Genomic DNA, 84,470 nt, shown 5'->3' with positions numbered 1-84,470 from the left:
AAGTCAACAGTCGCTAGTCGCCGCTATGCGGCTTAGTCATCACTTCGTGACTTAGTCGGAATTAGAGTAGAGAGTATAGAGTAGACTAGCGACTAGCGACTAGTGACTAGCGACTAGTGACTAGCGACTAGTGACTAGCGACTTTCCCTTTTTTTTACTATATTTGCAACACTATTGCAAAAACTAATGAAACAGATCTTTTTATTCCTTTCTTTCGTCGTACTTCTTTCTTGTAAAAAGGAGGCTGAAATTGAGCCTACGGATGATAATGAGCTAATTACTACCGTTGAGCTAATCTTTACGGATGGTGCTAATGTGTCTAAGTCCTTTAAGTTTCGGGATATTGATGGTGATAGTCGTACAGCGCCTGAGGCGTTTGATACACTTAAACTAGCTAAGAATACCGATTACACGGTAGAGATTAAGATTGGAGATGAGTCGAAAGGTGCTTTGGAAGATATTACAGAAGACATTATAGAGGAAAGCGATGTGCATTTATTCGTGTATCGTCCGAATCCGATATCCTTATTAGCGATGCAGATTACGGATACGGATAAGAATGCGTTACCTGTGGGTTTGAAAGTTAAGGCGAAGACGCAATATTTTCCAGGCTCTGGTAAATTACAAGTGCTCCTAAAACACCAGCCTCCATTAAACGGGAAGGTGGTTAAAACAGGAGATGAAGAGGCAGGCAGTACCGATTTGGATATAAGTTTTCCTGTAGTGATTAAATAGTTAGATAAATGTCTAATAAAAAATACAAACATTTATTGCCAGCCGAAAAAGTGGGAGTCTTTCTTTCGCTTTTGTGTGCTATTCATTGCTTAGCGCTACCCATTATCCTTTTTGTTGCACCTTATTTAGCGAGTTCTTTCGCCTTTAGTGTAACAGTTGAATGGATATTAGTAGTGGTTAGTTTTGGGATGGCTTTATTGTTGCTTTGGCAGGACTATCGAAAACACCGCAAGCCGATGCCTTTGTATTTTTTGGGAATTGGTGTATTTATCAAGTTAGTGGATACTTTGGTCGGTTTGAAATCCATCGAATGGGTATTTGGGTTATCCCTGGGGGTATTTATCACCTTAGCCTATTGGTATAATTACAAGCATAAGACGGCTTGTACCTGCAAAATCAGTTAGCTTATATCTATAAACGAGGGAATTTCGTATCTTTATAGTCTATCCAGATTATAAAATTCTATCAGTGAGCATTACTTACCAACCCGTTATTGGCCTTGAAATTCATGCACAATTGCAAACGAATTCGAAGATATTCGCGAGCGATCCTGTGCTTTTTGGCCAAGAAGCAAATACCTTAATCTCCCCTATTTCCTTAGGGCACCCGGGCACTTTGCCTAAGTTGAATAAAAAAGTGGTGGAGTATGCGATTAAAATGGGTTTGGCATTAGGTTCGAAAATTGCACCTAAGCAGTATTTTGATAGAAAAAATTATTTTTATCCTGATCTTCCAAAGGGCTACCAAATCACTCAAGATAAAACCCCTATTTGTATCGGAGGATCCATAGTTGTTCACTTGAAAGAGGGTGACAAAAAGATGGAATTTCACCATATTCACTTAGAGGAAGATGCAGGGAAGTCCTTACATGAGGGTGATAATCCTTTTAGCTTTTTAGACTATAATCGGGCCGGCACTCCCTTAATTGAGATGGTGACCGAGCCTACTATACACTCGTCAGAAGAGGCGTTTGCACTCGTTTCAGAAGTGCGCAAATTAGTACGTTACCTGGGAATTTGTGATGGAAACATGGAAGAGGGTTCCTTGCGTGCTGATGTGAATGTATCTATTCGGCCGGTTGGGACGACGACCTTAGGTACGAAGGTGGAGATTAAGAATATGAACTCGCTGCGTAATATTCAGCGGGCGATTGAACACGAGATTGTTCGCCAAACGAAGGTGTTGAATGAAGGCGGATCCTTAATTCAAGAGACACGGACGTTTGATGCGCATACCGGGATAACACATTCGATGCGGGTGAAAGAGACGATGAATGATTATCGTTATTTCCCAGAGCCTGATTTAGCGCCTTTGGAGATATCAGCATCTTGGTTACAAGAAATAAAAGCGACGATGCCCCTTTTGCCTTGGGAACAGGAACAAAAGCTGGTGAAGGATTTTGGCCTACCTACGTATGATGCCCATTTCTTATCGGATACGCGTGAAATGGCGGTTTACTTTGAAGAAGTTACGACGTATACGAAGGCCTATAAATCTATTTCAAATTGGTTAATGGGGCCTGTTAAATCTCATTTAAACGAGAATAATCAATCGATTACGGATTTTGAATTGAGTCCTAAACACCTAGCAGAAATTATTGAATTGGTGGAAAAGGGAACGTTGACTCATAATTTAGCGGCACATCAATTGTTTCCTTTGTCCATCGAAAACCCAGCGAAGTCTCCGATGAAACTGGTGGAAGAGCAGGGATGGTTGGATGCGCAATCAGGGGACGAATTGCTTACCTGGGTTCAGGAGGCAATTGCAGCCTACCCAGATAAGGTGAAGGAATACCAAAAAGGGAAGAAGGGTTTAGTGGCGTTGTTTATCGGAGAGGTGATGAAGAAATCGAGAGGAACGGCGGATCCGAAAAAAGTGAATCAAATGGTATCAGAAGAATTAGCCAAAGCTTAGATGAAACTACTTGGATACCTGCTGTTGTTTGCGACTGCCTTACAGGCTCAAAATTTTGAGCTTCGGGTGCAGGCGAAAACGCTTATCCCAGGGAAAAAAATCTACTTGGAATATGTAAATGAACAAGGCAAAGTCATTAAAGTCGACTCTGCAACGCCTTCTGCTCAGCAAAAGGTAAGCTTCAAAGGGCAAGTGAAAGATCAGGGGGCTTTCTATCTAGTGAATTTCTTTGATACACCTAAGCCCCAAAAAGTGTTGGTCATTCTCGAGGGTGGCGAGACGATCGATGTAGAAGCTGATGGAGTAAATGACGAGGAAGGGAAAAGCAATTTCACACTAAAGGGGGATTATCCGAATGTGAAATTTATGCTGGAATTGATGGCTATTTCGAAAGAGATGGAGAAGAAAGTCCGCAAGTGGAACCAAGAAATCCAAGTCGATCCGAAGCAAGAAAAAAGAATTCAAGCAGAGTTTACGCAAGCTCAAGCTACTAGTACGGCTAAGATTAAGGAGTTGATTCCGCAAATGGGAAGCCATTTAGTGGCCCTTTGGGCGACTAATTTTTTGCCAGCCGAAAAGGAGATGGCTTCGCTAGAAGATATTGCCAATCGATTAGCCAAGGCGAGACCGAATCATCCACAGGTGAAACAATTCGTGGCTAATCTGCAGCGACTGCAAGGAGTAAATGAGGGAGCTATGGCTCCTGAAATTAATTTGGCGACCCCTGAGGGGCCTAATTTAGCCTTGAGTTCTTTGCGAGGAAAATATGTGTTGATTGATTTTTGGGCTAGTTGGTGTGGTCCATGCCGCCGGGAGAACCCGAACGTAGTAAAAACCTATGCCGCCTATAAAGACAAGGGATTTGAGATTTATGGGGTGAGTTTAGACCAAGATCGGGAGGCCTGGTTGAAGGCCATCGAGAAAGACCAATTGGTTTGGAAACATGTATCAGATTTGAAATATTGGAGCTCAGCTGGTGCGCAGGCTTATCAAGTTAATTCCATTCCACAGACGTTTCTTTTAGATAAAGAGGGACGTATTTTGGCAAAAGGACTTAGAGGGGCGGCTTTGGACCAGTATTTAGCACAACTATTTAAAGATAAATAAGATGAAAATAGCCATTATTGGTTGTGGAAACATGGGAATGGCCTTCGCTAATTCCTTTATTCAATACAATTTAGTTGCCAAGGAAGAGCTTATTCTCATCGAGAAAAACAAAGAGCGTGGGGACATTTTGCAAGAGCAAAAGGCTGGAATTGTGGTAGACACGATTTCAGAAAAGGTTGCCACGGCCGATTTGATCATTCTTTCTGTTAAACCACAGGATTATCCTTCCGTTTCTGCAGAACTTGCTCGGTTCATTCAGCCGAATCAAATCGTACTTTCCATTATGGCAGGTATTCCTATCGCGAATATTCAAGCTAGTTTATCCCATGATTTAGTGGTTCGTGCGATGCCTAATACTCCGGCTCTTCTAGGGATGGGGATGACGGCTTTTGCGGCTGCTTCTGCTGTAGGCATGTCCGATATTCGGAAAGTGGAGAACCTGATTAATTCAACGGGGCGTGCGGTATTTTTAGAAGAGGAGAGTTTATTAGATGCGGTGACAGGTTTAAGTGGGAGTGGTCCAGCTTATTTCTTTTACCTAATTAAGGCGATGATTGATGCGGGGGTGAAGATGGGTTTTGAGCCTGCTATGGCCTCTTTATTAGTCAAGCAAACGATGCTAGGATCCTATCATTTGATGCAAACGAGTGATAAGACTTTGGATGAATTGATTCAGGCTGTAGCCTCTAAAGGAGGAACGACTGAAGCAGCCTTGAAGACTTTCCAGGAAAGTGCGGTAGCGGAAGGCTTGCAGAAAGGAATTATTGCCGCCAAAGATCGAGCAAAAGAATTAGCCAATTAATTGACTGATATCACTGCCGTTGAATTGTCGACTGATGATTTCTCCATTAGGAGAATAGGTAGGATTCGTGCTAGCGAATAATTGTTCGACTAAGGCTGACATCTCCTCTGATTGTAATTTCTTCGCTTGGTAACGCATAGCGGCCCGGTTTGCTAAAATGCGGGCGATTTTTTCGGAATGGTTTTGGCCTAAATCCGACGCCTCATTCTTCACTTGCTCTAATATTCCTTCTAATAAATTTTGGCCATCTTCCTCGCCTATCCCTGCAGGAACACCTTGAATCCAATACTTTTCCTCTGCATCCTTCGTTAAGCCAAAACCTAAATCGGTGATGTCTCCCAGAATTTCTTCCACTAAAACGGCATCAGCTGGATTAATGCGTAAAATCTTAGGGAACAACAGTTGTTGCGACACCCCATTCTTCTTGACTAAATTCTCAGAGAATTGATCGAATAAAATGCGCTGGTAAGCCTTTTTCTGATCGATTAAGAGCATTCCGCCGGAGAGAGTCACAACTAAATAGGTATTTAGAATTTGAATGACCTGGAAATTCGAATGGACTGAACTCTCCGAATTCCAATTATTCGCTTTGCTTTGAATCGTTGTGGCAGACTCAGTAAACAAGTTTGCCGCTGGATCTGCAACCGTTTGCCTCTCAAAAGCCTCAATATTATCATTTAAGCCTTCGTATAACTTCTTCCATGCATCTTGAATAGGTCGTGGCGAATTCGTTCCTGAAAACGAAGAAATCGAACCCGTAGATGCCGGAGCTCCACCGGGATTTCTAAAATTCACATTCGCATCAAAATCGAGCGAAGGAATCAAATGGTTCAAGCTAAGTGTCTTGCGAATCGCCGCTTGCAAAATGGCATAGATGGATCGCTCGTCATCAAACTTGATCTCAGTCTTCGTCGGATGCACATTGATATCAATGTGGGCTGGATCAATCGTTAAGAACAACACATAAAAAGGGAAGGTCCCCTCCGGCACTAAGCGCTCGTAAGCGCTCATCACCGCGTGGTGCAAATACGAACTCTTGATAAAGCGATTATTCACAAAGAAGAATTGCTCCCCTCTGGTCTTTTTCGCATATTCTGGGCGGCCTACATAGCCTTTAATGCTGACGTAGTTCGTGTTTTCCTCACAAGCCGCTAATTGTTCCCGGTAGCTTTTGCCAAACAAATCCACAATCCGCTTCCCTAATTTCTCTACGGGTAGGGAATAGGTTTCTTGCTCGTTTTGGATGAGTGAAAACTTGATCTCCGGATTGGCTAGCGCAATGCGTTGGAATTCGTCCAAAATATGGCGCATTTCCACCGGATTGGATTTCAAGAAATTGCGACGTGCGGGGATGTTGTAAAAGAGGTTTTTGACTAAGATCGACGTGCCTTTAGGTGCGGCCACTTGTTCATTCTCTTTCAACACGGAGGCTTCCATGCGCAATAAACTACCTAATTCATCCTCCTCCCGCTTGGTCTTTAATTCGACCTGCGCAACGGAGGCAATCGAAGCTAAGGCTTCACCTCGGAATCCCATCGTGCGAATCGCAAACAAATCCTCGGCCTTACTAATCTTCGAAGTAGCATGGCGTTCAAAACACATGATCGCGTCCTGAGGAGACATTCCTTTGCCATCGTCGATGACCTGAATACTCACTTTGCCTGCTTCTTTGACGATTAATTGGACAAAACTTGCTCCCGCATCAATCGAATTTTCCATTAATTCTTTCACCACAGAGGCTGGTCGCTGCACTACCTCGCCCGCCGCAATTTGATTTGCGATGGAATCCGGAAGCATTTTGATCAGATTGTGCATATAATAAAGGGAAAATGAGGGGACAAAGATACGGGTTTAAACAAAAAAAAGGGAATGTTGCCATTCCCTTTTTTCGTAAGATAGGTAAGGATGAATTACTTCAATTCAACTTCAGCACCAGCTTCTTCTAAAGATTTCTTCAAACCTTCAGCTTCGTCTTTAGATACACCTTCTTTAACAGCCTTTGGAGCAGCATCAACTACATCCTTAGCTTCTTTCAAACCTAAACCAGTTAAGTCTTTCACTAATTTAACGATAGCTAATTTGTTAGGACCAGCAGCCTTTAAGATTACATCAAAAGATGTCTTCTCTGCAGCAGCATCACCACCTTCAGCACCGCCACCTGCTGCAGGACCTGCAACCATAACAGCACCAGCAGCAGCTGGTTCGATACCATACTCATCCTTAAGGATAGTAGCTAATTCATTTACTTCTTTTACAGTTAAGTTCACTAATTGTTCAGCGAACGCTTTTAAATCTGCCATTTTTTGAAAATTTAATTGTTAAGAATTAATAATTTGATGGAGTTTCCACTCCGGTAAAACGTGGTAATAATTACTCAGGGCGCTCAGACAAAGTCTTCACGATACCAGCTAATTTCTTCTCGCTGCTTAATAATGCTGAAACAACATTTTTAGCAGGCGATTGTAATAAGCCAATAACTTCGCCAATCATCTCGTTCTTAGACTTGATGTTCTCTAGTGCTGTTAATTGACCTTCGCCAATGTATAAACCACCTTCGATAGACGCAGCCTTGAATGCAATTTTATCTTTTCCAGCTTCTTTACGGAAGTCTTTGATCAATTTTGCAGGTACTTTAGCATTTTCAGTTGCGAAAATGATACCTGACATGCCTGTCAAAACTTCTGCATCTAAAGAGGAATAATCCGTTCCAGTCTTAGCTAATGCCTTAGAGATTAACGTATTCTTGAATATTTTGTATTCAACACCTCTCTGAAAGCAAAGGCTACGGAATTGATTAGCTTCGGCTACAGTTAAACCGGCTGTACTTGCAATGTAGAAGTACGGAGTTGCCGCGAACTTTTCGCTCAACTCATCAATAATCTGATTTTTTTCTTCTCTTGTCATGATTACAATCCAGCTACAGTTCCCTTATCAATAATGATACCCGGAGACATCGTTGAAGATAAGTTGATCGATTTAACATAAGTTCCTTTCGCAGATGACGGCTTTAACTTAATCAACGTGTTGATTACTTCTAAAGCGTTATCTACAATTTTATCAGCTCCAAAGCTCACCTTACCAATAGAGGTATGGATGATACCAGTTTTATCAACTTTAAAGTCAATTTTACCAGCTTTTACTTCGTTTACTGCTTTTCCTACTTCCAAAGTTACAGTACCTGACTTTGGATTAGGCATCAGACCGCGAGGTCCTAAAACACGTCCCAAACGGCCTAATTTTGCCATCACAGTCGGCATAGTAATGATTACGTCGATATCGGTCCAACCGCTCTCGATTTTTGCAATGTAATCATCTAATCCTACGTGATCAGCACCGGCTGCTTTTGCCTCCTCTGCTTTATCGGGTGTACAAAGTACTAATACTCGTACATCTTTCCCGGTTCCGTGAGGTAGGGCAACCACGCCACGAACCATTTGGTCTGCTTTGCGGGGATCTACTCCTAAGCGAACATCAATATCCACTGAGGCATCGAATTTTGTATAAGAAATTTCTTTCAAAATCTCCGCTGCTTTTTCAAGCGAATACGCTTGCGTTGCATCGTATTTTGAAAGGGCTTCCTTTATTTTCTTCGTAAGTTTTGCCATTACCTTTTAATTAAAATGTTTATTTCTGATGGTTAAATCAGAACGGTTTATCACCAGAAACAGTAATTCCCATTGATCGAGCCGTTCCAGCAATCATACTCATTGCTGCTTCAACTGTAAAACAGTTTAAATCCGGCATCTTAGTTTCCGCAATAACGCGTACTTGATCCCAAGTTACTGAACCTACCTTTTTCAAGTTAGGTTGAGCTGAACCAGATTTAACCTTCGCTGCTTCCAATAACAAGATCGGTGCAGGAGGTGTTTTTACAACGAAATCAAACGATTTGTCTGCGTAATAAGTAATTAGGACCGGCAATACTACGCCGTTCTTATCTTGAGTTCTTGCATTGAATTGCTTACAGAACTCCATGATATTTAATCCTTTCGAACCTAAGGCAGGACCGATGGGTGGTGAAGGATTGGCTTGGCCACCTTTGCATTGAAGCTTTACGTAGCCAGCTATTTCTTTTGCCATGTTAAAACATCGTTTATTTAGTGAATTTAGAGGTTTATCTGCCAATAAGGGTGGAAGCTTCCTTATCTGATTCCCCTCCGGGTGACCTTTCCGCGTAACAATGACGTTCCGGCCCAATCCCCTCTTGAAATTTTCAAAACAGAGATTGCCGCTTTTTAAACGGACTGCAAAATTAGGGCTTTTATTCTTAAATACAAATACTTACGCAAAAAAAAGTCCTGAATTTTTGTTCAGGACTTTTCAAGCTGCTCGAAGGAGCGATATTTATTTTTCTACTTGAGCGTAGTTTAATTCTAAAGGAGTGTTACGTCCAAAGATCTTAACCATAACGGATAATTTCTTCGTGTTTTCGTGAATCTCTTCAACCGTACCTTCGAAAGTGGCAAACGGGCCATCGATGACGCGAACCGTCTCACCTTTAATAAAGGTAACTGAAGCAAATTCTTCTACCGCAGCAGACTCATCTACTTTACCTAAGATGCGATTTACTTCCGCTTGGTTGATAGGTACAGGTTTCTTAACGATTACTTTCGTTTTCTTCACCTTGCCGCCTTCTACTTTCGTTACTTCTACCTCTTCGTTATTTGCTTGCAAGAAACCAATAACGCCTGGTGTGGATGTTAAGATGTGACTTACCTCACCGGCTAAGTCAGCTTCTACCAAGATATATCCTGGGAATAAGTTTTTCTCGCGAATCACCTTTTTGCCTTTACGGATTTCGTAAATCTTTTCGGTAGGAATTAAAATCTGAGGAACAGAATCTAACACGCCTTGACGCGCTAATTCGTTCTCCATATAGGTCTTTACCTTCTTTTCCTGTCCTGAGATTGCTCTCAACACATACCATTTAGTCTCTGCCATGGTTGTAACCTATTGATTAAAATGAAGTGTAAAATAAATCCAAACCAGATTTGAAGACTAAATCAACGGCTCCTACTAAAAGAGCGAAGATTAAAGAAGCCACCAAAACTAACACAGAACTCGACTGTAAGTCAGAGAATGCAGGCCATGTAACGTTTTCAGTTACCTCAGTCCATGATTCTTTGATCAATGATGTTGATTTGCTCATAATTTAACCGATATCGGTATTTAATTTACTTAGCACGGGCACAAGGATTCGAACCCTGACCAAAGGTTTTGGAGACCTGCATACTACCATTATACTATGCCCGTAGAAAGGATTGCAAATTTAGCCAAATTTTAACAATTAACAAATCCCCTTCACATTATTGTTTGATTACCACTGAGAATAGCTCGTAGGTTCTAAGAATTTACGTACCGTTCTAGAGTGGCTGTTCGCGTATTTTGCATCGGATGAGATACGTTTCCAATCTGGATTTGCTTGAAATTTTGCCCAGTTCGCATCGCGTTCTGCCATGTTTTCGAAAGAAACCATGTAGCTTAAGCAGGGCGTATTTTCGCCGGCTAGTACTTCTCCGAAGAACACATTGTGTAATCCCACCATGTCAAAAATCTTCAATTCCTCGTCGTTAAACATTGCAATTTTTCGCTTTAGGGCATCTTCATTATATGCCTCATACGTTCTCCATTCGTAGATACGGCCTGGATTCATGACCGGCAATTTCAAGGAAGGATGTCCTGCAAAGCCTTTGGCAAGATATGTAGAGATCTTTTCGAACATCGGCTTATCTAAACCTACGTTTTCAAAATAGGCTTTAGCCGCTTCCTGGTAGGTAGCGTTTTTCTCTAAAGCGTCTTTGTAACCAGCAAAAGAAGCTAGCGATGGGAATGGAATAGCCACCACAACGATGCCCGGTTCTGGTTTTCCGTAATCTTTGAATACACCTACTTTGGAAACACCATAGGAATTAAGGGCCGGAATTAAGGCTTTCGAAAGGTAGGATTCTAATAGAGCTGTGTTCCCTTTGAACTTCATCTGGTAAGTTCTGATTTCATAATATTCTTGTGCTGAAACAGCAAAGCTGCACAAGAGAAGCAATAAGAGTATTTTTTTCATAGGTTGGATTATTTTAGGTCAGCAAGGTACAAAAAAAAAGAGCGGTCACTGACCGCTCTTTTCCGTATAGGCTAATAAAAATTAGTCTAAGATTTCAGTTACCTGACCAGCACCTACTGTACGGCCACCTTCACGAATCGCGAAACGTAAACCTTTGTCCATAGCTACTGCGTTCAATAACGTAACATCAATTGTTAAGTTATCACCAGGCATACACATTTCAACTCCTGCAGGTAAAGTAATTTCACCTGTTACGTCTGTCGTACGGAAGTAGAATTGTGGACGGTATTTGTTAAAGAATGGAGTGTGACGTCCACCTTCTTCTTTTGACAAGATATAAACCTCAGCTTTGAATTTAGTGTGAGGCTTCACTGAACCTGGCTTACAGATAACCATACCACGACGGATATCAGTTTTCTCAATACCACGTAACAATAAACCTACGTTATCACCAGCTTCACCACGATCTAAGATCTTACGGAACATCTCAACACCAGTTACTACTGATTTCAAGTTTTCAGCTCCCATACCTAAGATATCAACTGCTTCACCTGAGTTAATAACACCAGTCTCGATTTTACCTGTTGCTACAGTACCACGACCTGTGATCGAGAATACGTCTTCAACTGGCATCAAGAATGCCTTATCAACATCACGCTTAGGAAGTGGAATCCAAGAATCTACTGCATCCATTAACGCTTCGATTGTAGCTACCCACTTACCATCTCCGTTCAATCCACCTAATGCAGATCCTTGGATTACTGGAATGTTATCGCCATCGAATTCGTAGAATGAAAGAAGCTCACGGATCTCCATTTCAACTAATTCTAATAATTCTGGATCGTCTACCATGTCCACTTTGTTCATGAAAACTACCAATTGAGGTACACCTACTTGGCGAGCCAAAAGGATGTGCTCACGAGTTTGTGGCATTGGACCATCTGTAGCAGCAACTACTAAGATAGCACCGTCCATTTGTGCAGCACCAGTAACCATGTTCTTTACGTAATCGGCGTGACCTGGGCAGTCAACGTGTGCGTAGTGACGGTTAGCTGTTGCGTACTCTACGTGCGCAGTGTTGATCGTGATACCACGTTCTTTTTCTTCTGGAGCAGAGTCAATGGAAGAGAAATCTTTTTTCTCAGCAAGACCTTTTTCAGAAAGAACTTTAGTGATAGCAGCTGTCAAGGTTGTTTTACCGTGGTCAACGTGGCCAATCGTACCAATGTTAACGTGGGGTTTACTTCGGTCAAAATTCTCTTTTGCCATGATTATTTAGTTTTTAATTTATTATAAAAAGTTTCAAATGTTACTCGTTCAATGGGCCTCGCTTTATCGTAGAGCCTTTGAGCAGGATTGAACTGCCGACCTCTTCCTTACCAAGGAAGTGCTCTACCACTGAGCTACAAAGGCATAACCTTGCGGCCTCTCGTTAATCTCTTTCGATTAACTAAAAACAAAAATATCGCTAAGAGGGATTTCTCCCTTAGCAACATTTTTCGTTTCGAGCGGGAGACGGGGCTCGAACCCGCCACCTATAGCTTGGAAGGCTATCGCTCTACCAAATGAGCTACTCCCGCTTGCTGAATCCTCCTGTAAAAAGGATTCAAGGTAAAAAAAATGGTGGGGACAGATGGATTCGAACCACCGTAGGCATTCACCAGCAGATTTACAGTCTGCCCCATTTGGCCGCTCTGGTATATCCCCTTCATTTGTGCTTTCAGTGTAACGTTCCACTGAAATAGTTCGCAAAAGTAGCTCATTTTTTCATTTCCGCAAACACATCTGTGAAAAATTTCCAATAAATTTTTACAATAATCGGATTCCAAAGGCTAATCCGCGCATTTCTTGGCTCTTACCTGATTCAAACAGCGGACTTAAGTCGTAGCTGAAGAATAAATCCGGGAAGTGACGCAAGGCAAATTCTGCACGCAGACCATAGCGGAAAGGATTTACATATAAATTCGTCGTCTCTTTGCGCAAGTTTCCACTTTCTTCTTCGACAGCTTTTGTCCATGTATCAATGCGATAGGATACGTAACCTCCGATGGCAACCATTTGAACGGCTGATTTTTTATCAAACGAGAAATGCGGCATAATAGGCAAGGTTATATAAGATACACTCATCTTGTTTTTGCTCATCACAATCTCTTTCCCTGTGGAAGAAGTAATGGTATTGAATAGTACTCCATTGGGGCCTTTTGTTGCAATGCGGTTATGGTCAAAGCGGAAGTTATACCAATCGATTTCTAAGCCATAACCCAATCGGAAGGCCGATTTCTTACCCTCTGATAGTGTCACAAAACGTGAAATGCCTAGGCTTGCATAGCGGGATCCTAAAGGGTCCAAGGTGAAATTAGGAATGTAAGCTGGAGCTCCTGGATAGGCAACGGCTATTTCAGGTTCGCCACCCACCAATGTATTTAGACCTAAATTGAAATCTAAACCTCGTCTGCTATATAAATTAGGGCGTTTTACTTTCGTCGTATCTTTTCCCCAAATCACTTTTGTTACTTCTTTCCCTTCACGGTGGTACACGCCATCCCAAGTCACGTGCGTCTCTTCGTTGCCGTCTTTCACATGCACCCCGTCTAATCCGATGCGTACCTCTTCTTTTTTGCCAGAATTTTTCCAAGACTCTTGACTAGTGACTAGCGACTCTTGACTAGTTACTGAGCCGCGTAGCGGCGACTTGTGTATCCCAATCTTCACAGAACTATTCCCAATCCGCACAGAAAGACTACTATCTCCATCCGAATCTGTTTTAATGGCTTGTCTGATATTTTGCCAAAGGCTGTCCGTTAACACGAGACCTTTTTTCTCGAAGGCACTTTCTAATTCCTCTTTTAAGGTCCTTTTCGAATCTTTCCCCCCGATCAAGGTTTGGTTTCGTTTGTCAATTTTTAATATCAGTGAATCTTGTCTCTCTTTTGCAGAAAGGTTGAATACACTTACTACTAGGCAGATAATGGCGATGAACTTTTTCATATAATTATTGGATTTGTAATGTGCGTTTTAGGTTTTCTTCTGTTTTCACGTAGGTGTTTGCTACGTTGTGGATATTATTTTCAAAGGCAGGATTCCCTTCTTTTAAACGTTGCCAGTTCACCGGTTCCCCGTCGAGAGCTTGTCGTATTTCACCTACGATTTTGCCAAAAAGAGATCTTTTACGTCTCTTGGCCACCGGTCTCTCTTCCTCTTGTATAGGATCGATATCCAATCGTACGGTCACGATTTCCTCTGGCTCGGTTTTGCTTTCAATAAAGGGTTGAACAGCTGCGACCTCTTCTTTGTGTTTGATCTCCTCGATTACGACAGGTTCCGATAGTAGCACCGATTCTTGCTCATCGGCTGTAGACGAAACGGATACAGTCGAAATAGGGCTCGATGCGATTGTTTCAGTCGATTCTGGTACGCCCTGGCTGAGCGGAGTTTCAGAAAAGGCAGGCGCAGTGGTTACTTCGCTAGCCACCGCACGCGTTTCTTCTGGCGTAGTATTCCAGTTCCAGCTTAGGCCTAAGGCGATTAATAGCATCGCGGCTGCCGCCCAATAGATAGGGAAGCGACGCACGGGTTTTTCCTCTAGGCGTTCTTCGATCCGAGACCACAATCCTTCGGGAATGTCGTCTGATTTGCTTTGGAGTTGCTCTCTCCATTTTTCCTCTACAGAATTCCAATCTTTCATATTTGTAAAGCTGCTAGTTGGTTTTGAAGAAGGGCTCTGGCGCGCGAAAGTTGCGACTTCGAAGTTCCTTCTGATATATCTAATAATTGGGCGATTTCCGCATGGGAATAGCCCTCGATGGCATATAAATTAAATATGGTTCGGTAGCCTGTGGGCAGAGAGGAGATTAAGTTCTCGATCTCTTGCAAGCCTAATTGCATCAAGGTCTCATCCGGATGCGCCACATCAAAGGCGGCATCGATATCGACTGGGTAACGGTCTTTGTTCTTTCGAATTGACATCAAGGCCTCGTTTACCATGATTTTTCGAATCCAGCCTTCGAAACTTCCGCCGCCTTGGTATTGGTCTAGTTTCGAGAATACTTTCACAAAACCCTCCATTAAGGTATCTTCTGCTTCTGACGTATTTGTAATATATCGTTTCACCACGGAGAGCATCTTTCCGGCCATTTTTTGAAAGAGGGCGTGTTGGGCTTGTCGATTGTTTTTTCGACAGGCTTCAATTAGCTCAGTTTCAGAAAGGAAGGCAGGTAAACGTGTACTCAAAGGGTATTTTCGTTATTCGAATGCAAAGATGGCACAAAGTGCTAAATGGTTGCGTCAGTTTGAAAAGAATTTCAAAATTCCGTTCTTTGTCGAAATTAAATCTATGCCTAACTCAGCGCCCATCGGGATTTTTGATAGTGGAATTGGCGGATTGACTCTGGCGCATGCCATCACGGAGTTGATGCCGCAGGAGAATATTATCTATTTTGGCGATACGGCGCACTTGCCGTACGGGGATAAATCGGCGACGGCGATTCAGGCTTATTCGGTGAAGATTTGCAATCTTCTTTTAGAAAAGAATTGCAAGTTGATTTTGATCGCGTGTAACTCGGCTTCGGCGGCAGCCTATGATTTAGTGAAGGTTTATGTAGGTACGAAGGCCAAAGTCGTGAATGTCATCGACCCGGTCATTTCGTATTTAGACCAAAACTGGGAAAACAAAACCCTCGGTTTAATCGGGACGAAGCAAACGGTAAACTCGGGGATTTATGCGAACAAGGCAGAAGCGTTAGGAAAGCATATCGAGGTAAAGTCTTTGGCCACTCCTTTATTAGCGCCCATGATCGAAGAAGGATTCTTCTCGAACTCCATCTCTGAAACCATCATTAAAGAATACCTAGCACAGCCTACGCTGCAAGGAATCGAAGGATTGATTTTAGGCTGTACGCACTATCCACTGATCAAAGCACAGATCGACGCCTACTACAAAGGAAGCATTCCGGTGATCGACACGTCTATTATCGTGGCGGAGGAAATCAAACGAATTCTTTCTGCAGAAGATATGTTGCACGATGGAGAAGAATCCACGCGTCAATTCTACGTATCAGATTATACGGATTCATTCGAAAAGTCCACCCAAATCTTCTTCGGGAAGGCCATCAAATTAACACAATACCCGATTTGGGATTAATCTAGATTTTTACTGAAAAGTTGAGAAACTTTTTGACGCAGTTGAAGCTTCGCTAGGCGGGCTTGCTGCTCTTGCTTGCTTTGGCGAAACCATAAAAAAGCAATCGCTCCCACGATTAAATAGGGCGCTGATAGTAAATATAAAATTCCTGTATTCAATCCAGTCGCGATATTCGAACGACCATTAGAAATGCTACTCTCCACGGTAGTTCTGCACATAGCACACTGCGCTACCGCATCTACCTGTGTTAACAAAAGTAAAACCACGAAAAGAAGGATTTTCTTATACATAGTAAGGCGAAATCAAAAGATACACAATCACACCAGAAACGGATACGTATAACCAGATAGGGTAGGCCCATTTAACGATGGCTTTGTGCGCCACGATGTTATTTGTTAATGCGTAATAAATCGCTTTCAATACCAAACGAACGACACCGATCGAAAGAAGGATGTGTGAAATCAATAAGAAATAATATACCGGACGGATCCAACCTTCGCCACCAAAAGGGGTAGAGGGATTAGAAATGTGGTAAAGAATATACAATACCAAGAATAAAGTACCTTGCACGAATGCAGCTCCCATCGCCTTGCGGTGTAAACCGATGTTTCCACTTTTAACGCCAATCAACCCAATCACTAAACTCAAGGCAGTCGTTGAATTCAATAAGCCGATGACATGAGGTAATACTTTCGTCCATTCACCTAAAGAGATTTTGGTTTGAATACCAATCAAAACCGCCACGGCCACCGGAATCGCTACCGACAACACATTAATTAATTGATCGTTTTTCTTAGTTGCTTCCATCTGTTGAATAAATATTTTTCAAGACTTTTATCTCTACCAGTAATCTATCTACTTCTTTTTTATCTGTCCCGTCGTAGAAACCACGAATGATTCCCTCTTTGTCTACTAATACTAACCGCTCTGAGTGGATAAATGTTTCGTCGGGATTCTTAATTGCGGCATCATATTCTGAGGCATCGGCTAGCGGAACATGAAATCCTTTCAGAACTAAAGGGTAAATCATTTTTTTCTCCCCTGTTAAAAAATGCCATTGCCCCTTATTCGCATCGAAGCGTTTCGAATACAGAGCTAATTTTTCCGGCTGATCGAATTTCGGATCTACCGAGATAGAAAGTAATTGTACCTCTGGATCACCCAAAAAAGTGTCTTGTACTCTGCTTAATTGTGAAGTGATCTTCGGGCAAATGGTTCCGCAACGCGTAAAGAAAAAACTCGTTACATAGATTTTGCCTTGCAAGCTCTTCGCGGAAAAGACTTTTCCACTTTCATCTGTTAAACTGAAGTCGGGGATAGTTTGGAAGACCGTATCCATCTCTGATTCATTCCAGCGAGGATTCAGTCGCTTCGCCATTTTGATTTCTCCCGTAGTCGAATCAATGGCTGGGATGTAGCGAGGAAGGCTAAAATGATTAGTCCCAAATGCCTTCAGCCCTAAATAAATAAAGACAGGCAATATTAATACGAGAAATAATATGCCTGTCTTTTTATACATTATCCAAGAAGGAAATTAAAATCAATATAAGTGTCCACCTTCGTAGATCAAGGCTACTAATAACCAAACTACGAAAATAGTAGGAATTAAAACCATCCAAATCAAGGACTTAACTTCATGCTTTAAGTGCATGAATTCACCTACGATATAGAATGCTTTAACGATAGTCATACCACAGAAGATCGCTACACGTAAGGTGTTAGCAGGCATCGTGAAAGCAATCACGAATTCAATGGCAGTTAAGATCAATAATATCCAAAATGTTTTCCAAATCGCGCCTGTATTAGGAGCTGGAATTTCTTTTTCTGAGGTTCCGTGTGCTGCGTGCGAAGCCATATATAAATCAATTAAAAGATTAAACTAAATAGAAGAAGGTAAATACGAATACCCAAACTAAATCGACAAAGTGCCAATATAAACCTACTTTCTCTACCATTTCATAGTGACCTCTGCGCTCATACACACCCGTAGCTGCGTTGAAGAAAATCAAGATGTTCAAGATAACTCCAGAGAATACGTGTGTTCCGTGGAAACCTGTAATGAAGAAGAATAAGTCAGCGAAAGCTGGAGGTCCATATGGATTACGAACTAGGTTCGCTCCTTCGATAGGCGTGCTAACGCCATCAATGATTTGCTTAGCCGCTAAAGATAAATCTTCTGGTCCGTGGATAAAGTGCGTCCACTCCCAAGCTTGAGAACCTAAGAAAGTAAAACCACCTACAATCGTCCAAAGCATCCACTTCTCCACATCCTTACGGTCACCACGGTGTCCAGCTTCAACGGCTAATACCATCGTTACGGATGATGCGATCAAAATGAACGTCATGATACCTACGAATACTAAAGGCAATGACATACCGTGTAAGAACGGTACTGCTTCAAAAACTTTTTCTGGAATAGGCCAGTGAGTTGTAGAGAAATAGAAATCGTGAGGAGCGCCTTCCCAAGCTGGTTGGCTAAAACGAATCATTCCGTACGTGATCAAAAGGGCTGAGAATGTAAAGGTATCCGATAAAAGGAAGAACCACATCATCAATTTTCCATAACTCGCCTTAAGTGGTTCAGAACCACCTTGCCATGTTAAATTTTCTGGAACCGCTGGGGCAGCGTGTGCTACTGACATAGGTAAAAGCTTAATTGTTAATCAATAAAAATACAAATAAATAAAGCCACAAAGCATCCAAAAAATGCCAATACGTGGCGCAAATCTTAATCTGAGTCAATTGCTTTGCGTTTATCTTCAATCTAAAAGCTGCCACCAGTGCAAAGATTAGAACGATAAGGCCTGATACAAGGTGTAAACCGTGCAAACCGGATAAAACATACACAAAAGAACCAGATGGATTACCAACAAAATAAACGTTCATCTCCACTAATTGGATCCAACCGTAAAATTGCATTACTAAAAAGAGTAATCCGAGCACAAAAGTAATAGAAATACTCATTCGAAGTGCATTAAATTGGTCTTTTTTTGCAGCTAAAAGTGAGTAATGCATCGAAATACTACTCAAAATTAATACACCCGTACTGTAGCTAAATAAACTAGGCATCTCAAATTCCACCCAGTTTCCTTCCGCTTTTCTCACTAAATATGCCGAGGTAAAGGCGGCAAATAGCATGATGATGGATACGATAAATAACCACATCGTAAAAATTCTTGGATTGACCGAACGGGTTTCTGCCGGTTCGATTACATTTTGTTGTGCGTTCATGGTTTAAACTTTATCAAATAATAAGGCAATTTGTATGATGATTAAATAGAAAAATGAACCAAACATCATCCATTTTGCGGCCTTGTCTGTGGGGCGCATCATGAGGTAGAAGGTTTGGCATAAAAATAGAATTCCCGCGACCACCGTAATAATGGCTGATTGAATTCCGGTGATGTGCAGTAAATACGGCACAAATCCCAAAGGCACTAAAAAGAGCGTATAGATCATGATGGTGAAAGCAGTCTTTATGTCTTTCTTCCCATCATTTGGTAACATCTTGAATCCAGCCTTGCGGTAATCCGCATCCGCCACCCAAGCAATCGCCCAGAAGTGTGGGAACTGCCAGAAAAATTGAATCGCAAACAAAATACCCGGCTCCCAGCCAAAATGTCCTGTCGCCGCTACCCAACCGATCATGGGAGGGAAGGCCCCTGGGAAGGCGCCTACAAATACGGAAATAGGTCCTACTCGCTTCAATGGAGTATAAACATAGCCGTATAAAATATAAGACAGCAAACCTACTAAGGCGGCTTTCCACGTAAAATAGCTTAAAAGTCCGATGGCAATGACTGCTAACACATAGCCATAGTTTCTCGCTTGTGCAGGCGTTAGAGTTTGCGTCGGTAAAGGACGCTGTGCCGTTCTTTTCATCAACTTATCGAGTTCAATTTCTTTCAATTGATTCACGATGTTTGCAGCTCCGGTTAATACGAATCCAGCTAATGAGATTAAGAATATACCCAATGGCTTGTGCTCAATGGGCGCTAATAAATACCCAAACGTCCCCGAGAAGGCTACCGTCATGGATAGTCTCGATTTTAAGAGGGCGATATAAGGTTTTAAGTTCGACATTTAGGCGTTTTTTGTTTGGATCCATGAGCTAATGTGCCAGCCCATTAATACCAACGAAATTAATAAATGAACCGCTTGGCTTCCTAATGGTAAAGCGAAATAAGCCATCAGAATTCCGGTAAAAAAGGAAATTCCAATGAGTACCATCATTCCATGGCGGTAACTCTGCAAAGGAGCATTTTTTAGTTTGTTCCATAGTAGCAAATGGCTCAATACAATCACCCAAGAAAAGGTACGATGTACAATATAGATCACATCTAATTGTGCCACCCATTGATCCTTTGCATTTTCACCTAGTGCCTGAATCACATGATCCATATTCTCCCGCACCTGGGTGCCTAAGATAATTTGGACTAAAACAATGACTAAGTTAATACCTATCCACTGGCGATTCTCTAGATTAATAACCGCTGAGGAAGAATGATTGTTTAGGGCTTTGATTAAAAAAAAGATGACCCCGATCGACAATAGCATGTGGGCAGTTACCACACCTGGAAGCAAGAACGAATCAACGACAAATTTGCCTAGCACGGCATTCGCTATGACTAATAAGAGCGCGGCTAAAGTGGGTAAAAAAACCTTTCTCCCTTCCTTGTAGGCTAAGAGAGTCGTTGCTAGAACGATGAGGCCAGTTAAAGCTCCTAATAATCGATTGATATATTCAATCCAGGTTTTAGTGGCATTGAATTCCACTTCCCCATGAAGTTTCTCTTTGTAGATAACTTCGTAGTGTAAAGGCAGTTCGGATACTTTGGTAGGAGGGATGAATCTACCAAAGCACTTCGGCCAATCCGGACACCCCATTCCTGACCCCGTACTACGGACGATTCCGCCAGCAAGGATAAGCAAGTAAATGCTCAGGAGTGAAAGGGTTGCGAATTTTCTAAAGGCCATTTTTAGGGTAAAAAAAAGATGCATCTAAATGATATTCATTCGGATGCATCTTTCAATGGTAGGGTTAATTAACGGTTATAACTTTCGTTTTGAGCGCCTAATAAACCTTCGATTTCATTTTCTTTTGCAATTTCAGCCTCTTCCTCTGGAAGGTTAGAGCTCTTAGTTGCAGAGAATGGAACGTTTTGAGGGATGAAATCCACATCTGAACCTGGCTTAGAATAATCGTATGGCCAACGGTATACAGCTGGAATTTCTCCTTCCCAGTTTCCGTGACCCGGCTCAATAGGAGTCGTCCACTCTAGGGTAGTTGAGTTCCAAGGATTTTGAGGAGCTCTCTTACCTTTGAAGATCGAGTAGAAGAAGTTCCAAGCAAAGATCGCTTGTGCAGAGAAGGTAATGATCGCTGCAATTGAGATGAATGCATTCATATCTGTGAAGGCTGCTGCTCCATCATTACCTACTGCTGTAAATGAGTAGTAACGACGAGGGAAACCTGCGATACCGATGTAGTGCATTGGGAAGAATACCATGTACACACCCACGAATGTAAACCAGAAGTGGATATAACCTAAAGTCTTGTTCATCATACGACCGAACATCTTAGGGAACCAGTGGTAAACACCTGCCATCAATCCGAAGAACGATGCCGCACCCATTACTAGGTGGAAGTGAGCTACTACGAAATACGTATCGTGTAAGTTGATATCTAAAGCGGAGTTACCTAAGATGATACCAGTAACACCACCCGAGATGAATAGAGATACTAGACCGATCGAGAACAACATCGCCGGAGTAAAGATTAAATTACCTTTCCAAAGCGTTGTAATGTAGTTAAACGCTTTTACCGCAGATGGTACCGCAATGATCAAGGTTAAGAACATGAACACAGATCCCAAGAATGGATTCATACCCGTTACGAACATGTGGTGAGCCCACACGATGAAGGCAAGTACGGTGATACCCATCATTGAACCGATCATCGCACGGTATCCGAAGATAGGCTTGCGAGAGTTGGTTGCAATGATCTCAGATGTCATACCTAATGCAGGAAGCAATACGATATAAACCTCTGGGTGACCTAGGAACCAGAATAAGTGTTGGTACAAGATCGGAGAACCACCCATGTTAGGTAATGCTTGACCTTGGATATAGATCTCAGATAAGTAGAATGAAGTACCGAATGAACGGTCAAAGATTAACAATAATGCCGCTGATAATAATACAGGGAAAGATAATAAACCTAATACCGCTGTAAAGAAGAATGACCAAATTGTCAATGGCATCTTCGTGAAAGTCATACCACGTGTACGTAAGTTAATTACGGTACAGATGTAGTTAATACCACCCATTAATGAAGATACGATAAAGAAGGTCATCGCTGTTAACCACATCGTCATACCTAAACCAGAACCTGGCATTGCTTGAGGCAAGGCAGATAAAGGAGGATAAATTACCCATCCACCAGAGGCAGGACCCGTCTCTAAGAATAGAGAAGCGAACATGATCATAGAAGAAAGGAAGAAGAACCAGTAGGATAACATGTTAATGAACCCTGAGGCCATATCTCTCGCTCCGATCTGTAAAGGGATAAGGAAGTTAGAGAACGTTCCTGATAGACCCGCTGTTAATACAAAGAATACCATGATGGTACCGTGCATCGTCACAAGGGCTAAATAAAACTCTTTATCTAATTTTCCACCTTCGTCAATCCACTCCCCTAAGATAGGGCGTAACCAATCTAATTGCATTTCAGGGAAACCTAATTGCAAACGGAAGATGATCGATAATGATCCACCAATGAAAGCCCAAAGAATACCTGAAATCAAGTATTGCTTAGCAATCGTTTTGTGATCAGTAGAGAAGATATATTTCGTCCAAAAATTTAGCTCATGGTGCTCATGCTCATGATCATGTGCATGTGTGTGAACTTCTTCAGCGTGTGTTGTTGCAGTTGACATATGAATTTATTTTCTTCTGTTCGTTGTTAAATTAGTTTACACTTACGGCTTCATCTGCTGGTGCAGCTGCGCTATCTACGGCAACTGGCTCTGCAGGAATATATTTTAAAGCTTTCGCTTTTAAATTCTCAGGAACTTTAGCTAAGTACGTTGGGTTCGTAGCTAAGAATGGCTTTTGCTCTGCGCACCATTTAGCGTAATCTTCTGGCTCATCTACGAATACCGTAATCGCCATACCGAAGTGACCGCGACCACAAATCTCCGTACAGTTTAACTTATAGTTGAAGTCTTTTTTACCCAATTTCGCACGCATCTCGTCCGTAGACATGTTTGGTGTAAACCAAAACTTCGTAGGCATACCTGGTACCGCGTCCATTTTTACACGGTGGAAAGGAAGATATACGGAGTGTAATACGTCTTGAGCGTGGATTTTCAATAATACCGGCTTGCCTTTTGGTAAGTGTAATTCAGTTGCTGTAAAATCATCAAATGAATTCTTATCTGTAAAGTCGATACCGATGTTATTCGTCTCGTCGATTAATTTGTAATTGTAATTACCTAATTGGTTATCATCGTTACCTGCGTAACGTACATACCAACCGAATTGGTGACCTGTGATTTCGATCACTACCGCATCGCTAGGTGCTTGAGAAGTGATATCTCTCCAAGTTCTCCAACCCGTAAATACCAAGATCGCCATAACGATCGCTGGAATAACCGTCCAGATCAACTCTAGTTTGTGGTTCACTGGATAGAAAGTTGCCTTTCTATCTTTGTTATAACGGTATTTAAAAGCAAAGAATAACAATAAAGTATTCGTGAAAAAGAATGCTAAGGTTACTACCGCCATTGAAACCCAAAACATACTATCAGTTCTTAGACCATGTTCTGAAGCTGCCACAGGTAAGAAATCTGGCTTAGCCACCATAAATGACCAAACTCCTGCAATTGTTCCTAAAGCCCAGAAAATAATCATTCCGTAGGCATTGGCGTTGTTACTTCCATCTAATGCTTCATCTGTATAATCAGAGGCAGCAAGAGACTTATTTAACTTAATGCTTTTGCTGATTACATTAATTGCAAGAGCAAAGAAGATAAGGGATAAAAGACCTATTAGGTAAAACATATTCTTTATTTTAAGACAAGTTCAAAAATTAAATATCGTGGTGTAATGCTTCTGGCAAGAATGGGTGGTTTTTCGCCACTAAACTTGCTTTCGTTAATTCTCCTGAGATCACATAGATGAAAGCAGAAGCGAAGACTGTAACCATTCCAAATTCTACTAAGCCGTAACCACCGTGCTTACCTACAACGCCTGGCATAATCATTTGGTAGAAATCAATGTAGTGACCAGCAATAATTAAGAAAGCAGCGATCTTTAAGAAGATACGTGTTCTCTTCGCATCACGTGTCATTAGAACTAAGAAGGGTAGTAAGAAGTTTAGAATTACCATTAAAATTTCTGAACTTTTATACAATTTATCATAACCTTCCCAGCGCTCTAAGAAATAGATGGTTTCTTCCGGTAAGTTAGCATAGTAGATTAATAAGAATTGCTCGAACCATACGTAAGTCCAGAAGATTGAGAAGGCGAACATAAACTTGCCTAAATCATGTAAATGGTTCTCATTTACATAGCCCATTAAGCCTTTGTCCTTTAAGTATAAAATCGCTAATACGATTACAGCATAGGTAGTCACGTGCCATGAAGAAAACATGTACCATCCGAACATAGTAGAGAACCAGTGTGTGTCGATCGACATCACCCAATCCCAAGCAAAAATTGAGCTAGAGGCACCGAAGATCACGATGAAAGCGGTACCGATCTTAACTAATTGCGTGAAGTATTCTGTTCCGCCATTCAAATCCTCTTCTAATGATTTCTTGCGTAACATGTTCCAAAGAAGGATCCATAATCCTCCAAATACCACTAAACGAATCAAGAAGAAATTTTTGTTCAAATAGCCAGACTTACCTGCAATGATTTTATCATAGTTTGCATTTCCTACTTCTGTTACACCGTGGTGCATCCAGTGGAAAATAACATCTCCTTTGAAGAAGAATGTTAAGATCAAGATAGGTAAGGAGATGTATAAGAACTTAGGGAAAGCCTCAGGAACACGCTTCATTACTGATGACCAACCTGACTTCGTTAAGTATTGTAAAGAAACGAAGAACATACCTACTACAGCGATACCTGTAAAGAAGACTGCATTCAACCAAACGTTCGCCCAAACGCGATTCATCCAATTGTAGTGTTCTTCCGCATCCGGCTGGTGAGAAACTGCTCCACCAGAAAGGTGTTCTGCAGCTGCTTCGTGTCCCGCCTTCGCTGCCTCATGACCTGCTGCCGCTACTTCGTGACCACCTGCTTCTCCTTTAGATAAAAGGTAAATACCAATAACTAAAGCAACAACGCCTGCGATGAAAGCATAAATAATTCTCTTTTTGCCTTCAGAGGTGAACTCAAAATGCTCCTCTACGTTTGCTGGGGAAAAATGTGAATGTCCCGCCATCTTGTTCTCTATTTTAAATTAAATGAATTTGATCTTATTGTTTTTGTAACTCGTGTACATAAAGTACGATTTTCCAACGGTTCTCTGAGGAAATCTGTGAACCGTGAGGCCACATACGTCCTTTACCATGTGTAATTACGTGGTAGATATGTCCGTCGTTCACGTCTTTCAATGCATCACTTGAGTATACAGGTACTCCCTTGTATTGTTTCGCAACTAAGCCATCTCCTTTTCCTCCTTCACCATGGCAGTGTTGGCAGAAACGCTCGTATTGTAGCTTTCCAGCCTCGATGTTTTCTGGAGTAGCCGCTAATGGGTTTTTCAATAAGGCTGCTGAATACGATAAGCTATCGTTAGGCACCGTTTTTGCTAATAATTCTTGTGCTAAGAACGCTTTCTTTAAGCTATCCGCACCTGAATATTTTTTACGAGGCACTGTACCTGACACAGGTAAACGCATGTTCATCCCTAATGGGTTGATTTTGTTTGTGTCACCTTGTAACTGAGTCATCGGCTCGTAACCTACTGAATTGTACATATTAGGTGCAAACTCTGTACCTGTATCGTTATGGTCATCTCCACAAGACAATAGTCCAGCTGTTAAGCCGACTAGTAAAGTGAATTTATGAATTGAATTGAACATATCTTCTTGAGAATTATTCGTTTAATTATTTAACATTTACTTCGATGGCTCCTGAATCTTTCAAGGCTTTCTTGATATCAGCTGCACTTACTTTGTTCTTATCCACGTTAATCGCCATGACAAACTTGTCATCTGTCGTACGAATATCTAATGGAAGCGTAGGATTACCTGGCCATAAGTCGTTTGAGATACAGAAGGTTGTTACAAGGCCAAAAGCCGTGAACAATACTGTTCCCTCAAATGTTACCGGAATCCAGTTAGGAAGTGCAAAGAAATCTTTACCCCCGATGATCATCGGCCAGTCAAACACCATCGTGTAGCTGATTAATGATAAAGCACAGATCATTCCTAAAGTACCGAACATGAAGGCAGCGATAGGTAAACGTGTACGCTCATGTCCTACGGCTACGTCTAATCCGTGAATAGGGAATGGAGTAAATACGTCTTCGATTTTGATTCCTTTCGCTTTTACCTCGCCTACAGCGTGTAAAACCTCGTCCTCATCGTCATAAACTCCCAAAATGTAGTTAGTTGTCGAACTCATATTGTTTTAATTTCGAATTTCTAAATAAAAATTATTCTTCTGTTTTCTTTGCAGCCTTCACTTTCTTCGCTGGGAAGTTAGACGAAACTCCTTTCATTACGGATTTCACTTCCGCCATATTTACTACCGGTAAATACTTAGCGAATAAGAAGAATAACGTAAAGAATAAACCGAATGAGAAGATGTAATCACCGATATCATACATCGTAGGAGAGAACATCGCCCAAGAGGATGGTAAGTAATCACGGTGTAATGAAGTCACGATAATTACGAAACGCTCGAACCACATACCTACGTTTACCACGATAGATAAGATGAACGAAACCATTAAGTTTGTACGGATCGCTTTCGACCAGAATAACTGTGGAGAGATAACGTTACAAGTCATCATCATCCAGTATGCCCACCAGTATGGACCAGTAGCCCGGTTAATGAAGGCATAGCTTTCATATTCCACACCTGAATACCAAGCGATAAAGAACTCAGTTAAGTAAGCGATACCTACCACTGAACCCGTTACCGTGATAACGATATTCATCATTTCGATGTGTTCGATTGTGATATAATCCTCTAATTTGAAAACTACACGTGTAATTAATAATAAGGTTTGTACCATTGCGAAACCGGAGAAGATCGCACCCGCCACGAAATACGGAGGGAAGATAGTCGTGTGCCATCCTGGGATAACAGACGTCGCGAAGTCCATCGATACAATCGTGTGTACAGAAAGTACAAGAGGAGTAGAGATACCTGCTAAGATTAATGACATGTACTCATAACGTGCCCAAGTCTTAGAAGAACCTGTCCAGCCTAAGCTGAAGAAGCCATACCAGAACTTACGACCTGCTGTTGTAGCACGGTCACGAATGGTTGCTAAATCCGGTACTAGACCCATGTACCAGAATAATAAAGAAACGGATAAATACGTCGAGATCGCGAAAACGTCCCAAACTAACGGAGAGTTAAAGTTAACCCAAAGTGAACCGAACGTATTTGGAAGTGGTAAAGCCCAGTGAGCTAACCAAGGACGTCCCATGTGAGCTAAGATGAAGGATGCAGCACAAAGTACGGCAAAAATCGTCATCGCTTCCGCTGAACGGTTGATGGATGTTCTCCATTTTTGGCGGAACAATAATAACACGGCAGAGATCAAAGTACCCGCGTGACCGATACCCACCCACCATACGAAGTTAGTGATATCCCAAGCCCAACCTACGGTTTTATTTAATCCCCAAACGCCAATACCTTGCCACCAAGTGTAGAAAAGGCAATAAGCACCATACATGAATACAAGACAAGAGATCCCGAATGCAATTTTCCATTCTTTCGTAGGTTCTCCCTCTACTTGCTTGCAGATATCGTGGGTAACATCGGAATAAGATTTTCCACCAGTAACTAGTTTCTCTCTTATGGGTGATACAACGTGCGACATATTTTTATTTACTGTTTTACGATTAAAAAATTATGCTTCTTTCTTAGCATCCTTGTTACGAACTTTCTTCAAGTAAGAGATATTAGGCTTCACATTAATCTCTTCGATTACGTGGAACGCACGTCCCTCTTTCTCTACTAATAATAATTTAGAGATCTCAGATGCTGGATCGTTCATATCTCCAAATGTAATCGCATTCGTAGGGCAAGATTGAGCACAAGCTACTTGAATTTCTCCATCTACTGGACGACGCTTCTCTTTCTTCGCTTCTAACTTACCAGCTTGAATACGTTGAACGCACATCGAGCATTTTTCCATTACACCACGAGAACGAACGGTTACGTCTGGGTTGATCACCATACGTCCTAAGTCGTTATTGAAGTGGAAATCGAAGTCATCCGTTTGGAAATAACGGAACCAGTTGAAACGACGTACTTTGTATGGACAGTTATTTGCGCAATAACGTGTACCGATACAACGGTTATACGTCATTTGGTTAAGACCTTCCGTTGAGTGAGTCGTCGCTAATACGGGACAAACAGTCTCGCAAGGAGCGTTGTTACAGTGCTGGCATAACATCGGTTGGAAAACTACCTCTGGATTATCAGATGCAATCTCTAAACCTTTCAAATCTTCTACCTCTGCATCAGAAGAGTAGTAACGGTCGATACGCATCCAGTGCATCTCACGACGGTTAATCACTTCTTGACGACCTACTACTGGTACGTTGTTTTCAGCGTTACATGAAACCACGCAAGCAGAACATCCTGTACACGTATTTAAGTCGATCACCATACCCCACGCGTGGTTATTGTATTCGTGACCGTTCCAAAGCGTTAAATCAGTCGCATCCTTTTCTCCTTCAGACGTTTTCACGCGAGGAGTGAAGCTTCCTGCTTTTGCATCTTTTGCAAAGTCAGCTAACACCGTCTCTTGAACGACTGCTTGACGTGCCATCACCGTTTGGTGAGTTTGCGTTTGAGCGATTTCTTTTGTCTCACCAGTTGAAGTTACTGAAACACCTGTTGTGCAGATACCTACACAAGCGCCATTTACTTCAGAGATGAATGGATAAGCATTTACACCCACACCGTCTGCAGACTTACCTGCTTTCGTGCGACCGTAACCGATAGCAATCGCTACTGTATCTTGCGCTTGGCCTGGTTGAACTAAAACTGGAAGAGATACTTTGTATCCTTTCGCGCTTACTTCAACAACATCACCTTGCTTTAATTTTAATTTAGTCGCAGTTGGTTGCGAGATAGCCGCGTAATTGTCCCAACATGCTTTAGAAACTGGCTCAGGGAATTCTTGCAACCAAGGGTTGTTTGCTTGAGAACCTGTTCCTAAGCCTACTTTCTCGTAAACTGCGATCTCTAAACCAGTAGAAGACGCTGAATAAGACTTGCTGATGGCTGCTGCCGCTGCATTCACATCGACAGATGGGCTTGCAGAAGAAACCGTTGCCGGATTTGGTTCAAATACACCATTGTGAAGTGCATTGTTCCAAGCTACTTTGCCACCTTTTAAGATGTTTTGCTCCCAGTTACGCTCTAAGTAACCTGCAAAATCACCTGATAAACCAGCCCAAGTTAAGAAACTTGACTGCGCTTGACGTGTTTTGAAGATTGTAGAGATCGTAGGTTGCGTTAATGAGTAGAAACCAGCTTTAGGCTCAGCATCATTCCAAGACTCTAAGAAGTGAGAATCTGGTGCGATGAATTGACATAATGAAGCCGTCTCATCAGCGCGATCGTTTGTTGCTAAGCTCACACCCACTTTTGGTAAAGCAGCCGCTAACGCAGCACCCATTGGGTGGTTGTAAACTGGGTTTGCATTGTAGAAGATAACCGCTGCAATAGAACCAGCGCTAGCTTCTTTAATGAAATTAGCCATCGCCATGTCGTTACCTTGACGGTAGTTCATAGCTAAGCCTGTATTGATCGTCGTGCCATATGCGCCTACTAAAGCGTTTGTAGCAGCAACAATTTTTTGAACTTCTGGGTCATTTGAACCAGCTACGATGATCGAAGCGCCTTTTGAAGCGACTAAGTCTTTCGCTGCTTTTTCTAAATGATCTACTTTAACCGAAGCACCCGCGATGCTAGCCGCTCCTGTTAATTTCGCTACTGCATTATATAAAGCAACCGCTACTAAACCCTCTTGAGATGGCTTGTAAGCGGCGCGGTAATCTGCGTTAGCACCTGTGTTAGATAAGATAGTCTCAAATTGGTAGTGGCGAGACATGTCTTTCTTTCCTCCTTTTTCAGAGCTAACACGGCGAGTGATTGCCCATTGTGCAGCAAATTCAGTAGGAGCAATCCACGAACCTAAGAAGTCAGCACCTAAAGACACAATCGTCTTAGCTTGGCTGAAATCAATATTAGGTAAAACGCCACCGTGTGCTTGTGTTAAACCATAAGCTGGGTTTGCGTCATACGTGATGTGTTGTGTTGTTGGGTATTTCGCTGCGAAGTCTGCGATTACTTTCTTCGTAGTAGGAGAAAGGATGGTATTAGAAACGATGCGGATTTGACCACCTTTGGCAGCTACCTCAGCTAACTTCGCTGTAAAATCTTTATCTAAAGAAGCCCAATCCGTTGCTTTACCAGCAGCTTGAGGACCTTTTAATTTTTCATTATCATATAAACTCAAAACAGAAGCATGAGCACGGCCCGAAAGCACACCCTTCGAGATCGAAGAAGACTTGTTACCTTCGATTTTGATCGGACGACCTTCACGTGTCTTCACTAAGATCGATGCGTAGTCACCGCCATCTGTATACGTAGACGCATACCAGTTAGCGATAGTTGGCTCGACATCTTCCGGCTTGTTTAAGTAAGGAATCGTGTTCTTTACTGGAGACTCACAAGCTGCTAAAGACACAGCCGCTACTCCAAAACCTAACATCTTTAAGAAATCACGACGATGAGTACCCGCTCCATCAACTAAAGAATCTCCTTTAGCATCCGTTTCAGATGGCATATTGCCAAACTCATTGTGGATATTTTTGACAAACGATGGCTCATTGGTTAACTCCTCAATCCCTTTCCAATACCTCTTGTTCGAATTTTCCATATAATCTTTCTTATTCAGACTAAAATTTTATTTCTATTAATAGTGACACTTAGAGCACTCTAAGCCACCGATGTTTTGAACTTTCAAAGGAGTCTTGCTATCCTTATTGTGTACCTCTACTAATTTATCGTAGTAAGCGTTGCCTTTTGCATTTACGTCAGTTTGACGGTGGCAATCGATACACCAGCCCATAGTTAATGAAGAACGTTGCTCTACCACTTCCATCTTTTCGATTTCGCCGTGGCAGTTCTTACACTCTAAACCACCTACGTTTGTGTGTTGCGAGTGGTTGAAATACGCTAAGTCAGGTAAGTTATGAACACGTACCCATTGGATCGGCTCATCTTTCTCTAATGCTTTGTAGATTTTTTGAATCTCTGGAGACTCACGCTTGATCGCGTTGTGGCAGTTCATACAAATGTTCGCTGAAGGAACGTTTGCACCTTTTCCCTCGTAAACACCTGTGTGGCAGTAGTTACAGTTGATTTGGTATTGACCTGCGTGTAATTTGTGAGAAAATTTAATCGGTTGCTCTGGAGCATATCCTTGGTGGATACCTACGCCATAAGCCGCATCGATCGTTGCTTTACCTCCTAATAATAGGACCAAAACAATTACTCCCGTCTTCACTGCCGAATTAGCAGCTAAGGACTTAGCATTTTCAGCTACTCTTTCGAAAAAAGGCTTCCCTTCTTCTTGGTCCGCTTTCGCTAACTTGCTAAGTGAGTTGACAATCGCTAGTAAAGCGATTAATACCAGCACCATGATGATTAATAATCCTACTAAAAGGACTTCCATCATACCACCTGAAGAAGCTGCCGCTGCTGGAGCTGCCGCGCCTGCTGCTGGTGCTGCACCTGCTGCCGGAGCCGCTGGAGCTGCATTCGATGCATCGATATAGGCGATAATACCTTTAATTTGAGCTTCTGAGAAGTTCGGATATGGAGTCATAGCCGCCTTGTTAAACTTGTTGTACAAGTCATTTGCGTACTTGTCTCCTGAAGCGATAACTGCTTGTGGGTTGTGTACCCATTTAACGATCCATTCGATCGGACGACGCTCGCTAATTCCCTTTAAACCAGGACCTACCAATACTTCGTCTGTGGATGCGTGACAAGCCGCACAGTTGTTTTTAAATAGTGTTTCACCTTCCGCTGCATCTTGTGCAAACGTTGCTGCAGTCGCAGCAATTAGGAATAAGAAGGAAAATAGAAACTTAACGAGAGTTAATTTTTTGCAACACATAAATATAGATTTTCTCATATTAATTCAGTCCGCAAAACTACAATTCGATTTTTTAGGAAACAATTAATTCTTCATTCAATTTTTGGATTTTTTTAATCACAATTATTATTTAGAATTTTTCAAAATAAGGCCTTTAAATTAAAATTGAACTATTTTTAGAATATTTTGCATAATGTGTATGGGTACAAAAAAACCTTCCGGATTGGAAGGTTTTCTGAGGTTTCGAGCGGATTCGAACCGCTGTAGAAGGTTTTGCAGACCTCTGCCTAGCCACTCGGCCACGAAACCAATTAATTGGGATGCAAATTTAGCTTTTTTTTAGAGAAAGGCAAGACGGTAGATGAAAATTTAGTCGATAGTCACTAGTCGCTAGTCGCTAGTCTCTAGTCACTAGTCGAAAGTCGCTAGTCCGGAGAAACATTTATCATTAACCATTTACCATTCACCATTCACCATCTCTATTCTATACTCTCTACTCTATGCTCTCTGACTCCCGACTAGTGACTAGCGACTAGCTCAGCGTGAAAACCGAAATTTCTGGCGGCATCCCCACTCTCCCCGGATAGCCTAAATAGCCATAGCCCCGATTCACATAGATTTGTTGTTCGCCTTCGTGGTATAATCCTGCCCACTGTTTGTACACATATTGAGCTGGTGACCAACGCATTTCAGCGATTTTAACCCCAAATTGGGTGCCATGCGTATGGCCCGCAAAAGCCACATCGATGTCTTTGTATTTCTTCGTTACCTCCGCATTCCAGTGCGTTGGGTCGTGCGATAAAAGTAGTTTCGCAGAAGCCTCTTCTGTTCCTTTGTGCGCTTTTTCTAAATTTCCGTACCAAGGGAAGCGACCTAAGCCGATATTTTGGACCCCAATTATCGCTAATTTTTCACCTGATTCTTCTAGCAATCGATGCTCATCCATCAATAGATCCCAACCCATTAATTCATGGGCTTTCATCAGGTCTTTTAGATTTTGCTTTTTAGCTGCTGGACTCGCCCAGCGCACATAATCGCCATAATCGTGGTTCCCCAGGGTACTAAATACACCCAGTGGAGCTTTGACCTTATTGAAAACGTCAAAGTAATTCTGCACCTCTTTGGACTCATTATTCACCAAATCTCCGGTGAAGAAAACGACGTCTGCTTTTTCGCGCATCAGCATCTCTACACCTCCTTTAACAGCCGTTTTATTGAAAAATGAACCTGTATGGATATCGGAAATTTGGGCAATTTTCAAGCCTTTGAAGGCAGAAGGCAAGCCTTTGATTTTTAAGGGAATATGCTCTACTGTATAATCATGGGCGCCGGAAATTATGCCAAAAGCAAAGGTAGCAGCCGGCACTGCCCCCACAGCTAGCGCGGCTTGGGACAGGAATTCGTGGCGAGAAATAGCACTAGGGTCTTTCTTGAGTACTTTTTTAGTGCCCCAGCGGAAGAAACGGGTGATATCTTCTAGTAATAAGAAGATAATAATAAACAGTTTAGTGATAACGGAGATCATAACGATCGCCATAAAGGTGATCCGGATTTCATTTTTCCAAGCATGCAATGGCAAGGCATTATAGGAAATGATCCCTATTAGAATGAAGGCTGTAAATCCCCAAAAGGTATTTTTAGCGATTTTTTGAATGCTTTGGCGGGAGTTTCTGAAAGCGGTTTTGACAGCCATCCAAACATAATAGTCCAGCGCGATTAACACAATACTGATAAAAGGCACAAAAAACATTTTATTCATAGCACTTAAACTATCTTTGCAATTCAATTGTTCCAAAGGTGCAAAATTACATGAAAAAGACGATAAGTATTTACGGGGGCGGTTGGGTAGGCGCACCATTGGCATTTAAATTAGCTTTAGCGGATTTCGACGTCCGCGTTTCCGCTTCGAGTGTTCACGCGCAAGCGGCCCATCCGAAAATCAAGGTATTGGATTTCAGAGCTGAGCCTGATATGCCAGCAGAAAACTGGACTTCGATGATTTATTCGGAAGTGCAGATTTGGGCGATCCCACCACGTCGTAAGAAGAATTCCGAAGAGACTTATCTGTCCATTTTGCAGGCTTGGGTAGATAATTTACCCACTTCTGGTGTTAAAAAACTCATTTTCCTTTCTTCGACATCCGTTTATTCAAACGTGTCCGACACGGTCGATGAAAACTCCGCGATTAATGAGGATTCGTTAATGGCCAAAGCCGAAGCCATCGTTTCCTCCTCCAAAGTCCCTTCCCTTATCTTGCGTTTAGCTGGTCTAATGGGAGGCGATCGTTTTGTAGGAAAGTACTTCTCCGGCAAGCGAAATGACGGAGCAAATTGCCCTATCAATTATGTACACAAAGATGATGTGGTTGCATTAGTGGCCTTAGCCGCTGAAAAAATCGAATCGGGCATTTATAATATTGTAGCGCCTATCCACCCCACTAAAGGCGAAGTAGGCGAAAACGACATCGAACGCCGCGGTCTTCCTGCCGGCTATTGGGATTATTCAGTTACTTGTCTAGGCGGGAAAGTGGTGAACGGCGATAAGATCTGCGATGAATTGAATTACGAATTCCGTTGGCCGGATCCTTTGGAATTTCCAATCTAATTTTTGCGGCCGAGTTTCGGCCTCAAAAATTTTAAAGCATAAAGCATAAAGCATAAAGAAGATTAGAAATAGTAGAGTATAGATAATTTGCTAAATCCATCTCCGCAGGTGATTCCAACTTTATTATTTGTGCTTTATTCTTTATGCTTTTAAGGAGTCTAAGCAAAATTTTAAGCTTCCAATTCTTTCACTGCGAGCCACGCCATTAACCCCGGCCCAATCCCCAGAGCGCCCTCATCAATATCAAACCCTGGCGTATGCACCCCGCTAGTTATTCCTTTTTCTTCATTGCGTACTCCTAGGCGATAAAAACAGGCATCCACGTGATGCGTGTAGAAGGCAAAGTCTTCTCCTGCCATCCATAAATCCAAGTCAACTACGTTTTCTGCACCCATGTATTCGATGGCTGCGGCTTTAGAGCGACGGGTTAGTTCTGGGTTGTTTTGTAAGAAAGGGTAGCCTTTTAAAACTTCGAATTCGGCGCGGCCGCCCATCGCATCTGCGATGCCTTCGGCCAGTTTTTTCATCTTTTCTAGACCTTCAGCACGCCAGGTTTCGTCCATGGCGCGGAAAGTTCCTGCGATGTTTACTTCGTCTGGGATGACATTTGTGGCTCCTAGGCCTTCTATTTTGCCAAAAGTCAAGACCGAGGGAAGTTTTGGGTTTTTATTTCTCGAGATGATTTGTTGCATCGCCACAATGATGTGGGATGCGATGACAATAGGGTCGACGCAGGCATCGGGCATAGCTCCATGGCCGCCTTTGCCAATTACTTTAATGTATAATTCATCCGTACTCGCCATGTACATGCCTTCTCTGAAACCGATTTTGCCTACTGGGACATTGGTTGCCACGTGTTGGCCATAAATGCTGGCAGGTGTGGGGTTTTGCAGAGCACCTTCTTGAATCATGATGCTGGCTCCGCCTGGGGCTTTTTCTTCGGCTGGTTGGAATAGTAATTTGATGGTTCCTTCGAACTCGTCGCGTACTTGTTGTAAAATGTGGGCCGTTCCTAAAAGGGAGGCGGTGTGCACATCGTGGCCGCAGGCGTGCATGACACCTGGGTTTTTGGATTTATAGGGAACGTCGTTCGTTTCTAAAATGGGCAATGCATCCATGTCCGCACGAAGGGCGACGACTTTTTTGTCTGGATTTTTACCTTTGATTTCGGCGATGAGGCCGGTGGTGGCGATTTTTTTGGCCTGAATTCCCATCTGCTCTAATTGTTGTAAAACGTAGGCTTGTGTCAGAAATTCCTGATAGGATAGCTCGGGGTTCGCGTGAATATGGTGGCGATTTGCGAGCGTTTCTGGAGTTAGTTCAGCCGAAAGCTGTTTGATTTTTTCCAATAAAGTGGACATGGGCATTTATTTAATTTAGGCAAATCTACGAAATACGACCTAATTCCCGGAATTCTTAACAAAAAAGCAATCTTATATGCTTTACAATCAACTGATTATTATTTAAATTGTTGAGCAAATTAAACCAGTTTGTCTATGGCTCAGAAAGTGTTAGTTTTAAATCAGGATTACAGCGCGCTCACCATTTGTTCCATGCCGAAGGCCTTTCTTTTGGTCTACTTAAACAAGGCAGAATTGGTCGCTGAATCTACTACTGAAAAATTACACTCTGTTTCTAAAACCTTTCCATACCCTTCGGTTATTCGCTTACAGCGCTATGTGTATTTTCCGTTCAAAGGGGTCATGCTGACTCGACAAAATATTTTAAAACGCGATAATCATACGTGTCAGTATTGTGGGTCAAAAGACTTCTTGACGATGGATCACGTGATCCCTAAATCACGTCAGGGACGCACCTCGTGGGACAATTTGATTACTGCCTGCAAATATTGTAACTCGAAGAAGGGGCACATGACTCCAGAAGAAGCGGGCATGGTTTTAATGCGCCAGCCATTTAGGCCATCTTTTGTTATGTTTTTGCGAAATTTTTCTGGAATTTTGGATCAACAATGGGCACCGTTTGTAGGTGCTAAACTGGAGACCACCACATGAGTTTTAAAATATCGTTTATCGGAGCCGGCCATGTGACTTGGCACATCGCAAAGGCCCTTGAAAATGCCGGAAATTCTGTTCAAGAAGTATTTAGTAGAGAGCCCTCGAAGGCAAAAGACGTCGTTTCTTATTTATACAACGCTAAGGTCCATGAAGACCTGGACTTCTCAGATTCCGCGGCCACCGTATTTTTCTTGTGTGTCCCAGAATCGGCTTATCCGGAAGTATTAAAAGAATTATTATTGCCAAAATACGCAACACTCATCCTCGTTTCAGGTACTTTCTCTCTCGCTGAGGCGAATCTTTTATATGATCCTGAACGCGTAAGCACGAATCAAATAGGAGTGTTTTTCCCGGTTCAGCAGTTGGAATCAGGACGTCGAATTAAGTTAGATCAGATGCCCATCTGCCTCGAGGTGATGGTGGAAGAAACCCAAAATACCTTAGTGGCACTCGCAAAAGATATCACCGATGCGATGTATTTAGTGAATGGAGAGGAGCGCAAAAAGATTCACAAAGCGATGCTTTTAGCGGGTGTTTTAACCCAAAATCTGTGGTCGCATGCACAAGAATTATTGCAATCGATTGAGCTAGAGCCTAGTTTATTGCATGGTCTCGTGCAACAACATGTTCAAGCATTCTTTACCGGGAATCCACTTTCGAAGGAAATTTCAGATCCACATTTGCGCGAGGTAAACTTGCAAATCAATCAAATCCTCGAACGTAACCTTATTTAATGAGGGGGCGGTCCATGTTTTGGATCACGATGTTCTTAGCGAATCCTAAAACGGTAATTTTACCCGTTTCCGAAGGGTAGAAATAGTACAAACTATCGCCAGCGGTATTTTTCTGGATGGAAGGCGGGATGTCCTGTTTTTGGGAAATAGAATAATCCAAGGCATCCATAATACCCACCATTTTGGCATCCTTAAAACTCAATTTCAACTCAGCTGGAGCGCCTAGTCGAACAGAAATAGACAAAGCCTTCGTCGCGCTATCCAATTTCAACGCACCCTTTGCTTGAATTTCTTGCCCCCAAGTATCCACTTGATTGACGATATCTTGCGGTAAAACGCGCTTCACTTGTCTGGCCTTCATTTCCTTAACAGCCGCAGCCGTATCAATGCGTTTAGAAAAATCGCAAGCTTGAAGGGCGATTAATGCGAAAAGGAGTAGGGCGTGTTTCATCGTTTTGGAAATTATATACAAAGGTATTCTAAACGAGCACAAAGGGCAATGGATTTAATTACTATCTTTGCAACGTTTTTTAAAACCAAAATGTTATGCTGGAGCAGCTAGAGGCCATCCGAGAAAGATTTTTAGAAGTAGAACAACAAATCGCGATGCCAGAAGTGGTGTCGGACTTGAAGAAATTCAAGACCTTGAGTAAGGAATACAAGGATTTGCAAAAGATCGTGGACCAGTACATGGCCTACCAAAACTTATTAGGCTCCATCGAGGAGGCTAAACAGGTGATCGCTACGGAAAAAGACGAGGATTTTCGTGATATGGCCAAAGCGGAATTAGAAGAATTAGTTCCCGCAGAAAAAGAAATGCAAGAGGTTTTGAAGGAGATGTTAATCCCACGTGACCCGAACGATTCAAAGGATTGTATCCTCGAAGTGCGTGCCGGAGCTGGTGGCGACGAAGCCTCCATTTTCGCCGGAGATATCTTCCGTATGTACCAACGCTACGCTGAAAAGATGGGCTGGACTTTCCAAATCATGGATTTCACCGACGGCACAGCAGGCGGTTACAAAGAAATTATCGCGTCTGTTCAAGGCGAAGATGTCTATGCTAAATTAAAGTTTGAGTCCGGTGTCCACCGTGTTCAACGTGTGCCAGCTACTGAATCAGCTGGTCGTATTCACACCTCTGCCGCCTCGGTTGCGGTATTACCAGAGGCGGACGAAGTAGACGTTCAAATCAACATGAACGACATCCGTAAAGATACCTTCTGTTCTTCTGGCGCAGGTGGTCAGTCCGTAAATACCACCTATTCTGCGGTTCGTGTGACCCACATTCCATCCGGTTTGGTGGTGCAATGTCAGGATGAACGTTCTCAAATAAAGAACTTTGACAAAGCGATGACCGTTTTACGTTCTCGTTTATATGAAATTGAATTAGCTAAACGCAACGCCGAAATCGCCGGAAATCGCAAGTCGATGGTGGGATCGGGAGACCGTTCGGACAAAATCAGAACCTACAATTACCCTCAAGGTCGTGTCACCGATCACCGCATCGGCTTAACAGTTTACAATCTTCCAGTCGTAATGGATGGCGAAATTGCTGATTTCATTGAGCAGTTGAGGATAGCGGAGAATGCGGAGAGGTTGACTGAAGGAGCGGTTTAATTTTTTTATTGTGGCCATAAATGGCCTATGTCATATTTTTTAGCCACAATAAAAAATTTAAACTCTTGGTAAAAAAATGCAGAATGGTCTGCGTCCTATTTTTCTGAATTTGATTTTCAAACCAAACTTTAAAGAAGAAGATATTTCATATATCAATACAAAAAGGGACGCATTGCGTCCCTTTTTGTATTCCAACTTTGTGCTTTTTGCTTTGTTCTTTGTGCTTTCGAAAAAGCTAAATAGCTTTTTCGAGCTTAAAACTAAAACTCGTCCCTTTATCCACCTTCGATTCAACCTGGATCTTGCTGCCATGGGCTTGAACGATGTGTTTTACGATGGAAAGTCCTAGGCCAGTTCCGCCGCTCAATTTAGTGCGGCTTTTGTCGACGCGATAAAAGCGTTCGAAGAGACGAGGAAGGTGTTTTTCGGAGATGCCGGGTCCGTTGTCTTTGACGGAAATAAGGTAGGATTTTTTACGGTCTTCGATGAGGACGGTTACTTTTCCGTCTTGTTTGCCGTATTTGATGCCGTTGTCTACCAGGTTGACTAAAACTTGTTCGATTTTCTGAGCGTCGGCTTTTACATCAATGGCTTCATCTGCGCAGTTAAGAAAGAGTTTTACACCGCGTTTTTTGGCTTTCCCTTCTAATTGTTCAAATATCTCCTCGATCATCGGACGCAAATTGATGCGTTTTTTTTCGATTTTGATAGCACCAGTTTCGATTTGTGAAACGGTAAGCAAATCTTTCACTAAGGCGTCAAGGCCGTCTAGGCTTTTGGCTGCTTTTTCTAAGAATTTCTGTCTGATTTCAGGTGCTTCATCTGGATTGTCTATTAAAGTATGGACGAAGCCTTGGGCTGCGAAAATGGGTGTTTTGAGCTCGTGGGATACGTCAGCTAGGAATTCTTGGCGATAAACAGCGGCCTTTTTTAGTTCTTTTACCTCATCTTCAGTAGTCGATACGTAGGCGGTTAATTCCTTTTTTAAGAGCTCGATGGGGTTCTCTTTTTGGACTAATTGCTTACGAGAAATGAGTGGGAAGTTCTTCTTTTTGATTTGTTTAATTTGGTCATATAATACGTTCACCTCCTTGAAAACAAGGTTGTCTAGGGCGAAGTAGATGAGTATGGAACCAAAAATCAAGACGCTACTAAATCCAACGAAAATAGTCGCGGAATCGGAGGTAGGTAAGAAGGAAATAAAGGCTGCTGCCACCCCGGCGATGACAAAAGCAAGTAGAAACGAAAGGTAACGTGGACTTAGCATGCTTGAAATTACGGATAATTTTTAAAATGTTGTAACTTTGTGCTTTGATAAGATAGCATGGAATTAAATTTATTGACTGCCATTTCGCCCGTAGATGGCCGTTATCGCAAACAAACCGCCGCACTAGCTCCCTATTTCTCGGAGTTTGGATTAATCCAATACCGGGTGCGAGTAGAAATCGAATACTTTATTGCCTTGTGCGAGATTCCTTTGGCCCCTTTAAAAGGCTTCCCTAAGGAACATTATGCCGCATTGCGTTCCATGTACACGAATTTTACTGAGGCAGATGCCACGTGGATCAAGGATACCGAAAAGGTGACGAACCACGACGTGAAAGCGGTTGAATATTTTATCAAAGACCGCATGTTAGCCCTCCCGGGTGATATGAGCCCTTTTGTAGAGTTTATTCACTTTGGTCTAACTTCTCAAGATATTAACAACACAGCTATTCCATTATCTATCGCTGAAGCTCATCGCGAGGTGATTTTACCAGCTTACCAAGCAGTGGTGGCCACTTTAGATGCCTACGCAACAGAGTGGAAAGAGATTCCGTTATTAGCACACACCCACGGTCAGCCAGCTTCTCCTACCCGTTTAGGTAAGGAAATCAAGGTTTTTGTAGAGCGTTTGAATCGCCAATTAGACTTGTTAGCACAGGTTCCTTTCACAGGTAAATTCGGTGGGGCGACAGGTAACTTCAACGCACACCAAGTATCCTTTCCAGAAATTAACTGGCCACAATTTGCGGCAAAATTACATGCAGATTTAGGCATTAAACGTAGTCAATACACTACTCAGATTGAGCATTACGATAATTTAGCAGCCTATTTCGATGGATTGAAGCGTTTAGATACGATTTTGATTGATTTGTCGAGAGATATTTGGCAATACATCTCGATGGGTTATTTCAAGCAAAAGATCAAAGCGGGTGAAATCGGATCTTCGGCGATGCCTCACAAGGTGAATCCGATCGATTTTGAAAATGCGGAGGGAAACTTAGCGATGGCGAATGCCTTCTTCGAGTTCTTATCTGCGAAGCTTCCTATCTCTCGTTTGCAGCGTGATTTAACGGATTCGACCGTTTTACGTAACGTGGGTACGCCTTTAGCGCATGTGGTGATTTCCTTGAATTCATTGCAACGCGGTTTGGGAAAATTAGAATTAAACAACAGCAAAATCCACCAGGATTTAGAAGATAATTGGGTGGTCATCGCAGAAGCAATCCAAACCGTATTACGCCGCGAAGCATTTCCTAAGCCTTACGAGGCCCTGAAGGATTTGACTCGTCACCACGGAAAGATTGACCAAGCTGTTTTCCATGCATTCATCGACGGATTAGCTGTTTCCGATGAAATCAAGGCAGAATTGAAGTTAATCTCACCGTTTAACTTCGTAGGCCGCGACGAAAATTAAAATTTAACTTAAATCCGACTCTCGACTAGCGACTAGCGACTACTGGATACCGATTACCGACAACTGATTACTAACCCCCGACTAGTGACTAGTGACTAGCGACTTTCGACTGCTTATGCCCCACCACCTCATGCACATTGCCCTCGTGGTAGCCGATTATGACGAAGCCATCGCCTGGTACACGCAGAAACTAGGTTTTACACTAGTGGAAGATACCGTTTTGAGTGATGTGAAGCGTTGGGTATTGGTGCAACCGTCTGGGGAGGGTTCTTGCCAATTATTGTTAGCGAAAGCGGCGACGGACGAACAAAAAACGAGAGTAGGAAATCAAACAGGAGGACGCGTTTTCTTGTTCTTGCACACGGATGATTTTGATCGAGATCATGCAAATTTGATAGAGCAGGGGATTACGATTGTGCGTGGACCGAGTGAGGAAGAATATGGTAAAGTGCTCGTATTCGCCGATTTATATGGAAATTTGTGGGATTTGATCGGTTAAAATTTTGATTTTACAGATTTCACTCTACATTTGTATTAAATAACAACACAATGACAAAAGCAACATACAACAAAAACTGGTGGCAAGGATAATAATCCCTGAACAGTTTTGCTGTGTGTACATGATATGTTTACTAAAGGCTTGCTGTTCGACAGTAAGCCTTTTTTTATTAATTTTGCCCTTTGAAACATGTCTAGCATAAATATACGAACTTCACGGAAAACGCTTTTGGCTGATACGCTCACGCCGATCGGGATCTTTTTGAAGATTCGCAAAAACTATAAGAACTCGGTTATCTTGGAATCTGCGGATTACCACGGTAAGGAACATGGGTTCTCTCACATTGCCTTTGACCCGGTGGCTCGCTTCGAGTTAACGGATTCGAAAGTCACCCAAACTTTTCCAGACGGAACGCAAGAGAATTTCACTTTAGCTGATCGCCATGAGGCGGTTGCTGCTTTGAAAAGCTTTGCGGATCGTTTTGATTTTAAGAAGGATAAAGGGGATTCGCCGATGGCGAACGGGCTTTTTGGCCATATCTCCTACGATGCGGTAACTTACTTCGAGGATATCGATATTCAGGCGAAAAATCCGGAATCCGAAATCCCGTCGATCCGTTATTATGTGTACCGTTACGTGGTGGCGGTGAACCATTTTAATAACCAAATGAGCCTCTACGCGCACAGCTACGATGGTTCAGAGCCTTCTTTTGATACGATTACCTACCTGTTAGACATGCCGCATTATGCGACTGCTTCTTTTGCGCGAAAGGGAGAAGAAGTGAGTAATTTAACGGAGGCTCAAACTCGAGAAATTGTCAATACCTGCATTAAGCACTGTTTACGCGGGGATGTGTTCCAAATCGTTCCATCTAGACGTTTCTCTCAAAAATTCGAGGGGGATGATTTTCAAGTCTACCGCGCGCTTCGTTCGGTGAATCCATCGCCTTATTTATTCTATTTTGATTACGAGGAATACCGGATTTTTGGGGCCTCGCCAGAAAAACAGATTAAAATTGAGGGATCAGTTGCGGAGATTCATCCGATTGCCGGAACTTTTAGACGTTCTGGAGATGATGCTCGCGATGCGGAATTAGCACAGGAATTGATTGCAGATCCGAAAGAATCAGCAGAACATGTGATGCTCGTAGACTTAGCGCGCAACGATTTGAGTCGTTCGGCGGATAATGTGAAAGTGGAGACCTTCAAGGAGGTACAATTCTTCTCACACGTGATTCACTTGGTTTCTAAAGTAACCGGACACTTGCAAAAGGGTGTTAATCCTTTGCAAATGGTGGCGGATACGTTCCCAGCGGGAACGCTAAGTGGTGCGCCAAAGCACAATGCGATGACGATTATCAACCGTTTAGAGCCGACTAACCGGGCAATTTATGGTGGAGCAATCGGTTTTATGGATTTCGAGGGCAATTTTAATCATGCCATCGCGATCCGTACGTTTTTAAGTAAAGGAGACACCTTGTTTTTCCAAGCGGGCATGGGCGTAGTCGCTAAGTCCGTGGTGGAAAGTGAGATGCAGGAAATACACAACAAATTAGCAGCCTTGCGCAGAGCATTAGAGGTGGCAGAAAATTTAGCCTAAGGATATGAAAGTATTGGTTTTAGATAATTACGATTCCTTTGTGTACAATTTGGTCTACCTGTTAAAGGAGCTAGGCGCGGAGGTGGACGTGTTTCGCAACGATAAGATCTCACTCGAGGAAGTGGGTAAATACGACAATATCTTGTTGTCGCCAGGCCCAGGGATTCCATCGGAGGCGGGAATCATGATGGATTTATTGAAAGAATATAAGTCGACCAAAAAAATTCTAGGCGTCTGCCTGGGTCATCAAGCGATTGCGGAGGCTTTTGGGTCTCAATTAAGCAATATGGGCGAGGTTTTACATGGTGTAACAACGGAATGTGTGGTAACGGATCCGACAGAACGCTTGTTCTTAGATATCCCAGCTCGCTTCGAAGTATGCCGCTACCACTCGTGGACGGTGATTCCATCTACGATGCCTAGTGATCTAAAGGTAACGGCACAAGATGACAAAGGTTTTGTCTTAGCGGAGGCGCATTCGAAATACGATGTGCGTGGGGTGCAATTCCATCCGGAGGCGTTTTTAACGCAGCATGGAAAGCAAATGATTCAAAATTGGATGAAATAATAGAATGAAAAATATATTAAATAGACGGGTTGCGGGAGAAGCATTATCAGAAAATGAAGCGAGAGAAATCATGCTGCGCATGGGGCAAGGAGAAATTAATCCGAGCCTAATTGCCGCATTTTTATCTTCGTATTGGTTCAATCCGATTCAAGTAGATGAATTAAAAGGTTTCGTAGCTGCGATGTTGGATTTAGCCGTAACGGTGGATTTATCGGAGTTTGATGCCATGGATGTGTGTGGAACAGGTGGAGATGGAAAAGATACCTTTAACATTTCGACGACCTCCTCTTTCATCATCGTAGGAGCTGGCCAAAAAATCGCGAAACACGGCAATCACGGCGTTTCCTCTTCGGTGGGATCGTCTACGGTATTAGAGTTTTTAGGCTTGAAATTCAATAATGATCCCAAAATCTTGAAGCGCAAGATGGAAACGGCGGGCATGTGTTTCTTACACGCGCCACTTTTCCACCCAGCCATGCGCTTCGTGGGTCCTATACGCAAGGAATTGGGCATGAAGACCTTCTTTAATTTACTAGGGCCTTTATTGAATCCGGCTAAAGTAACCAAGCAAATCTCCGGCGTTTATTCACCCGAAGCCTTTGCTTTGTATGAAGGATTTTTTGCGGGTTCTGGCAAGCAATACGGGATCGTGTATGCGGAAGATGGCTACGATGAGATCTCATTAACCTCTGCTTTCCGTCTAACGACTTCTGAAGGCGCGGCGATCTATAATCCATCCGACATCGGCTGTGATGTAGTGGCTCAGTCGGAATTATTTGGCGGCTCTAATGCGGAGGCTTCGGCAAATATGTTGTATAAGATTTTACAACGTGAAGGCACACCTGCTCAAACGCAAGCCGTTTTAGCGAATGCCGGAGCAGGTTTATATGTGGCAGGCAAGGCAGCTTCTTTAGTGGAGGGCTATGCTTTAGCGAAAGAGTCTTTGGAAAGCGGTCGCGCGTTCCAGGCTTTCAAGAAATTTATCATGGACTAGGATGAGCATATTAGACCAAATCATAGCAACAAAAAGACAGGAAGTGGCCGCTTGCAAAGCGCGCACCTCGACAGCTCAGCTGGAGAAACAAGGGTATTTCGCTCGTGCTTGTCATTCCTTGGCTATGTCCTTAATTCAGCCAGCTTCCACGGGAGTTATCGCTGAATTCAAGCGTAAATCCCCTTCGAAAGGCATCATCAACGATCGCTTGGGAGTGGATGTTGTGACACGTGGCTATGTAGAGGCGGGGGCGGCCTGTTTATCGGTGCTGACGGATGAATCCTATTTTGGAGGAACCTATGCTGATTTTGAATTAGCTCGTCGCACAAACCCAAACACGCCCCTTTTACGTAAGGACTTCATGATTGATGAGTACCAAATCATCGAGGCCAAATCGATGGGTGCGGACGTGGTTTTATTGATCGCGGCGGCCTTAAGTCCATCCGAAATCAAAACATTAGGCACGCTAGCCCGTTCATTAGGAATGGAAACCTTGCTGGAGGTGCACGATCAAGAAGAATTGGATCGTTCACTAGGCGAGTACATCTCCGTGGTAGGGGTAAATAACCGAAACCTGAAGAATTTCTCCGAGCAAAATGTGGAGGCTTCGAAGGTTTTGGCAACTAAAATACCTGGGCAATTTGTAAAGGTTTCTGAGAGTTGTATTTCAGGTCTAGAGATTATTAAAGAATTGAAAACCTACGGGTATCGTGGATTCTTGATAGGCGAAAGCTTCATGAAAACGGATAACCCAGGAAAAGCCTTAAGCGACTTTATTCAATAAGCATGAAGTGGAAAGTCTGTGGCATGCGGGATTTACAAAATATCCAAGAAGTTGCGGCTTGCGGGCCGGACTTTATGGGATTTATTTGGGTGGCTAAATCGCCCCGATACGTAGGTCCTGATTTTGTGATTCCAACATTGCCAGTGAATACAAAGGCGGTGGGGGTATTTGTGAATGAAACCACAGAGAATATTATTACCCTTTCGAAAAAAGCCGGTTTCTCCGTCGTGCAATTGCATGGCGAGGAGTCGCAAACAGAAATTGATACATTGAAAGCCGCCGGATTGCAAGTAATCAAGGCGATTAGTGTGGGTTCAGCAGAAGATTTAAAACTGAAGGACAGGCCTGATTTCTATCTGTTTGATACGAAAAAAGGAGCGCAAGTAGGTGGAACCGGAGAACATTTTGATTGGTCTTTGTTAGCGTATTACCTGCTGGACATTCCCTATTTTTTAGCGGGAGGTTTAAGCGCGGAGGATGTAGAAAAGGCGAGGAAATTACCAGGATTGTATGCTCTGGATTTTAATAGTAAACTCGAGGTAAGTCCCGGTTTAAAGGACATCGAGAAAGTTAAGGAAATTGTAAAACAGCAATAGATATGTCATTTAATGTAGATGAGCGTGGGTATTACGGGAATTATGGCGGAGCCTATATTCCGGAAATGTTGTACCCGAATGTGGAGGAATTGCGATTCCGCTATTTAGACATCATCGCGGAGCCGTCGTTCCAGGCGGAATTCCACGCCTTATTAAAGGATTACGTGGGTCGCCCTACTCCCCTTTTCAAGGCGGAGCGTTTGTCTGCGAAATACAATACGAACATCTATTTGAAACGCGAAGACTTGTGTCACACGGGTGCACACAAAATTAACAATACGATAGGCCAAATCCTGGTCGCAAAACGCCTGGGTAAATCCAAAATCGTGGCAGAAACAGGTGCTGGTCAACACGGCGTGGCGACTGCGACGGTTTGTGCCTTGATGGGTATGGAGTGCATCGTCTACATGGGCGCCATCGACATCGAAAGACAAGCTCCTAACGTAGCGCGAATGCGCATGTTAGGCGCGCAAGTGGTAGCGGCAAAATCGGGTTCTCAAACCCTGAAAGATGCCACCAACGAGGCGATGCGTCACTGGATTAATCATCCAGTAGACACCCATTACATTATCGGATCTGTGGTGGGACCACATCCCTATCCAGACATGGTCGCTCGTTTTCAAGCGGTTATTTCCGAAGAGATTCGCTACCAATTACAAGAAAAAGAAGGCCGTGATTATCCAGACTACGTGATTGCTTGCGTGGGTGGAGGATCGAATGCCGCAGGAGCTTTTTACCATTTCCTAGATGAGCCACGCACGGCCTTAATCGCTGCGGAGGCAGCTGGTTTAGGCGTGGAATCTGGCCATTCTGCTGCGACCACTTTCTTAGGAAAACCGGGCGTCTTGCACGGTAGCAAGAGTTTATCGATGCAAACCGAAGACGGACAGGTGATCGAGCCTTATTCGATTTCGGCTGGTTTAGATTACCCGGGAATTGGACCTATGCATGCGCATTTGTTCGAATCTGGTCGTGCGACTTTCTATGGTGTGACAGATGAGGAGGCCTTAGTGGCAGCGGTGGAATGCTCTCAATTAGAGGGAATTATTCCGGCTTTGGAGACTGCACACGCTTTGGCCGTATTCGAAAGATTACAAGCAAAATCGAATGAAATTGTGGTCGTAAATGTTTCAGGAAGAGGGGATAAGGATTTATCGACTTACCAAAACCGTTTAAAATTGAATGACTAAGATGAATCGAATTTCAGCCCTTTTTGCCCAAGCTACTGAACCTGTTTTAAACGTCTATACAACGGCTGGTTTCCCTCGTTTCGAGGATACGATGACGGTTTTAAATGCCTTACAAGCAGGTGGCGTAGATATTATCGAAGTAGGCATGCCCTATTCTGATCCGGTTGCGGATGGTGAAACGATTCAGCTTTCGAATCAAGCGGCATTAGAGCAAGGAATGAGCGTGGCGCATTTGTTTGCGCAATTGAAAGATATGCGCAGGACCATCACGGTTCCTGTGCTATTAATGGGGTATATTAATCCTGTTTTGCAATATGGCGTGGAGGCTTTCTGTGCGAAATGTGCGGAAATAGGAGTGGATGGCTTGATTTTGCCGGATCTTCCGATGGTGGAATACGAGGCGTCTTACCGCGAGATTTTTGAAAAATACGGTTTATACAACATTCTGTTAATTACCCCTCAAACGAACGATGAGCGTATTCGACACATCGATTCGGTTTCCAAAGGTTTCATCTACATGGTCTCTTCGGCGAGTACGACCGGGGCGAAAACGGGGATTTCGGCAGATCAGGAAGTCTATTTCTCTCGGATTGCCGCGATGAATTTGCAGAACCCGCGTTTAATTGGCTTTGGTATTTCCGATCATGAGAGTTTTATGAAGGCCTCTAAGAATGCCTCTGGGGCGATTATCGGTAGTGCATTCGTGAAGATGATTGCACAGGCCAAAGACCTTAGCGCTGAGATAGTTGACTTTGTTCAGGCTATTAAAGGTAAAAAGTAGTCATTTGTTTTTGGAAAGAAATATTTTTCCTATCTTTGCAACCCCAATCAGACGATCTTATGCACAAGTGGGCCGCTAAGCGCTGATTATCATCAAATAAAAATTAGTTCAGATGAGCGATTTAATTAAATTCGTAGAGCAAGAAAACGCAGCACGTAGAGGTGAACACCCTGAATTCGCTGCAGGAGACACAGTTAACGTACACGTGAAAATTCGTGAAGGTAACAAGGAGCGTATCCAGGTTTTCCAAGGTTTAGTTATCCAACGTAAAAATTCGGGTGCTGGTGAGTCTTTCACAGTTCGTAAGATCTCTAATGGTATCGGTGTTGAGCGTATTTTCCCAATCTTGTCACCAAACATCGACAAAATTGAAGTATTACGTCGTGGTAAAGTACGTCGTGCACGTTTATTCTACATGCGTGGTAAGCAAGGAAAAGCGGCTCGTGTTAAAGAAAAGAAAAAATAGGTTTGAGATTTTTTATATAGTTAAAGAGCTGTTCAGAAATGAGCAGCTTTTTTTATGCCCACATGTCAGTAATCTCAGCTAGATTTTTACTTTTGTAGGTAAATTAAACCTATTAAAAATGAAATCAACAGCTGCGAATCGCCGCGACTTCCTGCATCAAGCCGGAATGTTAGGCGGAATGGCTTTTTTGCCCTCTTCCATTAAAGACGCAACGAAATCTTTTGCCCCGCAACAGCCGGAACGCATCATCGCGCCACGCCTTAAATTCGGAGTCGTAGGAATCAACCACGGCCATATTTATTCGATGGCGAATTCGATTATTCGAGGCGGTGGAGAGTTTGTTTCGTATTACGCAAAAGAACCGGATTTAATCAAAGACTTCGCGAAACGCTACCCCCAAGCGAAACTTGTGAAGAGTGAAGCAGAGGTCTTAGAAGACCCTTCTATTAAACTAGTGCTTAGTTCGATCACACCGAATGAGCGCGCTCCATTAGGCATCCGAGTGATGCAGCATGGAAAAGATTACATGGTCGACAAGCCAGGCATCATCAGTCTAGAACAATTAGCGGAGGTGCGTAAGGTCCAAAAAGAAACGAATCGCATTTATTCCATCTCCTTCAGCGAGCGTTTTGAGAACAAGGCGACGGAGTTAGCTAGCCAATTAGTGGCTTCAGGCAAAATTGGCAAAGTGATGCAGACCTTGGGAACAGGGCCTCACCGCATGAGTGTTAATTCGCGTCCTGACTGGTTCTTTGATACGAAATATTACGGCGGAATCATCACGGATATTGCCTCTCACCAAGTGGATCAATTCTTACATTTCACCGGTTCGACACAAGGAGAAGTAGTCGCTTCCCAAATCGCGAACCATCACCACCCTCAATACCCGAAATTCCAGGATTTTGGAGATCTAATGCTTCGTAGCAACAAAGGCTCGGGTTACATTCGCGTGGACTGGTTTACTCCGGACGGATTAAATACCTGGGGAGACGGTAGACTGACCATCCTGGGAACAGATGGCTATATGGAAGTACGGAAAAACACGGATATTGCTTCTCCGCACGGAACAGGTAGTCATTTATATGTGGTGACGAACAAAGAAACTTTGTACATCGATTGCAAAGATGTGAATCTTCCTCACGGAGAATTACTGGTAAACGACGTCCTGAATAGAACGGAAACGGCGATGACACAAGCGCATTGTTTCTTATCCACGGAATTAGCATTGATTGCCCAAAAAAACGCAACTAACATATCTATCAAAACATGAAAAGGAGAAAATTTATCAATAACCTAGCCCTGAGTGCCGTAGGTACGTTAGGGTTTCCTACCATCGTTCCAGCGCACGTTTTAGGCGGGAAAGATGCACCGAGCAATAAAATTAACATCGGCCAAATCGGCTGTGGCCGCATCGCGCGTACCCACGATTTACCGGGTACTTGGAAGCACGAGAAGGCGCGCATTATGGCTGTCTGCGATTTAGATCGCCATCGGACCGAGGAGACCAAGCAATTAGTCGAAGAATACTACACAAAGAAAACGGGTCAAGCGAATTACATCGATGTGAAGATGTACGATGATTACCGCGAAATGCTCTTGAACAAGGACATCGATGCGGTGATGATCAGTACGCCGGATTTTTGGCATGCACAACCAGCAATGGAAGCAGCGCTTGCCGGCAAAGATATTTACCTTCAAAAGCCTACGTCATTAACGATCCACGAAGGTCGTCAGTTAGCGAACGTGATTAAAAAGACCGGCCGTATTCTGCAAGTAGGAACGCAACAACGCTCTAGTTCTCAGTTTAGAATCGCGGCAGAACTAGTGCGCAATGGCCGAATCGGTAAATTACATACCGTAAAGATTGGTTTGCCTGGAGATCCATCCGGTCCGCCAGCGCCTGCGATGCCTGTGCCTAAGGGCTTTAATTTCGACATGTGGTTAGGTTCTACACCTGAAATGGCTTACACAGAGATTGCGGTTCATCCTCAAAAAGGGTATGACCGTCCAGGTTGGTTACGTATGGAGCAATTTGGCGCCGGTATGATTACGGGTTGGGGACAGCACCATTACGATTCTGCGGCTTGGGGAATGGACACAGAATATACAGGTCCGATCTCGGTAGAATCAGTGGCAGAATTCCCTAAATCAGGTTTGTGGAATGTGCATGGGGACTTCATGTCGAAAGCCGAATACGCAAATGGCATCACGATGTACACCTCTGGTGGATATGAAAATGGTATCCGCTTCGAAGGTTCAGAAGGATGGATTTTCGTTTCTCGTGGCGATTACGCGGCGACGCCGAGTGATCCTACCGCCAAGGTGAGATCGAAAGCTCTAAATGCCTCTGACCCTAAGATTTTACAATCAGTAATCGGAGAGAAAGAAACGCATTTGTATCATTCGGACGATCAACATGGAAACTGGCTGGATTGTATCGAGTCACGCAAAGAGCCGATTTCACCTATCGAAATAGGCCACCGCGCTTGTACGGTTTGCTTGATCACGCACATATCAATGAAAATTCCACGCAAATTGCAATGGGATCCGACGAAAGAACAATTCGTAAATGATGCAGAAGCAAATACCTGGTTAAGAAGAGCACAACGTGCTCCTTACGGGACAGATCGCGTGAAGTTCTAGACTTTCTCTACCTTACGCACGTTGGTATTAATGGTGTCAGATTCTACGACGCCATCACGTAAACGAATGATGCGGTGAGCATACTGGGCAATATCGTCTTCGTGGGTAACCATGACGATGGTATTGCCTTTTTTGTGCAATTGATCGAAGAGATCCATGATCTCGTAGGAAGTCTTGGTGTCCAAGTTACCTGTCGGCTCATCGGCTAATAAGATCGACGGATCATTTACTAAAGCACGAGCCACAGCGACACGCTGTCTTTGCCCCCCTGAAAGCTCGTTTGGCTTGTGAAGTGCGCGATTATCTAGTCCCACCCCTTTTAGGGCGTTCATCGCGATTTCTGTGCGTTCTTTTTTTGTATAACCCGCATAGATAAGAGGCAATGCCACGTTTTCTAAGGCAGATTGGCGAGGGAGTAAGTTGAAGGTTTGGAAAACGAAGCCGATTTCCTTGTTTCTTACGGCCGCTAGCTCATTTTCTGACATCTCCGATACATCTTGTCCATTCAAGATGTATTTTCCCGTAGAAGGCGTATCTAAGCAGCCTACGATATTCATTAAAGTGGACTTGCCAGAACCCGAAGGACCCATAAAAGCTACGTATTCGCCTTTATTCACGGAGATGTTGATGTCTTTTAAGGCGTCAATCACTTCTTCTCCCATCACGTAACGTTTTGAAATAGACTGGGTCTCGATAATTTTAGTCATAGCAATCAAATTAATGAATTCAAAAATACACCCAATCTAGGAAAGAATTCTTCTTTTTAGACAAAAGATAGCGGGGGAGGATGAATTGAGCGTGGGAAGGATGAGAGGTTTTGGCATAAAAAAAGCCCGAACTCTCGCTCGGGCTTTTTTATTATCTGCAAAGAATATTATAATCCTTTCGCTTTCTTAACTACTTCGTCAGCGATGTTTTGCGGAACGAATTCGTAGTGAGAGAACGTTAACGAGGCAGTTGCACGTCCTGAAGACATCGTACGTAAATCTGTTACGTAACCGAATAATTCAGAAAGAGGCACATCCGCTTTCAAGATTACAGCACCTTGACGAGAATCCATACCTTTCATGATACCACGACGACGGTTTAAGTCACCTGTGATAGGTCCAGTATATTCGTCAGGAGTAACAACGTCAACGGCCATGATAGGCTCCATTAACTTCGCACCAGCTTGTTTCGCTGATTCTTTGTAACCCATACGAGCTGCTAATTCAAATGATAATGAATCTGAATCGACATCGTGGAAAGATCCGTGGAATAAACGAACTTTCATTGAATCCATTGGGTATCCTGCTAAAGCACCATTTTTCATTGCTTCTTCGAAACCTTTTTGGATAGCTGGAATGAATTCACGAGGAATCACACCACCCACGATATTGTTAACGAATTCTAAACCTGGTTTGTCATCTTCTCTTGGTCCGATTTCAAATACGATATCAGCAAACTTACCACGACCACCTGATTGTTTCTTGTAAACCTCACGGTGTTCAGTTGTCTTAGTTAAAGACTCTTTATAAGCTACTTGAGGAGCACCTTGGTTAACTTCTACTTTGAACTCACGACGCATACGGTCGATGATGATCTCTAAGTGAAGCTCACCCATACCCTTGATGATCGTTTGGCCAGTCTCTTCGTTAGATTCAACTTGTAACGTTGGATCTTCTTCGATCAACTTAGTGATTGCTTTAGAGAAGTTATCCGCATCAGCCGTTTTCTTAGGCTCGATGGCATAACCGATAACTGGCTCTGGGAAGTCCATCGCTTCTAAAATGATAGGGTGTTTCTCATCAGAAAGGGTATCTCCCGTTTTGATGTCTTTGAAACCTACTACCGCACCGATATCACCAGCACCTAAGCGCTCGATCGCGTTTTGCTTGTTCGCGTGCATTTGGAAGATACGAGAGATACGCTCCTTATTTCCTGAACGGTTGTTCAATACGTAGGAACCTGAATCCAATCCACCTGAATAAGCACGGATGAAACATAAACGACCTACGTAAGGGTCAGTTGCAATTTTAAAGGCCAAAGCCGCGAAAGGCTCAGACTCGCTTGGCTTACGCAAGATTTCCTCGCCCGTATCTGGGTGAGTTCCGCGAACACCTTCTTTATCCATTGGAGATGGCAAGATAGCCATTACGTAATCCAACATTGTTTGAACACCTTTGTTTTTGAAAGATGAACCACAAAGCATTGGAACGATTTTCATTGAGATCGTAGCTGCACGTAAAGCGGCTAAGATTTCATCTTCAGAGATAGATGCTGGATCTTCGAAGTATTTCTCCATCAAAGTCTCATCAAACTCAGCTACGGCTTCTAATAATTTCTCACGGTATTCAGTCGCCTCTTCTAGCATATCATCTGGGATAGGTACCTCAGTGAATGTCATTCCTTTATCTGCCTCGTTCCATTTGATGCCACGGAAGTTAACTAAGTCAACTACACCTTCGAAACCTTCTTCCGCACCGATTGGCAATTGAAGAGGTACTGCGTAGCTACCTAACATTTCTTTCACTTGCTTACACACGTTTAAGAAATCAGCACCTGAACGGTCCATTTTGTTAACGAAACCGATACGTGCTACGTTGTAGTTATTAGCTAAACGCCAGTTAGTCTCTGATTGAGGCTCAACACCGTCAACAGCAGAGAATAAAAATACTAGACCATCTAATACACGTAAAGAACGGTTTACCTCTACTGTAAAGTCAACGTGACCTGGAGTATCGATAATGTTGATGTGGTAATCTTGCTCACGGTACTTCCAGTTTACTGTAGTTGCAGCAGATGTAATCGTGATACCACGTTCTTGCTCTTGCTCCATCCAGTCCATGGTTGCCGCACCATCGTGTACCTCACCGATTTTGTGGGACACCCCTGCATAATACAGGATACGTTCCGTAGTGGTGGTTTTACCCGCATCAATGTGCGCAGCAATACCGATGTTTCTAGTGAATTTTAAATCGCGTGCCATTTTAAAAGGTTAATTATGAACTATTTTTTTAGACTCTTTTTTCTTTATCAAGAACTTGGACAACATCTTTTGTTGATTTCGTTTTAGGTTCTCTTTTAGGGGTGCAAAATTACTGAAACTTAATTAAATACAAAAGTTTTTTCAAGATGATTACAAGCTTTTTACAATTACTTTATCCCAAATGTTGTTTTGCTTGCGATCAGGTGCTAATTCGCTCGGAAATAATGCTTTGTACCGCCTGTCGATTCGAACTGCCTAAGCCCGGATTATTCCTAGAACAGCCGAATTGGATATCTCACAAGCTCGATGGCCTGATCGAATACGATCGGGTGCACGCCTATTTCTTGTTTGCAGAAGGCGGGAAGGTGCAGCATTTGTTACATCAGGTAAAATACAAGGGTCAGCAGAAACTAGGGGAGTATCTTGGGACTTGTATAGGCAGGTCATTCACACGACAGGAGTATGATGTCATTGTACCGATGCCCTTGCATCCGTCTCGGAGGAGAGAGCGGGGCTACAATCAGGCGGCTTGCATTGCTAAAGGAATCGCGCGGGAATCTGGAATTCCTTTTCTAGAGGATAATTTAGTGAGAAACAAACAGGTATCTTCTCTGATCGGATTGAATCGGGCTGAGCGCTATGCGACGCTGGAGGAGGCTTTTGAGGTATTAAAGCCGGACGAGCTGGATGGCTTGCGGATTTTGCTAGTGGATGATACGATGACCACGGGGGCGACTTTTTTAGCAGCAGGGGCTAAAATAAAAGCAGCCAGTACAGGGAAATTGTCTTTCCTAGCACTGGCTGCTTTAAAATGAGGGTTAATTATCGCTTCGTTGGTTTTCCTGGAGCGAACATCGCACAACGGAAACCGATGGTAGACGATGACGCATCTTTGTCTAAATAACGACGTGTACCTGGAGATAACCAATACGGTCCATCTGCCCAAGAGCCGCCTTTGTAGACTTTGGCATTATCATTAATCAAGGAATTTCCTTTATCGTATAATTTTGCTGGATCTTGTGCTTCGTTGCGACGCGCCGGGTTTAAATCATTCACGTCATCTAAGGTCAACGGACGGTAAGTATCCATTGTCCACTCGTTCACGTTGCCGGCCATATTGTATAGACCGAAATCATTCGCTGGATAAGAATAAACCTCAGCGGTGATCATCGCACCATCGTTTGAGCGGCCCGCTAAACCAGAGTAATCACCACGACCACGCTTGTAATTCGCGAGCATTTGACCACGAGTTCTACCGAAAGGCTGGCGCATTGAAGGCCCATCCCAAGGGTAAATACGCTGATTTTCTTGATTTTCATCTTCTTGCTGCGTACCGATCATGGCTTTCGCTGCATATTCCCACTCTGCTTCGGTAGGCAAACGGTATTCCGGTAAAATTAAACCAGACTCCATGTTAGCCACTGGATTCTTACGATTTCTTGGTTTTCCTTTCGGGAAAGCCACGTTTTTATTCACTACTGCCGTTCTCCAAGCTGCATAATCATTCGCTTGTTTCCACGTAACACCCACTAATGGGTACATGCGGAAGCCAGGGTGACGTAGATAATGTGTCACATAAGGATCGTTGTAGGCTAATTCATCTAACCAAACCGTGGTATCCGGAAGGGCTGCCGTGTAGGCATTTAGCGTAGAATCACGCTTAATCGCATCTAAATATTCTAAATAATGTAAATTAGAGATCTCCGTTTCATCCATATAAAAGGATTGAATTGTTACGGTACGCTGACGGTTGTCGTTGCGCTTCATTACGTCCTCTTCTCCACCACCCAAGGTCACACGTCCACCTTCAATAAACACTAAATTAGGGCCTACGATAGGTCCTTTGTAGGATTTGTTGACTTGGAAGCCGCCTTTTTTGCTATTATAAGCTAAGCCTGTCACCGTGGATTTTTTACCCACTTTTAGGCTGTTCGGATTGCCGTTTTTAAGTCCACTAGGGCAAGAAGTGAGCAAAAACACACAACTTAGGACCCCCAGGATTAATCTTAATTTCGTACTCATTTATATTCCTTTAATAGGTAGAATCAATTAACAAAGGTATTAATTACCCCAAAATATCCACTAAAATAGTATTTAATTCTTTAATACTACTCACCTTATCGATTTGCAAGATCATTTTTCCTGCTTTTTCTCTCAATTGACACAAACCTTTTTTGTTGTTCACGAAGGAAATGACCTTGATAACGGTATTTTGGTCAAGTGGTCGTTTAGACTCCGAAGAAACGAAATGGAACTTCAGAATATTGTTTTTCAATAGAATTTTTTCAATTCCCAAAATCTGGGCCTTCCATCTACACTTCACTAATTCAATCATGTCGTTTACCTCTTGAGGTAAATCGCCAAAACGGTCTTTGATCTCCTTAATGAATGCAGCCAGCGTTTCCTCGTCCTCGATTTCATCTAGACGCGTATAAAGTGCTAGGCGCTCCGAGATGCTCGTTACATATTCTTCCGGAATCAACACCCGCAAATCGGTTTCGATAGTGCAATCCACTTTCAGTATTTCGGCTACTTGCTCTAAATCGACTTCGAAGAGCTTTTTGAACTCATTCTCTTTCAACTCCTGAACTGCCTCATCGAGAATTTTGTGGTACATATCATAACCTAAATCATTGATAAAGCCACTTTGCTCAGCTCCTAGCAAGTTTCCGGCACCGCGGATATCCAAGTCGCGCATCGCTACTTTGATACCGTCACCAAGATCAGAGAATTCCTCTAAAGCGCTGAGACGCTTGCGCGCATCGCTCGTTAAATTCGCTAAAGACGGTGTTGCCAGGTAGCAATAGGCCTTTTTATTCGAACGACCTACGCGGCCCCGCATTTGGTGTAGATCGGAGAGTCCGAAATTATTTGCATTTAAAATGAATATCGTATTTGCATTCGGGATGTCTAGTCCGGATTCGATGATGTTTGTCGCGACGAGTACGTCGTAATGGCCCTCGATGAAGCCCATCATGATTTTCTCTAGCTGGTCGCCTTCCATTTGGCCGTGCGCTACAGCGATTTTTGCATCTGGGACTAGGCGCAAGATGCGGTTCGCGATGCTTTCGAGTTCACCGATTCGGTTATATACCACGAAAACTTGACCTCCTCGACTAATTTCTTCTCTTACGCCATCGCGCAAAATTTCATCAGACAAGACTACTAATTTCGTCTCAACTGGCTGGCGGTTAGGCGGAGGTGTGGCGATAATACTTAGATCGCGGGCGCCCATTAAGGAGAAATGAAGGGTTCTTGGAATCGGTGTAGCCGTTAAGGTTAACACATCTACGTCGACACGCATTTCTTTTAGGCGGTCTTTGACCTTCACCCCAAACTTCTGCTCTTCATCTATAATCATCAAGCCCAATTGCTTGAAATGAACATCTTTATTCACTAAACGGTGTGTGCCTATTAAAATATCCGTTTCGCCACTCGCCACGCGGGCCAGGGTTTCGTTGATTTGTTTCGTCGATTTAAAGCGATTCACGTATTCCACTTTGCAAGGGAACGCCGCGAGGCGATCGTGGAAAGTGCGGTAATGTTGCATCGCAAGCACCGTGGTAGGAACTAGAACAGCTACTTGTTTTGAATCGGCTACGGCCTTGAAAGCAGCTCGGATGGCGATTTCTGTCTTTCCAAAGCCCACATCCCCACAAACCAATCGGTCCATCGGATGCGGTTTCTCCATATCTGCCTTCACGTCGATGGTTGCTTTCGCTTGATCCGGCGTATCCTCATATAGGAAGGAGGATTCAAGTTCTGCTTGAAGGTAGGTGTCAGGCGAGAAGGCAAAACCTGGCGCGTTTTTGCGCTTGGCGTAGAGGGAGATGAGCTCTTTGGCAATATCCTTCACCTGCTTTTTTACTCGGGACTTCTTGTTATCCCAATCCGGCGATCCCAATTTCGACATCGACGGAGGGGCACCTTCTTTTCCAGAATACTTCGAAATCTTGTGCAAAGAATGGATCGAAACCGACAAGACATCGTCGTCGCGGTAAATCAATCGAATGACTTCCTGCTCTCCATTTGCCGTTTCTACCAAGTTTAATCCGGCAAAACGTCCGATTCCATAATCAATGTGTGTCACGAAATCGCCCACCTGAAGGGATCGTAATTCCTTTAAGGTCAAGGCTTTGTTCTTCGAGAACTTGTTCTTCTCCTTGTAGCGGTGGTAGCGTTCGAACAGCTGGTGATCCGGGTAAATGGCCACCTTCGTTTGCTCGTCCACAAAGCCTTCACGTAGTGAAATCTGCAAAGGTTTGAACTGAATACTCGTATTAATTTCGTTAAAAATCACCTCGAGGCGTTCTAATTGCCGCGGGGATTCCGAACTGATGATATTGTGAAACCCGTGGGTTTGGTTGTCTAAAAGGGTGGTGGCTAGCCGTTCGAAGTCTTTTTGGAAGGCCCCCGGATTCTTCGAAGGGAAAACAATCGTCTCGGAATTTTTCAGATGAGACCGTTTGCCAAATTCCACACAGACAAATCCCTGCAACGATTTTTTAATCGTCTTTGCGGTTTCCCAGCGCTCCTCTGGCTTGTTCAACAGATTGATGTCCGAAGAGGAATTGACCTCGTAGACCATCGTCCCTTTTTCGAAATTCTCAGTTAACACATCGCTCAAGATGCTTAGATCTTTGATCCAGATCTTCGTGTTTTCTGGTAAGAAGGTGAAGAAGGATTCCCGTGTTTCCTGCACCAGCTTCGTCTGCACATCGGGGATGAGGTGCATCGCTGAAACAGATTGGATGGAAAGCTGGGTTTCTGGGTGGAAAGTTCGAATACTTTCGACCTCATCGCCGAAGAAATCAAGTCGATAGGGATATTCCGCCGCGTAGGAGAACACATCTAAAATACCACCCCTTACAGAATATTGTCCCGCTTCGTAGACGAAATCCGTCCGCTCGAAATCGTATTCATTTAGCGTTTCTGCTACAAAATTGCGGTCGATTTTATCGCCTACCCGGATGGATAGGGTGTTTTTCACCAAAGACTTTCGGTTAATCACCTTCTCAGTCATCGCTGCGGGGTAGGAGACGATGGCGAGGCTTTGGCCGGAATAATTACTCAATATATTCAGCACTTCAGCTCTCAACAAGACATTCGCGTTGTCCACTTCCTCCCATTCGTAGGGTTTTTTGTGGGACATCGGGAATAGGATCACCGCCGTGTCGCCGATGAGTGCCTGCAGGTCATTATAGATGTACTGCGCCTCCTCTTTTTCCTCGCAAATGATCAAGAACGGCTCCTTCTCCTGTAAAAGAGCAGATATTAAAACTGTGTCAAGGGAGCCGCAGAGGCCTTTTAGGTGGAGGGATTCGCCCGGTTTGGACGTAGTTATCTTGTCAGAAATGCTTTGGACAATTCCATCGTTCTGGTAAATACTGAGAAATTCTTTGACGATCATACGTGCAAAAATTCCCTACAAAATTTACGTAGGGCTTGCAAAGGTAGGAAATTTTGTATCTTTGTGCATCTACAAAAAGGGGTGCCCCTAAAAAAGGCTGAGATTATACCCATTGAACCTGATGCGGGTAGTGCCGTCGAAGGGATTTTGTCGAGTTTTTAGCGCTGAAAACTCAAAAAAATCATCAATGTAAGGGTTAAAAAGTTAAATCATAACAGGATTTGGCTCCTTTACCTGTTGCTAAACTTCAAAAACAAATGAAAAAGGCAACAACGCTTATCATTACGCTTATCTTATGTGTGCAAAGTCTTTTTGCGCAAAAAATCCAAGGTCTTGTTTTCGATCAGGAAACCAAAGCTCCTTTATGGGGTGCCTCCGTTTCCGTGAAAGGAAGTCAGAAAGGGAATGTCACGGATGCTAAAGGGCATTTCATCCTCTCCGCTCCTTCAGATGCGGTGCTTCAGGTTCGTTTCGTGGGTTACGATCCGGTGGAGGTCAAGGCCTCGCAGTCAAGCAGCATTACGCTGAAAAAATCCAATTACTTACAAGACGAAGTGGTCGTTCGGGCCACTCGGGCGGATGAAAATTCGGCGATGGCTTATTCTAACGTATCTGCGGAGGAATTAGGGAAGTCGAACTTAGGCCAAGACATGCCCATGTTGTTAAACTTTACTCCTTCTGTGGTGACGACTTCTGACGCCGGAGCAGGAATTGGTTATACAGGGATTCGCATTCGGGGTTCCGACGCGACGCGAGTGAATGTAACGGTGAATGGTATTCCGATTAACGACTCAGAGTCACAGGGGGTCTTCTGGGTGAATATGCCTGACTTTGCTAGTTCTGTGAATTCAGTCCAAATCCAGCGGGGAGTAGGGACTTCGACGAATGGAGCGGGTGCTTTTGGTGGATCGGTGAATATGCAAACGAATACTTTTGAGTCCAAAGCTTACGGTGAAGTACACGCCTCTGGTGGGTCTTTTGGAACGCTAAAAACAACGATTAAAGGTGGCTCCGGCTTGTTAGGTGGGAAATTTACATTAGATGGTCGTTTATCACGCATCGTTTCCGATGGATTTATTGATCGTGCTTCATCTAATTTACTTTCGGCTTATTTTTCTGCGGGATATTTTGGCAAGAAAAGCTTCGCCCGTTTTAACTACTTTACCGGTAATGAAAAGACCTACCAGTCTTGGTATGGTACTCCAGAAAGTAGAATCACAGGTTCTGTGGCTGATATGCAGGCCTTTATCGACCGAAATTATTTAAGCCCCCAGGATGCAGATAATCTATTGAAAAGTGGTCGTACCTATAACTACTACACCTACGATAATCAGACCGATAATTATGCGCAGGATCACTTTCAGCTCATCACGAATCACCGGTTGACGGAGGCTTGGAACCTTGATTTGAATGCGCATTATACCTATGGTCGAGGATATTATGAGGAATTCAAGCCGGCAGCGGATTTAATTACCTATGGTTTTGCCAACTCCTTGCGTAGCGTAGATGTCATTCGCCGCAAGTGGTTAGATAATGATTTCTACGGATCGACTTTTGCGTTGAATTATACCGGTTCCCAAAAAATTAAATTCACCTTTGGCGGCGCGTGGAATCGCTATGTGGGTCGTCATTTTGGGGTGTTGCAAGATCCTTATCCAGGCAGAGAATGGTATCGAAGCAGATCTCAAAAAACGGATTTGAACCTATATGCAAAAGGGAATATCAATCTGTCTGCTGCTTGGAACGCCTACGTGGATGTCCAATACCGGACGGTAGGATACTGCATGTTTGGAACAGCGGATAAGTTTTTGAATTTGAATTCGGATAATAGCTATTCCTTTTTTAATCCCAAATTTGGCCTAACACATCAACTCTCTGAAAAATCGAAAGTTTACGGTTCGGTTTCCGCTGGAAGCAAAGAGCCGAGTCGCCAAGATTTCGTGGATAATGCGGCTGGAAATCCCCGTCCGGAATATTTGCAGGATTACGAATTAGGGTATGCGCGTTCAGGTCGTCGGTATGGGCTACAGATAAATGGTTATTTTATGAATTACCAGGATCAATTAGTTTTAACTGGGGCGGTTAATTCGACGGGTGATGCGATTCGGACGAATGTGGAATCGAGTTACCGTTTAGGTGTGGAGACCATGCTAAACGTCCAAATTTCAAAGCGCCTAGTTTGGAGTGGTAATGTGACGCTAAGCCGAAACCGCATTCAAAACTTCAAGGAACGAATGACGGATTATGATACTTACGATCAAATTGTGATCAATCACGGGAATACCGATATTGCTTATTCTCCATCGGTCATTTACGGAAGTACGTTGACCTACACGGTAGGAGCTCTTGAAGCAAGTTTGCTGCGTAAATATGTAGGAAAGCAGTTTTTGGACAATACCTCAGACGATGCACGTTCACTAGCCGCTTATAATACACATGATATTCGCTTGAAATATACGCTGAAGAAAGGCCCTGTTTTCACGTTGTTATTAAACAATGTGATGAACGAGCAGTATTCTTCGAATGGATATACGTATTCGTACCGCTATGGTGGAGCTACGACGACGGAGAATTTCTATTATCCGCAAGCCGGATTTAATTTCTTACTGGGAGCGAGTATACGCTTCTAAAAGCAAAAAGCCTCAGATCTGTCGAAAGTCTGAGGCTTTTTTATTAGTTCATTAAATCCCATTTCCATCCCCACTTCGCGAGGCGGTAACGGACAGAATACCAAAGTACACCCAATCCATAAATCGAGCTACGTTTGAAGTTGATCGAGGAGGCTTCGTCGAAGTATTTCGTCGGGCAAGTTACTTCGCCTACTTCGAAACCTTTCCAGAAAAGCTGCAAGACCATTTGGTTATCAAAGATGAAATCGTCGTCGCATTTCGTGAATTTCACGGCTTCCAAAGCTTCTTTCGAGAACGCACGGTAACCGGTGTGGTATTCGGAAAGCTTTTGGTCGATTAAGATATTTTGGAATAAAGTCAATAAACGATTCGCGATGTACTTGTAAATAGGCATGCCCCCTTTTAGTGCCCCTTTACCTAAAATACGGGACGCGAAAACGACAGGGTACAAGCCATTCCCGATGATCGAAATCATCGCTTTTAACAACATGGGTGTGTATTGGTAATCTGGATGCAACATGATGACGATGTCACCACCAAGCTCCAAAGCCTTCGTATAGCAGGTCTTCTGATTTCCACCATAACCCAGGTTTTTATCATGGCGAATGACGTGCTTTATGCCCACTTGCTTCGCCACTTCCACCGTATTATCCGGGCTGTGGTCATCGACTAAAATCACCTCGTCCACCCAATCGTGCGGGATTTCATGGTATGTTTTCTCCAGGGTGAGCGCTGCCTTGTAGGCGGGCATAACGACGATGACCTTTTTACCTTCGTACATATTTTTTCTAAGCTATTTTTGCGACCTTTGTGCGGCCAAAGTGTAAAATTAAATATTTATGAGCGAAACGCTATTTTTTCTTCTTTTTTCAGTGGGTGTGATGGCTGTCATGTTAATCGACCTTGGCATCTTTAAAAAGGATACCAGTGAAGAAGTAACTTTCAAGGAAGCGGGTTTCTGGACCGGCATGTGGGTTTTATTAGCGATCATTTTTTATATTTTCCTAGGCTATAATGGCGCCATGGTGCATGGGATAACGGATATGCAAAGTCTAAAAGCGGTGCAACAAGCCTATGCCTCTCACATCGATTTAGGGAATGGACCTTATTACGAGGCTTTGGCCGCTTTTCAAAACAATATGTCCTTGGAGTTTATCACCGGCTATTTGGTGGAATATTCGCTGTCTGCAGATAACGTATTCGTCTTTATTTTGATCTTTAACTCGTTCGGCGTTCAAAAGCGCTATTACAAGAAAATTCTCGTTTGGGGAATCTTGGGAGCGATCATTTTACGCTTAATCTTTATCTTCTTAGGCGCTGCCTTATTGCAGAAGTTTGATTGGATTATCTACGTTTTTGGAGCTTTCTTAGTCTACACAGGGGTAAAGATTTTGTTCTCGAAACACGAGGAGGAGGAGATTGATACGGCGAATCACCCTGTTGTTCGTTTGCTATCTCGTTTTTTCAATGTATACAGAAGAAACGTGATTGGTCACTTCTTTGTTCGCATGAAGAAAACGGGAAAATTGTTCATTACACCCATTTTTGTGGTAGTGGTGGTGATTGCATTTACGGATATTTTATTTGCTGTAGATTCAATTCCAGCTATTTTCTCTATTTCGAAAGACCCCTACATCGTTTTCTTCTCAAACGTTTTTGCCGTGATGGGCTTGCGTTCTTTGTTCTTCTTCCTATCTAGTTTAATGGGCTTATTCCGCTTCTTACCGATGGGTTTAGGCGTATTACTGAGCTTTGTGGGCGGAAAAATGTTAGCTCACTCGAAGTTAGAGGAGTGGGGGTTTGGGACACTTTCTTCGCTAGGCGTCATTATCGGAATCTTGACGATTAGTATCTTATTAAGCGTCGCGTTTCCAGAGAAGAAAAAGGCTTAATGCCACTCGTTCACCATTTTACGGTATTGTAGCGGAGGCGTATTCATCCAGGCTTTGAACTGCTTATTGAAGTGGGAGATATTGCCAAAACCGCTCTCAAAACACACCTCTATCATCGGTTTATTCGTCGTGCGCAATAGCGTGCAGGCGTGCTTCACCCTGAATTCGGTGACTAATTCCACAAAGGTCTTATTAGTTACCTTCTTAAAATAACGGCAGAATGCCGTCTCTGTCATATTGGCTAAATGAGCCACCTCATCCAAATGCACTTCCTGGGTATAGTTCGCAATCACGTAGGCATAGACCCGATTAATGCGTTCTAAATCGCCCTCTGCGATGGCATAGTTACCTTCCGTCGTATCGATAGGCTGTACATCCGCCGTGGAGATCCCGATCGTGTGAAGAATTTGCAAGAAAGCGAGTAAACGGGGGAAAGGGGGCATATCCACTAAGGCCAGCATATCCCTTGCGATTTTATCCTGGGTAGGTCCTACAATGGAAAATCCGGTTTTAGCCTTTTCAAATAGGTTTTTCAAACCCGCGCAGGCCTCGTTGGAAAGAAAATCTTCGCCTAGAAAATCGCGTCGAAAATGGATGACGAGTGCTTGCGCACCATCTGCTGCAGGTTCTTCCGTCAGCCAGTCCTTGCGGTGGTTTTGCCAGCAGTGCGGGAGGTTTTCGCCCAATAAAACTAAGTCGCCCGGTCTGAAATCACTGATCTGATTTCCAATAAAACGCTTGCCCTCGCCAGCGATGATCAACGTTAATTCCAGCTCTGGATGAAAATGATAGGGAGCGTCAAAACGCGCCTGTTTCACATGCTTAATTTGAAATCCAGAAGAAAGGTGTTCGCGCTGCGCTTTCATTTAATTTTAGCCTTTTGGGGTGCTTTGAATCGTGGAAGGGTAAAATTGCATCTTTTTTGGCCAAAATAAAGGTAGAAGTAGGAATAAATTTTAGAAATCTTTGCAAGAAAAAAAATGCTGCACTTACCCCTGTCCGTATCGCCCGAGAACCAAGCCTATTTCGCTGAAAATGGCCACGTGTACATTCCATCGCTGATCTCTGCGGAAGAATTGCAACCCTATCGCCAGGCCATCTTGGATTGGGCGGATGATTTTAGAGCGCAACAAAAACCGATGGCAGAGCGGGATACCTACGGGAAAGCATTTTTACAGATGATGAATCTGTGGGAATCATCGGAAACGGTCAAGGAATTCACGCTCGCGAATCGCTTCGCTTCTGTGGCTGCCCAGTTATTAGGAGTAAAAAACGTCCGCCTGTACCACGATCAGGCACTTTTCAAAGAACCGGGCGGAGGCCATACGCCTTGGCATCAAGATCAATATTATTGGCCCATCGATACGCCTAAAACGGTGACGATGTGGATGCCTTTGGTAGACATAGAAGAAGGAATGGGAATGCTCACGTTTGCCTCGAAATCTGCTGGCGCTGACCTGCCTAAGCTAGAAATTTCGGATGAATCGGAGGCTTTAATTGGAGACTATGTGGCAAAACAGGGCTATGAAATCGTCGCCCAAAAATCGATGAAAGCCGGTGACGCCACCTTTCATTTAGGTTGGACGCTCCATAATGCGCCTGGTAATGAATCGTCTAAAATGCGGGAGGTAATGACCATCATTTATATGGATGCGGAGGCGCGTGTCATGGAACCGCAAAATCCGAACCAAGAGGCCGATCGCCAGCGCTGGCTGCAAGGTTTAGCACCAGGTTCGCTAGCTGCATCTGCCCTAAATCCCCTTATCGGAGATTAGGACAGTCGCAGGCATTTTTCTTAAATAAGGACCATTTCTTCTTGTAGGGTTTTGCTTGGTAGCGGCGACTTGCACAAGAACCGGCTAACATACCTACACATAAGAGCAAAACGAAATAGCGCATTATTTTAATCGAGCTTTGAAGTAGTTAATAGCCATTCCCCAAGCCTCTTCGGTCGCGGCTTTGTCAAAATTAGGGTTAGATGGATTCGCAAAAGCGTGTTCCGCATCGAAGATCTTTGTTTGAATTCCTTTGCCAGCCGTTTTCATATTGGCTTCAAATTCCTTTACGACCGTCGGGTTGATAAATTGCTCTTTACCCGCAAAAAGGCCTAACACATCCGTCTGTAATAATTTCAATTGCTCCACATCCTTCACCGGCATACCATAATACATCACACAAGCCGCTGCTTGTTTACCCGCTAAGATGGATGCTTTTAAGGATAAAGATCCGCCAAAACACCAGCCCACCGTCGCAATCTTCGCTTTTGTACCTACGTAGGCAATAGCGCCTTTGATGATGGCTTCTAAACGGGCTGGATTTGCACCGCCCATGTATTTTGCTGCCTCTTCACGCGTCGTGGCTACTTTTCCATCGTACATGTCGATCGCTAATACGTTGACATTGCCTAAAGTGCTGTAGAAATGTTCTGCCTCTCTTTTAATGTGGTCGTTTAGGCCCCACCATTCTTGGAAAACGAATAAGGTAATATCAGTCGGCTTGTCAGCTGGAATGTAGAATCCTTTGGCCATCTGATCATCCGGCGTCTTGAATTCGACCATCACGCCTCCGGCTTTACTCACATGGTGGTAGGCTTTCGGTAGGGCATGGGATTTAATGAAGGCTTTATTAGAGGCTAAAAGCTGCATGCCATCCTTCTTGACGAAGCAGCAAGAGGCTTGAGAAAAGGCAAAGAAAGAGGCGAATACGAGCGCCAACGTTGCGATATATTTTTTCATAGCTTGATTTGATAAATTTTTTCTTAAATGTAGCCGAAAATTTCTGTTTTGCCCTAACTTTGTCCCAAACCTATTTATTTTTAACATGAAAAATACCTCGTTCGGAATCTTCCGAATCACACTCATTATCGCCTTAGTGGTTTCAACGCTTTCTGTTTTCGCACAGGCAGCAAACCCATTAGCTGGCAAGAAAATCTTAGTTTTCTCTTCTACTAAAGGCTTCCGCCACTCATCCATTAAACCTGGCCAAATCGCCTTGTTTAAGATGGCCAAAGAAAAAGGATTTGCCGTAGATACAACGGAAAATGCCATCAACTTCACGGAGAAAAATTTAAAACAATACCGCATTGTGGTGTTCTTGAACACGACTGGTAATGTCTTAAATGACGTGCAACAAATCGCTTTTGAGCGGTATATCCAAGCGGGTGGGGCCTACATGGGTATTCACGCAGCGACAGATACGGAATACGATTGGAACTGGTACACAAAATTAGCGGGTGGTCAATTCGCTTCTCACCCAGGTCGTCCGAACGTACAGAAAGGGAAGTTCACGGCGGTAGATCGCACCCACATTTCGACGGCCCACATGCCAGAAACCTTTGATCGCACGGATGAATTCTACGATACAAAGAACTTTAATAAAGACGTTCACGTATTATTGACATTAGACGAGAAATCGTATACAGATGGCAAAATGGGGGATTTTCACCCAATGGCTTGGTACCACGAATACGATGGTGGCCGCGCGTTCTATACGAACTGGGGACATACACACGAGTCATTTGAAGAGCCTATCGTAGTTCAACATATTTGGGGTGGATTGCAATGGTTAGCTTCAGGTCGTCCACAAGATTACACGAAAAAATTGCGTTCAGAATTGCCTCCAGAGGAGAATCGTTTTACGAAAATCACCTTAGATCGCAATTTAGATGAGCCGACAGAATTAGCGGTAACGGATGCAGGGAAAGTGTTTTTTGGTGAGCGTAAAGGTAAATTAAAGATGTACGATCCGAAGAAAGGCAAGACGAAGGTCGTAGCTGATTTGGACGTATTCTCTAAATTCGAATATGGTTTAATGGGGGTTAATATCGACCCAGAGTACAATAAGAATCACTGGATTTATTTGTTCTATTCTCCTCAAACGGGGAAAGCAGACACAGCTCAGCACTTATCACGTTTTACGTATGATGACGTGAAAGATACCTTGATCATGAGTTCTGAGAAAGTGCTTTTGCGTGTTCCTGTGAAGCGTGACGGATGTTGCCACACAGGTGGATCGATTGCTTGGGATAAATCAGGTAACTTGTTTTTATCAACAGGTGATGACACGAACCCATTTGATTCGAATGGTTTTGGTCCTATGGATAACCGTCCAGGCCGTTCAGGTTGGGATGCGCGTGCAACGTCATCGAACACGAATGATTTAAGAGGTAAGATTTTACGTATCAAACCTACTCCGGAAGGTGGTTACACGATTCCAGAGGGCAACTTATACCCTGCTGGTATTTACCATGCAAAACCTGAGATTTATGTGATGGGTAACCGTAATCCCTACCGTATTTCGGTGGATAAGCGTACAGGGTTCTTGTATTGGGGTGAAGTAGGTCCAGATGCGGGTGAAGATTCGAAGAAATATGGTCCTCGAGGTCATGACGAAGTGAATCAAGCACGTCAGGCGGGTTATTTTGGCTGGCCGCTATTCGTTGCGGATAACCGTCCTTATAACCAACGTGATTTTGCAAAAGATAGCACTTGGGCTACTTTTAATCCCAAAGCGCCTATCAACAACTCCCCTCATAACACAGGATTCTCTCACTTACCAGCTGCTCAAAAAGCGTTTATCTACTATCCTTATGTAGATTCTCCTGAGTTCGGTCCAGTAATCTCTAAAGGTTCTCGTAATGCGATGGCGGGTCCAATCTATTACCGTGAAGATTTCCCTGCTACTTCTAAGACGAAATTCCCAGCGTATTACGATGGTAAATTCTTCGCTTACGATTGGTCGCGTGATATGATCTACACCGTAACGATGAATGCAAAAGGAGACTTCGTTCAAATGGAGCGTTTCTTGCCTAATACGACTTTCTCTCATCCTATGGATTTAGAGTTTGACAAAAATGGTACAATGTATGGTTTAGAATACGGTCCTAATTGGTTTGCAGCGAGTGAGGAAGCGTCACTTTACAAGATTGAATACAATGCGGGTAACCGTACGCCGAAAGTAAAAGTGTCGGTTGATAAGGCGGTAGGGGCTTTGCCTTTAAAAGCGAAGTTTTCTTCTGAAGGTACAGTAGACTATGATGGTGATGCTATCAAGTACGCATGGAACTTCGGTGATGGCGGAACGAGCACTGCAGCTAATCCGGTACACGTGTTCGCTAAAGCAGGAGTTTATAACGTTAAACTTACGGTGAAAGACGCAGCCGGAAATTCCAATTCAGAGGTGATCAAAATCACTGCGGGTAACGAAGTTCCAAGTGTTGACGTGGCAATCGAAGGAAATAAATCATTCTACTGGAATGATAAGCCAGTGACGTACAAAGTATCGGTTCAAGATAAAGAAGACGGTAGCTTAGCCAATAAGAAGATTGCAGAAGACGATGTGATTATGCAGATCGATTATTTAGAGGGCTTTGACAAAACAGTCATTGCACAAGGTCACCAAGCGAACACTTCGTTCTCTGCTGGAAAGCGTTTGATCGATTTATCTGATTGCAAGACTTGTCACGCAATTGATAAGAAGTCGGTAGGACCATCTTACACAGACGTTAGTAAGAAATACCGTGCTAGCTCACAAAACATTGATGAGTTATCGAAGAAGATCATTTCCGGTGGTGGTGGTGTTTGGGGAGAGAACGCGATGGCGGCTCACCCGCAAGTATCTGTTGCTGATGCACGTGAGATGGTGAAATACATCTTAGGATTAGCAGATAAGAAGAAGGCTTCTAAGCCAGTGGCTGGACAATACGTTCCACAAGATAAAGGCAAGCCAGGAACTTATATCTTCCGCGCGATGTACACAGATAAAGGTGCTGGTAAAATTGCGCCAGTGACTGGTTCGAAAGTGGTTACCTTACGTGACGCTAAAATCCCAGCTGTGGCTGCTGATGCAAGTGCTAAAACGATGAAGTTTAAAGTGGACGGAATCGGTGAAATCTTAGTAGCAACTGGTGCAGGTGGCTATGCGCGTTACGATGCCATCGACTTAACAGGCATCAAGAACTTATCAGTGATGGCTACGTATATGGCAGGCCAAACAGTAGGCGGTCAATTAGAGCTTAGAACAGGTAGCGTAACGGGTCCATTGTTAGGATCTGTGGAAGTAAACGCAACGAAGGCCTATAACTTCCCTCTCAATGTTTCTGGTGTTCATGATGTCTACTTAGTATTCGTGAATGACAAGGTGAAAGAAGGAGCATTATATGCTTTAATGAACTTGACGTTCCAGAACTAGGATTTAGTACTGATACGAAAAAAGCCCCGAGAGATCGGGGCTTTTTTTATGGGGTAAGTGGTAGGATAGAATTTCAATGTTTTTATCTATTCCTTATATAATAAACCGATTCCTAAGGGAGGGGTTAAATATAAATTCTTACTGTCTGGTCCAAGGATCTCTGAAAGCTTTTCAAAATAGTTTAATCCAGAGAGGAACATTTTGCTATTATCAGGAGAATCAGCCTGCTTGTAATCACCATAAAAATAAGGAATAGCAACCCACTTATATTCTTTTACATCTTTTGGTAATGTCCAAAAAGGTTCTGTCTTAATTATTCTTGTTTTTATAGCATCTGATGAAGTTTTTCTCATTTCACCAAAATGATAAATGTCTGAAATTTTACCATTGCCATTAACTTTGAATAGAAAAAGATTAAAAGACGGTTTGTCGTTTTCCATTTTCAAATAACTCAGTTCATAATTATTGATAAAACTAATTAGTTTATACTCTTCCGATAAACTTGAACCCGTTCTTAAATTAAAGGAGAATGGTTTAGATTCAACACTATTCTGTGCATATGATTGTTCGAATACTAAGAAAACTAGTATCCATAAAAGCGGTTTTTTAAAAGCAGCGTTTGCCATAATTTAAATTTTCAGTTCGCGCATTCTTTTATTAGTTAGTTCCTCAAGTGTATTTAAAAGCACGCCATAACCAGATTCACTTATCATTTACTCTCTCAAAGCATATAAGAGATTAATTAATAAAGAACTTCTGGTGGCGGAACTAATCCTTTTCTAATGGCTTCATCATAATTGCTACCATCAATAAAAGTTAGTTTTTTGTTTATCCCTTTCACTTTGTCAAGTGTTGACCAAATCATAATCTTAAAATGACTTATTTGAGCCTCTAACCTGACTAGTTCATTACTAAAATTATGATCATAGCATCCAAATTTATATCCTTTTGAGAGATATTCGAATAGATACCAATGCTCTTTTTGGCGATTATTTTTTGTTGGTTTTATATACTTCCCAGAAGTCTTATTGATATTATATAAAATGCTCTCATGTGTTGAATCCACCAAAGTGCCGAAATATTCTATATCTTTTTTGTTAATCTTCCCTTGGGAATCAACTTTAAAAAGGTAAAGACCAATATCGGAACGACATGATGTATTTTGAGAAGAAAGATAAACTCCTGTGGTTAAATCATTAATCAGTAATTGTCTTGAACTATCTTCGGTTAGTTTAATGCTTGAATTACCTTTGTAGGAAAAGACCCCACCTAATTTGGTTTTACTATATTGCCCAAAAACAAACAATGGTAAAACTAGAAATGACGAAAGAATAATTAGATTTTTCAAATTAATTTTTGCGGTATGTTCCATTTATCCATTCTGACATCTCCTAATTATTTAATTTGCATTTTTCCATAAAATAATTATTCCTATTCAATATATTCATTTACTTGAAAAATTGAAGAGGACCTCCTGGGGAAGGACAAATACACATTTGTTAAATTTGATCCCAAATACCCTCTAGCTTGGGCGAATTGGTGTTCTAATGTTAAAAAAATCTCACTGCCGAGGTTTTTGTTTTTCTGGAACGGATTGCCTGTAAAAAGTGGTAAAATAACGTATTGCTCTTTCTCTGTAGAATCAGAAAAATTCCAATATACTTCAGAATTTTTTATCGCAATGTTTACTTCATCCACTAAAGATTTATCCAATTTCCCCCAGTTTTTTATCTCAGTTATTCCGCTTTTGGAGTTTATTTTAAAAACAAAAAGAGTTATGGTTGCCTTTGATTTTTTGTCGAAAGTAAGTTTTTCTCCAACATATTCTGAAAACGTATTTCTAGGTTCAATCGGATCTTTGAAAGAGAGAATATCTTTAGCTATTTTTTGCCCAAAAGTACTAAATGAAATAAGTAGTATTATAACTAATTTATCAAGGTTTTTAATTGCAATATGTGCCATATTGTTTGGTGTTTAAAGTATTTGAAAATTTAGAAATTGTATTGTCAACTTTTTCTCGGGTTAAATTAGAATCAATCGTTTTTAGAATTAATTCATAATTTGGGATTTTTGCTAAACCTGAAGCACATATAGATTTTGCTTCCTGTAAATTCATGCCATATGATTTTTCCAAAAATAGTGCCATTTCCCCAACAAATCCAGATGCAATTTTGATGTGATCTTGCATATTTGAATCATTCAAATAAACATGTAATATTTCATGAATTATTGTCTTTGCTATTAATTCTTTTGAAGCATTTTGTAAAGTAGCCATATTTAAACTTATATTTTTACCTACAGTTTTACCATATATTGTAGATGTATATAAGATACCATTAATTTTAAATGACTTAGGCTCTTCATAATAATTATTATCTATAGTAAAATCATATCCACTTCCTTTTTTTGAATCGTCGAATAGTTCTATAATACAAGCAATTTCACCCTTTAAATTATTGTTTGTTAATTCATATAGAACCTGATTAAAACAATCAATAGTTAGGTTATTTGTAATCTCTGGATAAGTATAAGAAGTAAAATTAATATTTGCCCCATCACCTCCACCACCAGATCCTGATCCTCCTTCATAATATCCATAATAATTCAAATAAAGTGGTCTACCGACACCTCCACCTCCGCCTTGTTGGTATAAACTAGGCGCTGAAACTCTGACATCACCCAACATAATTCCGAATAGGTATTGGTAGATCATATCTATTTCCATTTCCAATAAATTCATTTCTTTATTGGAAGCAATTTTACCCTTTGAAATGGGTGTTTTACTTTTACGAATGAATCCTCCTGTAAGTACTTTACCTTCAATTGAGTTAATAATAATCTCCATATCTGTATCATTCAAACGCTTGTAGGATTTAAACCATCCGTGTCTTTTGCCCCCTAACTCAAATGTAATAAACTCTTTGAATCCAGAGGCTGTCTTTACAAATGCTGAATGACCTTTGATACTATCAGAAAATGTAATTGGGATAGCATTATCCCATTCAATTGATTTAGCTTGTTTTAACTTATCATTTTTCGTTGCCCATTCTTTTAACACCGAAGTGGTCTCAATAGAAGAAGGACTTACCTCATCAAATGTAGCCTCCTTACTACACGAATTTAAAAGTAACAGAAAGATAAAGCTGAGCAGAAGCTTGGGAAGACCTTCTTTGGCCAAATGAATAATTCGAAATTCATTTAAAGTGATCAGTAAATTGGGTACTTTGTTTTCCATAATACAAGATGTTTTTATCTCGATTTTAGCGAGGCCAAAATAGAAGATGGTGAGAATCATCCCTAATAGGACGATTAAAACAAATTATGATGGGAGAGAACAGGATTAGCGGCAAGAAATGCGACTAATACGAAGCTTAAAAGAGGTCTTTTGATTAGATTTCAAAAGGTCATGGGATAAATGTAGTCTTTTAAACTCAGAAAGCAAGTGAATAAAAAAAAGCCCCGAGAGATCGGGGCTTTTTTTTATGCTCTTTCAGATAGCTCAAGCCATCTTAGCTCTTTTTCTTCCAAGGTGTTTTTGATATCCTCAATGGCCTTCGCCCAATCGGTCAATAACTGAAAGTCTTCTGAGCCTTGGTTGAGTTTTTCGACGAATGAATCTTTTTCGATCTCTAATTTCGCCATCTCTTTCTCTAATTCCTCGAACTCCTTTTGTTCCTTGAAGCTTAGCTTTGGGCCTTTCGGTGCTGCGGGAGCAGCGGTCGAAGGGGCTTTTACCGGGCTTTGTTTTGCTACAGGCTCGTCTTCTTTGTTTTCCAAGGCAATCCGGTAGTCCGTATAGTTTCCGTTAAAGAAGTTTACCTCACCTTCGCCTTCCACTAGAATCAATTGATCGACCAGGTTATCCATGAAATAACGGTCGTGGGATACTAATAGTAAACAACCTTGGAATTCGCTTAAGAAGTCCTCCAGTAATTGTAAGGTGTCTAAGTCCAAATCATTCGTAGGCTCATCCAGAATCAAGAAATTGGGATTCTTAACGAGCACGCGCATGAGTTGTAAACGCTTCTTTTCGCCACCTGATAGCTTTTCCACCGGAGTGTATTGCTGGGCGGTAGGGAAGAGGAACTTGCTCAAGAATTGACTCGGGCTGAGCGATTCGTTCTTTCCGTAAGGGATTACTTCTGCGATCTCCGTGATCGTATCGATGACGCGTTGTTCTGGTCGGAAATCGAAGGGGATTTGGGTATAATAACCCACCACTAAGGTTTCGCCTGGATCGATGGTGCCGGAATCCGGTTGTTCAAGACCTGTTAATAATTGTAAGAAAGTTGTTTTGCCGGCGCCGTTCTTGCCCACGATACCGATGCGGTCCTTCTTCTTGAACGTATAGGTAAAGTCGTTGATGATTTTCTTGTCGCCCCAGGCCTTTTTCAGGTGGTTGATTTCGATGATCTTATTGCCCAAACGAGACATTTGGATGTTTAATTCCAGTTTGCTGTCGTCTAGCTTTTTATTTGCTTTTTCTTCCGTTTCATGGAAGGCGTCGATGCGGTATTGGGCTTTTGTACCCCGGGCTTTCGGTTGCTTGCGCATCCACTCGAGCTCCTTGCGGTATAAGTTCTTAGCCTTTGAAATACTGCTGGCTTCTGAGGCCTCGCGCTCGGCTTTTTTCTCTAGGAAATAGGCGTAATTGCCTTCATAGGTATAGATGGAGCCGTCGGCTAATTCCATCATTTTATTGCAGACCTTGTCTAGGAAATAACGGTCGTGGGAAACGACTAAAACGGTGACGTTTGGGCCAGACATGATTCCTTCTAACCATTCGATGGTTTCGATGTCCAAATGGTTAGTTGGCTCATCCAGAATCATAATGTCTGGACTCTCGATCAGCAGTTTAGCAAGGGAGAGACGTTTCTTTTGGCCCCCAGATAAGGTGGATACTTTTTGATCTCCATCTGGAATACCTAAACGGCTGATGATTTGTTTTGCACGGGCTTCGTAATCCCAAGCATTATGTGCTTCCATTAAAGCGAAGGCATCTTCTAATTCTTTTGAATCGCCGGAAAGCATCGCTTTTTCGTAGGATTTGATGGCAACCGCGCTGGGTAAGTCGTCTGAGAACAGGTAATTAAGTACTTGTTCGTTTTCGGCGAAAATGGGATTCTGAGGCAGATAACCCACGCGAATACCTTTGCGGATGGAGATTTTACCTTCGTCTGGGGTTTGCATACCCATGAGGGATTCCATCAAGGTGGTTTTACCCGTCCCGTTCTTTCCGATGAGGGCTACTTTTTCGCCTTTTTGGAGGCCAAAAAATAAACCTTTAAACACCCATCTTTCGCCCAGGTTGCGTGAAATGTTTTCCGCCGATAAATAATTCATTTGTTTGTTGTTGAGAATTCAATTACGAATTCGATTCCATCTCTTCTTCTCTCATTTTACGCTTCAAGACACGTCCTGAAACGCCGATACTGATTTCATACAAACCTAAGAGTGGAAATGCCACTAACAGTTGTGAAACCACATCCGGAGAAGGAGTGATGATCGCCGCCACGATAAAAATGACAATCAGGGCATGTCTGCGATACTCCCGCATGAAAGACGGGGTTAAAATGCCCACTTGAGATAGCACGAAGGCTACCATCGGTAATTGGAAGGTAATACCGCAAGCCAAAGTCAACATCGATAACAAGGAAATGTAATCGTTGATGTCGAATTGGTTTTGGATGCTTGGGTCTAGCTTAAAGTTCGCTAAGAAGTTAATGGCCATAGGAGCCACTACGAAATAGCCGAAAGCTACTCCACTAAAAAACAAGACAGAAACCCAGAAAACAGCCCCACGTGCTGCTTTCAATTCCTTGCTCTTCAAGCCTGGTTTGATGAAGCGCCACAATTCGTGGAACATGTAGGGGAAGGCAAATAAAAGACCAACGATGATGGACTGTGTTAGCGCCATCATGAATTGACCAGAAACCTCTCTACTTTGTAAAATGAAGTCCGCCTTCTGCATGCACAAACTAGGCATGTTGAAGAGGTCAGCGGCTTGGCACAGGATTTGGTTCGTATAAAAATCTGTCTTCGTAGGCCCTAAAATGATCGAGCTGAAGATGAACTCGCGGAAGAACCAAGCGGCCACCGCAAAGACAAAAAAGGAAGCAACAGATCGCAGAATATGCCATCTTAATTCTTCTAGATGACCTAGGAAGGACATTTCTGTGCCATCCGTTACCTCATCGTCGTCGAAATCGTCAAAATCTTGATCTGTTGCCATAAAAAATTATAGGTATAATGGGAATTGCTTTACCCACTCATTTACTTCTCCTTTGATCGACTTCAATACCGCCTCATTATCGTGGTTCATCAAGGCTTTGTCCACCATATCCACGATTTGCGTCATATCGCCTTCTTTCAAACCACGTGTCGTCATCGCCGCCGTTCCCACACGCATACCTGAAGTAACGAATGGAGACTTGTCGTCGAATGGAACCATGTTTTTGTTAATCGTAATATCCGCTTGAATCAACGTATTCTCCGCTAACTTACCGCTTAAGCCTTTCGGGCGTAAGTCGATTAGCATCAAGTGGTTATCTGTTCCGCCTGAGATGATTTCATATCCTTTCGCTAAGAAAGCCTTCGCCATCGCTTGTGCATTTGACTGCACTTGCTTCGCGTAAGTTTCGAATGTTGGAGTTAATGCCTCGCCAAAAGCAATCGCTTTCGCCGCAATCACGTGCTCTAATGGACCACCTTGCGTTCCTGGGAACACCGCGCCATCAAGACATGCCGACATCGTTTTTAATTCACCTTTCAATGTTTTGAACCCAAATGGATTCTCAAAATCATTCCCCATCATAATCAAACCACCACGCGGTCCACGAAGCGTTTTGTGCGTCGTCGTCGTTACGATGTGGCAATGCTGCATCGGGTTATTTAATAATCCCTTCGCGATTAACGCAGATGGGTGAGAAATATCAGCTAATAAGATCGCACCTACTTGGTCTGCGATCGCGCGAAGACGTGCATAATCCCAATCACGAGAATAAGCAGACGCTCCACAAATGATCAATCTTGGTTTTTCCTTTACTGCTGTAGCTTCTACTTTGTCCCAGTCGATCAATCCCGTTTCTTTTTCTACACCGTAGAAGAAAGCTTGGAAATACTTTCCTGAGAAGTTCACCGGAGAACCGTGTGAAAGGTGACCACCGTGAGATAAGTCAAAACCCAAAATTTTATCACCTGGATTCAAGAAAGATAAGAATACAGCAGCATTCGCTTGTGCACCTGAGTGAGGTTGAACGTTTGCCCACGCTGCTCCGAATAATTTCTTCGCACGCTCAATCGCTAATGTTTCTACTTCATCCACTACTTCGCAACCACCATAATAACGCTTCCCTGGTAGTCCTTCGGCGTATTTATTGGTTAAAACACTTCCCTGCGCTTCCATCACCTGTGGGGATGCGAAGTTCTCAGAGGCGATTAATTCAATGCCAAATTCTTGGCGATGCGCCTCCTGGTTGATCAGGTCAAAAATCTCTTTGTCTCGTTGTGTAGGGAAAGTGGATGCCATAAAAATCGAATGGGTTCTGGATTACATTTTGAAAGGTCGAAATTACGTTTTTTTCTCCTAATTGAAAAATGAAAACCCGCTATAATAAGACAAATATCACGTATGGTTCTGCGCTTTTTTCTTAATTTTGGCTTTACATTTCTAGACAAACATGAAATTAAAATATATCGCCTTTCTTTTGTTCGCTTTTCTAGCCATTCCGGCTGTTGCACAAAAGATTACACCCGCTAAATGGTCCTGGTCCATCAAGCCTGCAAACCCGAAAGTGGGGGAGCAAGCGGAGGTCATCTTTATAGTGGCTATCGAAAAAGACTGGTACTTGTATTCCTCTGATTTTGACAAAGATCTAGGACCCACGGTAACCACGGTGACTTTCAAGCCGGGCGCCGGATATCAAACCATCGGTGGATTGAAAGCCATCAACCCGCATTCGAAAAACGATACGGAGATTTGGAATGGTACCTATACCTATTTCACTGGTCAAGGGGAATTCCGCCAAAAGATTAAAATTACCGCTCCTGAGTACAAGATCGAGGGTTCCTATGATTCACAGTCTTGTTCGAATGTTTCTGGGCTATGCGTTCCGGTAAAAGGGGTGTTTAGTTTAGTAGGTAAAGCGGAAAAGACCGCAGTGGCTGATACGGCTGCTACTGCTCCAGTAACTGTGGATTCAGTGGCGGAAGCACCGGTTGCAAAATCAGCACCTGTTGCTCCCACGGCACCATCTGCACAAGCTCCCCAAGAGGAATCCTTATTTACCTTTTTCTGGATTGCCTTAGGTGCTGGATTCCTCGCTCTATTAACTCCTTGTGTCTATCCATTAATCCCGATGACGGTGAGTTTCTTTACGAAACAAAAGGGGGGTAAAGGCCTTGCGTTCTTGTACGGTGGCTTTATCGTGTTGATTTATGTGTTCTTCGGTACGCTTTTAGCCTTCTTTGCAGGAGCTAGTTTTGCGAATTTCTTAAGTACCCACTGGATTCCGAATATGCTCTTTTTTACGATTTTCATCCTGTTCGGAATTTCTTTCTTAGGCGCATTTGAAATCGTGTTGCCATCGAATCTGGTGAATTCCGTAGATGCGAAATCGGACAAAGGTGGTTTCATCGGCGTCTTCTTTATGGCCTTCACGCTGGTATTGGTTTCGTTCTCTTGCACGGGCCCTTTAGCTGGCTCGATCTTAATAGCGGCCTCGCAGGGCGCTTTCTTGAAACCGATTATCGGGATGCTGGGCTTCTCTTTAGCCTTCGCGATTCCTTTTACCTTGTTTGCGATTTTCCCTGGGTTCATGCAGAAGTTGCCTAAGTCGGGTAATTGGATGAACGAGGTGAAGGTGGTGTTAGGTTTCTTAGAAATTGCGCTAGCGTTTAAATTCTTGAGCGTTGCGGATCAGGTGTACCACTGGCATTTATTGGATCGCGAAATCTTCTTAGCGATTTGGATTGCGATCTTTACGGCCTTGACTTTGTATTTATTTGGGAAGATTTCCTTGCCACATGACGGCCCAGCGAAGAATCTCTCGGTTCCGCGTACCCTGTTTGCGACGGCGGTTTTGGCTTTTGTGATTTACTTGGTTCCGGGTATGTTCGGGGCACCGTTGAAAGGACTTTCGGGTTGGTTGCCACCGATGAATTCGCAGGATTTCAAAGGGTCTCAAGCGGTTGAATCGGTTGAGCAGAAAAATGAAGCCTTGTATAGCGATTTCTTAGAGTTGCCTTTGGGCTTATCGGGCTATTTCGATTTCGAGCAGGCGAAAGCGGCAGCTTTGAAAGCGAACAAACCTTTGTTTATCGACTTTACTGGACACGGTTGTGTGAATTGCCGGAAGATGGAGGAATATGTTTGGTCTGATCCGGCGGTGCTTCAGCGCTTGAAACAAGATTACGTGGTGGTGGCTTTGTACTGTGATGATAAGACGGAATTGCCTGCAGACAAGTGGTATACTTCGAAAGTGGATGGTCAGGAGAAGAAGACCTTAGGGGACCAAAACCTCGACTTCCAAATCTCCCGCTTCAACTCGAACGCACAACCACATTACGTTTTACTAGATCCTCGTAATGACGCAAAACCGATGGTGCCTCCGGTTGCTTTCGATGCGAATGTAGGGCACTTTGTTACTTTCTTAGATCAAGGAAAATCCATTTATCAATCCGCGAAATAATGTCTTGGGCTGCCTATTCTGGAGTAATGATAGCCACAGGGCTAAAATTTATCGCGGGACCTATCACGGGTTTTAGTGTAGGCTTAGCCTGGTATGAAACGGTTTTCTTTACCTGGTTAGGGGCTATGTGTACGGTGACGTTCATCATTACGGCAGGGAAAGCTATATTGGGTGTAGTTGCAAAGTACCGAACGACGAAACCTAAATTGTTTTCGAAACGTATTCGCTATGCGGTGGATATTTGGCAGCGATTTGGGATCAAAGGAATTGCGGCGTTGACTCCCTTGATTTTTACGCCCATCGGTGGAAGTTTGCTCGCGCTGTCTTTCAAAGTGCCCACGGCCCGCATTCTGTTCTTTATGGCGATCTCCTCGCTTATTTGGTCACTGATTTATGTGGCCGGCATTTACCAATTGACTTTCTTGCGAGAAATGCTCGTGCATTAAACTCGATTAGGGGCATAAAAAAAGCCGGATAAACCGGCTTCTTAAAATCTATGTCCTCAGGAATTAGTTTCCTTGGTTGATCGCTTTTCCTTTGAATAATTTCTCACGGATCGCATTTGCTTTCACCTCTAACTCTGGTTTCGCATCGTATGTTAACTTCGATTGAACCGCTGCGCTATCTGGGTGAACGCCATATACATACTCGTCGCCTTTACGAACGTCTTTTTGTTTGATTGTGTTGTTTTTTTGGTAATCACATGATGTCGCTACCGCTAAAATGGCTACTAAAGAAAGTAAATTCGTTAATTTCATAAGGCTGTGTCAATAATTATTTGCAAAAATAAGGAATGGGACATCGTTTGCCTAACTTTCCTCCAATTTTTTAATTTGATCCGCTAAAAAGTTCATTAATTCCTGAATATAAGGCTTGCTGAAATTGAATTCGATTCCAGCTGTCGCATAAATCGTTTTCATCGGCTCTGTATATCCTAAGGACAACGCTGCGATGTATTGATCGAGGGCTTTTTTCGGATTTTGGCAATAATTACGCCAAACCGCTAGCGCCCCTAACTGCGCAATCGCATATTCGATATAGTAGAATGGCACCTCAAATAGGTGCAACTGCTTCTGCCAGATATTTGATCTCACCTCCGCTAAACCATCCCAATCGGTAATGGAATCCGAGAAACGAGAAACGATTTCGTTCCATTTCGCTTCCCGTTCAGCGATTGTATGAGCTGGATTTTCGTACACCCAATGCTGGAAGGCATCGATCGTCGCCACCCACGGCAAGGTCTCTAAGATGTCTTCTAGGTGTTTGATCTTCGCTCTTTTTGCCTCTTCTGGATTCGAAAAATAAGTCCCCCAACGGTCCATCGTCATCAATTCCATACTCATCGAGGCAAGTTCTGCCACCTCAGATGGGAAGTTACGGAAGGAATTCAAGGCTAAATCTTTCGTTAAAATACTATGCACCGCATGCCCTCCCTCGTGCAATAAAGTCACGACATCGCGCACCGTTCCGGCTGCATTCATGAAGATGAATGGATACCCCGTTTCCTCCAATGGATAGTTATAACCACCCGGGTTCTTGCCCTTGCGAGAATCCAAATCAAAGCGATCCAATGTCACCATTTCTTTTAAGCAATTGCCTAAGAATGGATCCATCTCATCGAACACTTCGATCGTTTTCTCCAGTAATTCTTCGCCTGTCTCGAAAGGTTTCAAAGGACCACGACCTAAAGGGTCTACGGCTTTATCCCAAGGCTTTAAGGCATCAAGCCCCATTTCTTGCTTGCGCTTCGCTGCGGCCTCATTTAACAAAGGAACCACCGTTTCTGCAACCGCCTCGTGGAATTCAAAGCATTCCGCCGGACCGTAGTCGAAGCGACCTAAACTAGCGAAAGCATAGTCACGGTAATTCTCGAAACCTGCATTCTGAGCTACCTGATGACGCTTTTCGATGAGCGAAGAATATAAATCGTTCAGCTCGGTTTTGATGCTTAAACGTTTCTCCACCATCGTGCGGTAGACCGATTCGCGTTCAGCTCGGTCGGTCGACTCTAAAAGGGCACCCGCTTGCTGCAAGGTTTTCTCTTCACCATTTATTGTTACCATTAAAGCGCCGGTTAGGGCTCCGTAATTGGTTTCTAAATTCTGCAATTCAGTGAACAAGGGAATATTTTCCTCGCGGAAGATTTCGATGGCCTTTTTCATGCCACGCAACATCACTGGGAAGCCCGTTTCTTTTAATTCGGAAACGAAGGGACTTTCGGTCACCTTCTTGTTCCATGCATCGTCGAAAACAGACGCGTTCGGCATGATCTCGTTCACAAACTGTGCGTAGCTTGTTTGCAAAGTTTCGTTTTGGTTGTCGCAAGACATCTTGATGTAGCGCCACGCGAAGTTCTCCGATAGATAGGATTCTAATTCGGAGCGGTTTTGGCAAAATAAACGTAGATCTTCAATGCTCGAAATCTGCGTCGCGCTCAATTTTTCAAAATAAGGTAACACCGATTCCCAGGTACTCAGTTGAAAATCTGCCGGCAAAAATGTTCTATTTCTCATATTAATCTAAATCAATCACTACCCCAGCGCTCAATGGATGCGCCACGCAAGTTAAAATATAGCCCTTTGCGATTTCGCCCGGGGTCAAGCCATCTTCCTCATCCATACCCACAGTTCCACTTTTGCAAAGTCCCATGCAGGCGGTGCACATGCCCGCTTGACACGAATAGGGGATGTCCAGGTCCGCTTCCAAAGCAGCCTCTAAAATAGTTTCGCTCGGTTGAACGGTAATTTTATGCTCTTTCCCCTCGTAAATCAAGGTGATTTCTTGCGTCTTCAATGACCCATCTTCCTCCGCCTGCTCCATTTCAGCGCTTGCGGTCACCCCAAACGATTCCTGGTGGATCTGACCCGCCGGCACATCAAACATGGCTAAAGAAGATTGAACCTCCGTCATCATTCCTTGCGGTCCACATAAATAATAGTGGGCAGAGGCGATGTCTAGGCCTAATTCTTGCTTCAAATAATAGACGATAGACGCCTGGTTAATGCGTCCTTTCAAGCCTGGCCAATTAGCCGCAGGTTGAGAAATGACGTGTAACACTTTTAGGCGATCAGCGTACGAGGTTTCCAAAGCGTCCAACACTTTTTTGAAGATGATTTGATCTTCATGACGTGAGCCATAAATCAGGTGAATCTTCGATTTAGGCTCGCCGTGCAAGATGGTTTTAATCATCGAAATCAAAGGCGTGATCCCGGAACCAGCTCCCACGAATACGTAGTTTTTCGAAGCGGAAGCGTCTGCTTCCAGGGTGAAATTACCCATCGGCTCAAGCACCTCTAGGCTATCTCCCACTTGTAAGGTGTCGCATAAAAAGTTAGATACTAATCCGCCCTCGATACGTTTTACGGTGATGGCTGGAGTCATATCCGTCTTCATGGAAGACGATAAACTATAACTTCTACGGACTTTTTTGCCCTCGATTTCGGGAATGACGGTTAGGAATTGACCTGATACATAATGCAAAGCATCATGGATTGGTTGCCAAAAATGAATCGTCTTCGTGTCGATCGTCTCGACAGTAATTTCTTTAATTTTTAAATGCATATTAATCGCTGCTAACGGGTTTAACCCACTGGACTGCACTTGGTCGACTCTCATTATGAAGTCGATCGAAGGCAGTCACCGTAAAGCCATAACCCGGTTTTAGGTCATCTTGTTCTAAAATTAACTCGGTTGCTTTCCCTTTGTACACGATATTACTCGGGTCCTCCAGGTGTTTTTTATCTTGTTTCGGGATACGATAAACCACATAATAGGCCACCGGATCCCCATCG

General features: G+C 43.1%; 80 protein-coding genes, 5 tRNA genes and 1 riboswitch (1 of these 86 cut by a window edge). Of the genes, 29 read left to right on the top strand and 56 right to left on the bottom strand.

Going from position 1 to position 84,470, the window contains the following annotated elements; translation table 11 throughout:
- Positions 1-186 precede the first annotated feature (186 nt).
- From V7S74_RS10915 to proC, 5 genes are all read left to right on the top strand, one after another.
- Positions 187-735 (top strand): hypothetical protein, encoded by a 549-nt coding sequence (locus V7S74_RS10915; protein WP_406778787.1) that lies wholly within the window; start codon positions 187-189, stop codon positions 733-735.
- A gap of 8 nt (positions 736-743) precedes the next feature.
- Positions 744-1,139, top strand: coding sequence for a MerC domain-containing protein (locus V7S74_RS10910; RefSeq protein ID WP_406778786.1), 396 nt, complete (start codon positions 744-746; stop codon positions 1,137-1,139).
- Between the two features lie 64 nt (positions 1,140-1,203).
- Positions 1,204-2,649, top strand: coding sequence for an Asp-tRNA(Asn)/Glu-tRNA(Gln) amidotransferase subunit GatB (gene gatB, locus V7S74_RS10905; protein WP_406778785.1), 1,446 nt, complete (start codon positions 1,204-1,206; stop codon positions 2,647-2,649).
- On the top strand, positions 2,650-3,756 hold the full coding sequence (locus V7S74_RS10900) for a TlpA family protein disulfide reductase (protein WP_406778784.1): 1,107 nt from the start codon (positions 2,650-2,652) through the stop codon (positions 3,754-3,756).
- Between the two features lies 1 nt (position 3,757).
- Complete coding sequence (gene proC / locus V7S74_RS10895) at positions 3,758-4,558, top strand: pyrroline-5-carboxylate reductase (protein WP_406778783.1); 801 nt, start codon at positions 3,758-3,760, stop codon at positions 4,556-4,558.
- On the opposite strand, the gene mutL is transcribed toward proC, so the two are convergent.
- From mutL to V7S74_RS10815, 16 genes are all read right to left on the bottom strand, one after another.
- Entirely contained in the window at positions 4,547-6,373 is a 1,827-nt protein-coding gene (gene mutL, locus V7S74_RS10890; RefSeq protein ID WP_406778782.1) for a DNA mismatch repair endonuclease MutL, read from the bottom strand. The genes proC and mutL overlap by 12 nt on opposite strands.
- A gap of 95 nt (positions 6,374-6,468) precedes the next feature.
- Entirely contained in the window at positions 6,469-6,858 is a 390-nt protein-coding gene (rplL, locus tag V7S74_RS10885) for a 50S ribosomal protein L7/L12 (protein WP_406778781.1), read from the bottom strand.
- A 70-nt stretch (positions 6,859-6,928) separates the two neighbouring features.
- The gene (gene rplJ, locus V7S74_RS10880) at positions 6,929-7,462 is read right to left on the bottom strand and encodes a 50S ribosomal protein L10 (protein ID WP_406778780.1); all 534 of its coding nucleotides are present in this window, start codon (positions 7,460-7,462) and stop codon (positions 6,929-6,931) included.
- A gap of 2 nt (positions 7,463-7,464) precedes the next feature.
- Complete coding sequence (rplA, locus tag V7S74_RS10875; protein ID WP_130894753.1) at positions 7,465-8,163, bottom strand: 50S ribosomal protein L1; 699 nt, start codon at positions 8,161-8,163, stop codon at positions 7,465-7,467.
- A gap of 37 nt (positions 8,164-8,200) precedes the next feature.
- A complete protein-coding gene (gene rplK / locus V7S74_RS10870; RefSeq protein WP_130894754.1) occupies positions 8,201-8,638 on the bottom strand; it encodes a 50S ribosomal protein L11 in 438 nt (145 codons plus the stop codon).
- Between the two features lie 264 nt (positions 8,639-8,902).
- Positions 8,903-9,499 carry a transcription termination/antitermination protein NusG gene (gene nusG / locus V7S74_RS10865; RefSeq protein ID WP_406778779.1) on the bottom strand — a complete coding sequence of 199 codons (597 nt, stop codon included), beginning with the start codon at positions 9,497-9,499 and terminating at the stop codon, positions 8,903-8,905.
- A gap of 16 nt (positions 9,500-9,515) precedes the next feature.
- Positions 9,516-9,707, bottom strand: a complete 192-nt coding sequence (gene secE / locus V7S74_RS10860; protein ID WP_130894756.1) for a preprotein translocase subunit SecE — start codon at positions 9,705-9,707, stop codon at positions 9,516-9,518.
- 33 nt (positions 9,708-9,740) lie between these two features.
- Positions 9,741-9,811 (bottom strand) — tRNA-Trp (locus tag V7S74_RS10855).
- Between the two features lie 64 nt (positions 9,812-9,875).
- Entirely contained in the window at positions 9,876-10,616 is a 741-nt protein-coding gene (locus V7S74_RS10850) for an NIPSNAP family protein (RefSeq protein ID WP_406778778.1), read from the bottom strand.
- Between the two features lie 81 nt (positions 10,617-10,697).
- The gene (gene tuf / locus V7S74_RS10845) at positions 10,698-11,885 is read right to left on the bottom strand and encodes an elongation factor Tu (RefSeq protein WP_406778777.1); all 1,188 of its coding nucleotides are present in this window, start codon (positions 11,883-11,885) and stop codon (positions 10,698-10,700) included.
- A 72-nt stretch (positions 11,886-11,957) separates the two neighbouring features.
- A tRNA-Thr gene (locus V7S74_RS10840) sits at positions 11,958-12,029 on the bottom strand.
- A gap of 94 nt (positions 12,030-12,123) precedes the next feature.
- A tRNA-Gly gene (locus tag V7S74_RS10835) sits at positions 12,124-12,196 on the bottom strand.
- Between the two features lie 41 nt (positions 12,197-12,237).
- Positions 12,238-12,323: transfer RNA gene (locus V7S74_RS10830), tRNA-Tyr, on the bottom strand.
- A gap of 102 nt (positions 12,324-12,425) precedes the next feature.
- Complete coding sequence (locus tag V7S74_RS10825; RefSeq protein ID WP_406778776.1) at positions 12,426-13,604, bottom strand: outer membrane beta-barrel protein; 1,179 nt, start codon at positions 13,602-13,604, stop codon at positions 12,426-12,428.
- Between the two features lie 4 nt (positions 13,605-13,608).
- Complete coding sequence (locus V7S74_RS10820; RefSeq protein ID WP_406778775.1) at positions 13,609-14,301, bottom strand: hypothetical protein; 693 nt, start codon at positions 14,299-14,301, stop codon at positions 13,609-13,611.
- Positions 14,298-14,846: an RNA polymerase sigma factor gene (locus V7S74_RS10815; RefSeq protein ID WP_406778774.1), complete on the bottom strand. Its 549-nt coding sequence runs from the start codon at positions 14,844-14,846 to the stop codon at positions 14,298-14,300. The genes V7S74_RS10820 and V7S74_RS10815 overlap by 4 nt, the downstream gene beginning before the upstream one ends.
- Positions 14,847-14,949: 103 nt before the next feature.
- On the opposite strand from V7S74_RS10815, the gene murI reads away from it, so the two are divergent.
- Complete coding sequence (murI, locus tag V7S74_RS10810; RefSeq protein WP_406778792.1) at positions 14,950-15,756, top strand: glutamate racemase; 807 nt, start codon at positions 14,950-14,952, stop codon at positions 15,754-15,756.
- On the opposite strand, the gene V7S74_RS10805 is transcribed toward murI, so the two are convergent.
- From V7S74_RS10805 to V7S74_RS10720, 18 genes are all read right to left on the bottom strand, one after another.
- The gene (locus V7S74_RS10805) at positions 15,753-16,046 is read right to left on the bottom strand and encodes a hypothetical protein (protein WP_406778773.1); all 294 of its coding nucleotides are present in this window, start codon (positions 16,044-16,046) and stop codon (positions 15,753-15,755) included. The two genes, murI and V7S74_RS10805, sit on opposite strands and share 4 nt — an antisense overlap.
- Positions 16,039-16,563 (bottom strand): DUF420 domain-containing protein, encoded by a 525-nt coding sequence (locus V7S74_RS10800; protein WP_406778772.1) that lies wholly within the window; start codon positions 16,561-16,563, stop codon positions 16,039-16,041. The genes V7S74_RS10805 and V7S74_RS10800 overlap by 8 nt, the downstream gene beginning before the upstream one ends.
- Complete coding sequence (locus V7S74_RS10795; RefSeq protein WP_406778771.1) at positions 16,550-17,275, bottom strand: SCO family protein; 726 nt, start codon at positions 17,273-17,275, stop codon at positions 16,550-16,552. The genes V7S74_RS10800 and V7S74_RS10795 overlap by 14 nt, the downstream gene beginning before the upstream one ends.
- Positions 17,276-17,296: 21 nt before the next feature.
- Positions 17,297-17,611, bottom strand: coding sequence for a cytochrome C oxidase subunit IV family protein (locus V7S74_RS10790; RefSeq protein ID WP_406778770.1), 315 nt, complete (start codon positions 17,609-17,611; stop codon positions 17,297-17,299).
- Between the two features lie 19 nt (positions 17,612-17,630).
- Positions 17,631-18,398, bottom strand: coding sequence for a cytochrome c oxidase subunit 3 (locus V7S74_RS10785; RefSeq protein WP_406778769.1), 768 nt, complete (start codon positions 18,396-18,398; stop codon positions 17,631-17,633).
- A 10-nt stretch (positions 18,399-18,408) separates the two neighbouring features.
- Positions 18,409-18,987 carry a cytochrome c oxidase subunit 3 gene (locus tag V7S74_RS10780; RefSeq protein WP_406778768.1) on the bottom strand — a complete coding sequence of 193 codons (579 nt, stop codon included), beginning with the start codon at positions 18,985-18,987 and terminating at the stop codon, positions 18,409-18,411.
- Positions 18,988-18,990: 3 nt separating this feature from the next.
- Positions 18,991-19,839, bottom strand: a complete 849-nt coding sequence (cyoE, locus tag V7S74_RS10775) for a heme o synthase (RefSeq protein WP_406778767.1) — start codon at positions 19,837-19,839, stop codon at positions 18,991-18,993.
- The gene (locus V7S74_RS10770) at positions 19,840-20,733 is read right to left on the bottom strand and encodes a COX15/CtaA family protein (RefSeq protein WP_406778766.1); all 894 of its coding nucleotides are present in this window, start codon (positions 20,731-20,733) and stop codon (positions 19,840-19,842) included.
- A 68-nt stretch (positions 20,734-20,801) separates the two neighbouring features.
- Positions 20,802-22,694, bottom strand: a complete 1,893-nt coding sequence (locus V7S74_RS10765) for a cytochrome c oxidase subunit I (RefSeq protein ID WP_406778765.1) — start codon at positions 22,692-22,694, stop codon at positions 20,802-20,804.
- Between the two features lie 31 nt (positions 22,695-22,725).
- The gene (locus V7S74_RS10760) at positions 22,726-23,820 is read right to left on the bottom strand and encodes a cytochrome c oxidase subunit II (protein ID WP_406778764.1); all 1,095 of its coding nucleotides are present in this window, start codon (positions 23,818-23,820) and stop codon (positions 22,726-22,728) included.
- A 28-nt stretch (positions 23,821-23,848) separates the two neighbouring features.
- Positions 23,849-25,210 carry a quinol:cytochrome C oxidoreductase gene (locus V7S74_RS10755; protein WP_406778763.1) on the bottom strand — a complete coding sequence of 454 codons (1,362 nt, stop codon included), beginning with the start codon at positions 25,208-25,210 and terminating at the stop codon, positions 23,849-23,851.
- A gap of 34 nt (positions 25,211-25,244) precedes the next feature.
- Positions 25,245-25,853 (bottom strand): c-type cytochrome, encoded by a 609-nt coding sequence (locus V7S74_RS10750; RefSeq protein WP_406778762.1) that lies wholly within the window; start codon positions 25,851-25,853, stop codon positions 25,245-25,247.
- Positions 25,854-25,878: 25 nt separating this feature from the next.
- Entirely contained in the window at positions 25,879-26,397 is a 519-nt protein-coding gene (locus V7S74_RS10745) for a DUF3341 domain-containing protein (protein ID WP_406778761.1), read from the bottom strand.
- 31 nt (positions 26,398-26,428) lie between these two features.
- Entirely contained in the window at positions 26,429-27,829 is a 1,401-nt protein-coding gene (nrfD, locus tag V7S74_RS10740; protein WP_406778760.1) for an NrfD/PsrC family molybdoenzyme membrane anchor subunit, read from the bottom strand.
- 30 nt (positions 27,830-27,859) lie between these two features.
- Entirely contained in the window at positions 27,860-30,907 is a 3,048-nt protein-coding gene (locus tag V7S74_RS10735; RefSeq protein WP_406778759.1) for a TAT-variant-translocated molybdopterin oxidoreductase, read from the bottom strand.
- 36 nt (positions 30,908-30,943) lie between these two features.
- The gene (locus V7S74_RS10730) at positions 30,944-32,152 is read right to left on the bottom strand and encodes a cytochrome c3 family protein (protein ID WP_406778758.1); all 1,209 of its coding nucleotides are present in this window, start codon (positions 32,150-32,152) and stop codon (positions 30,944-30,946) included.
- A 217-nt stretch (positions 32,153-32,369) separates the two neighbouring features.
- A tRNA-Cys gene (locus V7S74_RS10725) sits at positions 32,370-32,440 on the bottom strand.
- A gap of 223 nt (positions 32,441-32,663) precedes the next feature.
- Positions 32,664-33,890, bottom strand: coding sequence for a metallophosphoesterase (locus tag V7S74_RS10720; RefSeq protein WP_406778757.1), 1,227 nt, complete (start codon positions 33,888-33,890; stop codon positions 32,664-32,666).
- 50 nt (positions 33,891-33,940) lie between these two features.
- Between V7S74_RS10720 and V7S74_RS10715 the strand changes: the two genes are divergently transcribed.
- The gene (locus V7S74_RS10715) at positions 33,941-34,735 is read left to right on the top strand and encodes a Rossmann-fold NAD(P)-binding domain-containing protein (protein WP_406778756.1); all 795 of its coding nucleotides are present in this window, start codon (positions 33,941-33,943) and stop codon (positions 34,733-34,735) included.
- A gap of 170 nt (positions 34,736-34,905) precedes the next feature.
- Here the strand turns inward: V7S74_RS10715 and V7S74_RS10710 are convergent, their stop codons facing one another.
- Positions 34,906-36,096 carry a M20 metallopeptidase family protein gene (locus tag V7S74_RS10710; protein ID WP_406778755.1) on the bottom strand — a complete coding sequence of 397 codons (1,191 nt, stop codon included), beginning with the start codon at positions 36,094-36,096 and terminating at the stop codon, positions 34,906-34,908.
- Between the two features lie 135 nt (positions 36,097-36,231).
- On the opposite strand from V7S74_RS10710, the gene V7S74_RS10705 reads away from it, so the two are divergent.
- Positions 36,232-36,747 (top strand): HNH endonuclease, encoded by a 516-nt coding sequence (locus tag V7S74_RS10705; RefSeq protein ID WP_406778754.1) that lies wholly within the window; start codon positions 36,232-36,234, stop codon positions 36,745-36,747.
- Positions 36,744-37,484 (top strand): DUF2520 domain-containing protein, encoded by a 741-nt coding sequence (locus tag V7S74_RS10700; protein ID WP_406778753.1) that lies wholly within the window; start codon positions 36,744-36,746, stop codon positions 37,482-37,484. The genes V7S74_RS10705 and V7S74_RS10700 overlap by 4 nt, the downstream gene beginning before the upstream one ends.
- On the opposite strand, the gene V7S74_RS10695 is transcribed toward V7S74_RS10700, so the two are convergent.
- On the bottom strand, positions 37,477-37,935 hold the full coding sequence (locus V7S74_RS10695) for a hypothetical protein (RefSeq protein WP_406778752.1): 459 nt from the start codon (positions 37,933-37,935) through the stop codon (positions 37,477-37,479). The two genes, V7S74_RS10700 and V7S74_RS10695, sit on opposite strands and share 8 nt — an antisense overlap.
- Positions 37,936-38,030: 95 nt before the next feature.
- Here V7S74_RS10695 and prfA point away from each other — a divergent pair, with 95 nt between their 5' ends.
- On the top strand, positions 38,031-39,101 hold the full coding sequence (gene prfA / locus V7S74_RS10690; protein ID WP_406778751.1) for a peptide chain release factor 1: 1,071 nt from the start codon (positions 38,031-38,033) through the stop codon (positions 39,099-39,101).
- 235 nt (positions 39,102-39,336) lie between these two features.
- Here prfA and V7S74_RS10685 read toward each other — a convergent pair whose 3' ends face one another.
- Positions 39,337-40,368, bottom strand: a complete 1,032-nt coding sequence (locus V7S74_RS10685; RefSeq protein ID WP_406778750.1) for a sensor histidine kinase — start codon at positions 40,366-40,368, stop codon at positions 39,337-39,339.
- A 57-nt stretch (positions 40,369-40,425) separates the two neighbouring features.
- Here V7S74_RS10685 and purB point away from each other — a divergent pair, with 57 nt between their 5' ends.
- The 12 genes from purB to V7S74_RS10625 all read left to right on the top strand — a co-directional run bounded on the left by purB (position 40,426) and on the right by V7S74_RS10625 (position 51,901).
- Positions 40,426-41,781: an adenylosuccinate lyase gene (gene purB, locus V7S74_RS10680; RefSeq protein ID WP_406778749.1), complete on the top strand. Its 1,356-nt coding sequence runs from the start codon at positions 40,426-40,428 to the stop codon at positions 41,779-41,781.
- A gap of 115 nt (positions 41,782-41,896) precedes the next feature.
- Entirely contained in the window at positions 41,897-42,280 is a 384-nt protein-coding gene (locus V7S74_RS10675; protein WP_406778748.1) for a VOC family protein, read from the top strand.
- 189 nt (positions 42,281-42,469) lie between these two features.
- Entirely contained in the window at positions 42,470-43,879 is a 1,410-nt protein-coding gene (locus V7S74_RS10670) for an anthranilate synthase component I family protein (protein ID WP_406778747.1), read from the top strand.
- A 4-nt stretch (positions 43,880-43,883) separates the two neighbouring features.
- Positions 43,884-44,447 (top strand): anthranilate synthase component II, encoded by a 564-nt coding sequence (locus tag V7S74_RS10665; RefSeq protein WP_406778746.1) that lies wholly within the window; start codon positions 43,884-43,886, stop codon positions 44,445-44,447.
- A 4-nt stretch (positions 44,448-44,451) separates the two neighbouring features.
- Complete coding sequence (trpD, locus tag V7S74_RS10660) at positions 44,452-45,441, top strand: anthranilate phosphoribosyltransferase (protein ID WP_406778745.1); 990 nt, start codon at positions 44,452-44,454, stop codon at positions 45,439-45,441.
- A gap of 1 nt (position 45,442) precedes the next feature.
- Positions 45,443-46,225 (top strand): indole-3-glycerol phosphate synthase TrpC, encoded by a 783-nt coding sequence (gene trpC / locus V7S74_RS10655; RefSeq protein WP_406778744.1) that lies wholly within the window; start codon positions 45,443-45,445, stop codon positions 46,223-46,225.
- A gap of 2 nt (positions 46,226-46,227) precedes the next feature.
- Positions 46,228-46,821, top strand: coding sequence for a phosphoribosylanthranilate isomerase (locus tag V7S74_RS10650; protein WP_406778743.1), 594 nt, complete (start codon positions 46,228-46,230; stop codon positions 46,819-46,821).
- Between the two features lie 2 nt (positions 46,822-46,823).
- Entirely contained in the window at positions 46,824-48,011 is a 1,188-nt protein-coding gene (trpB, locus tag V7S74_RS10645) for a tryptophan synthase subunit beta (RefSeq protein ID WP_406778742.1), read from the top strand.
- Position 48,012: 1 nt separating this feature from the next.
- The gene (gene trpA, locus V7S74_RS10640) at positions 48,013-48,792 is read left to right on the top strand and encodes a tryptophan synthase subunit alpha (protein WP_406778741.1); all 780 of its coding nucleotides are present in this window, start codon (positions 48,013-48,015) and stop codon (positions 48,790-48,792) included.
- Positions 48,793-48,904: 112 nt separating this feature from the next.
- Entirely contained in the window at positions 48,905-49,258 is a 354-nt protein-coding gene (rplS, locus tag V7S74_RS10635; RefSeq protein ID WP_406778740.1) for a 50S ribosomal protein L19, read from the top strand.
- A gap of 118 nt (positions 49,259-49,376) precedes the next feature.
- On the top strand, positions 49,377-50,528 hold the full coding sequence (locus V7S74_RS10630; RefSeq protein ID WP_406778739.1) for a Gfo/Idh/MocA family protein: 1,152 nt from the start codon (positions 49,377-49,379) through the stop codon (positions 50,526-50,528).
- Positions 50,525-51,901: a Gfo/Idh/MocA family protein gene (locus tag V7S74_RS10625; protein ID WP_406778738.1), complete on the top strand. Its 1,377-nt coding sequence runs from the start codon at positions 50,525-50,527 to the stop codon at positions 51,899-51,901. Before V7S74_RS10630 ends, V7S74_RS10625 begins: the two co-directional genes overlap by 4 nt.
- On the opposite strand, the gene V7S74_RS10620 is transcribed toward V7S74_RS10625, so the two are convergent.
- Positions 51,898-52,608 (bottom strand): ABC transporter ATP-binding protein, encoded by a 711-nt coding sequence (locus tag V7S74_RS10620; RefSeq protein WP_406778737.1) that lies wholly within the window; start codon positions 52,606-52,608, stop codon positions 51,898-51,900. The genes V7S74_RS10625 and V7S74_RS10620 overlap by 4 nt on opposite strands.
- Before the next feature lie 167 nt (positions 52,609-52,775).
- Entirely contained in the window at positions 52,776-54,869 is a 2,094-nt protein-coding gene (gene fusA / locus V7S74_RS10615; protein WP_406778736.1) for an elongation factor G, read from the bottom strand.
- Between the two features lie 224 nt (positions 54,870-55,093).
- On the opposite strand from fusA, the gene V7S74_RS10610 reads away from it, so the two are divergent.
- Positions 55,094-55,684, top strand: a complete 591-nt coding sequence (locus tag V7S74_RS10610) for a ComF family protein (RefSeq protein ID WP_406778735.1) — start codon at positions 55,094-55,096, stop codon at positions 55,682-55,684.
- A 7-nt stretch (positions 55,685-55,691) separates the two neighbouring features.
- Here V7S74_RS10610 and gldJ read toward each other — a convergent pair whose 3' ends face one another.
- Both gldJ and mfd read right to left on the bottom strand, forming a co-directional pair.
- Positions 55,692-56,891 carry a gliding motility lipoprotein GldJ gene (gldJ, locus tag V7S74_RS10605; RefSeq protein WP_406778734.1) on the bottom strand — a complete coding sequence of 400 codons (1,200 nt, stop codon included), beginning with the start codon at positions 56,889-56,891 and terminating at the stop codon, positions 55,692-55,694.
- Positions 56,892-56,934: 43 nt separating this feature from the next.
- A complete protein-coding gene (gene mfd / locus V7S74_RS10600; protein WP_406778733.1) occupies positions 56,935-60,279 on the bottom strand; it encodes a transcription-repair coupling factor in 3,345 nt (1,114 codons plus the stop codon).
- A gap of 67 nt (positions 60,280-60,346) precedes the next feature.
- Positions 60,347-60,441: riboswitch (TPP riboswitch) on the top strand.
- A 95-nt stretch (positions 60,442-60,536) separates the two neighbouring features.
- Here mfd and V7S74_RS10595 point away from each other — a divergent pair.
- Positions 60,537-62,909 (top strand): TonB-dependent receptor, encoded by a 2,373-nt coding sequence (locus tag V7S74_RS10595; protein WP_406778732.1) that lies wholly within the window; start codon positions 60,537-60,539, stop codon positions 62,907-62,909.
- A 43-nt stretch (positions 62,910-62,952) separates the two neighbouring features.
- On the opposite strand, the gene V7S74_RS10590 is transcribed toward V7S74_RS10595, so the two are convergent.
- Positions 62,953-63,690 carry a glycosyltransferase family 2 protein gene (locus tag V7S74_RS10590; protein WP_406778731.1) on the bottom strand — a complete coding sequence of 246 codons (738 nt, stop codon included), beginning with the start codon at positions 63,688-63,690 and terminating at the stop codon, positions 62,953-62,955.
- Between the two features lie 52 nt (positions 63,691-63,742).
- Between V7S74_RS10590 and V7S74_RS10585 the strand changes: the two genes are divergently transcribed.
- Positions 63,743-64,801, top strand: a complete 1,059-nt coding sequence (locus tag V7S74_RS10585) for a TerC/Alx family metal homeostasis membrane protein (RefSeq protein WP_406778791.1) — start codon at positions 63,743-63,745, stop codon at positions 64,799-64,801.
- Here the strand turns inward: V7S74_RS10585 and V7S74_RS10580 are convergent.
- Complete coding sequence (locus V7S74_RS10580) at positions 64,798-65,667, bottom strand: AraC family transcriptional regulator (protein ID WP_406778730.1); 870 nt, start codon at positions 65,665-65,667, stop codon at positions 64,798-64,800. The two genes, V7S74_RS10585 and V7S74_RS10580, sit on opposite strands and share 4 nt — an antisense overlap.
- A 114-nt stretch (positions 65,668-65,781) precedes the next feature.
- Between V7S74_RS10580 and V7S74_RS10575 the strand changes: the two genes are divergently transcribed.
- Positions 65,782-66,576 (top strand): phytanoyl-CoA dioxygenase family protein, encoded by a 795-nt coding sequence (locus V7S74_RS10575; RefSeq protein WP_406778729.1) that lies wholly within the window; start codon positions 65,782-65,784, stop codon positions 66,574-66,576.
- On the opposite strand, the gene V7S74_RS10570 is transcribed toward V7S74_RS10575, so the two are convergent.
- Positions 66,563-66,700 carry a hypothetical protein gene (locus tag V7S74_RS10570; protein ID WP_406778728.1) on the bottom strand — a complete coding sequence of 46 codons (138 nt, stop codon included), beginning with the start codon at positions 66,698-66,700 and terminating at the stop codon, positions 66,563-66,565. The two genes, V7S74_RS10575 and V7S74_RS10570, sit on opposite strands and share 14 nt — an antisense overlap.
- Positions 66,700-67,536, bottom strand: a complete 837-nt coding sequence (locus V7S74_RS10565; protein ID WP_406778727.1) for a dienelactone hydrolase family protein — start codon at positions 67,534-67,536, stop codon at positions 66,700-66,702. Before V7S74_RS10565 ends, V7S74_RS10570 begins: the two co-directional genes overlap by 1 nt.
- 85 nt (positions 67,537-67,621) lie before the next feature.
- On the opposite strand from V7S74_RS10565, the gene V7S74_RS10560 reads away from it, so the two are divergent.
- Positions 67,622-70,990, top strand: a complete 3,369-nt coding sequence (locus tag V7S74_RS10560) for a ThuA domain-containing protein (RefSeq protein WP_406778726.1) — start codon at positions 67,622-67,624, stop codon at positions 70,988-70,990.
- 86 nt (positions 70,991-71,076) lie between these two features.
- Here V7S74_RS10560 and V7S74_RS10555 read toward each other — a convergent pair whose 3' ends face one another.
- From V7S74_RS10555 to V7S74_RS10525, 7 genes are all read right to left on the bottom strand, one after another.
- Positions 71,077-71,616 (bottom strand): hypothetical protein, encoded by a 540-nt coding sequence (locus V7S74_RS10555; protein ID WP_406778725.1) that lies wholly within the window; start codon positions 71,614-71,616, stop codon positions 71,077-71,079.
- 116 nt (positions 71,617-71,732) lie between these two features.
- Complete coding sequence (locus V7S74_RS10550) at positions 71,733-72,362, bottom strand: hypothetical protein (protein WP_406778724.1); 630 nt, start codon at positions 72,360-72,362, stop codon at positions 71,733-71,735.
- 59 nt (positions 72,363-72,421) lie between these two features.
- A complete protein-coding gene (locus V7S74_RS10545) occupies positions 72,422-72,952 on the bottom strand; it encodes a hypothetical protein (protein ID WP_406778723.1) in 531 nt (176 codons plus the stop codon).
- Positions 72,933-74,225: a hypothetical protein gene (locus tag V7S74_RS10540; RefSeq protein ID WP_406778722.1), complete on the bottom strand. Its 1,293-nt coding sequence runs from the start codon at positions 74,223-74,225 to the stop codon at positions 72,933-72,935. Before V7S74_RS10540 ends, V7S74_RS10545 begins: the two co-directional genes overlap by 20 nt.
- Positions 74,226-74,470: 245 nt before the next feature.
- A complete protein-coding gene (locus tag V7S74_RS10535; protein WP_406778721.1) occupies positions 74,471-76,333 on the bottom strand; it encodes an ABC-F family ATP-binding cassette domain-containing protein in 1,863 nt (620 codons plus the stop codon).
- Positions 76,334-76,355: 22 nt separating this feature from the next.
- Positions 76,356-77,222, bottom strand: a complete 867-nt coding sequence (tatC, locus tag V7S74_RS10530) for a twin-arginine translocase subunit TatC (RefSeq protein ID WP_406778720.1) — start codon at positions 77,220-77,222, stop codon at positions 76,356-76,358.
- A 6-nt stretch (positions 77,223-77,228) separates the two neighbouring features.
- Positions 77,229-78,518, bottom strand: a complete 1,290-nt coding sequence (locus V7S74_RS10525; protein WP_406778719.1) for a serine hydroxymethyltransferase — start codon at positions 78,516-78,518, stop codon at positions 77,229-77,231.
- Between the two features lie 151 nt (positions 78,519-78,669).
- On the opposite strand from V7S74_RS10525, the gene V7S74_RS10520 reads away from it, so the two are divergent.
- Positions 78,670-80,679 carry a protein-disulfide reductase DsbD family protein gene (locus V7S74_RS10520; RefSeq protein ID WP_406778718.1) on the top strand — a complete coding sequence of 670 codons (2,010 nt, stop codon included), beginning with the start codon at positions 78,670-78,672 and terminating at the stop codon, positions 80,677-80,679.
- Entirely contained in the window at positions 80,679-81,125 is a 447-nt protein-coding gene (locus V7S74_RS10515; protein WP_406778717.1) for a hypothetical protein, read from the top strand. The genes V7S74_RS10520 and V7S74_RS10515 overlap by 1 nt, the downstream gene beginning before the upstream one ends.
- Positions 81,126-81,188: 63 nt before the next feature.
- Here V7S74_RS10515 and V7S74_RS10510 read toward each other — a convergent pair whose 3' ends face one another.
- The 4 genes in view from V7S74_RS10510 to V7S74_RS10495 are tightly spaced (at most 51 nt apart) and all read right to left on the bottom strand, a layout consistent with a single transcriptional unit that may run on beyond the window.
- A complete protein-coding gene (locus V7S74_RS10510; protein ID WP_130894818.1) occupies positions 81,189-81,437 on the bottom strand; it encodes a hypothetical protein in 249 nt (82 codons plus the stop codon).
- A 51-nt stretch (positions 81,438-81,488) separates the two neighbouring features.
- Positions 81,489-83,192, bottom strand: coding sequence for a M3 family oligoendopeptidase (locus V7S74_RS10505; protein WP_406778716.1), 1,704 nt, complete (start codon positions 83,190-83,192; stop codon positions 81,489-81,491).
- A gap of 1 nt (position 83,193) precedes the next feature.
- A complete protein-coding gene (locus tag V7S74_RS10500) occupies positions 83,194-84,240 on the bottom strand; it encodes a 2Fe-2S iron-sulfur cluster-binding protein (protein WP_406778715.1) in 1,047 nt (348 codons plus the stop codon).
- Between the two features lies 1 nt (position 84,241).
- Positions 84,242-84,470, bottom strand: partial view of a glycoside hydrolase family 10-like protein gene (locus V7S74_RS10495; RefSeq protein ID WP_406778714.1) — the 3' portion only. It continues 1,265 nt past the right edge of the window; the window shows 229 of its 1,494 coding nt (coding positions 1,266-1,494); its start codon lies beyond the right edge, outside the window — the gene reads right to left on this strand; it ends in the stop codon at positions 84,242-84,244.

Source organism: Aquirufa novilacunae (genome assembly GCF_045310505.1).
Taxonomy (GTDB): Bacteria; Bacteroidota; Bacteroidia; order Cytophagales; family Spirosomataceae; genus Aquirufa; species Aquirufa novilacunae.
This window is presented reverse-complemented; position numbering and strand designations above follow the sequence as displayed.

Excerpts from the sequence above, each read along its gene's own strand:
- V7S74_RS10650 (WP_406778743.1), top strand. The coding sequence starts at position 46,228 with ATGAAGTGGAAAGTCTGTGGCATGCGGGATTTACAAAATATCCAAGAA.
- V7S74_RS10695 (WP_406778752.1), bottom strand. The coding sequence starts at position 37,935 with ATGAAACACGCCCTACTCCTTTTCGCATTAATCGCCCTTCAAGCTTGC.
- nusG (WP_406778779.1), bottom strand. The coding sequence starts at position 9,499 with ATGGCAGAGACTAAATGGTATGTGTTGAGAGCAATCTCAGGACAGGAA.
- rplS (WP_406778740.1), top strand. The coding sequence starts at position 48,905 with ATGAGCGATTTAATTAAATTCGTAGAGCAAGAAAACGCAGCACGTAGA.
- tuf (WP_406778777.1), bottom strand. The coding sequence starts at position 11,885 with ATGGCAAAAGAGAATTTTGACCGAAGTAAACCCCACGTTAACATTGGT.
- V7S74_RS10800 (WP_406778772.1), bottom strand. The coding sequence starts at position 16,563 with ATGGAAGCAACTAAGAAAAACGATCAATTAATTAATGTGTTGTCGGTA.
- secE (WP_130894756.1), bottom strand. The coding sequence starts at position 9,707 with ATGAGCAAATCAACATCATTGATCAAAGAATCATGGACTGAGGTAACT.
- trpA (WP_406778741.1), top strand. The coding sequence starts at position 48,013 with ATGAATCGAATTTCAGCCCTTTTTGCCCAAGCTACTGAACCTGTTTTA.
- V7S74_RS10630 (WP_406778739.1), top strand. The coding sequence starts at position 49,377 with ATGAAATCAACAGCTGCGAATCGCCGCGACTTCCTGCATCAAGCCGGA.
- trpB (WP_406778742.1), top strand. The coding sequence starts at position 46,824 with ATGTCATTTAATGTAGATGAGCGTGGGTATTACGGGAATTATGGCGGA.
- V7S74_RS10580 (WP_406778730.1), bottom strand. The coding sequence starts at position 65,667 with ATGAAAGCGCAGCGCGAACACCTTTCTTCTGGATTTCAAATTAAGCAT.
- V7S74_RS10825 (WP_406778776.1), bottom strand. The coding sequence starts at position 13,604 with ATGAAAAAGTTCATCGCCATTATCTGCCTAGTAGTAAGTGTATTCAAC.
- mutL (WP_406778782.1), bottom strand. The coding sequence starts at position 6,373 with ATGCACAATCTGATCAAAATGCTTCCGGATTCCATCGCAAATCAAATT.
- prfA (WP_406778751.1), top strand. The coding sequence starts at position 38,031 with ATGCTGGAGCAGCTAGAGGCCATCCGAGAAAGATTTTTAGAAGTAGAA.
- V7S74_RS10770 (WP_406778766.1), bottom strand. The coding sequence starts at position 20,733 with ATGGCCTTTAGAAAATTCGCAACCCTTTCACTCCTGAGCATTTACTTG.
- V7S74_RS10540 (WP_406778722.1), bottom strand. The coding sequence starts at position 74,225 with ATGGAAAACAAAGTACCCAATTTACTGATCACTTTAAATGAATTTCGA.
- murI (WP_406778792.1), top strand. The coding sequence starts at position 14,950 with ATGCCTAACTCAGCGCCCATCGGGATTTTTGATAGTGGAATTGGCGGA.
- V7S74_RS10755 (WP_406778763.1), bottom strand. The coding sequence starts at position 25,210 with ATGGCGGGACATTCACATTTTTCCCCAGCAAACGTAGAGGAGCATTTT.
- V7S74_RS10685 (WP_406778750.1), bottom strand. The coding sequence starts at position 40,368 with ATGCTAAGTCCACGTTACCTTTCGTTTCTACTTGCTTTTGTCATCGCC.
- V7S74_RS10805 (WP_406778773.1), bottom strand. The coding sequence starts at position 16,046 with ATGTATAAGAAAATCCTTCTTTTCGTGGTTTTACTTTTGTTAACACAG.
- V7S74_RS10665 (WP_406778746.1), top strand. The coding sequence starts at position 43,884 with ATGAAAGTATTGGTTTTAGATAATTACGATTCCTTTGTGTACAATTTG.
- V7S74_RS10565 (WP_406778727.1), bottom strand. The coding sequence starts at position 67,536 with ATGAAAAAATATATCGCAACGTTGGCGCTCGTATTCGCCTCTTTCTTT.
- V7S74_RS10760 (WP_406778764.1), bottom strand. The coding sequence starts at position 23,820 with ATGTTTTACCTAATAGGTCTTTTATCCCTTATCTTCTTTGCTCTTGCA.
- V7S74_RS10720 (WP_406778757.1), bottom strand. The coding sequence starts at position 33,890 with ATGAATAAAATGTTTTTTGTGCCTTTTATCAGTATTGTGTTAATCGCG.
- purB (WP_406778749.1), top strand. The coding sequence starts at position 40,426 with ATGGAATTAAATTTATTGACTGCCATTTCGCCCGTAGATGGCCGTTAT.
- V7S74_RS10700 (WP_406778753.1), top strand. The coding sequence starts at position 36,744 with ATGAGTTTTAAAATATCGTTTATCGGAGCCGGCCATGTGACTTGGCAC.
- V7S74_RS10515 (WP_406778717.1), top strand. The coding sequence starts at position 80,679 with ATGTCTTGGGCTGCCTATTCTGGAGTAATGATAGCCACAGGGCTAAAA.
- V7S74_RS10670 (WP_406778747.1), top strand. The coding sequence starts at position 42,470 with ATGTCTAGCATAAATATACGAACTTCACGGAAAACGCTTTTGGCTGAT.
- proC (WP_406778783.1), top strand. The coding sequence starts at position 3,758 with ATGAAAATAGCCATTATTGGTTGTGGAAACATGGGAATGGCCTTCGCT.
- V7S74_RS10500 (WP_406778715.1), bottom strand. The coding sequence starts at position 84,240 with ATGCATTTAAAAATTAAAGAAATTACTGTCGAGACGATCGACACGAAG.
- fusA (WP_406778736.1), bottom strand. The coding sequence starts at position 54,869 with ATGGCACGCGATTTAAAATTCACTAGAAACATCGGTATTGCTGCGCAC.
- V7S74_RS10745 (WP_406778761.1), bottom strand. The coding sequence starts at position 26,397 with ATGAGTTCGACAACTAACTACATTTTGGGAGTTTATGACGATGAGGAC.
- V7S74_RS10850 (WP_406778778.1), bottom strand. The coding sequence starts at position 10,616 with ATGAAAAAAATACTCTTATTGCTTCTCTTGTGCAGCTTTGCTGTTTCA.
- V7S74_RS10785 (WP_406778769.1), bottom strand. The coding sequence starts at position 18,398 with ATGTCAGTAGCACACGCTGCCCCAGCGGTTCCAGAAAATTTAACATGG.
- tatC (WP_406778720.1), bottom strand. The coding sequence starts at position 77,222 with ATGGCAACAGATCAAGATTTTGACGATTTCGACGACGATGAGGTAACG.
- trpC (WP_406778744.1), top strand. The coding sequence starts at position 45,443 with ATGAGCATATTAGACCAAATCATAGCAACAAAAAGACAGGAAGTGGCC.
- V7S74_RS10505 (WP_406778716.1), bottom strand. The coding sequence starts at position 83,192 with ATGAGAAATAGAACATTTTTGCCGGCAGATTTTCAACTGAGTACCTGG.
- nrfD (WP_406778760.1), bottom strand. The coding sequence starts at position 27,829 with ATGTCGCACGTTGTATCACCCATAAGAGAGAAACTAGTTACTGGTGGA.
- V7S74_RS10570 (WP_406778728.1), bottom strand. The coding sequence starts at position 66,700 with ATGCGCTATTTCGTTTTGCTCTTATGTGTAGGTATGTTAGCCGGTTCT.
- V7S74_RS10730 (WP_406778758.1), bottom strand. The coding sequence starts at position 32,152 with ATGTGTTGCAAAAAATTAACTCTCGTTAAGTTTCTATTTTCCTTCTTA.
- rplL (WP_406778781.1), bottom strand. The coding sequence starts at position 6,858 with ATGGCAGATTTAAAAGCGTTCGCTGAACAATTAGTGAACTTAACTGTA.
- V7S74_RS10765 (WP_406778765.1), bottom strand. The coding sequence starts at position 22,694 with ATGTCAACTGCAACAACACACGCTGAAGAAGTTCACACACATGCACAT.
- V7S74_RS10575 (WP_406778729.1), top strand. The coding sequence starts at position 65,782 with ATGCTGCACTTACCCCTGTCCGTATCGCCCGAGAACCAAGCCTATTTC.
- V7S74_RS10915 (WP_406778787.1), top strand. The coding sequence starts at position 187 with ATGAAACAGATCTTTTTATTCCTTTCTTTCGTCGTACTTCTTTCTTGT.
- V7S74_RS10520 (WP_406778718.1), top strand. The coding sequence starts at position 78,670 with ATGAAATTAAAATATATCGCCTTTCTTTTGTTCGCTTTTCTAGCCATT.
- V7S74_RS10705 (WP_406778754.1), top strand. The coding sequence starts at position 36,232 with ATGGCTCAGAAAGTGTTAGTTTTAAATCAGGATTACAGCGCGCTCACC.
- mfd (WP_406778733.1), bottom strand. The coding sequence starts at position 60,279 with ATGATCGTCAAAGAATTTCTCAGTATTTACCAGAACGATGGAATTGTC.
- V7S74_RS10525 (WP_406778719.1), bottom strand. The coding sequence starts at position 78,518 with ATGGCATCCACTTTCCCTACACAACGAGACAAAGAGATTTTTGACCTG.
- V7S74_RS10820 (WP_406778775.1), bottom strand. The coding sequence starts at position 14,301 with ATGAAAGATTGGAATTCTGTAGAGGAAAAATGGAGAGAGCAACTCCAA.
- V7S74_RS10610 (WP_406778735.1), top strand. The coding sequence starts at position 55,094 with ATGCTTTGTACCGCCTGTCGATTCGAACTGCCTAAGCCCGGATTATTC.
- trpD (WP_406778745.1), top strand. The coding sequence starts at position 44,452 with ATGAAAAATATATTAAATAGACGGGTTGCGGGAGAAGCATTATCAGAA.
- V7S74_RS10900 (WP_406778784.1), top strand. The coding sequence starts at position 2,650 with ATGAAACTACTTGGATACCTGCTGTTGTTTGCGACTGCCTTACAGGCT.
- rplJ (WP_406778780.1), bottom strand. The coding sequence starts at position 7,462 with ATGACAAGAGAAGAAAAAAATCAGATTATTGATGAGTTGAGCGAAAAG.
- V7S74_RS10910 (WP_406778786.1), top strand. The coding sequence starts at position 744 with ATGTCTAATAAAAAATACAAACATTTATTGCCAGCCGAAAAAGTGGGA.
- rplK (WP_130894754.1), bottom strand. The coding sequence starts at position 8,638 with ATGGCAAAAGAAATAGCTGGCTACGTAAAGCTTCAATGCAAAGGTGGC.
- V7S74_RS10510 (WP_130894818.1), bottom strand. The coding sequence starts at position 81,437 with ATGAAATTAACGAATTTACTTTCTTTAGTAGCCATTTTAGCGGTAGCG.
- gldJ (WP_406778734.1), bottom strand. The coding sequence starts at position 56,891 with ATGAGTACGAAATTAAGATTAATCCTGGGGGTCCTAAGTTGTGTGTTT.
- V7S74_RS10550 (WP_406778724.1), bottom strand. The coding sequence starts at position 72,362 with ATGGAACATACCGCAAAAATTAATTTGAAAAATCTAATTATTCTTTCG.
- rplA (WP_130894753.1), bottom strand. The coding sequence starts at position 8,163 with ATGGCAAAACTTACGAAGAAAATAAAGGAAGCCCTTTCAAAATACGAT.
- V7S74_RS10625 (WP_406778738.1), top strand. The coding sequence starts at position 50,525 with ATGAAAAGGAGAAAATTTATCAATAACCTAGCCCTGAGTGCCGTAGGT.
- V7S74_RS10750 (WP_406778762.1), bottom strand. The coding sequence starts at position 25,853 with ATGTTCAATTCAATTCATAAATTCACTTTACTAGTCGGCTTAACAGCT.
- V7S74_RS10735 (WP_406778759.1), bottom strand. The coding sequence starts at position 30,907 with ATGGAAAATTCGAACAAGAGGTATTGGAAAGGGATTGAGGAGTTAACC.
- V7S74_RS10675 (WP_406778748.1), top strand. The coding sequence starts at position 41,897 with ATGCCCCACCACCTCATGCACATTGCCCTCGTGGTAGCCGATTATGAC.
- V7S74_RS10795 (WP_406778771.1), bottom strand. The coding sequence starts at position 17,275 with ATGTATAAAAAGACAGGCATATTATTTCTCGTATTAATATTGCCTGTC.
- V7S74_RS10790 (WP_406778770.1), bottom strand. The coding sequence starts at position 17,611 with ATGGCTTCGCACGCAGCACACGGAACCTCAGAAAAAGAAATTCCAGCT.
- V7S74_RS10715 (WP_406778756.1), top strand. The coding sequence starts at position 33,941 with ATGAAAAAGACGATAAGTATTTACGGGGGCGGTTGGGTAGGCGCACCA.
- V7S74_RS10560 (WP_406778726.1), top strand. The coding sequence starts at position 67,622 with ATGAAAAATACCTCGTTCGGAATCTTCCGAATCACACTCATTATCGCC.
- V7S74_RS10595 (WP_406778732.1), top strand. The coding sequence starts at position 60,537 with ATGAAAAAGGCAACAACGCTTATCATTACGCTTATCTTATGTGTGCAA.
- cyoE (WP_406778767.1), bottom strand. The coding sequence starts at position 19,839 with ATGTCGAACTTAAAACCTTATATCGCCCTCTTAAAATCGAGACTATCC.
- V7S74_RS10555 (WP_406778725.1), bottom strand. The coding sequence starts at position 71,616 with ATGGCAAACGCTGCTTTTAAAAAACCGCTTTTATGGATACTAGTTTTC.
- V7S74_RS10780 (WP_406778768.1), bottom strand. The coding sequence starts at position 18,987 with ATGAACGCACAACAAAATGTAATCGAACCGGCAGAAACCCGTTCGGTC.
- V7S74_RS10535 (WP_406778721.1), bottom strand. The coding sequence starts at position 76,333 with ATGAATTATTTATCGGCGGAAAACATTTCACGCAACCTGGGCGAAAGA.
- V7S74_RS10710 (WP_406778755.1), bottom strand. The coding sequence starts at position 36,096 with ATGTCCACTTTATTGGAAAAAATCAAACAGCTTTCGGCTGAACTAACT.
- V7S74_RS10590 (WP_406778731.1), bottom strand. The coding sequence starts at position 63,690 with ATGTACGAAGGTAAAAAGGTCATCGTCGTTATGCCCGCCTACAAGGCA.
- V7S74_RS10545 (WP_406778723.1), bottom strand. The coding sequence starts at position 72,952 with ATGGCACATATTGCAATTAAAAACCTTGATAAATTAGTTATAATACTA.
- V7S74_RS10620 (WP_406778737.1), bottom strand. The coding sequence starts at position 52,608 with ATGACTAAAATTATCGAGACCCAGTCTATTTCAAAACGTTACGTGATG.